Origin of the sequence: Methylorubrum podarium, assembly GCF_040270385.1 — a bacterium.
Classification (GTDB): Bacteria; Pseudomonadota; Alphaproteobacteria; order Rhizobiales; family Beijerinckiaceae; genus Methylobacterium; species Methylobacterium podarium.
In genome coordinates this window covers 1-109,942 of sequence record NZ_JBELQE010000050.1, presented here as the reverse complement: position 1 = coordinate 109,942, position 109,942 = coordinate 1, and the positions used below count along the sequence as shown (strand labels likewise).

Annotated in this window: 110 protein-coding genes, 2 tRNA genes, 1 other RNA gene, 1 pseudogene and 1 riboswitch (1 of these 115 cut by a window edge); of the genes and pseudogenes, 67 read left to right on the top strand and 47 right to left on the bottom strand. The window is 70.0% G+C overall.

Annotation, left to right across the window (positions count from 1 at the left end; genetic code table 11):
* On the bottom strand, window positions 1-322 hold the 5' portion of the coding sequence (locus ABS772_RS08525) for a peroxiredoxin (RefSeq protein ID WP_238256047.1). 161 nt of this gene lie to the left of the window's left edge; only the first 322 of its 483 coding nucleotides appear in the window; its start codon is at window positions 320-322; its stop codon lies beyond the left edge, outside the window.
* A 124-nt stretch (window positions 323-446) separates the two neighbouring features.
* On the opposite strand from ABS772_RS08525, the gene ABS772_RS08520 reads away from it, so the two are divergent.
* Window positions 447-1,055, top strand: a complete 609-nt coding sequence (locus tag ABS772_RS08520) for a YqgE/AlgH family protein (RefSeq protein WP_238256046.1) — start codon at window positions 447-449, stop codon at window positions 1,053-1,055.
* Window positions 1,056-1,185: 130 nt separating this feature from the next.
* On the opposite strand, the gene ABS772_RS08515 is transcribed toward ABS772_RS08520, so the two are convergent.
* From ABS772_RS08515 to ABS772_RS08505, 3 genes are all read right to left on the bottom strand, one after another.
* A complete protein-coding gene (locus ABS772_RS08515; protein ID WP_350393737.1) occupies window positions 1,186-2,250 on the bottom strand; it encodes a zinc-binding metallopeptidase family protein in 1,065 nt (354 codons plus the stop codon).
* A gap of 170 nt (window positions 2,251-2,420) precedes the next feature.
* Window positions 2,421-5,096, bottom strand: a complete 2,676-nt coding sequence (alaS, locus tag ABS772_RS08510) for an alanine--tRNA ligase (protein ID WP_350393734.1) — start codon at window positions 5,094-5,096, stop codon at window positions 2,421-2,423.
* Window positions 5,097-5,189: 93 nt separating this feature from the next.
* Entirely contained in the window at window positions 5,190-5,918 is a 729-nt protein-coding gene (locus tag ABS772_RS08505) for a helix-turn-helix transcriptional regulator (RefSeq protein WP_350393731.1), read from the bottom strand.
* A gap of 74 nt (window positions 5,919-5,992) precedes the next feature.
* Here ABS772_RS08505 and ABS772_RS08500 point away from each other — a divergent pair, with 74 nt between their 5' ends.
* On the top strand, window positions 5,993-6,595 hold the full coding sequence (locus ABS772_RS08500; protein WP_350393729.1) for a glutathione S-transferase family protein: 603 nt from the start codon (window positions 5,993-5,995) through the stop codon (window positions 6,593-6,595).
* 89 nt (window positions 6,596-6,684) lie between these two features.
* Here the strand turns inward: ABS772_RS08500 and recA are convergent, their stop codons facing one another.
* The gene (gene recA, locus ABS772_RS08495; protein ID WP_350393727.1) at window positions 6,685-7,785 is read right to left on the bottom strand and encodes a recombinase RecA; all 1,101 of its coding nucleotides are present in this window, start codon (window positions 7,783-7,785) and stop codon (window positions 6,685-6,687) included.
* 521 nt (window positions 7,786-8,306) lie between these two features.
* On the opposite strand from recA, the gene ABS772_RS08490 reads away from it, so the two are divergent.
* Window positions 8,307-8,576 (top strand): hypothetical protein, encoded by a 270-nt coding sequence (locus tag ABS772_RS08490; RefSeq protein WP_350393725.1) that lies wholly within the window; start codon window positions 8,307-8,309, stop codon window positions 8,574-8,576.
* Between the two features lie 154 nt (window positions 8,577-8,730).
* Here the strand turns inward: ABS772_RS08490 and ABS772_RS08485 are convergent, their stop codons facing one another.
* From ABS772_RS08485 to flgB, 7 genes are all read right to left on the bottom strand, one after another.
* Window positions 8,731-11,457, bottom strand: coding sequence for an ATP-binding protein (locus tag ABS772_RS08485; protein WP_350393723.1), 2,727 nt, complete (start codon window positions 11,455-11,457; stop codon window positions 8,731-8,733).
* Between the two features lie 186 nt (window positions 11,458-11,643).
* Entirely contained in the window at window positions 11,644-12,711 is a 1,068-nt protein-coding gene (gene flhB, locus ABS772_RS08480) for a flagellar biosynthesis protein FlhB (protein ID WP_350393721.1), read from the bottom strand.
* 39 nt (window positions 12,712-12,750) lie between these two features.
* Window positions 12,751-13,527 (bottom strand): flagellar biosynthetic protein FliR, encoded by a 777-nt coding sequence (gene fliR / locus ABS772_RS08475; RefSeq protein WP_238255927.1) that lies wholly within the window; start codon window positions 13,525-13,527, stop codon window positions 12,751-12,753.
* A 45-nt stretch (window positions 13,528-13,572) separates the two neighbouring features.
* Window positions 13,573-13,839, bottom strand: a complete 267-nt coding sequence (fliQ, locus tag ABS772_RS08470) for a flagellar biosynthesis protein FliQ (RefSeq protein WP_238255928.1) — start codon at window positions 13,837-13,839, stop codon at window positions 13,573-13,575.
* A gap of 69 nt (window positions 13,840-13,908) precedes the next feature.
* A complete protein-coding gene (gene fliE, locus ABS772_RS08465; RefSeq protein ID WP_238255929.1) occupies window positions 13,909-14,232 on the bottom strand; it encodes a flagellar hook-basal body complex protein FliE in 324 nt (107 codons plus the stop codon).
* Between the two features lie 5 nt (window positions 14,233-14,237).
* On the bottom strand, window positions 14,238-14,648 hold the full coding sequence (flgC, locus tag ABS772_RS08460) for a flagellar basal body rod protein FlgC (RefSeq protein WP_238255930.1): 411 nt from the start codon (window positions 14,646-14,648) through the stop codon (window positions 14,238-14,240).
* Between the two features lie 21 nt (window positions 14,649-14,669).
* Window positions 14,670-15,086: a flagellar basal body rod protein FlgB gene (gene flgB, locus ABS772_RS08455; protein WP_238255931.1), complete on the bottom strand. Its 417-nt coding sequence runs from the start codon at window positions 15,084-15,086 to the stop codon at window positions 14,670-14,672.
* Window positions 15,087-15,417: 331 nt separating this feature from the next.
* Here flgB and ABS772_RS08450 point away from each other — a divergent pair, with 331 nt between their 5' ends.
* Window positions 15,418-16,668: a hypothetical protein gene (locus tag ABS772_RS08450; RefSeq protein ID WP_350393719.1), complete on the top strand. Its 1,251-nt coding sequence runs from the start codon at window positions 15,418-15,420 to the stop codon at window positions 16,666-16,668.
* 89 nt (window positions 16,669-16,757) lie between these two features.
* Window positions 16,758-17,852, top strand: coding sequence for an NAD(P)/FAD-dependent oxidoreductase (locus ABS772_RS08445; RefSeq protein ID WP_350393717.1), 1,095 nt, complete (start codon window positions 16,758-16,760; stop codon window positions 17,850-17,852).
* 2 nt (window positions 17,853-17,854) lie between these two features.
* Here ABS772_RS08445 and ABS772_RS08440 read toward each other — a convergent pair whose 3' ends face one another.
* Window positions 17,855-18,694 (bottom strand): transglutaminase-like domain-containing protein, encoded by an 840-nt coding sequence (locus tag ABS772_RS08440; protein WP_238255934.1) that lies wholly within the window; start codon window positions 18,692-18,694, stop codon window positions 17,855-17,857.
* A gap of 197 nt (window positions 18,695-18,891) precedes the next feature.
* Between ABS772_RS08440 and ABS772_RS08435 the strand changes: the two genes are divergently transcribed.
* The 11 genes from ABS772_RS08435 to ABS772_RS08385 all read left to right on the top strand — a co-directional run bounded on the left by ABS772_RS08435 (window position 18,892) and on the right by ABS772_RS08385 (window position 26,723).
* Window positions 18,892-19,698 (top strand): heme ABC transporter permease, encoded by an 807-nt coding sequence (locus ABS772_RS08435; RefSeq protein WP_350393715.1) that lies wholly within the window; start codon window positions 18,892-18,894, stop codon window positions 19,696-19,698.
* An 8-nt stretch (window positions 19,699-19,706) separates the two neighbouring features.
* Entirely contained in the window at window positions 19,707-19,859 is a 153-nt protein-coding gene (ccmD, locus tag ABS772_RS08430; protein WP_238255936.1) for a heme exporter protein CcmD, read from the top strand.
* Window positions 19,856-20,476 carry a DsbE family thiol:disulfide interchange protein gene (locus ABS772_RS08425; protein ID WP_350393714.1) on the top strand — a complete coding sequence of 207 codons (621 nt, stop codon included), beginning with the start codon at window positions 19,856-19,858 and terminating at the stop codon, window positions 20,474-20,476. The genes ccmD and ABS772_RS08425 overlap by 4 nt, the downstream gene beginning before the upstream one ends.
* Before the next feature lie 122 nt (window positions 20,477-20,598).
* Entirely contained in the window at window positions 20,599-21,342 is a 744-nt protein-coding gene (locus ABS772_RS08420; RefSeq protein WP_350393712.1) for a (Fe-S)-binding protein, read from the top strand.
* Window positions 21,339-22,913 carry a lactate utilization protein B gene (locus tag ABS772_RS08415; protein WP_350393710.1) on the top strand — a complete coding sequence of 525 codons (1,575 nt, stop codon included), beginning with the start codon at window positions 21,339-21,341 and terminating at the stop codon, window positions 22,911-22,913. The genes ABS772_RS08420 and ABS772_RS08415 overlap by 4 nt, the downstream gene beginning before the upstream one ends.
* Window positions 22,910-23,515: a LutC/YkgG family protein gene (locus tag ABS772_RS08410; RefSeq protein WP_350393708.1), complete on the top strand. Its 606-nt coding sequence runs from the start codon at window positions 22,910-22,912 to the stop codon at window positions 23,513-23,515. The genes ABS772_RS08415 and ABS772_RS08410 overlap by 4 nt, the downstream gene beginning before the upstream one ends.
* 88 nt (window positions 23,516-23,603) lie before the next feature.
* Window positions 23,604-24,464, top strand: coding sequence for a transglutaminase-like domain-containing protein (locus ABS772_RS08405; protein WP_350393706.1), 861 nt, complete (start codon window positions 23,604-23,606; stop codon window positions 24,462-24,464).
* Window positions 24,465-25,019: 555 nt separating this feature from the next.
* On the top strand, window positions 25,020-25,481 hold the full coding sequence (rplM, locus tag ABS772_RS08400; RefSeq protein WP_017485891.1) for a 50S ribosomal protein L13: 462 nt from the start codon (window positions 25,020-25,022) through the stop codon (window positions 25,479-25,481).
* Between the two features lie 2 nt (window positions 25,482-25,483).
* The gene (rpsI, locus tag ABS772_RS08395) at window positions 25,484-25,969 is read left to right on the top strand and encodes a 30S ribosomal protein S9 (RefSeq protein WP_017485892.1); all 486 of its coding nucleotides are present in this window, start codon (window positions 25,484-25,486) and stop codon (window positions 25,967-25,969) included.
* An 82-nt stretch (window positions 25,970-26,051) separates the two neighbouring features.
* Window positions 26,052-26,432 (top strand): DUF2293 domain-containing protein, encoded by a 381-nt coding sequence (locus ABS772_RS08390; protein ID WP_350393702.1) that lies wholly within the window; start codon window positions 26,052-26,054, stop codon window positions 26,430-26,432.
* Window positions 26,433-26,513: 81 nt separating this feature from the next.
* Window positions 26,514-26,723 (top strand): TOBE domain-containing protein, encoded by a 210-nt coding sequence (locus ABS772_RS08385; RefSeq protein ID WP_183433975.1) that lies wholly within the window; start codon window positions 26,514-26,516, stop codon window positions 26,721-26,723.
* A 4-nt stretch (window positions 26,724-26,727) separates the two neighbouring features.
* Here the strand turns inward: ABS772_RS08385 and ABS772_RS08380 are convergent, their stop codons facing one another.
* Together ABS772_RS08380 and ABS772_RS08375 are read right to left on the bottom strand one after the other, a co-directional pair.
* Window positions 26,728-27,612, bottom strand: coding sequence for an aldose 1-epimerase family protein (locus ABS772_RS08380; protein WP_350393699.1), 885 nt, complete (start codon window positions 27,610-27,612; stop codon window positions 26,728-26,730).
* Between the two features lie 61 nt (window positions 27,613-27,673).
* On the bottom strand, window positions 27,674-29,464 hold the full coding sequence (locus ABS772_RS08375) for an ABC transporter ATP-binding protein (protein WP_350393697.1): 1,791 nt from the start codon (window positions 29,462-29,464) through the stop codon (window positions 27,674-27,676).
* A gap of 413 nt (window positions 29,465-29,877) precedes the next feature.
* Here ABS772_RS08375 and ABS772_RS08370 point away from each other — a divergent pair, with 413 nt between their 5' ends.
* Together ABS772_RS08370 and ABS772_RS08365 are read left to right on the top strand one after the other, a co-directional pair.
* Window positions 29,878-30,357: a hypothetical protein gene (locus ABS772_RS08370; protein WP_350393695.1), complete on the top strand. Its 480-nt coding sequence runs from the start codon at window positions 29,878-29,880 to the stop codon at window positions 30,355-30,357.
* A gap of 586 nt (window positions 30,358-30,943) precedes the next feature.
* A complete protein-coding gene (locus ABS772_RS08365) occupies window positions 30,944-31,120 on the top strand; it encodes a hypothetical protein (protein WP_238257659.1) in 177 nt (58 codons plus the stop codon).
* 143 nt (window positions 31,121-31,263) lie between these two features.
* Here ABS772_RS08365 and ABS772_RS08360 read toward each other — a convergent pair.
* The 3 genes from ABS772_RS08360 to ABS772_RS08350 form a co-directional block, all read right to left on the bottom strand.
* Window positions 31,264-31,339 (bottom strand) — tRNA-Phe (locus ABS772_RS08360).
* 115 nt (window positions 31,340-31,454) lie between these two features.
* Entirely contained in the window at window positions 31,455-31,646 is a 192-nt protein-coding gene (locus ABS772_RS08355; protein ID WP_350393792.1) for a DNA gyrase inhibitor YacG, read from the bottom strand.
* A gap of 8 nt (window positions 31,647-31,654) precedes the next feature.
* Window positions 31,655-32,326, bottom strand: a complete 672-nt coding sequence (locus tag ABS772_RS08350) for a Maf-like protein (protein WP_350393692.1) — start codon at window positions 32,324-32,326, stop codon at window positions 31,655-31,657.
* 142 nt (window positions 32,327-32,468) lie between these two features.
* Here ABS772_RS08350 and ABS772_RS08345 point away from each other — a divergent pair.
* Window positions 32,469-32,544: transfer RNA gene (locus ABS772_RS08345), tRNA-Thr, on the top strand.
* An 87-nt stretch (window positions 32,545-32,631) separates the two neighbouring features.
* Here ABS772_RS08345 and ABS772_RS08340 read toward each other — a convergent pair.
* The 3 genes from ABS772_RS08340 to ABS772_RS08330 form a co-directional block, all read right to left on the bottom strand.
* Entirely contained in the window at window positions 32,632-32,940 is a 309-nt protein-coding gene (locus ABS772_RS08340; RefSeq protein ID WP_238257337.1) for a hypothetical protein, read from the bottom strand.
* Window positions 32,941-33,161: 221 nt separating this feature from the next.
* The gene (locus tag ABS772_RS08335; RefSeq protein ID WP_350393690.1) at window positions 33,162-33,452 is read right to left on the bottom strand and encodes a hypothetical protein; all 291 of its coding nucleotides are present in this window, start codon (window positions 33,450-33,452) and stop codon (window positions 33,162-33,164) included.
* A gap of 143 nt (window positions 33,453-33,595) precedes the next feature.
* Window positions 33,596-35,836, bottom strand: a complete 2,241-nt coding sequence (locus tag ABS772_RS08330; protein ID WP_350393688.1) for a TonB-dependent receptor — start codon at window positions 35,834-35,836, stop codon at window positions 33,596-33,598.
* Between ABS772_RS08330 and ABS772_RS08325 the strand changes: the two genes are divergently transcribed.
* From ABS772_RS08325 to ABS772_RS08315, 3 genes are all read left to right on the top strand, one after another.
* Complete coding sequence (locus ABS772_RS08325) at window positions 35,835-35,963, top strand: hypothetical protein (protein ID WP_283206902.1); 129 nt, start codon at window positions 35,835-35,837, stop codon at window positions 35,961-35,963. The two genes, ABS772_RS08330 and ABS772_RS08325, sit on opposite strands and share 2 nt — an antisense overlap.
* Window positions 35,958-36,159, bottom strand: a riboswitch (cobalamin riboswitch). Its footprint overlaps the gene before it by 6 nt.
* Window positions 36,160-36,705: 546 nt before the next feature.
* A complete protein-coding gene (locus ABS772_RS08320) occupies window positions 36,706-37,182 on the top strand; it encodes a hypothetical protein (RefSeq protein ID WP_350393683.1) in 477 nt (158 codons plus the stop codon).
* A gap of 118 nt (window positions 37,183-37,300) precedes the next feature.
* On the top strand, window positions 37,301-37,570 hold the full coding sequence (locus tag ABS772_RS08315) for a hypothetical protein (RefSeq protein WP_238258797.1): 270 nt from the start codon (window positions 37,301-37,303) through the stop codon (window positions 37,568-37,570).
* An 18-nt stretch (window positions 37,571-37,588) separates the two neighbouring features.
* Here the strand turns inward: ABS772_RS08315 and ccmB are convergent, their stop codons facing one another.
* Window positions 37,589-38,257 carry a heme exporter protein CcmB gene (gene ccmB / locus ABS772_RS08310; RefSeq protein WP_350393681.1) on the bottom strand — a complete coding sequence of 223 codons (669 nt, stop codon included), beginning with the start codon at window positions 38,255-38,257 and terminating at the stop codon, window positions 37,589-37,591.
* Entirely contained in the window at window positions 38,254-38,901 is a 648-nt protein-coding gene (gene ccmA / locus ABS772_RS08305) for a heme ABC exporter ATP-binding protein CcmA (RefSeq protein WP_350393679.1), read from the bottom strand. The genes ccmB and ccmA overlap by 4 nt, the downstream gene beginning before the upstream one ends.
* Window positions 38,902-39,119: 218 nt before the next feature.
* Between ccmA and ABS772_RS08300 the strand changes: the two genes are divergently transcribed.
* The 8 genes from ABS772_RS08300 (at window position 39,120) to ABS772_RS08265 (ending at window position 46,626) form a co-directional block, all read left to right on the top strand.
* Entirely contained in the window at window positions 39,120-39,302 is a 183-nt protein-coding gene (locus tag ABS772_RS08300; RefSeq protein WP_350393677.1) for a hypothetical protein, read from the top strand.
* Window positions 39,303-39,628: 326 nt separating this feature from the next.
* Window positions 39,629-42,340, top strand: a complete 2,712-nt coding sequence (acnA, locus tag ABS772_RS08295) for an aconitate hydratase AcnA (protein ID WP_350393676.1) — start codon at window positions 39,629-39,631, stop codon at window positions 42,338-42,340.
* A gap of 376 nt (window positions 42,341-42,716) precedes the next feature.
* Complete coding sequence (locus ABS772_RS08290) at window positions 42,717-43,307, top strand: PadR family transcriptional regulator (protein ID WP_350393675.1); 591 nt, start codon at window positions 42,717-42,719, stop codon at window positions 43,305-43,307.
* A gap of 140 nt (window positions 43,308-43,447) precedes the next feature.
* On the top strand, window positions 43,448-43,747 hold the full coding sequence (locus tag ABS772_RS08285) for an antibiotic biosynthesis monooxygenase family protein (RefSeq protein WP_350393674.1): 300 nt from the start codon (window positions 43,448-43,450) through the stop codon (window positions 43,745-43,747).
* A 25-nt stretch (window positions 43,748-43,772) separates the two neighbouring features.
* Complete coding sequence (gene maiA / locus ABS772_RS08280; RefSeq protein ID WP_350393672.1) at window positions 43,773-44,420, top strand: maleylacetoacetate isomerase; 648 nt, start codon at window positions 43,773-43,775, stop codon at window positions 44,418-44,420.
* Window positions 44,421-44,577: 157 nt separating this feature from the next.
* Complete coding sequence (locus ABS772_RS08275) at window positions 44,578-45,909, top strand: NAD(P)/FAD-dependent oxidoreductase (protein ID WP_238256633.1); 1,332 nt, start codon at window positions 44,578-44,580, stop codon at window positions 45,907-45,909.
* 82 nt (window positions 45,910-45,991) lie between these two features.
* Window positions 45,992-46,318, top strand: a complete 327-nt coding sequence (locus ABS772_RS08270; RefSeq protein WP_238256634.1) for an EthD family reductase — start codon at window positions 45,992-45,994, stop codon at window positions 46,316-46,318.
* The gene (locus ABS772_RS08265; protein ID WP_350393669.1) at window positions 46,318-46,626 is read left to right on the top strand and encodes a hypothetical protein; all 309 of its coding nucleotides are present in this window, start codon (window positions 46,318-46,320) and stop codon (window positions 46,624-46,626) included. Before ABS772_RS08270 ends, ABS772_RS08265 begins: the two co-directional genes overlap by 1 nt.
* A gap of 71 nt (window positions 46,627-46,697) precedes the next feature.
* Here ABS772_RS08265 and ABS772_RS08260 read toward each other — a convergent pair whose 3' ends face one another.
* The gene (locus tag ABS772_RS08260; RefSeq protein ID WP_350393667.1) at window positions 46,698-48,071 is read right to left on the bottom strand and encodes a methyl-accepting chemotaxis protein; all 1,374 of its coding nucleotides are present in this window, start codon (window positions 48,069-48,071) and stop codon (window positions 46,698-46,700) included.
* 432 nt (window positions 48,072-48,503) lie between these two features.
* On the opposite strand from ABS772_RS08260, the gene nadA reads away from it, so the two are divergent.
* From nadA to nadC, 3 genes are read left to right on the top strand one after another with little or no spacing between them, the layout of a single operon-like run.
* Window positions 48,504-49,547, top strand: a complete 1,044-nt coding sequence (gene nadA / locus ABS772_RS08255) for a quinolinate synthase NadA (RefSeq protein WP_350393665.1) — start codon at window positions 48,504-48,506, stop codon at window positions 49,545-49,547.
* On the top strand, window positions 49,547-51,076 hold the full coding sequence (locus ABS772_RS08250; RefSeq protein WP_350393663.1) for an L-aspartate oxidase: 1,530 nt from the start codon (window positions 49,547-49,549) through the stop codon (window positions 51,074-51,076). Before nadA ends, ABS772_RS08250 begins: the two co-directional genes overlap by 1 nt.
* Window positions 51,069-51,929, top strand: coding sequence for a carboxylating nicotinate-nucleotide diphosphorylase (nadC, locus tag ABS772_RS08245; protein ID WP_350393661.1), 861 nt, complete (start codon window positions 51,069-51,071; stop codon window positions 51,927-51,929). Before ABS772_RS08250 ends, nadC begins: the two co-directional genes overlap by 8 nt.
* On the opposite strand, the gene ABS772_RS08240 is transcribed toward nadC, so the two are convergent.
* Window positions 51,901-52,329 carry a GNAT family N-acetyltransferase gene (locus tag ABS772_RS08240; RefSeq protein WP_350393658.1) on the bottom strand — a complete coding sequence of 143 codons (429 nt, stop codon included), beginning with the start codon at window positions 52,327-52,329 and terminating at the stop codon, window positions 51,901-51,903. The genes nadC and ABS772_RS08240 overlap by 29 nt on opposite strands.
* Before the next feature lie 307 nt (window positions 52,330-52,636).
* Here ABS772_RS08240 and ABS772_RS08235 point away from each other — a divergent pair, with 307 nt between their 5' ends.
* Complete coding sequence (locus ABS772_RS08235) at window positions 52,637-53,314, top strand: L,D-transpeptidase (protein WP_350393655.1); 678 nt, start codon at window positions 52,637-52,639, stop codon at window positions 53,312-53,314.
* A gap of 81 nt (window positions 53,315-53,395) precedes the next feature.
* Here ABS772_RS08235 and ABS772_RS08230 read toward each other — a convergent pair whose 3' ends face one another.
* On the bottom strand, window positions 53,396-53,533 hold the full coding sequence (locus ABS772_RS08230) for a hypothetical protein (RefSeq protein ID WP_238256642.1): 138 nt from the start codon (window positions 53,531-53,533) through the stop codon (window positions 53,396-53,398).
* A gap of 158 nt (window positions 53,534-53,691) precedes the next feature.
* On the opposite strand from ABS772_RS08230, the gene ABS772_RS08225 reads away from it, so the two are divergent.
* Together ABS772_RS08225 and ABS772_RS08220 are read left to right on the top strand one after the other, a co-directional pair.
* A complete protein-coding gene (locus ABS772_RS08225) occupies window positions 53,692-53,934 on the top strand; it encodes a DUF2171 domain-containing protein (protein WP_238256643.1) in 243 nt (80 codons plus the stop codon).
* A gap of 106 nt (window positions 53,935-54,040) precedes the next feature.
* Window positions 54,041-54,196 carry a hypothetical protein gene (locus ABS772_RS08220; protein WP_238256644.1) on the top strand — a complete coding sequence of 52 codons (156 nt, stop codon included), beginning with the start codon at window positions 54,041-54,043 and terminating at the stop codon, window positions 54,194-54,196.
* A gap of 45 nt (window positions 54,197-54,241) precedes the next feature.
* On the opposite strand, the gene ABS772_RS08215 is transcribed toward ABS772_RS08220, so the two are convergent.
* Window positions 54,242-54,670 carry a DUF971 domain-containing protein gene (locus ABS772_RS08215; RefSeq protein WP_350393652.1) on the bottom strand — a complete coding sequence of 143 codons (429 nt, stop codon included), beginning with the start codon at window positions 54,668-54,670 and terminating at the stop codon, window positions 54,242-54,244.
* Between the two features lie 144 nt (window positions 54,671-54,814).
* On the opposite strand from ABS772_RS08215, the gene moaA reads away from it, so the two are divergent.
* Window positions 54,815-55,849 carry a GTP 3',8-cyclase MoaA gene (moaA, locus tag ABS772_RS08210; protein ID WP_238256646.1) on the top strand — a complete coding sequence of 345 codons (1,035 nt, stop codon included), beginning with the start codon at window positions 54,815-54,817 and terminating at the stop codon, window positions 55,847-55,849.
* A gap of 202 nt (window positions 55,850-56,051) precedes the next feature.
* Here moaA and ABS772_RS08205 read toward each other — a convergent pair whose 3' ends face one another.
* Together ABS772_RS08205 and ABS772_RS08200 are read right to left on the bottom strand one after the other, a co-directional pair.
* On the bottom strand, window positions 56,052-56,972 hold the full coding sequence (locus ABS772_RS08205; RefSeq protein ID WP_350393650.1) for a WcbI family polysaccharide biosynthesis putative acetyltransferase: 921 nt from the start codon (window positions 56,970-56,972) through the stop codon (window positions 56,052-56,054).
* Window positions 56,873-58,069: a GSCFA domain-containing protein gene (locus tag ABS772_RS08200; protein ID WP_350393649.1), complete on the bottom strand. Its 1,197-nt coding sequence runs from the start codon at window positions 58,067-58,069 to the stop codon at window positions 56,873-56,875. The genes ABS772_RS08205 and ABS772_RS08200 overlap by 100 nt, the downstream gene beginning before the upstream one ends.
* A 328-nt stretch (window positions 58,070-58,397) precedes the next feature.
* Between ABS772_RS08200 and ABS772_RS08195 the strand changes: the two genes are divergently transcribed.
* Window positions 58,398-59,264, top strand: coding sequence for an NAD(P)-dependent oxidoreductase (locus ABS772_RS08195; RefSeq protein ID WP_350393647.1), 867 nt, complete (start codon window positions 58,398-58,400; stop codon window positions 59,262-59,264).
* Here the strand turns inward: ABS772_RS08195 and miaA are convergent.
* Window positions 59,242-60,195, bottom strand: coding sequence for a tRNA (adenosine(37)-N6)-dimethylallyltransferase MiaA (gene miaA, locus ABS772_RS08190; protein WP_350393646.1), 954 nt, complete (start codon window positions 60,193-60,195; stop codon window positions 59,242-59,244). The genes ABS772_RS08195 and miaA overlap by 23 nt on opposite strands.
* Before the next feature lie 11 nt (window positions 60,196-60,206).
* Here miaA and serB point away from each other — a divergent pair, with 11 nt between their 5' ends.
* Window positions 60,207-61,103, top strand: a complete 897-nt coding sequence (serB, locus tag ABS772_RS08185) for a phosphoserine phosphatase SerB (RefSeq protein WP_350393645.1) — start codon at window positions 60,207-60,209, stop codon at window positions 61,101-61,103.
* 42 nt (window positions 61,104-61,145) lie between these two features.
* Here serB and ABS772_RS08180 read toward each other — a convergent pair whose 3' ends face one another.
* The 6 genes from ABS772_RS08180 to ABS772_RS08155 all read right to left on the bottom strand — a co-directional run bounded on the left by ABS772_RS08180 (window position 61,146) and on the right by ABS772_RS08155 (window position 67,401).
* A complete protein-coding gene (locus tag ABS772_RS08180) occupies window positions 61,146-62,681 on the bottom strand; it encodes a DegQ family serine endoprotease (RefSeq protein WP_238256652.1) in 1,536 nt (511 codons plus the stop codon).
* Between the two features lie 112 nt (window positions 62,682-62,793).
* Complete coding sequence (hflC, locus tag ABS772_RS08175) at window positions 62,794-63,768, bottom strand: protease modulator HflC (protein WP_350393641.1); 975 nt, start codon at window positions 63,766-63,768, stop codon at window positions 62,794-62,796.
* Window positions 63,765-64,907, bottom strand: coding sequence for an FtsH protease activity modulator HflK (hflK, locus tag ABS772_RS08170; RefSeq protein ID WP_350393638.1), 1,143 nt, complete (start codon window positions 64,905-64,907; stop codon window positions 63,765-63,767). Before hflK ends, hflC begins: the two co-directional genes overlap by 4 nt.
* 278 nt (window positions 64,908-65,185) lie before the next feature.
* Window positions 65,186-65,686: a dihydrofolate reductase gene (locus ABS772_RS08165; protein ID WP_350393636.1), complete on the bottom strand. Its 501-nt coding sequence runs from the start codon at window positions 65,684-65,686 to the stop codon at window positions 65,186-65,188.
* On the bottom strand, window positions 65,686-66,480 hold the full coding sequence (locus tag ABS772_RS08160; protein ID WP_350393634.1) for a thymidylate synthase: 795 nt from the start codon (window positions 66,478-66,480) through the stop codon (window positions 65,686-65,688). Before ABS772_RS08160 ends, ABS772_RS08165 begins: the two co-directional genes overlap by 1 nt.
* Window positions 66,481-66,573: 93 nt before the next feature.
* A complete protein-coding gene (locus ABS772_RS08155) occupies window positions 66,574-67,401 on the bottom strand; it encodes a CPBP family intramembrane glutamic endopeptidase (RefSeq protein WP_350393633.1) in 828 nt (275 codons plus the stop codon).
* Between the two features lie 42 nt (window positions 67,402-67,443).
* Between ABS772_RS08155 and ssrA the strand changes: the two genes are divergently transcribed.
* Window positions 67,444-67,821, top strand: a transfer-messenger RNA (tmRNA) gene (gene ssrA / locus ABS772_RS08150).
* Between the two features lie 57 nt (window positions 67,822-67,878).
* Complete coding sequence (locus ABS772_RS08145; RefSeq protein WP_350393632.1) at window positions 67,879-68,544, top strand: SspB family protein; 666 nt, start codon at window positions 67,879-67,881, stop codon at window positions 68,542-68,544.
* 44 nt (window positions 68,545-68,588) lie between these two features.
* On the opposite strand, the gene ABS772_RS08140 is transcribed toward ABS772_RS08145, so the two are convergent.
* Entirely contained in the window at window positions 68,589-69,989 is a 1,401-nt protein-coding gene (locus ABS772_RS08140; protein WP_350393629.1) for a cytochrome P450, read from the bottom strand.
* A 137-nt stretch (window positions 69,990-70,126) separates the two neighbouring features.
* Between ABS772_RS08140 and fumC the strand changes: the two genes are divergently transcribed.
* From fumC to ABS772_RS08125, 3 genes are all read left to right on the top strand, one after another.
* Window positions 70,127-71,545: a class II fumarate hydratase gene (gene fumC, locus ABS772_RS08135; RefSeq protein WP_350393627.1), complete on the top strand. Its 1,419-nt coding sequence runs from the start codon at window positions 70,127-70,129 to the stop codon at window positions 71,543-71,545.
* Between the two features lie 60 nt (window positions 71,546-71,605).
* Window positions 71,606-71,794: a DUF4169 family protein gene (locus ABS772_RS08130; RefSeq protein ID WP_238254656.1), complete on the top strand. Its 189-nt coding sequence runs from the start codon at window positions 71,606-71,608 to the stop codon at window positions 71,792-71,794.
* A 200-nt stretch (window positions 71,795-71,994) separates the two neighbouring features.
* On the top strand, window positions 71,995-72,264 hold the full coding sequence (locus ABS772_RS08125) for a ribbon-helix-helix domain-containing protein (RefSeq protein WP_350393625.1): 270 nt from the start codon (window positions 71,995-71,997) through the stop codon (window positions 72,262-72,264).
* Here ABS772_RS08125 and ABS772_RS08120 read toward each other — a convergent pair.
* The 3 genes from ABS772_RS08120 to ABS772_RS08110 form a co-directional block, all read right to left on the bottom strand.
* Entirely contained in the window at window positions 72,187-72,672 is a 486-nt protein-coding gene (locus ABS772_RS08120; RefSeq protein WP_017485939.1) for an MmcB family DNA repair protein, read from the bottom strand. The genes ABS772_RS08125 and ABS772_RS08120 overlap by 78 nt on opposite strands.
* An 84-nt stretch (window positions 72,673-72,756) precedes the next feature.
* Window positions 72,757-73,533, bottom strand: a complete 777-nt coding sequence (locus ABS772_RS08115) for a cobalamin-binding protein (protein ID WP_350393622.1) — start codon at window positions 73,531-73,533, stop codon at window positions 72,757-72,759.
* A 19-nt stretch (window positions 73,534-73,552) separates the two neighbouring features.
* Window positions 73,553-74,074, bottom strand: a complete 522-nt coding sequence (locus tag ABS772_RS08110) for a DedA family protein (RefSeq protein ID WP_238254659.1) — start codon at window positions 74,072-74,074, stop codon at window positions 73,553-73,555.
* 114 nt (window positions 74,075-74,188) lie between these two features.
* On the opposite strand from ABS772_RS08110, the gene pdxY reads away from it, so the two are divergent.
* From pdxY to ABS772_RS08095, 3 genes are read left to right on the top strand one after another with little or no spacing between them, the layout of a single operon-like run.
* Window positions 74,189-75,040, top strand: a complete 852-nt coding sequence (pdxY, locus tag ABS772_RS08105; protein WP_238254660.1) for a pyridoxal kinase PdxY — start codon at window positions 74,189-74,191, stop codon at window positions 75,038-75,040.
* Between the two features lie 20 nt (window positions 75,041-75,060).
* Window positions 75,061-75,990: a PhzF family phenazine biosynthesis protein gene (locus tag ABS772_RS08100; RefSeq protein ID WP_350393620.1), complete on the top strand. Its 930-nt coding sequence runs from the start codon at window positions 75,061-75,063 to the stop codon at window positions 75,988-75,990.
* Window positions 75,980-76,711, top strand: a complete 732-nt coding sequence (locus ABS772_RS08095; RefSeq protein ID WP_350393618.1) for an NUDIX hydrolase — start codon at window positions 75,980-75,982, stop codon at window positions 76,709-76,711. The genes ABS772_RS08100 and ABS772_RS08095 overlap by 11 nt, the downstream gene beginning before the upstream one ends.
* Window positions 76,712-76,729: 18 nt before the next feature.
* On the opposite strand, the gene ABS772_RS08090 is transcribed toward ABS772_RS08095, so the two are convergent.
* Window positions 76,730-77,062: a hypothetical protein gene (locus ABS772_RS08090; protein ID WP_350393616.1), complete on the bottom strand. Its 333-nt coding sequence runs from the start codon at window positions 77,060-77,062 to the stop codon at window positions 76,730-76,732.
* 414 nt (window positions 77,063-77,476) lie between these two features.
* On the opposite strand from ABS772_RS08090, the gene ABS772_RS08085 reads away from it, so the two are divergent.
* From ABS772_RS08085 to dgcA, 4 genes are all read left to right on the top strand, one after another.
* On the top strand, window positions 77,477-79,039 hold the full coding sequence (locus ABS772_RS08085) for a 2-isopropylmalate synthase (protein WP_238254664.1): 1,563 nt from the start codon (window positions 77,477-77,479) through the stop codon (window positions 79,037-79,039).
* A 193-nt stretch (window positions 79,040-79,232) separates the two neighbouring features.
* A complete protein-coding gene (gene ilvD / locus ABS772_RS08080; protein WP_350393614.1) occupies window positions 79,233-81,068 on the top strand; it encodes a dihydroxy-acid dehydratase in 1,836 nt (611 codons plus the stop codon).
* A gap of 250 nt (window positions 81,069-81,318) precedes the next feature.
* Complete coding sequence (gene dgcN, locus ABS772_RS08075; protein WP_350393612.1) at window positions 81,319-82,329, top strand: N-acetyltransferase DgcN; 1,011 nt, start codon at window positions 81,319-81,321, stop codon at window positions 82,327-82,329.
* Between the two features lie 13 nt (window positions 82,330-82,342).
* Window positions 82,343-83,323: an N-acetyl-D-Glu racemase DgcA gene (dgcA, locus tag ABS772_RS08070; RefSeq protein WP_350393609.1), complete on the top strand. Its 981-nt coding sequence runs from the start codon at window positions 82,343-82,345 to the stop codon at window positions 83,321-83,323.
* Window positions 83,324-83,335: 12 nt separating this feature from the next.
* On the opposite strand, the gene ABS772_RS08065 is transcribed toward dgcA, so the two are convergent.
* A complete protein-coding gene (locus ABS772_RS08065) occupies window positions 83,336-84,454 on the bottom strand; it encodes a transglycosylase SLT domain-containing protein (RefSeq protein ID WP_350393608.1) in 1,119 nt (372 codons plus the stop codon).
* Between the two features lie 317 nt (window positions 84,455-84,771).
* Between ABS772_RS08065 and ABS772_RS08060 the strand changes: the two genes are divergently transcribed.
* The 15 genes from ABS772_RS08060 to ABS772_RS07990 all read left to right on the top strand — a co-directional run bounded on the left by ABS772_RS08060 (window position 84,772) and on the right by ABS772_RS07990 (window position 101,631).
* Window positions 84,772-85,965 (top strand): inositol-3-phosphate synthase, encoded by a 1,194-nt coding sequence (locus ABS772_RS08060; protein WP_306423480.1) that lies wholly within the window; start codon window positions 84,772-84,774, stop codon window positions 85,963-85,965.
* Between the two features lie 54 nt (window positions 85,966-86,019).
* On the top strand, window positions 86,020-86,898 hold the full coding sequence (locus ABS772_RS08055) for a hypothetical protein (protein ID WP_350393791.1): 879 nt from the start codon (window positions 86,020-86,022) through the stop codon (window positions 86,896-86,898).
* A 31-nt stretch (window positions 86,899-86,929) separates the two neighbouring features.
* On the top strand, window positions 86,930-88,111 hold the full coding sequence (locus ABS772_RS08050; protein WP_350393605.1) for a class I SAM-dependent methyltransferase: 1,182 nt from the start codon (window positions 86,930-86,932) through the stop codon (window positions 88,109-88,111).
* Window positions 88,111-89,139 (top strand): Gfo/Idh/MocA family protein, encoded by a 1,029-nt coding sequence (locus ABS772_RS08045; RefSeq protein WP_350393603.1) that lies wholly within the window; start codon window positions 88,111-88,113, stop codon window positions 89,137-89,139. The genes ABS772_RS08050 and ABS772_RS08045 overlap by 1 nt, the downstream gene beginning before the upstream one ends.
* A gap of 190 nt (window positions 89,140-89,329) precedes the next feature.
* Window positions 89,330-90,949 (top strand): YcaO-like family protein, encoded by a 1,620-nt coding sequence (locus ABS772_RS08040; RefSeq protein ID WP_350393601.1) that lies wholly within the window; start codon window positions 89,330-89,332, stop codon window positions 90,947-90,949.
* Window positions 90,946-91,839 carry a sugar phosphate isomerase/epimerase family protein gene (locus ABS772_RS08035; RefSeq protein ID WP_350393600.1) on the top strand — a complete coding sequence of 298 codons (894 nt, stop codon included), beginning with the start codon at window positions 90,946-90,948 and terminating at the stop codon, window positions 91,837-91,839. The genes ABS772_RS08040 and ABS772_RS08035 overlap by 4 nt, the downstream gene beginning before the upstream one ends.
* On the top strand, window positions 91,836-93,074 hold the full coding sequence (locus tag ABS772_RS08030) for a glycosyltransferase family 4 protein (RefSeq protein ID WP_350393598.1): 1,239 nt from the start codon (window positions 91,836-91,838) through the stop codon (window positions 93,072-93,074). Before ABS772_RS08035 ends, ABS772_RS08030 begins: the two co-directional genes overlap by 4 nt.
* On the top strand, window positions 93,071-93,832 hold the full coding sequence (locus ABS772_RS08025; protein WP_350393596.1) for a PIG-L deacetylase family protein: 762 nt from the start codon (window positions 93,071-93,073) through the stop codon (window positions 93,830-93,832). Before ABS772_RS08030 ends, ABS772_RS08025 begins: the two co-directional genes overlap by 4 nt.
* Complete coding sequence (locus tag ABS772_RS08020; protein WP_350393595.1) at window positions 93,816-94,442, top strand: uracil-DNA glycosylase; 627 nt, start codon at window positions 93,816-93,818, stop codon at window positions 94,440-94,442. The genes ABS772_RS08025 and ABS772_RS08020 overlap by 17 nt, the downstream gene beginning before the upstream one ends.
* A 186-nt stretch (window positions 94,443-94,628) precedes the next feature.
* Complete coding sequence (locus ABS772_RS08015) at window positions 94,629-95,684, top strand: lysylphosphatidylglycerol synthase domain-containing protein (protein ID WP_350393593.1); 1,056 nt, start codon at window positions 94,629-94,631, stop codon at window positions 95,682-95,684.
* Window positions 95,685-95,707: 23 nt separating this feature from the next.
* Window positions 95,708-97,000 (top strand): ATP-binding protein, encoded by a 1,293-nt coding sequence (locus ABS772_RS08010; protein WP_350393591.1) that lies wholly within the window; start codon window positions 95,708-95,710, stop codon window positions 96,998-97,000.
* Window positions 97,001-97,099: 99 nt separating this feature from the next.
* A complete protein-coding gene (locus tag ABS772_RS08005; RefSeq protein ID WP_350393588.1) occupies window positions 97,100-97,432 on the top strand; it encodes a four-helix bundle copper-binding protein in 333 nt (110 codons plus the stop codon).
* Window positions 97,433-97,510: 78 nt separating this feature from the next.
* Window positions 97,511-99,982, top strand: a complete 2,472-nt coding sequence (locus ABS772_RS08000) for a heavy metal translocating P-type ATPase (protein ID WP_350393790.1) — start codon at window positions 97,511-97,513, stop codon at window positions 99,980-99,982.
* Complete coding sequence (gene cueR, locus ABS772_RS07995) at window positions 99,979-100,395, top strand: Cu(I)-responsive transcriptional regulator (protein WP_350393585.1); 417 nt, start codon at window positions 99,979-99,981, stop codon at window positions 100,393-100,395. The genes ABS772_RS08000 and cueR overlap by 4 nt, the downstream gene beginning before the upstream one ends.
* 63 nt (window positions 100,396-100,458) lie before the next feature.
* On the top strand, window positions 100,459-101,631 hold the full coding sequence (locus ABS772_RS07990; RefSeq protein WP_350393583.1) for a M20 aminoacylase family protein: 1,173 nt from the start codon (window positions 100,459-100,461) through the stop codon (window positions 101,629-101,631).
* A 180-nt stretch (window positions 101,632-101,811) separates the two neighbouring features.
* Here the strand turns inward: ABS772_RS07990 and ABS772_RS07985 are convergent, their stop codons facing one another.
* Window positions 101,812-102,732, bottom strand: a complete 921-nt coding sequence (locus tag ABS772_RS07985) for a LysR family transcriptional regulator (protein WP_350393581.1) — start codon at window positions 102,730-102,732, stop codon at window positions 101,812-101,814.
* Window positions 102,733-102,823: 91 nt separating this feature from the next.
* Here ABS772_RS07985 and ABS772_RS07980 point away from each other — a divergent pair, with 91 nt between their 5' ends.
* Window positions 102,824-103,624: an NAD(P)H-dependent oxidoreductase gene (locus ABS772_RS07980; RefSeq protein WP_350393579.1), complete on the top strand. Its 801-nt coding sequence runs from the start codon at window positions 102,824-102,826 to the stop codon at window positions 103,622-103,624.
* Window positions 103,625-103,658: 34 nt separating this feature from the next.
* Here ABS772_RS07980 and ABS772_RS07975 read toward each other — a convergent pair whose 3' ends face one another.
* The 4 genes and pseudogenes from ABS772_RS07975 to infB all read right to left on the bottom strand — a co-directional run bounded on the left by ABS772_RS07975 (window position 103,659) and on the right by infB (window position 109,650).
* A complete protein-coding gene (locus ABS772_RS07975) occupies window positions 103,659-105,338 on the bottom strand; it encodes a methyl-accepting chemotaxis protein (RefSeq protein ID WP_350393577.1) in 1,680 nt (559 codons plus the stop codon).
* Window positions 105,339-105,500: 162 nt separating this feature from the next.
* Complete coding sequence (gene truB, locus ABS772_RS07970) at window positions 105,501-106,526, bottom strand: tRNA pseudouridine(55) synthase TruB (RefSeq protein ID WP_350393575.1); 1,026 nt, start codon at window positions 106,524-106,526, stop codon at window positions 105,501-105,503.
* Between the two features lie 121 nt (window positions 106,527-106,647).
* Window positions 106,648-107,088, bottom strand: a complete 441-nt coding sequence (rbfA, locus tag ABS772_RS07965; protein WP_238256990.1) for a 30S ribosome-binding factor RbfA — start codon at window positions 107,086-107,088, stop codon at window positions 106,648-106,650.
* Between the two features lie 104 nt (window positions 107,089-107,192).
* Window positions 107,193-109,650 (bottom strand): annotated as a pseudogene (infB, locus tag ABS772_RS07960) (translation initiation factor IF-2).
* Window positions 109,651-109,942: the final 292 nt, after the last annotated feature.

Genomic DNA, 109,942 nt, shown 5'->3' with positions numbered 1-109,942 from the left:
CCTTGGCGAACTCGGCATTGCCGTCCGCCAGGAACTCGATGCCCTCGGCGCCGCTCTGCTGCTGCCACGCGTTGAGCACGAAGATGTCGTTGACCGAGGTCACGGCGATCGCGTCGACGCCGCGGGCCATGATCTCCTCGCGCTTGGCGACGAAGCCCGGCAGGTGGTTGCGGTGGCACGCCGGCGTGAAGGCACCCGGCACGCCGACCAGCACGACGCGCCGTCCCTTGAACACGTCGTCGGTCGTCTTGGCCTGCGGACCCTCCGGCCCGCTCACCCGGAAGGTGACCTGGGGCAGGTGATCGCCAACCTGAATCGTCATCCGTGCTCTCCTCGGAAAAAGCCTCGAACCGTTAGACGCGCTTCGCGCCACTGTCGAGGCACGCCCGGCCCGCGCGTGCGTTTGCCTTATGGATCAATGATGGCCGCCGCATTAGCATAGCCCGATGCAGAGACCCGACCCCTCGCTCAAAGACCCGGCCTATCTCGACGGCCAGTTCCTCGTGGCCATGCCGGGGATCGGCGACGAACGATTCGCGCGCTCGGTGATCTATCTCTGCGCCCACTCGGCGGACGGAGCGATGGGCATCATCGTCAACAAGCCGGTCGCCGACCTGAACATGCCGGATCTCCTGATCCAGCTCGACATCGCCAGCGAGTCCGACGCGATCCGCCTGCGCGAGCGCGTCGGCCACATGCCGGTGCTGATGGGCGGCCCGGTCGATGCCAAGCGCGGCTTCGTGCTGCACACCGCCGACTTCCACATCGACCAGTCGACCCTGCAGATCGACGAGGGCGTCTGCCTCACGGCGACGGTGGAGATCCTGCGCGCCATCGCCGACGGGCGCGGCCCCTCGAACGCCGTGCTGGCACTGGGCTATGCCGGCTGGCAGGCGGGGCAGCTCGAGAACGAGATCCTGGCCAACGGCTGGCTGAACTGCCCGGCCGACCCGGAGCTGATCTTCGATCCGGGACTCGGCACGAAGTACGATCAGGTCCTCAAGGCGATCGGCATCGACCCGGCCATGCTCTCGGCGGAGGCCGGGCGGGCCTGACCCCCGACCGATCCGACGCGGACGACCGCTTACGGTTTCCGCCTGATCGGTTCGGCTACCGCCTCTCTCCTCCCCCTTGTGGGGAGGGGACAGGCCATGCTCTGCCCGAGGCGATCAACCGGAAACCGTCTCACACCCGCCCGTGCACGAGGTCGTGGATGAAGCCGAGCTTCGTCACCACCGGCGGGGCGAGGACGAAGGGGTAGAGGTCGCCCTCGCCCATGGCCCGGCTGACGCTGTTCATGGCGAAGACGAACGGGAGCCACGCGTCGATGATCTGCTCGATCCTGTCGGCCATATAGGGATCGAAATCGACCCGTGTGGCCAACGCGCCGCCGACATCGGCCTTGGGCTTGACCTGCATGCCGAAGGCGCTGGCCATCTCCAGCGTGTCGACGATGTGCAGGTAGTGCGCCCAGGTCTCGGCGAAGTCCTCCCAAGGGTGGGTCGTGGCGTAGGCCGAGACGAAGGTCTCCTGCCAGTTCGGCGGCGGCCCCTGGTCGTAGTGGCGCTGGAGCGCCGCGCCGTAGTCCTGCGAATCGTCGCCGAACACCGCCCGGCACGGCTCCAGCTTGCCGGCGTCGCGCACGAGGATGTCCCAGTAATGGTGGCCGACCTCGTGGCGGAAATGGCCGAGCAGCGTCCGGTAGGGCTCGCCCATGGCGGCGCGGCGCTTCTCGCGCTCGGCCGGATCGGCCTCCACCAGGGCGATGGTGATGATGCCGTTCTCGTGGCCGGTCATCACCTTCGGGCCGCTCGCATCCGGCGGATCGGCCAGGAAATTGAAGATCAGGCCGTGCTCGGGATCCTCGGCGCGGGTCTTCAGCGGCAGGTTCCAGCGCAGCAGGGTGTAGAACAGCCGGTGCTTGGCATGCTCCATCTCCCGCCAGCGCTCCAGGTTCACCGGATCGCCGACGTCCGGCACGATGCCGTTGTGGCGGCAGGCGAGGCAGAAGGCGTCGGTGGTGCCCGGCGGCACCATCCAGTTGCAGGTGTCGTGCGCGGCGTTGGTGCAGAGGAAGCTCGGGCGGTCCGGCGCGGCGAGCGGGGTCCAGGCATTGTTGTCGCCCGCCGGCTCCAGCGCCGAGATGCGACCGAGCTGCGGCAGATAGGCGAGCCGATGGCCGCAGCGCCCGCAGGTGCGGTTCTCGAAATAGAGGACGTTGTCGCAGGACTGACAGCGGAAGAGTTTCATCGGCTCACGGGAAGATTGACGCCTCACCCCGATGCGGCGCGGGCCGGATCGGGAGCGGGGCGGGCCGGGCAGGCGGCTCGGCGGCGGCGGGGATCGCGGCCAACCAAGCCGCGAACCCGCTCACCGTTCCGTGAGCGGAGACGTTTTTCGATTTCGGTCCTTCGGGCGGATCAGGCCGCGGCGAGCGCCTCGGCGATGGCGGCAAGCGCCGCCTCCGCGCCGTTGCCGTCGGGTCCGCCGGCCTGGGCCATGTCGCGCCGTCCGCCGCCGCCCTTGCCGCCGAGATGGCCGGCGCCCGCGCGCACGAGCCCGACCGCATCGTAGCGCCCGGTCAGATCCTCGGTGACGCCGACGACGAGCCCGGCCTTGCCGTCGGCGGAGACGCCGACGATGGCGACGATGCCGGAGCCGAGGCGGGTCTTGCCCTCGTCGGCGAGGCCCTTCAGGTCGCGCATCTCGACGCCCTCGACCACGCGGGTCATGAGCTTCACGCCGTTGACCTCGCGGGGCTCGTCGCCGCCGCCCAACGCGCCGCCCATGGCGATCTTCTTCCGCGCGTCCGTCAGCTCCTTCTCGAGCCGGCGGCGCTCCTCGATCAGGGCGGAGAGGCGGTCCGGCACGTCGCCGACCGGTGCCTTGAGCAGGCCGGCGAGCTGGCTCAGCGTGCGGCTCTCCGCGGCGCGATGGCGGCGGGCGGCGCTGCCGGTCATCGCCTCGATCCGGCGCACGCCTGCGCCGACGGCGCTCTCGCCGAGCACGGTGATCTGGCCGATCTCGCCGAGCTGCGCCACGTGGGTGCCGCCGCACAACTCGATCGAGAAGTTCGGAAGGCGGCCCTCGACCTCGCGGCCCTCGTCATCCACCGGCCGGCCCATGGAGACGACGCGGACCTCGTCACCGTACTTCTCGCCGAACAGGGCGCGGGCGCCCGATTCGATCGCCTCGTCCACCGCCATCAGCTTGGTCACCACCGGCGCGTTCTGCAGCAGCACCGCGTTGGCGATCTCCTCGACGCGGCTCAGCTCGGCCTCGTCGATCGGTTTCGGATGGCTGATGTCGAAGCGCAGGCGCTCGGGCGCGACGAGCGAGCCCTTCTGCGCCACGTGATCGCCGAGCACCTGACGCAGGGCCTCGTGCAGCAGGTGGGTGGCCGAGTGGTTGGCGCGGATCGCGGCCCGGCGGGCGTGATCGACCTTCAGCTCCACCGCGGCACCGACGGCGAGCGTGCCCTCCTCGACCGTGACGTGATGCACGAACAGGTCGCCGAGCTTCTTCTCCGTGCCGGTCACGCGCGCCGTGAGGCCGGGCGCGGTGATCGTGCCGGTGTCGCCGACCTGACCGCCGGACTCGCCGTAGAACGGCGTCTGGTTGGCGACGACGAGGCCGCTCTCGCCGGCCTTCAGAGCCTCGACCTCGGCGCCCTCGCGCAGGAGCGCGCCGACCACGGCTTCCGCGCTCTCGGTCTCGTAGCCGAGAAACTCGGTGGCGCCGGTGCGCTCCTTGATGCCGAACCAGACGGTCTCGGTCGCGGCCTCGCCGGAGCCCTGCCAAGCGGCGCGCGCCGCCTGCTTCTGGCGCTGCATCGCGGCGTCGAAGGCTTGCGTGTCGACGCCGATGCCGCGGGCCTTCAGCGCGTCCTGAGTCAGGTCGAGCGGGAAGCCGTAGGTGTCGTAGAGGGTGAAGGCGGTCTCGCCGGACAGGTTCTGGCCGGCGCTGAGATCACGGCTCTCCGCGTCGAGGATGGCGAGGCCGCGCTCCAGGGTTTTGCGGAAGCGGCCTTCTTCCAGCCGCAGGGTCTCGGAGATCAGCGCCTCGTTGCGGGCGAGTTCCGGGAAGGCCTGCCCCATCTCGCGCACCAGGGTCGGCACGAGGCGGTACATGACAGGGTCGCGGGCGCCGAGCAGTTCGAGGTGGCGCATGGCGCGGCGCATGATCCGGCGCAGCACGTAGCCGCGGCCCTCGTTCGACGGCAGCACGCCGTCGGCGATCAGGAACGAGGTCGAGCGCAGATGGTCGGCGATGACGCGGTAGGAGGCCCGCGTCGCGGGCTCCGGCGCGCGGGACACGGCGTGGGCCACCGCATCGATCAGCGCGCGGAACAGGTCGGTGTCGTAGTTCGAGTGGACGCCCTGGAGGATCGCGGCCATCCGCTCCAGGCCCATGCCGGTGTCGATCGAGGGCCGGGGCAGGGGATTGCGCACCCCCGGCTCGACCTGCTCGTACTGCATGAACACGAGGTTCCAGAATTCGAGGAAGCGGTCGCCGTCCTCGTCCGGCGAGCCGGGCGGGCCGCCGGCGAGCGCCGGGCCCTGGTCGATGAAGATCTCCGAGCAGGGGCCGCAGGGGCCGGTATCGCCCATCTGCCAGAAGTTGTCCGACGTGCCGATCCGGATGATCTTGTCGTCGGAGAAGCCCGCGATCTTGCGCCAGAGGCCCGCAGCCTCGTCGTCGTCCGCGTAGACGGTCACCAGCAGGCGCTCGGGGGTCAGCCCGAACTCCTTGGTAATCAGCCTCCAGGCCAGCTCGATCGCGTCGGCCTTGAAATAATCGCCGAAGGAGAAATTGCCGAGCATCTCGAAGAAGGTGTGATGCCGCGCGGTGTAGCCGACATTGTCGAGATCGTTGTGCTTGCCGCCAGCCCGCACGCATTTCTGCGACGATGTGGCTTTCACATAGGGTCGCTTCTCGACACCCGTAAAAACGTTCTTGAACTGCACCATGCCGGCGTTCGTGAACATCAGGGTCGGGTCGTTCTTCGGCACCAGCGAGGACGAGGGCACGACCGCGTGCCCGGCATCCCGGAAGTAGTCCAGGAAGGTCGATCGGATCTCGTTGACGCCGCTCATCGGATAGGCTCGGAAATCATGTCGCGTCGGGAGCCGGCTGGCGGGCAGCGCGGCAGCATATCCGGGTCCTCATACGGGCCGGAGCTGTGCGAGTCACGTCAGCTCGTCGTGCGGAGAGCCGGGCGGCTGCACGAAAGGGCGGCCCGCCTGCAATTCGGCGAGGTAGCCGCGCAGCAGCACGACCCGGCGCGGCCGAAAACTCGTGCCGGCGGCCCGCACCTCCCGGACCCGGTCGAGCCGGAACATGCGGAACGCCTCGCGCAGGCAGCACCACGCCAGCAGCGTCATCTTGCTGTCGAGATAGACCACGGAGAGCGGCAGGATCGTCCGCTCGGTGACCGTGCCGTCCTTGTCGGCGTAGCGAAGGAACAGGGCTTCCTCATGCCAGCACCCGGCCCGGATCACGTCCATGTCGGGGATGGCGGGGAAGCGTGCCTCGGTGCGGCGGACCTTCGAAATCGCGTGGAGCAGGTGTTGCTCGGTTCGGCTGGGCAGGGTGGCCGCGACCTTCGCCAGCACCGACGCGCCGGCCTTCTCCAGCGCCGGGTCGCCGAAGTGGCGGACCTCGGCCAGCCCGAGCACCAGCGCCTCGATCTCGACCCGGTCGAAGGTCTGCGGCGGCAGGGCGACATCCTCGATCAGACGATAGCCGTAGCCCCGCTCGCCGTCGATGCGGGCGCCGGCCGCGCGCAGGCTGTCGATGTCGCGATAGAGCGAGCGCAGCGACACGCCGGTTTCCTCAGCCAGCCGCGCGGCGGTCAGCGGCGACGGCAGGGTCCGCATCGCGTGGAGCAGCCGGAAGAGTCGATCGGTGCGCGCCATCGCCCAACTGACGGAAACTGGCAGGTAGGCTTGGCTATAACGGCTCCCGTGCACCGGCAACAGGAGACCCGCCGATGATCACCCTCTACCACGCGCCCCGCAGCCGCTCGACCCGCATCGTCGCGCTCCTCAAGGAGCTCGATGCGCTGGAGCAGGTGAAGATCGATGTCGTCGCGATCCCGCGAATGGACGGCTCGGGCGGCCGCGACCCGCGCAATCCTCACCCGGACGGCAAGGTGCCGCTGCTCGACCACGACGGCACCCTGGTGTGGGAATCGAGCGCGATCATCCAGTACCTCGCCGAGCTGTTTCCGGCGGCCGGATTGAGCGTCCCGGCCGGGCATCCGCGGCGCGGCCCCTACCTGAGCTGGCTCGCGTGGTACGCGGGCGTCGTCGAGCCGGTGCTGACGCTGCAGGCCGTCGGGGTCGATCACCCGGCGATCGCCCGCACCTTCCGCACCGAAGCGGAGATCAAGGCGCGGCTCACCGAGACGCTGCGGGATCAGCCCTACCTCCTCGGCGACCGGTTCACCGCCGCCGACCTCCTGCTGCACTCGCCCTACGCGTGGTTCGGCAAGCCCGGCGTGCCGGAGATCGATGCCTGGGTCGATCGCTGCATGGACCGTCCCGGTGCCCGCTTCGCGGCCGAGTTCGACGCGGGCCACCCGCCGGCCTGACCTGGAACGCCACGTCCAGGCGCAGCAAAAAGCCCGCCGCGCTCACGCGCGGCGGGCTTTTTTCACGCCCGGTGCGTCGGGCGAGGCGCCTACGCCTCGCCCTCGTCCAGATCGTCGGCCGTCGGCTTGGCGTTCTCGAGGATGCGGTCGGCGACGAGACCCGAGTTCTGGCGGATCGAGGCCTCGATCTTGTTCGCGATGTCCGGATTGTCGCGCAGAAAACCCTTGGCGTTCTCGCGGCCCTGGCCGAGGCGCTGGCTGTCGTAGGAGAACCAAGCGCCCGACTTCTCGACGATGCCGGCCTTCACGCCGAGATCGACGAGCTCGCCGACCTTCGACACGCCCTCGCCGAACATGATGTCGAACTCGACCTGCTTGAAGGGCGGCGCGACCTTGTTCTTCACGACCTTGACGCGGACCGAGTTGCCGATGGCCTCGTCGCGATCCTTCAGCGTCGAGACGCGGCGGATGTCGAGGCGCACCGAGGCGTAGAACTTCAGCGCGTTGCCGCCGGTGGTGGTCTCGGGGCTCCCGTACATCACGCCGATCTTCATGCGGATCTGGTTGATGAAGATCACCATGCAGTTCGAGCGCGAGATCGAGCCGGTGAGCTTGCGCAACGCCTGGCTCATCAGGCGGGCCTGGAGGCCCGGCTGGCTCTCGCCCATCTCGCCCTCGATCTCGGCGCGCGGGGTCAGCGCGGCGACCGAGTCGACCACCAGCACGTCGATGGCGCCGGAGCGCACCAGCGTGTCGGTGATTTCGAGCGCCTGCTCACCGGTATCGGGCTGCGAGATCAGCAGGTCGTCGAGGTTGACGCCGAGCTTGCGCGCGTAGACCGGGTCGAGGGCGTGCTCCGCATCGACGAAGGCGCAGACGCCGCCCTTCTTCTGGGCCTCGGCGATGGTGTGGAGCGCCAGCGTCGTCTTGCCCGAGGATTCCGGCCCGTAGATCTCGATCACCCGGCCGCGCGGCAGGCCGCCGACGCCGAGCGCGATGTCGAGGCCCAACGAGCCGGTCGAGACGGTCTCGACCTCCTGCACCTTGTCGGTCTTGCCGAGGCGCATGATCGAGCCTTTGCCGAAAGCCCGCTCGATCTGCGTCAGCGCAGCCTCGATCGCCTTCGACTTGTCCTTGTCCGCTGCTGCCATTGTCGAGGATTCCACCATCTTCAGCGCAGGCTGGGCCATCGCTCGGCATCCTTATGCATGGGAGGGGCACGGCGCTCAATCCGCCGGAGCTGATCGATTTCGTACCTGTTTTGTTCTTTTTACGCAAGTCCCAGCGCGACGGTTTCCCACCGTCACCGCGGCGTCGTGCCACGCCTCTAACATTGCGGGTTGCACAACTTTCAATAACGATGACAAACATATGGAGGCGATGACGGAGATCATGGCGAGTATGCCATGTCTGTCCGCAACCTGGTCGGTCGATCTTCGTAGTGATGCGGAGGCGCGGATCGGGAAGTCGATCAATAAACCTATGTCAATATATTCAATTAATTCTAGGTTTAGTCACGGATTGGCGTTTGAAAGATTTGTGTGCTCATGGTCCGTGAGTACATCGTATTGTGTGTGACAGCAGTGAACTTCGAAGGGGTTGCATGAATATCGGATCTCGGGTCAGACTCCCGAATATCGTACGATGAAGTTCGGTAAAATTCACTGAAAGAGCCATCATCGATCTGCAAATCGCGAGGCGAGCCCTGAGCATGGCGCGCGAGAACTATGCGGCCCACTCTATCCTTGAGTGGACGCACGACAAGGTAGACTTCATGCTGAAAGACCTCAACGAACTTCGTGAAATCGAGCAGCTCTTGCGCCAGGCCGAGGAACGATTGGGGCCGACTGCGACATTCAGGCAGCGCACGCTTCTTCAGATGAGCCTGTTCGAGTTCCGGCGCGGCTTACGGGCCGAGGACGAGGAGGCGACGCCCTCCGTGGATATGTCGCAGGACGAGTCCGACAATCGATCGTTCTAAAGCCGTCCCTCTCGATCGAGCCGAAGCCACTGTGCGCGCATCACCGCGCGCATGCGAGAGGCGGAGCGCTCCTTCGTGCCCGCTGATGTAAATCCCACGAAATTCGCAGAAGCTCTGCTCGGGGATGCGGTTCCTCCGCGCCGTCGGTCGAGGGTCAGCTCGCCATCGTGCGCTTCACCGTCTCGACGAGCTGCTTCAGGCTGAAGGGTTTCGGCAGGAAGTTGAAGGTCTCGCCCTCAGGCAGGTTCTTGCGGAAGGCGTCCTCCGCGTAGCCGGAGACGAAGATCACCTTCAGATCGGGATAATGCTTGCGCAGCTCGCGCAGCAGGGTCGGCCCGTCCATCTCCGGCATGACGACGTCGGACACCACAACGTCGATGCCGTCGGCATGTTCCTCGATCAGGCGCAGGGCCTCGATGCCAGAGGCGGCCTCCAGCACCGTGTAGCCGCGGGCGGAGAGGGCGCGGGAATTGACCGCGCGGACCGGATCCTCGTCCTCGACGAGCAGGACGGTGCCCTGACCCGTGTGGTCGGTCGCCGGCTTCGGCGGCTCCGGCGCCCGCGCGACGGGGGAGGCGGCATCCGATCCCGGCTCGGACGGCTTCGGATCGCCCGTCACGCCGGCATCCGGCTTCGGCTCGCCACCGTCGGAGCCGGCGGGCTTCGCGAGCGCGGGCATCTCGGGCTCGGACGTCACCCGGGGCGGCGGCACCGGCTCGGGCAGGGCCTCGGCGCCGGGCTCGTGACGGGGCAGGTAGATGCGGAAGGTGGTGCCTTCGCCCACCGTCGACTGCACGTCGATGGCGCCGCCCGACTGGTTGACGATGCCGAACACCGTCGAGAGCCCGAGCCCGGTGCCCTTGCCGATCTCCTTGGTGGTGAAGAACGGCTCGAAGATCTTCTGGCGCACCTCGGGCGGGATTCCCTCGCCGGTATCGGTCACCTCAATCATCACGTGGTCGCCCGCCGGGATCCCCACCGGCCGCTCGCCGTCGACGGGGCAGTTGGCGGTGCGGATCGTCAGGCTGCCGCCGCCGGGCATCGCGTCGCGGGCGTTGACCGCGAGGTTCACGATCACCTGCTCGAACTGGTTCACGTCGGCCTTGATCGGCCAGATCTCGCGGCCGTGGCGGAAGTCGAGCTGCACGCGCTCGCCGAGCAGGCGCTTGAGCAGCAGTGTCAGGTCGGAGAGCGCCTCGCCGACATCCATCACCTCCGGCCGCAGGGTCTGGCGGCGGGAGAAGGCCAGCAGCTGGCGCACCAGGCTCGCCGCCCGGTTCGCGTTCTGCTTGATCTGCATGATGTCCTGGAAGGCGTGGTCGGTCGGCCGGTGGCTCGCGAGCAGCAGGTCCGAGTAGCCGATGATCGCCTGCAGGACGTTGTTGAAGTCGTGGGCGATGCCGCCGGCGAGCTGGCCCACCGTGTCCATCTTCTGGGTCTGCGCGATCTGCTGCTCGAGCTGGCGCTGGGCCGTGGTGTCGAGGGCGTAGAGGATCACCCGCTCGCGGTCGCCGTCGGCCTTGCCCTCGGCATCCGCGGCCTGCGTCCCGTCGGCATCCGCCGGACTCATCCACACGCGGGCCGAGCGCTCGCCGGGACCGGACAGGCCGACCTCGATCGGTTCGAGGCCGCCGAATCCGTTGGCGGCGCGGGCGAGCGCGCTCTCGATGGCGCCGCGATCGCTCTCCAGAACCGCATCGCGCATCATCGGATCGGGCGCGTCGCGGCCGGCCTCCGCCGCCGGCTGGCGCGGCATGCCGGCGAACAGGCGGACGAACGAGGCGTTGGCGCGGATCACGCGGCCGTCGCGGTCGAGGGTGGCGATGGCGATCGGGCTGTTGTTGAGGAAGCGGGCGAGGCGCACCTCGGCGGCGCGCTGCGGCTCGTCGGCATCCGAGCCGGCGGAGCGGTTGAGCACGAAGGTGCGCGAGGGGCCGGGCGCCCCGTCCTGCCCGTAGGCGACGCGGTGATAGAGCCGGGTCGGCAGCGGCTGGCCGTTGCGGCGGCGCAGATCGATGTCGTAGCGGTCGGTGCGCACCTCGCCGGGCAGGCCGGGCGCGGTGGTGAGCATGTCGGCGCCGGGCGCGATCTCCAGCAGCTTGAGCCCGCCCGAGCCGACGGTCGCGAGGTCGTAACCGAGCCAGGAGGCGAGCGTCGCGTTCATGTAGACGATCGAGCCGGCGGCATCGATCGACAGGAAGCCCGCCGGCGCGTGGTCGAGATAATCGATCGCGTGCTGAAGTTCCTGGAAGACGTTCTCCTGGCGCTCGCGCTCGTGGGTGATGTCGCTCACCGTCCAGAGCGCCGCGGAGCCGCGGTGGCGCGGGATCGGCCGCACGGCGATGCGGTACCACGCGAAGTCGCGGTCCGGCGCGCCGCCGGGCGGGGGCGACATCCGGATCTCTTCCGCGTAGGCGCGGTCGTCGCGGGACGCCTGCGCGAGCCGGTAAACCGCCTCCGAGACCTCCGGCGCGCCGACGAAGATGCGCTCGATGGAGCGCAGGTTCGAGAAGCTGTCGCCGCCGGCCAGCCGCATATAGGCCTCGTTGGCGTAGATCATCCGCCCGTTGTCCTCGACGACGAGCGTGCCCTCGGGGGCGGCGTCGACGATGGCGCGGGTGATGTCGTCGCGCGAGGCGGGGCCGGCGAGCTGCAGCGCGCCGATCGCCAGCGCGAACAGGAAGAACACGCCCGCCATCGCGAGCAGCGCCAGCAGGGCGAGGATGAGCGGCTGCGCCTGCTCGTTGGCGACGAAGGACAGCCCCACCGCCGCGCCGACGAGCAGCCCCGCCAGCATCAGCAGCAGGCCGACCCGGCCCGGCCGCTCCGAGCGATCGATCGAACCGGACGCCGGCACCGCTGGTCCGCTGACCTCAGCCATCAGGCCCTACCCATCCCTCGCACATGGCCGCCGCAGATGGCCGCCGCATATCACCGACGACCTTGGCCGCTTCGCGCCCCGTGGGTCGTCGACCGCCGCGTTGTTTGCCGGAGCATTGCCGGACAATGGTGCATAAACCGTGGCGCCTGAACGACTTCGCCGTCCCACGCGGAGGCGGATCGCGCGTCAGGCGGCCCTTCGGCGCAGGCGAAGCACGAAACCGATGACCTCCGCAACTGCGCGATAGTGCTCGGCGGGAATCTCCTCATCCACCTCGACCGTGGCGTGCAGGGCGCGGGCGAGCGGCGGGTTCTCCATCACCGGCACGTCGTGCTCGGCGGCGACCGCACGGATGCGCAGCGCCAGCGAGTCGACGCCCTTGGCGACGCAGACGGGGGCGGCCATGCCGGCCTCGTAGCGGAGCGCCACGGCGAAGTGGGTCGGGTTCGTCACCACCACGGTCGCGGTGGGCACGGCGGCCATCATCCGCTTCTTCACCCGCGCCTGGCGCAGCTGACGGATCCGAGCCTTCACCTCGGGGCTGCCCTCGCTCTCCTTGTGCTCCTGCTTCATCTCCTCCTTGGTCATGCGCAGGCGCACGTGCCAGCGGTGGCGCTGGTAGAGCGCGTCGCCGAGCGCGATGGCGGCGTAGGCCGCGAGCATGCCGCCCATCATCTTGAGCGCGAGCGTGAGCGTGCCCTGGAGGGCCGCGCCGGGATCGAGCTGAGCGAAGGATTCGGCCCGGTCGTGCTCGCTCCACAGGATCGCGCCCGCGACCGAGCCGACCACGACGATCTTGGCCAGCCCTTTGGCGAAATTGACCCAGGCATCCATGCCGAGCAGGCGCTTGGCGCCGGCCATGGGCGAGATGCGCGCGAATTTCGGCATCAGGCTCTCGGCGGTGAAGATCGGCCGGTGCTGGATCAGGCCGGCGGCGATGGCCGCGAGCATCGCGATGCCGAGCGGCACGGCGAGCGCCTTGGCGCAGACCCAGCCCGCCCGGACGGCGACACCGAGATAGGTGCCCCCGTCCGAGGACAGGCTGCCGGCATGTTCGAGGAAGCCGCGCATGTCGCGGGTCAGCCCCTCGGCCACCGGGCGGGCCGAGAGCATCAGGGCCAGCGTGAAGGCCGCCAGGATGAAGAAGGTGTTGATCTCGGGGGAGTTCGGGACGTCGCCGCGCTCGATCGCCTGCTCGATGCGCCGCGGCGTCGGGTCTTCGGTCTTGTCCTCGTCGTCGGTCTCGTCGGACACCGGTTCAGGCTCCCCCGTTCCGGATCGGCGCGCGGACCGTCAGCGGCCGAGGAACGCGCCGAGATAGCGGCCGAGATCGTCCAGGAACAGTCCCATGACGAGACCCAGCGCCCCGACGAGCAGCATCATGCCGATCAGCACCGAGGCGGGAACGGCGAGGAAGAACACCTGCAGCTGCGGCATCAGCCGGGAGAGCACGCCGAGCCCGAGATTGAACAGGATGCCGAAGACGATGAACGGCCCGGAGATCCGAACCGCCAGGGCGAAGCCGCGGCTGAACGCGTCGAGCGCCAGCTTGGCGGCATCCGCCATGGCCGGCACGCCGCTCGGCGGCAGCAGGACGTAGCTGCGCCCGATCGCTTCGAGGGCGACGTGGTGCAGGTCGGTCGCCATGATGAGCGTGACGCCGAGCAGCGCCAGGAAGTTGCCGAGCGCCGCCTGCTGCCCGCCCATCGTCGGATCGACGGTCATGGCGTAGGACAGGCCGAGCTGCTGCGAGATCACCGTGCCCGCGGTCTGGAGCGCGGCGACGATCATGCGCACGCACAGGCCGAGCATCAGCCCGATCAGGATCTCGCCGAACAGGAGGCCGATCAGGGCGGGGGCCGCCAGCGCCGCGTTGCCCGTCGGCAGCATCGGCCGCACGGTCGGAAACAGCACCAGCGTCACGAGGAGGGCGAGGGCGAGCCGGATGCGGCCGGCGATGAGCTGCTCGCCCAGTCCCGGCATCAGCATGATCAGGGTGCCGACCCGGGCGAAGGTGATGAGGAAGGCCGCCGCGAGGCCGGGCAGCAGCAGGTCGAGCGGCGTGGTCATGCCGGCTCATCCTACACGCTCGTCCGAGGTCGCGCTGCCGTTCCATCACCCGCCCGCGGCGATCCGGGCGGCGATCCGCGCCATGTAGGCGGCCATGGCGTCGCCGATGAAGGGGAGCATCAGCAGCATCACCCCGAACACCGCGACGATCTTCGGCACGTAGATCAGCGTCTGTTCCTGGATCTGCGTCAGCGCCTGGAACAGCGACACGATCAGGCCGACGACGAGGGCGACGATCATCAGCGGCCCCGCCACCTTCAGGAAGACGAAGATGCCGTCGCGGGCGACGTCGAGGATGGCAAGGCCGGTCATGGGGCTTTCGGCTTCAACTGGGAGTGTCGGCAGCATCCCCTCCCGGCACGCGGGGAGAGGAAAGAAGTGCTAGATCGGCATGCGCATGATCTCTTCGTAGGCGGAGATCACGCGGTCGCGCACCGCGACCAGGGTCTGGAGGGCGGTCTCGCTCTCGGCGACCGCGGTCACCACGTCCACCACGTTGGCCTTGCCCGCCGCCGCCGAGAGGGCGGCGCGGTCGGCCTGCGCGCCGGACTGCGCCACGCTGTCGAGGCTCTGCTGCAGGAGGCCGGTGAAGCCCCCCGGCGCCGTCAGCCCCTGGGCCATGCCTTGGGCGGGCTTCGGGGCGCCCGGGCGGGCGAGGCTCTGGGCGGCGCCGTAGGCGCCGGCGGCGAAGGCGGAGGTCGTCATCGGGGCTACGCCTTCAGGATCTCGAGAGTGCGGGAGATCATCCGCCGCGTGGCGGTCACCATGTTGAGGTTGGCCTCGTAGGAGCGCTGGGCCTCGCGCATGTCCATGTTCTCGATGAGGCCGTTGACGTTGGGCAGGCGGACCTCGCCGCGGGCATCCGCGGCCGGGTTGCCGGGATCGTGCTTGGTGCGGAACGGCGTCGGATCGCGCCGAACCCGGCCGGCCTCGACGACGCTGGCGTTCAACTCGCGGTCGAAGCGGCTCGTGAAGGTCGGGATCTTGCGCCGATAGGGATCGCCGCCGGCGGTCTGCGCCGTCGAATCGGCGTTGGCGATGTTCTCGGCGATGATGCGCATCCGGCCGGACTGCGCCTTGAGGCCGGAGGCGGCGATGCCGAGGCTCTTCAGGAAATCCATGACGGTCTCCGCTTACGGATGTCAGCGCTTGCCGACGGCGATCTTCAGGGCGTCGAGGCTCTTCTGGTAAAGCGAGGCGACGAGCTGGTAGTCGGCTTGGTTGTCGCCGGCCTTCATCATCTCCTCCTCCAGGTTCACCCCGTTGCCGGAGGGGCGAACCTCGAAGCCCTTGAAGCGGCGCGGATCGGCGTTCGGCCCGGCGCTCGTCGAGGTCCCGATATGGGCGGAATCCGTGCGGGCGACCCCGTCGCCGCCGACGGTGGCCCCGATCGGGGCGGCGAGACCGGCGGAGGCAGCGGAGGGTTCGGCGAGGTCGCGCGGACGGAAGCCCGGCATGTCGGCATTGGCGACGTTCTCGGCGAGCAGGGCTTGGCGGGCCTGATGCCAGTGCATCCGGGTGCGCAGCATGCCGAGCAGGGGCAGGTCGGTGAGCGACATGATGCCTCGAGGCCGGGCCGGCGGGCGATGCGGTTCGGGAGGCCGCGGATCCGGACCCGGCAGAAACTGCCGCCTGCATGGTTAAGGACCCGTTAACCGGGCAAATCCTGCCGGGTGCCCATTCTGCCGCACGTCGCCCCGACGGCGGGGAATGGCCGGTTTCGACCGCACCGAGTTGTTAACGAAGTGTCAGCCTTTGTTGCCCGGCGGCAAGGCGGCGGCGATAATCGAACTCTGTATTGCGTAGGGCCGAGATCATCGCCCGCCGGCTCCGGACATCGCTGGAGGCCGCGCGGCGACGCCGAAGCCCCGACTTAGAAAGACGCGGGTCTTGCAAGCGTTCTTCAGTTCCGAGGGCTCCTACGCCCTGCAGTTCCTGGTGATCTTCCTCGTCATCCTGGTGCTGTTTCTGATCGCGGCGCTGCTGTTCATGCGGCTGTCCGGGCGCGGTCTCACCCTCTCGGCGGGGTCGGGCCAGCGCGGCCGCCAGCCGCGGCTCGGCATCGTCGACATCTACGAACTCGATCGGCAGCGGCAGCTCATCCTGCTGCGGCGGGACAACGTGGAGCACCTGCTGCTGGTCGGCGGCCCAAACGACGTCGTGGTCGAGCGCCATATTCAGCGCGGCGCGGGGAGCCGCTACGCCCCGGAGGGGCACGCCCGTACGGGCGAGATCGGGTCCGCCGAGTCCGGCGGGCTGGAGCCGCCGCGCACCGATCCCTTCCTCGACTCGCCGATGCCGCCGACCTTCGCGATGCCGGAGGTCGTGCCGGCCGCCGTTCCCGGTGCCCCGCCCGCGACCGACCGGGCGCCGCCCCTCGATCCCGGCCTGTTCGAGCCGGAGGTCTCGCCCGGCGACGCTCCGGTCCGGCCGGCGACGCCGGTCAGCCGCCTGATGCGCCGCACTGCGCCGCCCGTGGTCAGCCCGCGCCCGGAAGTTGCGTCCGAGCGCGGCCCCCGCGCCGAACCCGCGGGCGCGCCGGCGCCCGTGCCCGAGCCGTCACCGGTCATGGCCAGCCGTGAACCGAGATCGGTCGATCCGGCCGTCCTGTCCGACATGGCGCGCCAGCTTCAGGTCGCGCTGAAGCGCCCCTCGTCCGCCGTCACGCCGCCGCCCGGCGCTCCGCAGGAAATCCTCCCTCCGCCGGCGGCTCCGACACCGGCTCAGCCAGTTGCCTCGGAGCCCGATCCGGTCGCGGCGGCGATGTCGGCCACGGGAGCGTCACGGCCGCCCGAGCCGCCGCCGCCGGCTGCGGCGGCCAGGCCGGAACCCGCGCCGGTTCCCGTGGTGAATCCGCCTCAAGCGGAGCCGAAACCGGCGCCACCGGCCAAGCCCGTCGCACCACCTCAATTCGTGGCGCCGCCGAGACCCGAGCCGGCGAAACCCGAAGCGCCCAAGCCCGAGATGCCTAAGCCCGAGACGCTTAAGCCTGAGCCATCGAGGCCCGAGCCGCCGAAAACGGACCCGTCGAAGGCCGACGCGTCCGAGCCGGGGGCTCAGGGCCAGAACCCGTTCTCGGTGGAAGAAATCGAGGCGGAGTTCGCCCGCCTGCTCGGACGTCCGCTCGACAGCAAGAACTGAGACCAGCAAGGTCGTCCGGTCATCGACCGCACCGTCGCGGACGGCGCCGCAACGGCCCGCGGTCGCGCGTTTCTTGAGGCATCCGAGGCATGGAGGTGCTCGTCGTCGGGGCGGGGGTGGTCGGACTCGCGGTCGCGCGGGCTCTCGCCCTGCGCGGTGCTTCGGTCATCCTCGCGGAGGCGGCCGAGGCGATCGGCACCGGCGTGTCGGCCCGCAGTTCGGAGGTGATCCACGGCGGGATGTACTACCCGCCCGGTTCGCTGCGCGCTTACCACTGCGTCGAGGGACGCCGCCGCCTCGTCGACTTCTGCGAGAGCCACGGCGTGCCCTACCGGCTGTGCGGCAAGCTGATCGTGGCGACCCGCGAGGCCGAGCGCCCGATGCTCGAGACGATTCGTTCGCGCGGGGTCGAGAACGGGGTCGAGGGCCTTGTCCTGCTCGAACGCGCCGAGGCCGTCGCCCTGGAGCCGGCCCTGTCCTGCGTCGCGGCGCTCCACTCGCCCGCGACCGGGATCGTTGACAGCCATGCCCTGATGCTCGCCCTCCTCGGCGATATCGAGGATGCCGGCGGCGTTCTGGCGCTGCACACCCCGATCGAGGCCGCCGAGCGACGGGAGGGGCGCTGGCAGGTCCGCTTCGGCGGCGCGGCGCCGGACCGGTTGGAGGTCGATGGCCTGGTCAACGCCGCCGGCCTCGGCGCGCAGGCGCTCGCCCGCCGGATCGAGGGGTTGCCACCGACCGGCGTACCCCGACAGGTGCTGGCCAAGGGCAGCTATTTCGGGTGCGGCGGCCGGCCGGCCTTCACGCGGCTGATCTACCCGGCGCCGGTCGAGGGAGGCTTGGGCATCCACCTGACCCTGGACCTCGCCGGCCGGATGCGGTTCGGGCCCGACGTCGAGTGGGTGGAGGCGCCGGACTACACGGTCGATCCGGCCCGGGCCGAACGGTTCGAGGCGGCGATCTGGCGCTACTGGCCCGGCCTGCCCGACGGGCGCCTGATGCCCGACTATGCCGGCATCCGGCCGAAGCTCAGCGGTCCCGGCGAGCCGGCGGCGGATTTCCGCATCGACGGCCCGGCCGAGCACGGAATGCCGCGGCTGGTCCAGCTCTTCGGGATCGAGAGTCCGGGCCTGACCTCCTCGCTCTCGCTGGCCGAGGCGGTGGCCGACCGGCTGTTGATCTGACGCTAGGCCGCCCGCATCAGATCGGCCGTCGTCCCGTCCGCGACCTCGTCGGTGTGGACCGCGAACGCGACCAGCCGGGCCGTTCCGAAGCTCGTGGAGATCGCGCAATCCGTCGCGTCGCGGCCGCGCGCCATGACGATCCGGCCGATCCGCGGCGTGTTGTGCCGGGCATCGAAGGTGTACCAGCGTCCGCCGAGATAGACTTCGAACCACGCGGAGAAGTCCATCGGATCGGGCACGGCCGGCACGCCGATATCGCCGAGATAGCCCGTGCAGTACCGCGCCGGGATGTTCATGCAGCGGCAGAAGGCGATGGCGAGATGCGCGAAGTCGCGGCAGACGCCGACCTGCTGATGATAGCCGTCGAAAGCGGTGCGCGTGGCGTCGGCCTGCATATAGTCGAAGCGGATCCGCTCATGCACGTGATCGACGATCGCCTGGACCCGCGCCCAGCCTTCCGGCGTGTGTCCGAAGAGCTGCCACGCGAGCCCGCACAGTCGGTCGGTGTCGCAGTAGCGGCTCGCCATCAGGTAGAGCATCACGTCGTCCGGCAGGGCGTCCACCGGCAGTTGGGCGGCGTCCGGCACGACCGGGTCGGGCAACCCTGAATCCGCCACCAGGAAATCCGCCGAGATCGCGAGCCGGCCGGCCGGCGCGACGATGCGGGTGCAGACGTTGCCGAAGGCATCGAGCGACTGCCGCTGCGGAATCGGCGGGTCGAACCGGATGGTTTCGGGGCTGCGCAGATCGCCCTGGCGCGAGGGGTGGACGCTCAGCAGCAGCGACATCGGCGTCGCGGCGTCCGTCTCGAAGGTGATGTCGTACCCGGTCTTGATCAGCATGGAACGGCCTGCAACGTGGTTCTCTCGGCCCGGGGAGCAGAATTCGGACGAGGTAAGCCGGTAAGTTGCGAGATTACGGGCCGTTCCGGCAGGGCGCTGCACAAATGTTCCGCAACGCGCCGACTTGCGCGGCACCGGCCTGCCGGGACGTTCGCGCGCATTGCCGCTGCAGCGCACTCTTGGGTATGGAAGCGTCCATGTGGACCGCCCTCTGGAATCGCCTCGCCCATCCGGGCCACTTCCTGCTCTGGTCGGGCGCGGCCTTGCCCTGGCTCGCCGCCGTCTCCGGCCTGCTCGTCGCGGCTGGGCTGTACCTGACCTTCTTCGTGGTGCCGCCCGATTACCAGCAGGGCGACACCGTGCGGATCATGTACGTGCACGTCCCCGCCGCGATCCTCGGCATGGGCTTCTACGGGGCGATGACCCTGTCCGCGATCGGCACGCTGGTCTGGCGCCATCCCCTCGCCGACGTGTCGCAGCGCGCCGCGGCGCCGATCGGCGCGGCCTTCACCCTGATCTGCCTCGTCACCGGCTCGCTCTGGGGCAAGCCGATGTGGGGCACCTACTGGGTCTGGGACGCGCGCCTGACCTCGATGCTCGTGCTGTTCCTGATCTATTGCGGCATCATCGCCCTGTGGCGGACCATCGAGGATCCGAGCCGGGCCGCGCGCGCGGTCTCGATCCTGACGCTGGTCGGCGCGGTGAACCTGCCGATCATCAAGTTCTCGGTGAACTGGTGGTCGACGCTGCACCAGCCGGCCTCGATCCTGCGCATGGGCGGCTCTTCGATCGATTCCTCGATGCTCTACCCGCTGCTCGAGATGGTGCTGGCGATGACGCTGCTCGGCGTCACCCTGCATCTGCAGGCGATGCGCACCGAGATCTATCGCCGCCGGGTGCGCACGCTGCTGATCCGGCAGGCCGAGCGGCTCGATGCCGGTGCGCAGGAGACCGTTCCCGTCACCCGCGCCGCCGCGACCCTTCCCGTCGGACAGGCGATCTGAGATCGAGCATGGACTTCGGACCCTACGCCCCCTTCATCGCCGGCTCCTACGGCTTCGCCGCCCTGGTGCTCGGTGCGCTGATCCTCAACGGTTGGTGGGACGGGCGGGCGCAGCGCCGCGCGCTCGCCGAGCTTCAGGACGACAGGGGAGGGCGGCCGTGAGCGCGCAGGGCTCCGGGGCGATCCCGCCCGGCACCGGCGAGCGTCCCCGCCGCTCGCTCCTCGTCCTGTTGCCGGTCGTCGTCTTCGCCGTGCTGGCGGTGGCCTTCTTCGTGCGGCTGCGCTCGGGCGCCGACCCGCAGGCGCTGCCCTCGGCGCTCATCGGCAAGCCGGTGCCGAGCTTCGCGCTCGGTCCGGTGAACGGCCTGCAGGCCGACGGCAAGCCGGTGCCCGGCCTGTCGAGCGCGGACCTGAAGGGGCAGGTGACCGTTCTCAACGTCTTCGCCTCGTGGTGCGCTCCGTGCCAGGTCGAGCATCCGATGCTGATGCGCCTCGCGCAGGAGCCCGGCATCCGCCTCGTCGGCATCGATTACAAGGATCCGGGGGATGCCGGGCGGCGCTGGCTGGAGCGCCACGGCCTGCCGTTCTCCGCGGTCGGCGCCGACACGAGCGGCCGCGCCGGCATCGATCTCGGCGTCTACGGCGTGCCGGAGACCTTCATCATCGGGCCCGACGGGGTGATCCGCGACAAGCTCGTCGGCATCCTGACGCCGGAGAACTACGCCAGCGTTCTGGGCCGCATCCGCGCCGCCGGCCGGGCCGCGCCCGTGACCAACTGACCGGCGCGCGCACCGCGCGCTTGGAAACCCGGGATCGGAGGCGTATGCAGCCCCTGCCGGCTTGAAACCGTTCCAAGGTGAAAGGGCCGCGCTCTCGGCTGAAACCGCGATCGAAGAGTGCCATGCGGATCGGGCTGTTCGTCCCCTGCTACGTCGATGCCTTCGAGCCGGAGGTCGGCATCGCCACGCTGGAGCTGCTGGAGCGCTTCGGCCTCACCGTCGAATATCCCTACGATCAGACCTGCTGCGGCCAGCCGATGACGAATACCGGCTGTCACCAGGAGGCCGCCGCGACCGAGGCGCTGTTCGTCAAGAATTTTTCGGGCTTCGACTACGTCGTCGCCCCGTCCGGCTCCTGCGTGCATCAGGTGCGCGAGCACCTCACCGCGATCCCGCAGACCGACGAGGTGAAGGCGGTGCGGGCCAAGACCTTCGAACTCGTCGAGTTCCTGCACGACGTGCTGAAGATCGAGGAGCTGCCCTGGGCGTCGTTTCCGCACAAGGTCGCCTACCACTCGAACTGCAACGCGCTCCGCGGCATCGGCCATGCGCGGCCGACCGAGCTGAATCGCCCGTTCTTCTCCAAGCCGCTCAACCTCCTGAAGAAGGTGAAGGGGCTGGAGGTCGTCGACCTGACCCGGCCCGACGAGTGCTGCGGCTTCGGCGGCACCTTCTCGGTGTTCGAGCCGGCCGTCTCCGCCAAGATGGGCTACGACAAGGTCACGGATCAGGCCCGCGCCGGCGCCGCGTACGTCGTCTCCGCCGATTCCTCCTGTCTGATGCATCAGAAGGGCTGCGCCGAGCGCCTCGGCGTGCCGCTGAAATACATCCACATCGCCCAGGTGCTGAACGGAGCCGCCGCATGAGCGCCGACGACCTGACCCCGCGCCAGACCGAGGACGTGCTCCACCGCGAGGTGCGCGCTCCCTCCGACGAGAGCGAGCGCGGCCCCGCCGGCGAGCGCCTTCAGCACGCCGAAGCCGCCTCGAAGCCGATCCGCGCCGACGCCCCGCGCGAGCCGCAGCCCCGCGGCGCGAAAGTGCGCGGCAACAAGCCGATCGATCAGGCCGAGGCCGCGGAGCGCTTCCTCGCCGCGCCGCTGCACCAGAAGGCCCATGACGAGCGCCTGTGGGACGTGCGCCGCAAGCGCGATGTCGCCGCCCACGGCATTCCGGAGTGGGAGGAGCTGCGCGAGCTCGCCTCGCAGATCAAGACGCACACTCTGACCCATCTCGACCGCTACCTCGAACAGTTCGAGGCCGCGGCGAAGGCGAACGGCGTCCACGTGCACTGGGCCGAGGACGGGGCGGCGCACAACCGCATCGTCCTCGACATCCTGAGGAAGCACGGCGCCACGTCGCTGGTGAAGTCGAAGTCGATGCTCACCGAGGAGTGCGGCTTCCGCCACTTCATGGCGGCCCACGACATCGACGTGATCGAGACCGATCTCGGCGAGCGCATCCAGCAGCTCGACGAGGAGGAGCCGAGCCACGTGGTGATGCCGGCGGTCCACAAGACGCGCCTCGACGTCGCCGACGTCTTCGCCCGGACGCTCGGCACCGATCCCGACAACGACGACGCCCACTACCTCGCCGAGAGCCAGCGCGAGACCACGCGCCCGCTGATCCTCAAGGCCGATGCGGGGCTGACCGGCTGCAACTTCGCCATCGCCGAGACCGGCACGGTGGTGACCTGCACCAACGAGGGCAATGCCGACCTCTCCGGCAACGTGCCGCCGCTGCAGATCCACTCGATCGGCATCGAGAAGCTGATCCCGCGGGTCGAGCATCTCGGCGTGTTCATCCGCCTGCTGTCGCGCTCGGCTTTGGGCTCGCCGATCACCCAGTACACCTCGCATTTCCGCGGGCCGCGCGCCGGCACCGAGATGCACATGGTGCTGGTCGATAACGGCCGCTCCGAGCGGCTGGGGATGGAGGAGTTCTGGACCTCGCTCAAATGCATCCGCTGCGGCGCCTGCATGAACACCTGCCCGGTCTACCGGCGCTCCGGCGGCCTCTCCTACGGTGCGACCTATTCCGGCCCGATCGGGCTCATCATCGACCCGACTTTCAACAAGCGGAAATACTCGACCCTGCCGTTCTCCTCGACCATGAACGGCTCGTGCACCAACGTCTGCCCGGTGAAGATCAACATCCACGAGCAGATCTTCGCGTGGCGCAAGGTGCTGGCCGAGGAGCACCAGATCCCGCTCCTGAAGCAGAGCATGATGAAGGCGGCCGGCGCCGTGCTGAGCCGGCCCGCCGCCTACCGCGCCGCGATCCAGACGGCCGATTCGGCGCTGCGCGTGCTGCCGCGCTTCGCCGTCTACAATCCGGCCAACACCTGGGGGAAGAAGCGCGAGATGCCCCACGCTCCGCGGCAGAGCTTCCACGCGTGGTACCGGCAGAACCGCATGAAGAAGGGGACCGACGCGTGAGCGCCCGCGACGCCATCCTGGAGCGGCTGCGCACCAACCGCCCGGCCGGCGACTTCCCGCTGCCCGAGATGCCGACCTTCGCTCCGCTCGTCGGCGAGGATCTCGTGGCCGAGTTCTCCGAGCACCTCGGCAAGATGGGTGGCCGCGTCGAGCGGCCCGGTCCCGCCTCCGATCCGTTTGCGACCGTGCGGCCGCGCTTCGATGGGGCACGGGTGATCGCCTCCGCCGTCCCCGAATTCGTCGGAAACCGCGATCTCAACGCCGTCCGCAAGCCGGGCGATCTCGCCGACGTGGACGTGGCGGTGGTGCGCGCCCGCTTCGGCGTGGCGGAGACCGGCTCGGTGCTGTTCACGCAGGACGACCTGGTCGTGAACTCCGTGGCCTACCTCGCCCAGCACCTGATCGTCCTGCTCGATCCCGCCGACATCGTCGTGAACATCCAGGCGGCCTACAAGCGGCCGGACTTCGCGCGGGCGGCCTACGCCGTGTTCCACACCGGCCCCTCCGCCACCGCCGACATCGAGGGCGTGCTGATCCACGGCGCGCAGGGCGTTCGCTCGCTGACCGTGCTCCTGTTGCAGCGCAAAAAACAGGCAGCCTGAGAACGGAGCCCAAGGGTCTTCCGCGCGTTTGCGGCCAAATGCCTCGTTCGACGGGGCCGCATTCCCGCGAAGATCCGGAGACGTTTCCGTGCGGTTCAAGCTCGGCTGCAGCCTCGCCTACGAGGTCGAGAGCCCCACAACCTTCATCTTCAACGTCGAGGTCGCGCAGCTGCAGAGCCTCGACATCGCCAGCGAAGCCCTGACGTTGACGCCCGACCCGGGGCGCCGCGTCTATGTCCACCCCGATCTGAAGAACCGCTATCTCGGCGTGAACGTGCAGCCGGGTCCGTTCTCGCTCGAGTACAATGCCGAGGTTGCGCTCAGCGCGACCCGCGCCGACCCGGCGACGATCCGCGAGACGCCGGTCTCGGACCTGCCGCTCGACATCCTTCCCTTCCTCCTGCCCAGCCGCTTCGTCTCCTCGGACCGCCTCGCGCCGTTCGCGCAAGCCGAATTCGGGGCGCTGCCGAAGGGGCACGAGCGGGTCAACGCGATCTGCAACTGGATCCACGATCACATCGCCTATCAGCGCGGCGCCAGCGATGCCGAGACGACCGCCGACGAGACGCTCCTCAAGCGGGCCGGCGTCTGCCGCGACTTCGCTCATCTCGGCACGGCCTTCTGCCGGGCGCTCGGCATCCCCGCCCGCTTCGTGAGCTGCTACGCCTACGGTCTCGTGCCGCGCGACTTCCACGCGGTATTCGAAGCCTATCTCGATGGGCGCTGGTGGCTGTTCGACGCGACCCGCCAAGCCCATCTCGATGGCCTCGTGCGGATCGGCGTCGGGCGGGACGCCGCGGAGATCGCCTTCTCGACGCCCTTCGGCACGATGGAGCCGACCGGCATGGAGATTCGCATCGACCGGGCCGACGGCGGTCCGGAGCCCGCCCAGCGGACGATCGACGCGATCTCGACCGAGGCGACAGCCCCGAATGCCGGCGCCATGTGATCCGGTTTTTGGTTGATCACTCGGGCATTGCCAATTTCCGTCATCGCGAGGCGGAGCCGAAGCGATCCAGCGCGCGACTCATCCGGAAAACTCGCGGACTGGATTGCCACGGCTTCGCCTCGCAATGACGGGGGAGAAACCGGACTGATCAAACGGATGACGTAGGACCGCGCCGCGCACAGGCCGGCCGAGCCGGCGCAAAAAACCTGAATTTTTTTTCCGCATCGGCGGATTAACCGGCAGGATTGTCCGTCTGTCTAAATGTTCGGGTTATCCGGACGAATCTCCAACTCAACCCGCCCCGGTTCAGTCCGCGGCGGGTTTTTCTTGTCCGCACCCGGGCGCCCGGTCCTATCGCCAGGAGTCCCAGTTCGTGCGGTATCGAGATACCGCATCGCCAAGCGCCCTCATTTCATTGCGGTTTTCTGCGTCGAGCGCGGCTCGTCTGCCTTGACGCCGCCACGAATCCTCCGTAGTGACCCTCCCGCACGCCGCTGCGTCCTCACCCGACGCGGCGGCGCCTTGTTTCAAACGTCACCGGCACGGGAATCGGCCATGAAGACCACTTCGCTGAAGCCCGCCGACGTCGACAAGAAGTGGGTCGTGATCGACGCCGAGGGCCTCGTCGTGGGCCGTCTCGCTTCGATCGTGGCGATGCGCCTGCGCGGCAAGCACAAGGCCGCCTACACGCCCCACGTCGATTGCGGCGACAACGTCATCGTCATCAACGCGGACAAGGTGAAGTTCACCGGCCGCAAGTACGACCAGAAGGTCTACTACCACCACACGGGCTATCCGGGCGGCATCAAGGAGCGCTCGGCCAAGTTCATCCTCGAGGGCCGGTTCCCCGAGCGCGTGGTCGAGAAGGCCGTCGAGCGCATGCTGCCCCGCGGCCCGCTCTTCCGCCAGATCCTCGGCAACCTGCGCGTCTACAAGGGCGCCGAGCATCCCCACGAGGCCCAGCAGCCGCAGGCGCTCGACGTCGGCTCCCTCAACCGTAAGAACGTGAGCGCTTGATCATGGCGACCCTTCAGTCCCTCGCCGATCTCAATCGGGCGAACACCCAGACGAGCAACTCCGAGAACGAGGCGCCCGTCCACGTCCAGAAGCTGGACGCGCAGGGCCGCGCCTACGCCACTGGCAAGCGCAAGGACGCGGTCGCCCGCGTCTGGATCAAGCCCGGCAACGGCACGGTCGTGGTCAACGGCCGCCCGGTCGAGACCTACTTCGCCCGTCCGGTGCTGCGCATGATCCTGCGCCAGCCGCTGGAGATCGTCGGCCGCGTCGACCAGTACGACATCACCGTCACGGTGAAGGGCGGCGGTCTCTCCGGTCAGGCCGGTGCCGTGCGCCACGGCCTGTCGAAGGCTCTCACCTACTACGAGCCGGAGCTGCGCTCGCCGCTGAAGCGCGAAGGCTTCCTGACCCGCGACCCGCGCGTCGTCGAGCGCAAGAAGTACGGCCGCAAGAAGGCCCGCCGCAGCTTCCAGTTCTCGAAGCGCTAAGGCGCATCGTCTTCGACGTCATCAGGGCGGGGCCGCGAGGCTCCGCCCTTTTTCGTTTGCTGCATCGAGGCGAGGTCGTCGCATGAAGAAGGGAGGAAGTCCGGACCGTCCGTCGTCGGCCGCCCCGCTGCTGGACCGGCGCGCCATGGTGGCCGAGGCCCTGGCCCGGCTCGCGCCGCGCCTGCCGGATTTCGAGGCGGAGACGGTGGTGGACCGGGCGTTGCGCAGCCCGGGCCTGCGCGGCGCGGTGCCGGAGAACGCGGCTTGGCTCGCGCTCACGGCCTTCGCCCGGCACGCCTTCACCGAGTACGACGACCTGCTCGCCGAGGGCTACGACCGCGACAGTGCCCGCCACTTCGTGCTCGACGAGATGAACGCGATGCTCGCCGAATGGGGCTGCCGGCGGCGCGTCTCGGAAGAGGCCGACGCGGAGTCCGGCGAGGACGATTTCCCCGAAGCGTGAGGGAAAAGCGGGCGGCCACCGCTTGCCGGCCCGCCGGCGCTGGGGCAGGGAGGGCCACCGTCACAACGAAGAAGGCGATCCATGAAGCTCAGCGCGCGCAACGTCCTCAAGGGCAAGGTCGTCTCGGTCGAGAAGGGCTCGACCACGGCGCATGTGAAGATCGAGATCGCCAGCGGTCAGGTCGTCACCTCGGCCATCACCAACGAGTCGGTCGATGCGCTCGGCCTCAAGGTCGGCGGCGAGGCTTACGCGGTGATCAAGAGCTCCGACGTCATCATCGCCGTCGACTGAGCCCTTAGACGGCGTCCTCGATCGCCAGCGCGATCCCGTGCCGGGCGGTCGCGCCCGGCGCCAGGAGGCGCTGCGAATCGCGCTCCGCCAACGCGCCGGCGAAGCCGGCCCAGTCGGCATGGCCGGTCCAGGCTTCCAGCGACAGGAACGGCGCCGTCGGCTTCGTCCAGACCGCGAGGTGGGGGAAATCCTCCATTCGCATGGCGATGGCCCGGCCGCTCGGCGCCACGAACCGCATCGCCCGGCTCCGCGCGTTCAGGAAGACCAGGGCCTCGGTGAACAGCTCCGGGTCGAGGTCGAGCCGCGGCCCGTCGAGGGGCAGGGCGCGCTCGCTCCGCACCAGCAACCCGCCCGCGCCGACCTCGGGCACGAACGGCCGCTCCGCCTCCTCGAACAGGACCGCGTAGCCGCCCCCGGCGCGGCGCTCACCCCCGGCGAAGGGCCAGGGGAAGGCGGGATGGAAGCCGAGGGCGTAGGGCAGGGGCGTCTCGCCCGGATTCTCGACCCGAATCGTGAACGTGAGGGTCTTCGGCCCGATGCGGGCCTCGATGATGAGCCGGAACGGGAAGGGGTAGTGCGCCCGCGTCGCCGCGTCGTCGCCGAGGCTGAGGGAGACCGCCTCTTCGCTCCGATCGATCACGGCGAAGGGCAGGTCGCGGGCGAAGCCGTGCTGGGCCATCGGGTAGCGCCGGCCGTCCACCTGCACGTGGCCGCCGGCGGAGGCGCCGACGACGGGGAAGAGCCACGGCGCGGAGCGGTTCCAGTGCTCCGGGTCGCCGTCCCAGAGATAGTCGCGCTCCTCGACCTGCCAGGCGACGGGCTCGGCCCCGCGGAGCGCGATCCGCGCCGTGCTGCCGTCGGTGGCCCGGATCTCGACCGTCTCGCCCATCGCCGTCGTCCCCCGCGCCTCTGCTTGTGCGACAAGCGATAGCCGGGCCGGAGCGGGACCGCTACCGGGCCGGTGCCGCGACGGCGCTGCCGAGCGGGGGCGTTGTGGCCGGATCCGCGATCACCTGGGAGGGCGGCCCCGAGGCGACGATCCGTCCGTTCTCGACGATATGGACCGTGTCGGCCCGGCGCAGCGAGGTCAGGCGGTGGGCGATCATGATGATCGTGCGCGTGCCGCCGAGCGCGCCGAGGGCGTCCATCACCGCCGCCTCGGTCTCGCCGTCGAGGGCGCTCGTCGCCTCGTCGAACACGATGACGTCGGGGTCGTGATAGAGCGCGCGGGCGATGCCGATGCGCTGGCGCTGGCCGCCGCTGAGCCGCGCCCCGCGCTCGCCCACGCCGGTGTCGTAGCCGTCGCCCAGGGCGGCGATGAAGTCGTGCGCGCCGGCGAGCCGCGCGGCCCGCTCCACCGCCGACCGATCGAGCATTTCCGGCTCGATGCCGAGGGCGATGTTCTGCGCGATGCTGCCGTCGATCAGGAACACGTCCTGCGGGACGTAGCCGATCCGGTTCTGCCACGCCGGAAGGGTGTCGGGATCGAGCGGCCGGCCGTCGATCAGGATGCGGCCCTGGGTCGGCGTGAGAATGCCGAGGATCAGGCCCACCAGCGTCGACTTTCCCGAGCCGGTGCGGCCGACGAGGCCGATCGTGGTGTGGGCGGGGATCGTCAGGTCGATCCCGCGCAGGGTCGGGCGACCGGGCTCGTAATCGAAGGCGACGTCCTCCAGGCGGATCGTCTGCGCGAAGGGCAGCCGCTCGGTCGTGCGGGGGCGCCGCTCGCGCTCCCCGGCGAGGGCATCGACGATCAGGCGCACGCCGGGCAGGTGGAAGCGCAGCTGCGAGACGGAGGTGAAGATGTTCTGGAAGGCCGGCAGCATGCGGTAGCCGGCGAAGGCGAACAGGCCGAGCAGCGGCAGCATGCCGGCGGTGTCGATCCCCTGGGTGAGGGCAAACAGCACCACGGCGATCACGCCGCCGAAGGCGAGCGACTCGATGACGAAGCGCGGCAATTGCCCAGTGACCAGGCTGGAGGCCAGCGCGTGGGCGTAGGAGCGGGCCGGCGTGTCGAAGCCGGCGGTGAAGGTCTCGGCGCGGCCGTAGAGCTTGAGTTCGGTCAGCGCCCCGAAGGTCTCCTGCACCACCCGGTAGCGCCCTTCGTTGCCCGCCACCGCCCGCGCGCCGAGCCGGGTGAGACGGGCCCGCATCACGAGGTAGATCGCGACGTAGAGACCACCGAAGCCGCCGCCGAGGATCAGTGCGAGCCGCGGCTGGTAGGCGATCAGGAAGATGACCACCGCGAGCGCCGAGGTGCCGCGCGAGGCGATCACCATGGCCGGGGTGAGCACCCCGACGACGAGCCGGTCGGTCTCGCTCAGCACGTTCTTGGCGAGTTCGGCGCTGTTGGCGTGCGTGAAGAACAGCCGCTCGCGATCGACGTAGCGGGCGAGGAGACGCCGGGCGAAGCCGTAGCCGACGAGGTGGGCGAACAGGAGCTGCGCGTAGGCGAAGGCGGCGTTCACCGCGCTGGTGAGCAGGATCGCGGCGAGCGCGGCGAAGCCGGTGGCGAGGAGGAAGGCGCGATCGCCGGTGAGACCGAGGGCGTCGCGCAGGGCGGCGAGATAGGGGATCCGCGCCGCTGCATTGGGATCGCCGACAAGGGTGAGGAAGGGCAGCACCGAGGCGACGCCGACCACTTCGAGGAGGGCGGCGAGCCCGAGCCCCAGCCCGAGCCATGCGAGCCGCCGCCGGTCGCGCCGCCGCATCACCCGCAGGAGATCGAGGAGGGTCCTCAAACGGTCACCGGGGCGAGAGGGGGGCTCCGTTCGAAGTCACGGATGAAGACCCGCGGCGAACCTCGAACACGCATCGTGCGCTCCGGGCTGAACGGCTTCGGAGCACTGCTTAAGTGGTTGACGACAAACGCACCCTTGAGCCCGCCTGTATCGGGTCCGGTCTCTAGCACGGCGGGCGCGGGGGGCGTCAAGCGGATGCGGCGGCCGCGCGGTGATCGGCGGCTGAACCCGAATGCGTACGGCCGCGTTGCTCGAACCGGCTTCATGCCGTGCCGTCGGGATGGCGGACGATCGGGCGAAATGAGGCGCGGACCCGGCCCGCCTCAGGAGCTTCGAGCCGCGGAACCGGAACCTTGGCGGTACGTTCTGCAAGTATGGAACACTATAGATCCGTCTTCGCGACCGCCGCCATCATGGTCTTCGGCCTCGTCGCGGCCTCTCCGCTGGTTCGAGAGCAGCATTCGGGTTCGCCGAAAGCGCATCGGGTCGCCACCGATACCGTTTCGAGCGGCGGCGACGCGTGGATCGATCCGCCTCGGCAGAAGATGGTGTCGGTCCCCGCGACCGCGGCGGCGATGTCGAGCCACGACGGTGTCGGCGTCGCTCCGGTTGCGAGACCGGCGAGCTTCACCCTCCTGCCCTCCGAGACGGCCGCTTTGCTGGCGGCCGGCGACTTTGCCAAGACGGATGCGGTGCAGAGAGTTCAGGCCGTACGGCGGCATCGCGCGGCGAAGGTTGCCGCCCGGACGCGGCTGGCGACGGTTGTCGCCAGTCCTGCCGCCGGCACACCGGCTCCCGTTCAGGAGACGTCGGAGGCCAAGCCGCAGAAGGCCGCCGGGATCGATCCGATCGGCGACATCCTGAGAGGGCTGGGGATCGGCCGGGACAGCTGACGGGCCGGGGCCCTCCTCGGACAGGCCAATCTGCCGCACGGCACGCGCCACAGTTTTCGCTCGTTGGTTTCAGGACATCCCTGGATCTGGGCCATGGAGCAACCGTCATGATCCTTGCTGCCGCCATCATGCTGGCCGGCGCCATCGGCGCGATTGCCATCACGGTCGCCGCGCGTCCGAGCGCGGATCGGTTCCTGAAGTGGTGATCGGACACTCGGCATTGCCCGCCGATCGATAGCCGGAAACTTGCTCGGCCCGTTCCGCGTTATGGCTGCGAAGAGATGACGCGGAGTCCCGGCTGTGGCGGCGATAGTGATGATGGCGGGTGTGGTCGGCGCCGCGGGAACGCTCATCTGCCTGATGCCCCGCCTCGACTCGTTCTTCGAATGGTGACGCCTTCGGAGGGTTGAGAGGTTTGATTGCCGTTTTCCGGGGGCAAGCATCACGCCCCGTTGAGAATGCTGCGGCGATTGCCGAGTTCGGGACAGACAGGTGCCGTGTTCCGTGAGGGCCGCTATTTTGGCGCGAACTGGGAACGCAGCGAGAATCGGATCCTGCCGCTCCGAGAAGGCCCGGACATCACGCCATGAAAAACCCAGCCCTCAGCCTCTGGCTCTCATCGGTCAACTGGTGGATGAGCCATGCGACGAATGCCGTCCGTCTGCAGCAGCGTGCGACCTTGAAAGAGATGCTGAAGCCGGCAGCGAGCGGCACGCGCAAGCCGAGGCGAAAGCGCATCACGGCGAAGCGCAGGACGGCCTAAAACGCGCGACAACGCATGCGCCGTCGGACCGAGCGGTCGGTGCGTCTGCAGGAAGATGACAAGCAAAAGCCTGCTAACCAGCTGATCGATCGCAAGATGTATGTGACTGAATAGTTCTGAGGCGCAGACGCTCTTCAGAAAGATGGTGCCCAGGGGCGGAATCGAACCACCGACACTGCGATTTTCAGTCGCATGCTCTACCAACTGAGCTACCTGGGCAACCGCCGTGACGCGCTGCGTCGTCGGCTGGCGGGGGTATAGTGAAGGGTTTCGGGCCTGTCCAGCCTCCCGGCGGCCAGAGGCGAAGCTTTTTTGCCGGACACCGGCCTTCGCGTCAGCGGGAATCGTCCCCGTCGTCCGATCGGGGCGGACGGGGCATCTCGTCGTCCTCCGGACCGGGGATGACGTAGCGCTCCCCGAGCCAGCGACCGAGATCGACATCGGCGCAGCGCGGCGAGCAGAACGGTTTGGTCTCGGGCTGGGCCGGCTTGCCGCAGATCGGGCAGGGCGCGAGGCCCTTGTGCATCGCCTTCGTCACGACGCGGCCCCCCAGGCGCCGCGCACGGGAAAGCCCTCGCCCTCGAGCAGGCTCATCGTCTCGTAGAGCGGCAGTCCGACCACGGCGCTGTGCGAGCCGACGAGCTTCACGACGAAGGCTGCGGCCAAACCCTGGATCGCGTAGCCGCCGGCCTTCCCGCGCCACTCGCCGGAGGCGAGATAGCCCTCGATCTCGCGATTCGACAGACGCTTGAAGCGCACCCGGGTCTCGACCATGCGCTCGCGGCGGCGGTCCTTGGCGGAGAGGATGCAGACGGCGGTGTAGACGCGGTGCGTCCGCCCCGAGAGCAGCCGCAGGCAGTCGGCCGCCTCGTCGAGCAGCTCGGCCTTGGGTAGCACGCGGCGTCCGACGGCGACCACGGTATCGGCGGAGACGAGATAGGCCTCCCGCAGCTCGTCCCGCCGACGCGCCGCGGCGTGCGCCGCCTCCAGCTTCTCGCGGGCGAGGCGGCGGGCCAGGTCACGCGGCGATTCCGACTTGCGCGGCGTCTCGTCGATGTCGGCGGGCAGGAGCGCGTCCGGCTCGATGCCGACCTGCTGGAGCAGTGCCAGCCGACGCGGCGAGGCGGAGGCCAGCACGAGGGGCGGCCGGCCCGCGCCCCCGGGCATCTGCGGCTTCAAGGCGTCGGTGGTGAGAAGCTCGTTCATCGCCGTGGTCTTACGCACAAGCCCGGCGACACCGCAACGCGATGTCGAGGCTCGCACCCGCTCCGAGGCTTGCCAAGGGCAGAGCGGCCGTCTAAGACCCGGCACATTCCGTCAGGCTTCGACGCGTCGGGCCGGATGCGACGCCGCAATAGCTCAGCTGGTAGAGCACCTCATTCGTAATGAGGGGGTCGGGGGTTCGAATCCCTCTTGCGGCACCACTCGGATCTTCCCGATCTCCGTCAAGCTTCAGGCCCTGACCCCCATCAGGGGTCGGCGGGCTGTGCACCTCGTGGACGACACTGGCGTCACTCGGCGCCTCCGGACCGGCTGCCGTGCAGCGAGACGCAGGTCCGCACCATGTCGCTCAGCGTGAGATCCTTGGTGTCGCCGATATTGGCGACTTCCTCCAGGCACCGCATGAAGTAGTTGCTGTCGAGACCCGGCGAGAGCGTGCTCATCGACTTGCCCACGCGGTTGGTGAAGTCGATCTTCTCGCCGGCTGCGGAGCGCGGCCACAGCGACGCCTTGTCGTCCATCTTCAGCCGGCCCGCCGCGAGGCAAGGGGCGGCAAGGGACAGGACGAACAGAACCCCGATTGCCGCCGCCCGCCGCATCGCCTCGCTCCTCGTCGCGTCGTCGGACGCGTGCCGACGGCCAATCCCGTCCGGCAGGCCCAACGCGAAGCGTCCCCCGACGTTGCGTCGGCGGCAAAACTTAAGTTCTTTCTCAGAGACTTAACGGCGGCGAGCCCCGGCCAGGGCCGGCCTCGACGAAGGCCGGCCCGCCGCCGACGGATGTGCGGCGGCGGACCGGCCTTCGCGCGGTGCAGCCGATCTCAGCGAGAGCTGCCGCCCCCGTTGCCGCCGCCCGCGCTGCCCTGCGGGATGGCGCGTTCCGGCTGACCGGCATTGCCGCCCGCCGCCGAGTTCGTGGTGATGGTGTCGGCGCCCGTGGCGCCCGGCGCGATGATGTAATCGACGGTGTTGCCCGTCGTGTTGGTCTGGCGCTGGATGATCGTGCCCGGCGGGAACGGACCTCCCAGCAGGCCCGGAGGCTGGACCTGGGCGATGGCCGCACCCGAACCGAGACAGCTCAGGGCGGCGAGGGTGAGGGCGATGCGGCGCATGACGATACTCCCGAACGAAAGACCCCCCGGACACCCTGAAAGGCGTCCGAGGAGTCGCTATGCGCAACCAAGTCTCCGACCGGCACGGTGGTTTCCTGACAGGCCTGCGGCGTGATGACGATCCCTGCCGCCGACGATCCGGTCTACCAGGCGATCGTGTAGGCGACCTCCAGCGAGCGCGGGCGCCCGAGCAGCCAGGCGGTGCCGACGCCGTTCACGGCGCTGCCGTCCACGGCGTAGGTCTTGTCGAACAGGTTGAAGACCCGCAGCGACAGACGGGAACCGGCCGTTACCTGATGGTCGAGGCCGAGATTGACCAGCGTGTAGGCCGGGCGCCGGGCGGTGTTGCCGAAGTCGGAGAAGACCTCGCCGACGTACTGGAGGCCGATGCGGCCCTCCCAATCACGGGCGAAGGCCCAGTTCACCCAGAGGTTTGCGACCTGTTCCGGCACGTCGACCGGCTGCTTGCCGGCATAGGAGACGGCGATCCCGCCCACATTCTGGGTGAAGTCGTCGTACTGGGCGTGGAGCAGGGCCAGGTTGGCATCGATGCGCCAGCCGGGGGCGGGCAGCCACGAGAGCGCGGCCTCCGCGCCGAGCGAGGATTGCTGGCCGACCTGCGTCGAAACCGTCGGCTGGCCCGGGACCGCCGAGATCAGGTTGTCCTTGACGATGCGGTAGCCGGCCAGCGTCCACTCGACGGTGCCGCCGAAGGCGAGCCCCTTGGCGCCGACCTCGACCTGGCGGCCGGTCGAGAGCTCGAACCCGGCCAGCGATTGCGAGAGGGTGATCAGGCTGTTCACCGGATCGGTCGCGGTGGCGTATTGCGCGTAGAGCGAGGTGTCCGGCGTCGGCTCGTAGAGCAGTGCGAAGCGGTATCCGAGGGCGCGGAACGAGCGCTCGAAGGTCGCGCCGCTGCGCAGGTCCTCGCGATAGAGCCGCGGTGCATCGAAGCGCACGCCGGTGAGGAACGACAGCCGGTCGGTCAGGAACAGCCGATCCTCGGCGAAGACCGAGGCTTGGCTCGTGCGCGTCGCGTAGGCCGGGCTCGCCCGGCCTCCGGGCGGGAAGAAGCCGGGGTCGTAGCCGTTGAGGGGCACGCTCGTCGGCGTCTCGGTGAAGGTGAAGTTGTTGGTGTGGCGGAAGCTGACGTGGTTCACGTCGAAGCCGGCCGAGAACGTGTTGGCGAAGCCGAACAGCGAATGGCGGAAGGTCGCGTCGAAGCGATTCCCGACCTGTTCCTGGCTGTGATAGATTTCGAGATAGTCGGAGCGATCGACCAAACCTGTCGCCGGATTGAAGCGATACTGCTCGACGTCGCGCCAGTGCCGGCGGCTCTGCAGGCGGTAGGCGGTGTTCCGCACGGTCACGTCCGCCGACGGCGTCCACTCGGTCCGGAGCTGCGTCCAGTTGTCGGTCCAGGCGATCTTCGAGTCGCGGACGTTGTAGTTGTTGAAGCGGATGGAATCGGGGACCCGCCCGTTCACTAGCGGCGTCCCCCAGTAGCGGGCGGGCTCTTGGTAGCCGAGATCGTGGCTGAGCGTGAAGGCGAGATCCGGATTCGCCTGGAGCGTCAGCGCGCCCGAGACCGCGAGGTTGCGGAAGTCGCCCTCCGGCGTGATCCAGCCGTCGGCGCGGTTGCCGCTGACGTTGAGGCGGTAGGCGAGCGATTCGCCGATCGGCCCGGTCGAATCGATTGCGGCGCGGGCGATGCCGTCCTCGCCGAGTCCGAAGCGGGCGACGTTGAGGGGCGTGAACAGCGGCTTCTTCGACACGACGTTCACGATGCCGCCGATGGCGCCGTCGCCGTAGAGGACGGAGGCCGGCCCGCGCAGCACCTCAATCCGCTCGACGTTCCAGGTATCGAACGGGAAGGTCACGGTGTTGGCGCCGACATAGAGCCGGGTGCCGTCGAACAGCGTCTGGATCGAGTTCTGGCCGGCGAAGCCGCGGGCGGTGAAGAAGCCGATCCCCGATCCCGGCGAGCCGAAGGCCGTGATGCCGGTGCCGTTCTGTGAGACCGCCTCCAGGACGCTGGTCTGCCCGCGCAGGCGGATGGTCTCGCCGGAGATGATGTCGAGGCTCGCCGGCGTTTCCAGCGGCGTGAGCCCGAGGCGGCTCGCCGAGCGCGACGGCGTGCGCAGGTTGAGCCCGACCGGTGAGGACTGCGTCAGGCTCGGGGTCCGCAGAGCCGCGGAATCCGTGCCGACGGCATCGGCGGGGGCGTTGGGCGGCAGGCCGAGCCCGGCACCGCCCTGCACGGCGATCTCATCGAGGCGCGTGAGCGGTTCTTGAGCCCGAGCCGGGTCGGACAGCGCGAGGGGGAGGGCGGTGGCGACGAGCAGGAGAGACCGGCCGCGGGCGCGGCGGTGAGAGGACGACATGATGGAGACGAAGCCTCGGGACGAACGGTGGCACGTCACCGCGACCGAGGCCGATCCGCCTCAGGCCATGGGCCTCAAGCGTCTCGACACCTGCTGGGACGCCCCGCCCGGCATGGCTCGCGTGTGACCACGGCTGACGGCAGGTCTCCTGGCTCGCGGGTCGTCGCCCTCCATCGTCTTCCCAGGCGAGGCATGCCCAGTGACGTGGTGATGGGGGGCTCTCCGCTCACAGTTGCGGGGACAGCCGCGGAATCGAGCTCGGAAAAGCCCTTCACCGCGTTCCCTTTTGATCCCTTGCGGGAACCGTCAACGGCCAAGCTACGGCTTCGGGGGCGCCGGGGTCAATGCGTCCGGCACCGATCGTTGTGCGCGAATGCCGCGGGGTCCACGATCCCGACCACGCTGCGGACGGCTTCGAGCGTTGACGGAAATAAAAAAGGCCGTCCCGAAGGACGGCCCGAAGTCTAGGGAGGAAACGCCCAAGAAGGGCTGCAGGGTCGCGACGCCATCGCGATCCGGCATGACCATTCTTTCTCACGTTGCACTGCACAATGCAATTGGCGGCGCGTCGGAACGGCCATGCATCCATCGCATATGTTGCCGCTTCGCGATCCGGCGGAGCCAAATCTCCGGCCACGAGTTCCGGTCGTGACGCGTTCCGGCCATCCGGATTTCGCTCCTGGATGTTGAGATGCCTCGCTGGATGTACGCTTTCCCCGTGCTGTTGCTGCTGATGGCGGCCGTCATCGTCTTCGCGTTCACGCGCACCGGTCCGACCGACAATCAGAACACGCACGCGCCGCAGAGCGGCCAGACGCGCTGACGCCGAGCGAACGACTTGTTTTGATCGCTTGCCTCGCTCCCGATCCTTGTCCGGCCTGCAAATTGCAAAGTCGATCGGCAGGATCGTTCGAGAGGGTGCTGTCATGCGGATCGGATGTGCAGTGTTGCTGACCGGGTTGCTGATCCCGTCCGCATCGTGGGCACTGGACGCGCCCGCGGACGTCGCCGCCTTCTTCGAGACGGCCCGGCACCATATCGGCGAGCGCGTCACGCTCGATCATTGTCACCTCGTCTACGCGACGGAGGAGGAGATCACCTGCGTCGGCCTGTTACCGGGGGAGGCGGCAGGCGATGCCCGGATGGCAGGCAAGCTCCTGATCCGCGTCGGCGCGGCGGAGATTTCGGGTCGCAAGCGCGCCCTGTCCCATTGCGCCGGAGGTGCCCTCAACGAGGTCTGCAAGGTGAGCGTTTCGGGCGAGGTCTTCGACGCCTCACGCTCCTTCGGACTGGACGAGGCGCGCCTGCTCGGACTGCGCGAGGCGGCGATCCGCTGGCCCGACTGACGGCAATGCCCATCGCCGAACAGCGAGCGCAGATATATGCATCGCGGGCGGCCCGCGACCGTGCGGGCACGTGAACCGTCGGGAGCCTACCGCGTTGGAACTCCTAGGGAGTTCACCGATGATCGCACGTCTCTTTTCCGCTGCGGCCCTCACGGCCGTCCTCGCCGCCCCCGCCTTCGCCCAGGCACCGGCTCAGACCGGCACCGGCGGCGATCCGGCATCCACCATCTACGCGCCGAACACCTCGGCCGTCGGACGCACCATGCCGCCGGCCGGGGGCGGAGGCGCGCGCCGGGAGCGGGACTCAAACAACCCCGACCGGGAAACCGCCATGGAGCGGAAGAACGACAAGATCGACACCGGAATCTGCATCGGCTGCGACAAGTAGCTCGCGGCGGCCCTCGGGTCACTCCGACCAGCGCAGCGCCGCGGCGGCGGCCAGGGTCCCGACCACCGCCGCGATGAGGCTCAGGGCGGCCAGCACCGCGAGCGGAGTCGTGAAGGGCACCGTGCCGCCGAGCGCGGCCTCCGCTGCCGAGACGCCGAAGATCAGGGTCGGGATCATCAGCGGCAACACGACGATCGCCAGGATCAGGCCGCCGCGGCGGATGGTGGCCGTCAGCGCCGCGCCGACGGCGCCGATGAAGGCCAGGGCCGGCGTGCCCAAAGCGAGCGTCAGGGCCGTGGCTCCCATGGCCGTCGGCGAGAGCGCCACCAGCAATCCGAACAGCGGCGAGGCGAGGGCCAGCGGCAGGCCCGTGGTGAGCCAGGAGGCGAGGACCTTTGCCAGCACCACCATCTCCAACGGCACGGCGGCGCCGGTCATCAGGTCGAGGGAGCCGTCCTCCTCGTCCGACTGAAACAACCGGTCGAGTCCGATCAGGGTGGCGAGCACGGCCGAGAGCCACAGGATCGCCGGGCCGATCCGCGAGAGCAGGTTCAGGTCCGGCCCCAGGGCGAAGGGCACCAGCACCACGATCATCAGGAAGAAGACGAGCGACAGCGCCCCCGAGCCGCCGACCCGGGCGGCCAGCTTCAGGTCGCGCGCGAGCAGGGCCGAGAAGGCGCGGATCATAGCCAGTCCTCCGATTCCAGCGCTTTCTCGGGAGCAGCTGTGGACAGGGCGGGTCCGATGCGCAGCTCGCGCGCGTCCTCCAGGCCGAGAGCTTGGTGGGTCGCAGCGACCACGAGGCCTCCTTCAGCCCGGTGGCGCCGCATGAGGCCGGCCAGGACGCCCTGCGAGGCGAGATCGAGAGCGGCGGTCGGCTCGTCGAGAAGCCAGAGCGGCCGGCGGCAGACGAGGAGCCGTGCCAGCGCGACCCGGCGCCGCTGCCCCGCCGACAGGTAGCCGACCGGCAGCCGCGCCACGTGCGGCAGGCCCATCGCCTCCAGGGCCTCTTTCGGCGAGGCGGCGGGACTGCCGAGAAGGTCGCGGGCGAATTCGAGATTCTCTGCCGCCGTCAGCGCCGACTTCAGCCCGTCCCGGTGCCCGACCACGTGGAGGCATTCCGGCAGGGTGGCCTCGCCGATGTCCTCGGCGCGGATCGAGCCGGCATCGGGCTTGAGGCGCCCGGCCAGCATCGCCAGCAGGCTCGACTTCCCCGCCCCGTTGCGACCAGTCACCATGAGCCCCTCGCTGGGGCCGACGGCAAACGAGAGCCCGGCGAAGATCCGGCGTCCCGAGCGGCGGCAGGCGAGAGTCTCGACGATCAACCGCACGGATCGGCCTTGGGTGAGGGGAAAGTCCGCACGTCTCGTCGTCGTCCCGAAGGGAGCTGATCGGTCTCCCTCGACACGAGGGGCGGTTCGCGTCCGGATCGCGTCCGCGAGCCGGTGGTCGGCGGCCTATAGCCGATCGTTCGGCGCCGCGCGAACCGTGCGCGTCCTCGGTGCATTGATTCCGCGAGGCCGACCGGTGGCCGCGAAGGATTCACCCCATGGATGCCGAGCCGTCCCCGCGGGCTCCGCCCCGCCTGACCGAGGAGGATGCGGCCCGCGCACCGGCCGCTCTGGCCGGACGCGAGCAGCTCGAAGCCCGGCTGGCGCGGCTCTCGGCGGATCGGCGCGACGCGTTCCGGGCGGCGGTGCGCCGCTGCTACGTGTTCGCCGGCAAAGGCTGATCCCGTCATTTCTGCAGGGCCGACAAGGCGGGACTGTCAGTCGCGCGCCTGTGTCATCGGGCCAGTAGCGGCCATTTTCGAAACGTTCTATAGACCGGCCCAGGCTGCGCCGCGCGATCATTAAAGGGCGTCCAAACCGCCCCTCGCGCACCATCCTGAGTGTCATTCGCGGGCCTCCCGGCGCCGGGAGTTCCCCGAGGGCACTCGCTACCCGGGCACCCCCGGGGCGGCGCGCGCTCCTTGGAGCGCATCCGGCCGAACACCTCTCGTGGCGCAGGTTATGCCTGCTCCGTGTTCGCTAACGCCAGCTCAGGACGCGACTCGCCGTGGCATCGCTCGACAGTTTCAAGGCCCGCCAGACGCTTGAGGCAGGGGGCAAGACCTACACCTATTACTCGATCCCCGAGGCACAGAGGAACGGCCTGGCCGACGCGGCCGCCCTGCCGTTCTCGATGAAGGTGATCCTGGAGAACCTTCTGCGCTTCGAGGACGACCGCTCCGTCCGCAAGGGCGACATCGAGGCCGCCGTCGCCTGGCTCGACAATAAGGGCAAGGCCGAGACCGAGATCGCCTTTCGCCCCTCCCGCGTGCTGATGCAGGATTTCACGGGCGTGCCCGCGGTCGTCGATCTCGCGGCGATGCGCGACGCCATGGCCTCGCTCGGCGGCGACCCGCAAAAGATCAACCCGCTGGTGCCGGTGGATCTCGTCATCGACCACTCGGTGATCGTCGATGAGTTCGGCACCCCGAAGGCGCTCGGCGACAACGTCGCCCTCGAATACGCCCGCAACGGCGAGCGCTACACCTTCCTGAAATGGGGCCAGTCGGCCTTCCGCAACTTCTCCGTCGTGCCGCCGGGCACCGGCATCTGCCATCAGGTCAACCTCGAATACCTGTCGCAGACGGTCTGGACCCGGCAGGATACGGATTCTTCGGACGGCGCCGAGATCGCCTATCCGGACAGCCTCGTCGGCACCGACTCGCACACCACCATGGTCAACGGCCTCGCCGTCCTCGGCTGGGGCGTCGGCGGCATCGAGGCGGAGGCGGCCATGCTCGGCCAGCCGCTGTCGATGCTGATCCCCGAGGTGATCGGCTTCAAGCTGTCGGGCAAGCTGCCGGAGGGCACCACCGCCACCGACCTCGTGCTCACCGTCACGCAGATGCTGCGCAAGAAGGGCGTGGTCGGCAAGTTCGTGGAGTTCTTCGGCCCCGGCCTCGACGACATGCCGGTCGCCGACCGCGCCACGATCTCCAACATGGCGCCCGAATACGGCGCCACCTGCGGCTTCTTCCCCATCGACCAGAAGACCATCGACTTCCTGAAGGTCACCGGCCGGCAGGACGACCGCATCGCGCTGGTCGAGGCTTATGCCAAGGCGCAGGGCATGTGGCGCGACGCGAAGACCCCGGATCCGGTCTTCACCGACACGCTCGAACTCGACATGGGCACCGTGCGCCCGTCGCTCGCCGGCCCGAAGCGCCCGCAGGACCGGGTGCTGCTCGACGCCGCCAAGGCCGGCTTCGCCGACGCCATGGAGAAGGAGTTCAAGAAGGCGGCCGACATCGCCAGCCGCTACGCGGTCGAGGGCACGAACTTCGACATCGGCCACGGCGACGTGGTGATCGCGGCGATCACGTCTTGCACCAACACCTCGAACCCGAGCGTGATGATCGGCGCCGGCCTGCTTGCCCGCAACGCGGTCGCCAAGGGCCTCTCCTCCAAGCCGTGGGTGAAGACCTCGCTCGCCCCCGGATCCCAGGTCGTCGGCGAGTATCTGGAGAAATCCGGCCTGCAGACGAGCCTCGACGCCCTCGGCTTCAATCTCGTCGGCTTCGGCTGCACCACCTGCATCGGCAATTCGGGCCCGCTCCCGGCGCCGATCTCGAAGGCGATCAACGACAACGACGTGGTCGCGGCGGCGGTGCTCTCGGGCAACCGCAACTTCGAGGGCCGCGTGAACCCGGACGTGCGGGCGAACTACCTCGCCTCGCCGCCGCTGGTGGTGGCCTACGCGCTCGCGGGCTCGCTCCAGATCGACATCACCCGCGAGCCGCTCGGCCAGGGCTCGGACGGCAAGCCGGTCTACCTGAAGGACATCTGGCCGTCCTCGGAGGAGGTGAACCGCTTCATCGAGGAGAACATCACCTCGGAGCTGTTCAAGAGCCGCTACGCCGACGTGTTCGGCGGCGACGCGAACTGGAAGGGCGTCGAGGTGACCGAGGCGGAGACCTTCGCCTGGGACGCCGGTTCCACCTACGTGCAGAACCCGCCTTATTTCGAGGGCATGACCAAGACGCCCGACCCGATCACCGACATCGAGGGTGCGCGCATCCTCGGCCTGTTCCTCGACTCGATCACGACGGACCACATCTCGCCCGCGGGCAACATCCGCGCGGCCTCGCCGGCCGGCGAGTACCTGCAGTCGCATCAGGTGCGGGTGCAGGACTTCAACCAGTACGGCACCCGCCGCGGCAACCACGAAGTCATGATGCGGGGCACCTTCGCCAACATCCGCATCAAGAACCAGATGGTGCGGGACGAGAGCGGCAACGTCGTCGAGGGCGGCCTCACGCTGCACCAGCCCGACGGCGAGCGGATGTTCATCTACGACGCCGCGCAGAAATACGCGGCCGAGGGCACCCCGCTCGTCGTCTTCGCCGGCAAGGAATACGGCACCGGCTCGTCCCGTGACTGGGCGGCCAAGGGCACCAAGCTCTTGGGCGTGCGCGCCGTGATCGCCGAGAGCTTCGAGCGCATCCACCGCTCGAACCTCGTCGGCATGGGCGTGGTCCCGCTGGTCTTCCAGGGCGATACGTCCTGGCAGTCCCTCGGCCTCAAGGGCGACGAGACGGTGACGATCAAGGGGCTGGCCGGCGAGCTGAAGCCGCGCCAGACGCTGACCGCGGAGATCACTTCGGCCGACGGTTCGAAGCAGGAGGTCCCGCTGACCTGCCGGATCGATACCCTCGACGAGCTGGAATACTTCCGCAACGGCGGCATTCTTCCCTACGTGCTGCGCTCGCTCGCGGCGTAAGCGGCTTTCCTTCCGCAGCCACTTCGAAAGGCCTCCCTCCGGGGAGGCCTTTTTCGTTTCAGCCGGGACCAGGCCGCCGAATGCGGTTTCCGGATGAATCCTTGTCCTGCTTTCCGTCATTCCGGGGTGCTGACAAGCGAACCCGGACCCGGAGGGGCGCGCCGGAGGCGTGCAATCCACGACTGGACTCGACGCTCTGATTCAGCCGCGCATCACGGGTGGATCCCGGGTTCCGCTGCGCGGCCCCGGGATGACGGGGGCAGGGGATGAACCGATCCAATCGCCAAGAGACCGAAAGGGCAAAGGCCCGCTTGCATTCGACCCAGTTTCGATATATCTAAAAATACGACATATCGAAACAGGATCGAATCATCCGATGCGCCACTTCTTCCGCTCCCATCATCCCTTCCACGACTTTTTCGCCCGCGAGGATCGGCACGACCGTCCGCCGCATCACCGGCGGCACCACGAGGGCCCGCATTTCGGGCGCGGCGGCCGCGGTGGTCTCGGCCGCTTCTTCGCCCATGGCGATCTGCGGCTCGTCATCCTGCACCTGATCGCGGAGAAGCCGCGCCACGGCTACGAGATCATCAAGGCGATCGAGGAGCAGGTCGGCGGCGCCTACAGCCCGAGCCCGGGCACGATCTATCCGACGCTGACGCTGCTCGAAGAACTCGGCCACGTCACGGTCAGCGACGGCGATGGTGCCAAGAAGCTGCACACCATCACCGACGAGGGACGCGCCTATCTCGAAGCGCAGCGCGCCATCCTCGACCCGCTCCTCGCGCGCATGGCGGAGGCGGCCCGCACCCATGGCGGCGGCCCGGCTCCGCAGGTGGTGCGGGCCATGGAAAACCTGAAGCTGGCCCTCCGCCTGCGGCTCTCCCGCGGTCCCCTGAGCACGGACGAGGTCAACGCCGTCGCCGCCGCCATCGACGCCGCCGCCACCGCGGTCGAACGCGCTTAGCGAGGCAATGCCGCCGAGCGGCGCCCTCAGGCATTCCGCGCAAATCCGACGTCATGGCGTCGGGCCTCCGTCGATCGGGCTCGACGGCGGCTCCGGCGGAGGATAGGGCGTTCGCCGCACAGCACGGGAGTGGCGAGCCGATGATCCTCGAAATCGCGCAGATCGATCTGAAGCCCGGCTCCGAGGCCGACTTCGAGGCTGCCATCGCCAAGGCGGCCGAGATCTTCCGGGCCGCCGCCGGCTGCCGCAGCTTCGCCGTCCGCCGCTCCGTCGAGAAGCCGCAGCGCTACCGCCTGCTGATCGAGTGGGACACGCTCGAGGCCCACACCAAGGATTTCACCGGCTCCCAGGCCTGGAAGGATTACCGGGCGATGGTGTCCCCCTATTTCGAGGCGCCGCCCCAGGTCGAGCACACGGAACTGGCGCTGCAGGCATTCTGAGCGGATCGGCAGGGAGGGACCGCCCATGAAGATGTACGGCAACTGGCGCTCGGCGGCGGCCTTCCGCGTCCGCATCGCCCTCAATCTCAAGGGCATCGCCTACGAGGAAGTCTTCCTCGATCTCGACGCCGGCGATCAGTTCAAGCCCGACTTCCTCGCGATCAATCCGCAGGGTGCGGTGCCGGCTCTCTTCGACGGCGACGGGCCGCCGCTGACGCAGTCGTTGGCAATCCTCGATTACCTCGAAGAGACACACCCGCAGGTGCCGCTGCTGCCCGCCGACCCCCGGGCACGGGCGCGCGCCCGCTCGCTGGCCCAGGTCGTGGCCTGCGACACCCATCCGCTCTACGTGCCGCGGGTGCGCACCTTCCTGATGGAGAATTACGGCCTGCCCCGCGAGCGGATGCTGGAATTCCTCCGCAACGCCTTCACCACCGGCCTGAAGACGCTCGAGACGCGGGTCGCGAGCGAAGCCGGCACCGGCCGCTTCTGCCAGGGCGACGCCGTGAGCCACGCAGATCTGTGCCTGATCAGCCTGTGGGTCGGCACCGGCATCTTCGGGATCGACACCGCCGCCTACCCGACCGTGAAGCGCATCGCGGAGGATCTCCTCACGCTCGACGCGGTCGCCCGCGCCCATCCGCTCCGCCAGCCCGGTGCGCCGGCTTCGTAGAGTCAAATTTTTTTGACGACTTTACCCCAACAGCGATGCTGGATTTGCGTCCCTGGCACGCCGCGAACGTGTGGGTGCTTGCCGAGTTGCTGATGTAAGATCATTCCAAACTGAAGGGCCGCCGCTCGAGGCGGCCCGCGAGGCGAGTGGGGCAAGGATGGTTCCGAGCGAATCGGTCACGGATCTGCACAAGATTGTCGTGGTGGGGGGAGGGGCCGCCGGCCTGGAGCTGGTGACCAAGCTCGGCAACAAGTACGGCAAGCGCGGCAAGGCCCACGTCACCCTGGTCGATCGGGCGCGGACCCACATCTGGAAGCCGCTGCTGCACGAGGTCGCCGCCGGCTCGCTCGATGTCGGCCACCACGCGGTCGATTACCTGCACCACGCCCACGCCAACCATTTCCGCTACCGCATCGGCGAGATGACCGGTCTCGACCGCGAGACGCGGGTGATCCATCTCGCCGCGAGCCGCGACAGCGAGGGGCGCGAGGTCACGCCGGTGCGCGCCGTTCCCTACGACACGCTGATCATGGCGGTGGGCTCCACCACCAACGATTTCGGCACGCCGGGCGTGGCGGAGCACGCCATCGCCCTCGACACCAAGGAGCAGGCGATGCGCTTCCACCAGCGCCTCGTCAACGGCATGCTGCGCGCTCACACGCAGGAGGGCCCGGTGCGCCCCGGTCAGCTCCACGTGACGGTGATCGGCGCGGGCGCGACCGGCACGGAACTGGCGGCGGAGCTGCACCGCACCACCCGCGAGGTCGCCCGCACCGGCCTCGACCGGATCGACCCGGCCAAGGATCTCAAGATCACGCTGGTCGAGGCGGCCGACCGCATCCTCCCGGCGGTGCCGGAGCGGCTGGCCGCGGAGGTGATGGGGCTGCTCACCAAGATCGGCGTCGAGGTGCGGGTGCAGGCGCGCGTCACCGAGGTGCGCGCCGACGGCGTCCAGCTCGCCGACGGCGGCTTCATCCCCTCCGAGCTCGTGGTCTGGGCCGCGGGCGTGAAGGGACCGACCTTCCTCAAGGATCTCGGCGGCCTGGAGAGCACCCGCAACAACCAGCTCGTCGTCACGGCGACGCTGCAGACCTCGCGCGATCCGGACATCTTCGCCATCGGCGACTGCGCCTACCTGGTGGAGGAGGGGTCGCAGACGCCGATCCCGCCCCGCGCCCAGGCCGCCCACCAGCAGGCCTCGCACCTCTACGGGCAGATGGCCAACCGCCTCGCCGGCCGGCCGCTGAAGCCGTTCAAGTACCGCGACTTCGGCTCGCTCGTCTCGCTCGGCGAGTACACCGCGGTCGGCAACCTGATGGGCTTCATCCAGGGGAAGAACATGTTCATCGCCGGGCTGTTCGCCCGGCTGATGTACCGCTCGCTCTACAAGATGCACGAGACGGCGGTGAACGGCTGGTGGAAGACGAGCCTCGACGCCCTCGCCCGGGCCCTGACCCGGCGCACCGAGCCGCGGGTGAAACTGCACTGACGGTCGCGGCTTGATCCGGCGGACGGGTGCGTCATGTTTCCGATCTGCCGGCCCGTGAACGGAGCCGGCAGAAGGAGACGCCATGATCCTCGTCAGCGTGATGTATCCGAGCGGTGCCGGCACCCGCTTCGACATGGACTACTACCTGAAGAAGCACATGCCGCTGGTCAGCGAGCGCTGGACCTCCAAGGGGCTGCACGACTACACCGTCGTGAAGGGCATCGGCACGCCGGATGGCGGCGCTCCGCCCTATCAGGTCGTTGCGCTGCTGCGCTTCGAATCCGCCGACGCGTTCAAGGCCGCTGCGACCGCGGACGGGCCGGAGATCTTCGGGGACATCCCGAACTTCACCGACACGCAGCCGGCGGTGCAGCTCAGCGACTTCGCGGCGTCGGAAGTGAGAGGCTGATGATCGACATCATCAAGCAGATCCAGGAAGCCAATCCGGCGCTCGGCACGACGATCATCGTGCTGCGCTCCGATTCGCGGGCGCTGGCCGATCCGGCGACGCTGACGCCGGAGGCGAAGGCGTGGCTCGACGCGAATGCCCCCGGCGCGCGGCTGACGCAGGAAACGGTGTTGCTCGCACCCTATCCCGGCGGGGCGCCTGCGGAGCGCACCGTCACCGTCCTCGCCTTCTCCGATGCGCGCCATCTCGCCGCCTTCGCTACGGCCTGGACCGGTGATCCGACGCTTGATGACGACGAGGCCGCCTGATCGCGGCAGGGGCCGCGCCTGCGAGTAGGGCAGGGCGGCCCCTCTTTTCGGTTAGGCCAGAGACAGGCGGGTCAGGCCGCCTCGATGATCCGGGCGGCGGCGGTCGCCATGTCCTTCATCGCCGCGTTCGCGGCCTGATAGGCCGGCGTTCCGACATCCCAGTTGCCTTGGCCGAGCGCTTTGACCATGCGCTCGGCTTCCTCGTGAGCCGTCGCCTCGGCTTTCAGGAAGGCCTCCGCCGCATGTCGGCGCGCGGGGTCGGCGGCGAGAGCCTGCACCGCTTGCCGGGCAGCACGGTTGCGAAGCACGGCGGCGGCCGGCTCGGCGGGCGCGGCGCCGAGCAGGATCGTCGCCAGCCCACGCTTCCACACGCCGATATCGGCGGGCAGGCGCACCAGTTCGTAGAGGTCGAGCCCGCTCGTCTCGGCCAGTGCCGTCTGGGCCAGGGTCTCGGCTTTTACGAGGCGCTTGGTGATGCTGTCGATCTCGGTGCGGGTCTTGGCCGCCTTGGCGGCGATGTTCTGCACGCTGCTCGAAATCTCCGCCGTCGCGCTGCTCTGCTGGGTGATGGCCGCGGCCAGGGCCGCATTCATCTCGCTCGTCCGCGCGATCCGCTCGGCCGCTCCCTCGACGCGGATGCCGAGGCTGTCGACCACGCTGCTGCCGGTCGAGACGGCTGACCGGCTCTCCTCGACGGCGCGGGCGATCTGGCTCATCTCGCCCTGCAGGGTGTGAAGCCAGGTGCGGATCTGCTCCGTCGAGCGGGCGGTCTGTCCGGAGAGCGACTTCACCTCGGCCGCGACGACCGAGAAGCCGCGTCCCGCCTCGCCCGCGCGCGCGGCTTCGATGGTGGCGTTGAGCGCCAGCAGGTTGGTCTGGCTGGAGATCGTGGCGATGGTGCCCGCCATGGTGCCGATCTCGGCGATGGCGTTCTGGAGCAGCTGCAGCCGCTCGTCGATCTGATGCGTGCGGTCGCGGATCGAATCCATCGCCGAACGGGCGTTGCCGACATCGGACATGCAGGCGGTCATCGCCTCGTGCGCCTGCGCAGCGCTGGAGCCGGCGGCCTCCGAGGTCTCGGCGACCTCGGCGATGGACGCGCCCATCTCTTCGATGGCGCTCGCGATGGTCTGCGTCGCCTGCGCGACCTCGCCCACGTCGTAGGTCGTCCAGCCGATATTGATCGCCCCTTCCGAGGCTTCCTTGGCGATGGCGGCGATGTTCGCGCGCTCCGTGCGCAGATCCTTGCGCTGCGCCCGTTCGAGCTCGCCGAGAGCCGCCCCCACGGCGCTCCCCGGCACGCCGGAGGCGTCGAGGCCGGAGCGGTCCGTCAGGCGCTTCAGCGCGTCGATCAGGCGTGCCTCGTCGGAGGGGCCGCTGGCCGGGATATCAGATGTAATGGGAGTCGACGGTCCGGCAATTCGACCGCGCTTCAGAGACAGCATGGCGTTCAAGGCCCCCAATTCTTTTTCCCCGCTTGTGATCGAGACACTTGCCCAGAACAGTCCGGCGTGACGTCGGTCGGCATACCGACCGTCAACTTGCAGTTGGACGAAATCTCTTCGCGGCGGTGTCTCAGATTATCGCTCGGAGCGAGTTAACAGGCGATTGAGAGGGCTCGTTGAGGTTTTTTCTTCGCGGAAGTGCAGAGCGAAAATTCAAATATGCATGTTGAGGAATGACAAGATCGCCCTGCAATTTACTGATCCGGGCAGGGTACGCCCCCACGGCGGAGCCGGACGCCATGCGTGTGCACCCGCAGCAAAAGGTTTGCGTCGCAAAAACGTTATGCTCAGTCTCAGCATATCTGGACAAGGCGGGACGCGGCCCCTAAGTTAGGCGGCACAATGCTCACTTTGAGCATAAAGGAGACCGCGATGTCCCAGGCAGGATCCGCCCTTCGCGAGCCGGCCGGACGGGCCTTCCCGCTGCCCGATCTGTACGAGCGCGTGAGCCGTCACGTGCCTGCCATCGAGTGGCCGGCGCTCGCGCCCGACGTCGAGGCGATCCTGCGGCTGAAACGCGAGCGCAACGCGGTGGTTCTCGCCCACAATTATCAGGCGCCGGAGATCTTCCACACCGTCGCGGACATCGTCGGCGACAGCCTCGCCCTGGCGCGCGAGGCGGCGCGGGTGGACGCGGACGTCATCGTGCTGGCCGGCGTCCACTTCATGGCCGAGACCGCCAAGCTCCTGAACCCCGCCAAGACGGTGCTGATGCCCGACATGGCCGCCGGCTGCTCGCTCGCCGACTCGATCAGCGCCGCCGACGTGCGCGCGCTGCGGGCGAAGTATCCGGGCGTCCCGGTGGTGACCTACGTCAACACCTCCGCCGCGGTGAAGGCGGAATCGGACGTGTGCTGCACGTCCGGCAACGCCGCCGACGTCGTGCGCGCGCTCGGCGTGAAGCGGGTCCTGATGATCCCCGACGAGTTCCTGGCCCGCAACGTCCAGCAGCAGGTCCCGGAAGTTGAAATGCTGACCTGGGCCGGGCACTGCGAGGTGCACGAGCGCTTCACCCCGGCCGACATCGCCGAGGTGCGCGACAGCTATCCCGGCATCACCGTGATCGCCCACCCGGAATGCCCGCCGGAGGTGGTCGAGGCGTCGGACTTCTCCGGCTCGACGGCGATGATGATGAACTACGTCACCGAGAAGCGGCCGTCCCAGGTCGTGCTCGTGACCGAGTGCTCGATGGCCGACAACATCGCGGTCGCCAATCCCGACATCGAGTTCATCAAGCCCTGCAACATGTGCCCGCACATGAAGCGGATCTCCCTGCGCAACATCCGCCAATCCCTCGAGACGATGACGCACGAGATCACCGTCGAGGAGGGACTGGCCGAGCGGGCGCGCCGCGCCGTCGAGCGGATGCTCGCGGTCAAGCCGACCCAAACCGTCTCGCCGCGGCAGGCTGCCTGATGAGCATCGTTGCCCGGAGCCCCGCCGACCGGGTGATCGTGGTCGGCGCCGGGGTGGCGGGGCTCGCCACCGCCCTGCAGCTCGCGCCGCGCCCGGTGACCCTCATCACCGCCGCCCCCCTCGGCGCCGGTACGGCCACGGGCTGGGCGCAGGGCGGCATCGCCGCCGCGATGGGCGCCGACGACGCGCCGTCGCTGCACGCGGACGACACGCTCGCCGCGGGCGCCGGCCTCACCGAGCCGGACGTGGCGCTCCGCGTCGCGGAGGCGGGACCGGGCCTGATCGACTGGCTCGTCGGCCTCGGCACCGGCTTCGACCGCGAGCCGGACGGCGCTCTGGCGCTCGGCCTGGAGGCGGCCCATAGCCGCCGCCGCATCGTGCGGGCGCGGGGCGACTCGACCGGCCGGACCGTGCTCGACGCGCTGGTGCGCGCCGTCCAGGCGACGCCGTCGATCGAGACCCTCGTCGCAGGCCTCCACGGCTTGATGCAGGACGCCGACGGCCGGGCGCGCGGTGTCGTGTGCGAGCGAGACGGCGTCGCCTTCCGCCTGCCCGCCCGCGCGGTGGTGCTGGCGACCGGCGGCGTCGGCGCGCTCTACGCCTCCACCACCAATCCGCGCGGCGCCCTCGGGCGCGGCCTCCTCGCCGCCGCGCGGGCCGGTGCCGCCCTGCGCGACCTCGAATTCGTGCAGTTCCACCCGACCGCCATCGCCGCCGGCCGCGATCCGATGCCGCTGGCGACCGAGGCGCTCCGCGGCGAGGGCGCAAGGCTGATCGACGAATCCGGCGAGCCCGTGATGGCGGGCATCGAGGGCGGCGACCTCGCCCCCCGAGACGTGGTGGCCCGCGGCATCTTCCAGGCGCTCGGCCGTGGCCGCACCGTCTATCTCGACACGCGCGGCCGGCTCGGTGCGCGCATGTCCCGGCGCTTCCCCACGGTCGCCGCGCTCTGCGCCGAGGCCGGCATCGATCCGGCGGTGCAGCCGATCCCGGTGCGGCCTGCGGCGCACTACCATATGGGCGGCATCCTCGTGGACGCGGCCGGGCGCAGCACGGTGCCGGGCCTCTGGGCCTGCGGCGAGGTCGCCTCGACCGGATTGCACGGCGCGAACCGCCTCGCCAGCAACTCGCTCCTGGAAGCTCTGGCCTTCGCGCCCCGCATCGCCGAGTCGGTCGGCGAGGCGTCTCCGCTCGCGAGCGTGGACCGCCCGGCGCGTCTGCCCCAGATCCGGTCGGAGGATGCGGCGGTGCTGTCCGAGATTCGCGGACTCATGGAGCACGGCGTCGGCGTCGTGCGCGACGCGGCGAGCCTGTCGCGGGCCGTCGATCGGCTCGCCGAGCTGTCCGAGCGCGGCAGCGACGCGGCAGCCACCGGGCTGCTGATCGCCCGCGCCGCTCTCGCCCGGCGCGAGAGCCGCGGCGCCCATTGGCGCAGCGATCATCCGGGCCAGCTTCCGGCCCGGCATTCCGTGGTCACGCCCGCCACCACCGAGGCCCCCCGCGCGCTTCAGGAACTCACCGATGCCTGACGATGTCCTGCTGCCGCTGCCGCGCCTCCTCGTGGAGCCCGTGGTGCGGGCGGCCCTTCTCGAAGATCTCGGCCGGGCCGGCGACATCACCACCGACGCCATCGTGCCCGCGGGAGAGCGGATGGAGGCGGTCATCGCCTCGCGCCAGGACGGCGTCATCGCCGGCACCGACGCCGCCGCCATCGCCTTCGAGCTGATCGACCCGAGCCTGAAGGTCACGGTCGAGCGGCCCGACGGGTCCCGCGTCAAGCCGGGCGATACGGTGATCCGTCTGTCCGGCCCGGCCCGCGCCGTGCTGACGGCCGAGCGCGTCGCCCTCAACCTGCTGTGTCGGCTGAGCGGCGTCGCCACGGCGACGGCTTCCCTGGTCGAGGCGGCGCGGCCGCACGGCAAGGCGCGGATCGTCTGCACCCGCAAGACCACGCCGGGACTGCGGGCGCTGGAGAAGCACGCGGTGCGCGCCGGCGGCGGCTCGAACCACCGCTTCGGCCTCGACGACGCGGTTCTGATCAAGGACAACCACGTCGCGGTCGCGGGCGGCATCATCCCGGCGATCGAGCGGGCGCGGGCGAGGACCGGTCACCTCGTCAAGATCGAGGTCGAGGTCGATACCCTGGCCCAGCTCGAAGAGGCGCTGTCCGTCGGCGCCGACGCGGTGCTGCTCGACAACATGAGCCCCGAAACCCTGCAGCAGGCCGTCGCCATGGTCGACGGTCGCGCCGTCACCGAGGCTTCGGGCCGGATCAACCGCGAGACGGTCGGGGCGGTCGCCGCGTCGGGCGTCGATCTGATCTCGGTCGGCTGGATCACCCACAGCTCGGCGATCATCGATCTGGGTCTCGACGCGGCGTAGCCACCGCGTCGCCGAGCCCGTCCTTCCGCATCCGGTATCGCTGGAACGTCTCGCTGTTCCGCGTCACCGTTTCCGCTTCGACGACCTGGAAGCGGGCCGCTTCGAAGAAGGGCCTCGCGGTCAGGCTGGCCTCGGTCCGCAGCGCGTCGAGGCTGAGGGCGGCGGCCTTCCCCTCGACGGCTCGAAGCAGCGCCCGCGCGACTCCCCTGCGCCCCTGGGCGGGATGGACATAGAGCATGTCGAGATGGCCGCAGGGTTCGAGCTCCGCGAACCCTGCGGCTTCCCTGTCGATCCACGCCACCCAGCCATGATTCCGCTTCCGACGCGCGATCCAGGCCGCCCGATCGACCCGTGACCACGCCTCGATCTGCGCCGGGCCGTAATCGACCGAAGCGGTCACGCGGATGGCCGATCAGAAGATCGCGATCACGGCCTCCAGGTCGGAAGCGGCCGAGGGACGGACGTCGATCCGGCTCACGCGCGACCTCCCCTCCATCGGTTCCCTCCGCCGACGATAATCCTTGCGCGTAAGGCCAAGCTGCCACAGTGTGGCCACACGGTCACGAGGGCGGCCGAAGCGGTACTGCAACGCAAATCAAGCTTGGCTTTAGACCGCGAGCGTTTACGCCTTGGCGAGGGTCCGCACGGCATCGTGCGGCGGTTCTTTCACCGCGTCCCCTGTTCTTCGCCTGCCCCGAGAGGCCCTGATGCGCCGTTTCGTCGTTGCCCTGGGCGGGCTTGCCTGCGCGACGGTCGCGCTTGCAAGCCCCGCCGCCGCCTATGAGATCGACCCGCTCACCCGTCAGCCCCTGAGCGATGTCCTGACGGTGCGCGTGCGCCCGCAGAACGTGCTGCCGACCGCCAACGCGGCCCTGCCGGCCGACATCCCCGGCACGCCGGGCTCCGCCGCCGATCCGCTCGCGTCGGCGGTGCCGCAGATGACCGCGATCCCGCGCGAAACGGTGGCCTATTCCGGACCCTACGCGCCCGGCACCATCGTCGTCGCCACCACCGAGCGCCGGCTCTACCTCGTCCAGCCCGGCGGCGAGGCCCTGCGCTACGGCGTCGGCGTCGGCCGGCCCGGCTTCACCTGGGGCGGCAACCAGACCGTCACGATGAAGCGCGAATGGCCCGATTGGCGCCCGCCGGCGGAGATGCTGCGTCGCCGCCCCGATCTGCCCCGCTACATGAAGGGCGGCATCGAGAACCCGCTCGGCGCCCGCGCCATGTATCTCGGCAACACGATCTACCGCATTCACGGCTCCAACGAGCCGGAGACGATCGGCACCGCCGTCTCCTCGGGCTGCATCCGCATGACCAACGAGGATGTGACCGACCTCTACAGCCGCGTGAAGGTCGGCGCCCGGGTCGTCGTCCAGCGCTGATCGTCCATCGAGGGCACAACGAGAAAGGGCCGGCAGCGATGCCGGCCCTTTTCTTGTGGGTCGTTCCGAAGCCGCCCGCCTTCAGCCGATCAGGAGCAGGTCCAGCACGACCACCGCGATGCCGCCGGCGATGGCGAGACCGAGGATGACGACGCTGCTGAGCTGATCGACGGTGTTCACGTCCTGCCCGACGCGGTGATGGGTGTCCGTGGCCGACATGGGCTGCCCTCCGTTGATGCGGTTGATGTCGCAGCCCAACGGCGTCGCGGGCCGATGGTTCAACGCCCCGCCGTCGCAGGTCGCCGTCCGGAGAGGCGCGGCTCGGGCGGAACATGCCTCCTTGATGCAGGTTGGCCTCGCTCAACAGGGAGGCAGCGATGGTCGATACCAGTCAGATCCGCGAACACGCCACCGTCGTCGGTTCGGACGGCGGCCATGTCGGCACGGTCGATCACGTCGCGAAGGGCGAGATCAAGCTGACGAAGAGCGACGCCGACGCGGGCGGACTTCACCACTACATCCCGCTCGACTTCGTCAGCGCCGTCGAGGGCGACCAAGTCCGCCTCGACCGCAGCGCGGAGGAGGTGAAGAAGGAATGGAGCACCTCGGGCGCGGCCTGACCGGACTGCTCGCCGCCTGAATAACCGGCGGAGACCTGATCCCGATTTGTATACGTCCCGGCACCCCCACGACGCGGCGGCCGGCGATCCATCCAGGGAGACCGATGTGACGGCACAGAACGAACGGCCGCGATCCGAGACCGAGCCGAAGCCGGCCGGCGATCCGCCCCCCACGCCCCAGCCGCCGGCTGGGGATCCGCCGCCGCGTCCGGACGCGATCCCCGACGAAGACCTCGACGAGGTCGAGGAGCAGCCGAGCTGAGACGATCCGCGGGTCGCCCCGGCGGCCCGCAATAACCCGAAAACCTCAGTGGCAGCCGCAGCTTCCGCTGCCGCAGCCGCCCTCGCCGTGGCTCGCCTTCGCCGGCGCGCTGGCCACGCGGTCGCGCGAGAGGCCGCGCTCCTCCAATTCGCGCAGGTAGGTCGACCAGCGGTTCCGGTACTCGCGGCCGAGGTCGAACAGGTAGTCCCAGCCGTAGATGCCGGTGTCGTGCATGTCGTCGAAGAACAGCTTCACGGCATAGTTGCCGACCGGCTCGACCGAGAGGATCGCGACCTCGCGCTTGCCGCCCAGCACCTTGCGCTCCGCCGGAGAATGGCCTTGAACCTCCGCGGACGGGCTCGACACGCGCAGGTACTCGGCGGGCAGTTCGAAGCGGTCGCCTCCGTCGAAGGCGACGGTCAGGATGCGCTTGTCGCCCGACAGGCGGATTTCGGTGGGCCAACGCTCACTCATCGACGATCCGTTCCACGCTCTCATGCCGGCGTTGCACGCGCGCGCTTGCCGGAAAATGCCACCGCCCTCATATGGATGGCGATGTTGGATCTGTCAGCCGACAAAACCGCCAACGCCGGAAACGAGTCGAGTTCAGAGGCGCGCATGTGGGGTCCCGCCGAAATCGCGCCTGCGCCAGTGCGCCCTGCGCCGCTGATCGACCCGTTCCAGCGGGCCATTACCTACCTGCGCATCTCGGTGACGGATCGCTGCGATTTCCGCTGTGCCTATTGCATGGCGGAGGACATGCAGTTCCTGCCCAAGCGCGATCTGCTGACCCTCGAAGAACTCGACAGGCTCTGCGGCGTCTTCATCGATCGCGGCGTGCGCAAGCTGCGGATCACCGGCGGCGAGCCGCTGGTGCGCCGCGACATCATGCACCTGTTCCGCCGGCTCTCCCGCCATCTGACGAGCGGGGCGCTCGACGAACTCACGCTGACGACGAACGGCTCGCAGCTCGCGCGATTCGCGCCGGAGCTGGCCGATCTCGGCGTGCGCCGGATCAACGTCTCGCTCGATACCCTCGACCCGCGGAAATTCCGGGAGATCACCCGGCGCGGCGACCTGTCCGTTGTGCTCGCCGGCATCGAGGCGGCCCGGGCGGCCGGCATCAAGGTCAAGATCAACGCCGTGGCGCTCAAGGGCGTCAACGAGGACGAGATCGCCGATATGATCGCCTGGGCCCACGGGCTCGGCATGGACATGACGCTGATCGAGGTGATGCCGCTCGGCGAGATCGAGGGCGACCGTACCGACCAGTTCCTGCCGCTCTCCGTCGCCCGCGAGCGTCTGGAGAGCCGCTACACCCTGACGCCGCTGCCCGACCGCACCGGCGGCCCGGCCCGCTACGTGCGGATCGAGGAGACCGGCGGACGGCTCGGCTTCATCACGCCGCTGACCCATAATTTCTGCGAGAGCTGCAACCGGGTACGGCTCACCTGCACCGGCAAGCTCTACATGTGCCTCGGCCAGGAGGATGCGGCGGACCTGCGCGCGGCGCTGCGCGCCTCGCCCGACGACGCGCTGGTGACGCAGGCCGTGGTGGAAGCGATCTCCCGCAAGCCCAAGGGCCACGACTTCGTCATCGAGCGCGCCCGCCCCGCGGCCGTGCCGCGGCACATGAGCGTGACCGGCGGCTGATCGGCCTCAACCCGTTTCCGGTTGCTTGGATCTGTTTAACCCCAACCGCCGTCATCCCGGGGCCGCGCAGCGGAACCCGGGATCTACCCGTGACGCGCGGCGAAAACAGGGTGTCGAGGCCAGTCGTGGATTCCGGGTTCGCCTCCGGCGCCCCGGAATGACGGGATCGGGCAAAACCCGTTTCAATTCCCCAGGAACCGTATCAACCCGCGACCGGGACCAAGGTGTCGCGAATCTCCGCGCTCGCCAGCCAGCTCTGAACGCGGTCGCAGTGCGCGGCGATCTTCGGCGTATGCGCGTAGATCGCCAGCGAGCCTTCCACCATCGTCCGCAGCTCGATGCAGCGGCCGGCATCCACCAGGAAGTTCAGGCCGCCGAGCGGCGGCTTGAAGGTGGTGCTACCGGGAACACCCAGCCGCGCCGCGATCTCCGGATAGACCGGCCAGACGCTGCCGCTCAGCGGATCGGGCAGGTAATCCTCGCAGGCCGCCGTCCGGGCCGGGATCTCGGCCCGCGCGAGGGCATCGCGGGCGAGGTCGGCGAGCACGAACAGTTTCGGGTGGTTGATCGTGTGCATGAAGCAGCCGCGGCGCATCCAGCCGGCGAACAGCCGGTCGAGGTTGCTCCCGTGCGCGCGGCTCATCGCCAGGAGCGAGTCGCGGTTCGTGAACCAGCCGTCGAGGTAGCCGATGCGGGAAAAGACCTCGGTCCGGAACAGCGAGACGATCTCCTCGACGGAGTAGCCGCGGGCGAAGCCGTAGACGATCAGCGCCGAGTGATAATCGCCCATCGGCGAGCCGAACAGACCGCCCTTGTGGGCGATGTAGACGATGTCCGGGTGGAAGGCCGGGAAGACGATCGTCGGGACCGGCACGTAGAGCCGGGCCGCTTCGGCGATCCGCAGGGGCGTCAGGTCGCCGAGCGCGCCGGCCTCGAACGGGAAGCACACCGTCAGCTCGGCCTCGGCCACCGCTTCGAGCAGCCGCCGCGGGTCCGACTCGAACTGCGGGAAGGTCGCCGGCTCTACCGACGCGATCCGAGCATCCGGCGCAAGGAACCCCAGGCACCCTGAAAGGACGGCGACCTGGCAGTTGTTGCCGACGACGACGATTCGCCTAGCCACGGCCGCGTGCCTCCCGCCGCCAGCAGTTCCTCGTCGCAGACCACCGCCGCCTGGCGCGCGAACTCGCGTCGCGCCTCGTGCAGGCTGCGGCTGGAGGCGGGGAGGGCGTCCTGGTCCCCGCCGTCGGTGAGATGGCGGAAGAAGACCCGCATGACATGATCGACACCGTCCTTGCTGACGGACCTGAGATCGCTCTCGAGATAGCGGTAGGCGCCCTCGGGCGAGGTGATGATCTCGTAGGAGGGGAAGTAGAGCGTGTCGTCGCGGGTGTCGGCGAGTCGCTGGGCGGCGACCCGCAGCACCGCCTTGCTGTGCACGGTCGATTGCAGCACGTGGCGTCCCTCGTAGGTCGCCACCAGCGGCACCGGCGAGACCGTCAGGATCAGGCGCGCCCGCGGGTTCACCGCCTTCAGGGCGTCGGCGAAGGCAGCGAGGTCCGCGATCACCTCCTCGACCGGCTGGTTCCGGAAGGTGTAGGCCGCCGGGTCGAAGGTGCCGGCGGCAACGCCCGGACAGAGTGGAAACGCCGCGCCGTCGGCCGAAGCCTGCCAGCCCTCGGTGAGGCCGAGGGTGAAGACGAAGACATCGAGGTCTTCGAACAGCCGCCGTACCTGCCCAAAGTGCTCCTGCCGCTCCGCCTCGACGGCCTCCGGGCTGTCGAAGCCCGCGGGCTCGATGCGCGGCCGGAACGGGTCGGCGAAGCGGCCGTCCGGCCGTTCCCAGGCGGTATCGGCGGGCGTGAAGCGGCCGTAGGCCCGGTCGATGAGCTGAAGCAGCTGGCGGGCGGTGTAGACGTTGCCGTAGCGCGCCGAGAACAGGCGGTAGCCGCGGGCGCGCGCCGCGTCCGGGGCCAGGCCGGCCGGCGCGTCTTCCGTGACGAGATAGTGGTAGCCGCTCGCCTGCAGCCGGTCGGCGATGTGCTGGGCGAAGCAACTGCCCGCGGTGGCGATCCGGGTCTGCCGCGTGAGCCGGAAAGTCTCCGGCACCGGCGGCCCGGCCATCGGATCGAGGGCGAACAGGGGCAGCGAGCCGACGGAGCGATCCCAGAAGGCGTGGTCGGCAAGACCGGAATAGGGATTTCGGGCGCGGTCCTGCATCGGCGGGCGGGACCCTAGCCGAGCGGACCCCCAGCGGCAACGGCCGTCCCCAGTCTCAGGGCGATCGCTTGAAAGCGCTCACCCTGGTTTTTGCCGGCCTCAGTCGCCGGCGCCCGCCTCCGCGGGCTCAGGCTTTCGCTCCGCTCGATGCTTTCCGGGGCTCACGCTCCGAAAAGCCCGCTCCGCGCGGCGCTCTTCGCGCCGCGAAGCTGCCAAAGCAGCTTCGAGCGATGGCCGTGCCAGTCTCATTGAGCCTGGCATTTTGAATGTCGCGCGCGCGGGGCTAGAGCACGGGGTCGGACGATCCGATACCGGAGACACCAATCCCATGGCGAAAGTCGCGTTCCTGGGCCTCGGCGTGATGGGCTCGCCGATGGCGGGGCACCTCGCGAAGAAGGGCCACGACGTCACCGTCTTCAACCGCACCGGCGCCAAGGCCGAGAGCTGGGTCGCCGCCAACGGCGGCCGCGCCGCCGCGACCCCCCGCGAGGCGGCGGCCGGATGCACCATCGTCTTCGCCTGCGTCGGCAACGACGACGACCTGCGCTCGGTCGTGCTCGGCGAGGCCGGCGCCTTCGCCGGCATGGAGAAGGGCGCGGTCTTCGTCGATCACACCACCGCCTCGGCCGAGGTCGCCCGCGAATTGTCCGCCGCCGCCGACGCGGCCGGACTCCGCTTCGTCGACGCGCCGGTCTCCGGCGGTCAGGCCGGCGCGGAGAACGGCACGCTCACGGTGATGTGCGGTGGCGAGGAGACGACCTACGCCGAGGTCGAGCCCGTCATCATGGCCTACGCCAAGTCCTGCCGCCTGCTCGGCCCTTCCGGCTCCGGCCAGCTCACCAAGATGGTCAACCAGATCGCCATCGCCGGGCTGGTTCAGGGATTGTCGGAGGCGATCCACTTCGCCAAGCGCGCCGGCCTCGACGTGGACTCCGTGCTCGACGTGATCTCGAAGGGCGCGGCCGGCTCCTGGCAGATGGAGAATCGCGGCCGCACCATGAACGCGGACAAGTTCGACTTCGGCTTCGCCGTCGAGTGGATGCGCAAGGATCTTGGCATCCTGCTCGCCGAGTCCCGCCGCAACGGCGCCCGCCTGCCGGTGACGGCCCTGGTCGATCAGTTCTACGCCGAGGTCGAGGCCATGGGCGGCAAGCGCTGGGACACCTCGTCCCTCATCGCCCGGCTGGAGCGCTGAGCCGAGCTTCCGCCAGGGACCACGCCGCCTCCGGCGTGGTCCAGTGCCAGTCCTCGCCCATCTGGTGGCGGAACCACGTGAACTGGCGCTTGGCGTAACGGCGGGTGTCGCCCTGGCCGCGCCGCACTGCCTCGTCGCGGGAGATCGCCCCGTCGAGATGGGCGATCAACCCCGGCACGCCGTGGGCGCGCATGACCGGCAGCAGGGGATCGAGGCGCCGCTCCCGCAGCGCGGCGACTTCGTCCAGGGCGCCCTGCTCCATCATCGTGACAAAACGCGCGTCGATCCGGCGCCGCAGGGTCTCGCGCTCGGCGGCGAGGAAGATCTTCAGCAGCGGTTTTCCCGCGAGCGGGCCGGGTTCGCGGGATTCGTGGAACGAGCCGATGGAGCGGCCGGTCGCCTCGAAGACCTCGAGGGCGCGCATCACCCGCATCCGGTCGGAGGGGCGCAGGCGCTGCGCGCTCGCGGGGTCTCGCAGCGCGAGCACCGCGTGGAGCGCCTCGGTCGGCTGGCTCTCGGCCTCCGCCCGGACCCTTGCCCGGACCTCGTCCGGCACTCTGGGCAGGTCCGAGATGCCCTCGTCGAGGGAGCGGAAGTACAGGCCGGTTCCGCCGACGAAGATCGGCAGGCTTCCCACTCCAAGCTCCGAGAGGATCGCCGCGGCGTCCCGTTGGAAGTGGCCGACGGAGAAGTTCACCGCGCCGTCCACGCTGCCGTAGAGGCGGTGGGGGGCGAGGGCCTCTTCCTCCGGGGTCGGCCGGGCCGAGAGCACGCGCAGGTCGGCATAGACCTGCATCGAATCCGTGTTGATCACCGTGCCGCCGACCGCGCGGGCGATCCGCAGGCCGAGCGCCGACTTGCCGGAGGCGGTGGGCCCTGCAATGAGGATGGCGGCCGGGCGCCCCGTCTCCTGCCCGTCCGAACCCTGCACGGCATCCCTCCATGACCCTCGTCGCGACGCTGATAGCAAACCCGGCCCGGCCCGCCATCACCGACGCGGTGCTGGCCGAGGCGCGCCGGGTGCTACGGACGGAGCATCAGCCGCGGATCCTCCACGGCGAGGTGGCGGCCGAACTGCTGGTTCCGGGCTCGCCCGACGAGGCCCCGGCCCTGACCGAAGCCCTGCGGGCGGCACTCGGATCCGAGCCGGTCGACGTCGCCGTGCTCCCCCACGACCAGCATCGCCGCAAGCGGCTGTTCCTCGCCGACATGGACTCGACCATGATCGAGCAGGAATGCATCGACGAACTCGCCGACGTCGTCGGCATCAAGGAGCGGGTGGCGGCGATCACCGAGCGGGCCATGCGCGGCGAGATCGCGTTCGAGCCGGCCCTGCGGGAGCGGGTGGACCTCCTGAAGGGCCTATCCGTCGGCGTGATCGACGGCCTGATCCGCGATGCGATCCGCCTGACGCCGGGGGGCGGCACCCTCGTCGCGACGATGCGGGCGCACGGCGCCTTCACCTGCCTCGTGTCGGGCGGCTTCACGCTGTTCACCGGTCCCATCGGCGCAAGTCTCGGCTTCGACGAGACCCGCGCCAACCGACTCGACGTGGCGGACGGGCACCTGACCGGGCGGTTGATCGAACCCATCGTCGGGGCGGAGGCCAAGCGGGCGAGCCTCATCGAGCTGCGCGACCGGCTGGGCCTGAGCCCCGCGGACACGATCGCCGTCGGTGACGGCGCCAACGACCTGGCGATGCTCGGAGAGGCGGGCCTCGGCGTCGCCTTACGGGCGAAGCCGAAGGTGGCCGAGGCCGCCCGCGTGCGGATCGAGCACGGCGACCTGACGGCGCTGCTCTACCTGCAGGGGTTCGCGGCGGCGGAGTTCGCGAAGTAGATCAGAGGGAAGGGCGCGACGCGCCCCTCCCAGGGCGGCGGCTCACTCCAGCCCGATGGCGACGAAGCGCACGTCGCCGCTGGCGCTGGCGACCAGCAGCAGCACCGACTTCCGGCCTTCCTTCTTGAGGGCCTCGATCCGCTTCGTCACGTCGGCCGGGTTCGACACCGCCTCCTGGCCGACCTCGACGATGACCTCGCCCGGCTGGATGCGCTTGTCGGCGGCGGTCGAGTTCGGATCGACCTTGGTGACGACCACGCCGTTCTTGACGCTCTCCTTGATGTTGTAGCGGCGGCGCGCCTCGTCGCTCAGGCCGGAGAGGTTGAGGCCGAGGATCTGGCGGTTGACCGGCTCCGCCTCGGGCTGCTTGACGTTGGCGACCTGGGTCTTCTCGCCGTCCTCGAGGCGGCCGAGCAGGACCGACTTCGTCTGCTCCTCGCCCTTGCGCACGATCTGGACGTCCACGGTCTTGCCGACCGGGGTCGCGGCGACGATGCGCGGAAGCTCGCTGGAGGATTTCACCGGCACGCCGTTGAACTTGACGATGACGTCGCCGACTTCGAGGCCCGCCGTCTTCGCCGGCCCCTTCTCGTCGACGCCGGCCACCAGCGCGCCCTTGGCGCCGCCCTTCAGGCCGAGCGCCTCGGCAGTGGCCTCATCGACGTTCTGGATGCGCACCCCGAGCCAGCCGCGGCGCACCTCGCCGAACTGCCGGAGCTGGTCGACGACCTGGCTCGCCGTGCCCGAGGGCACCGCGAAGCCGATGCCGACCGAGCCGCCGGAGGGCGAGAGGATGGCGGTGTTGATGCCGATTACCTCGCCGTCCATGTTGAACAGGGGACCGCCCGAATTGCCCTTGTTGATGGCCGCATCGGTCTGAATGTAATTGTCGTACGGGCCGGACTCGATGTTGCGGCCTCTCGCCGAGACGATGCCGGCGGAGACCGAGCCGCCGAGGCCGAACGGGTTGCCGATCGCCATCACCCAGTCGCCGGGGCGCATCTTGTCGGAATCGCCGAAGGGCACGGCCTTGAGCGGGCGCTCGGCCGTCGGCTTCACCCGGAGCAGGGCGAGGTCGATCTTCGGATCCTTGCCGATGATCTCCGCCTTCAGCTTGGTGCCGTCGTGCAGGATGACCTGGATGTCGTTGGCGTCGCCGATGACGTGGTTGTTCGTCACCACGATGCCCGAGGCGTCGATGATGAAGCCCGAGCCGAGCGAGTTCGACTTGCGCGTCTGCCCGCGCGGGCTGTCCTCGTCGCCCTTCGGCGCGCCCTGGCCGCGGCGCTTGAAGAACTCCTCGAAGAGATCCTCGAACGGCGTCCCCTGAGGCAGCTGCGGCAGGCTGCGGCCGCCCCGGTTGTTCGCCTCGACCGTCGTCGAGGCCGAGATGTTCACCACGGCATCCGTGACCTTCTCGGCGAGGTCGGCGAGCGATTCCGGTCCGCGGGCGAAGGCGGGAAGCGGCAGGGCGGTGACCGTGACGGTGACGCCCAGCACCGCGGCGGCGAGCGCCGACGAGGCGCGCCGGGCGAGAGACGGCGTTCGGCCCCGGACGGCGTTCGCGGCAGGTCTCATGGACGTTTCCTCAAGCTCCGAGAGTGCCTGGTTCAGGCCGGCTTATAAATTCGGCGGCCGGCACCCCCGATCAAGGGCGCCGGCCGGATCGGTCCTATCGGTCGCAGGCCGCTCAGCGCACCGCGCCGGTGGTCGCATCGCTGGCGGCGCCGGCGCCCGACGCCGTCGGCTGGGCGGCGCCGTTGCGGGCACCCTGCGGGCGGCGGCCCTGCGGGTCGTTGAAGTAGCGGAAGAAGTCCGAGCTGGGGCTCACGACGAGCCGCGTGTCCTGGCCCTTCAGCGCCTGCTCGTAGGCCTGCATCGAGCGGTAGAACGCGAAGAAGTCCGCGTCCTGCCCGAAGGCCTCGGCGAGGATGCGGTTCTTGTCCGCGTCGCCCTGGCCGCGCAGCTCTTCCTGCTGCTGGTTGGCCTCGGCCAGGATCACGATGACGTCGCGGTCGGCCTTGGCGCGGATCAGCGTCGCCGCCTGATCGCCGTTGGCGCGGATGTCGGTCGCCTCCTTCTTCCGCTCCGAGGTCATGCGGTCGTAGACCGCCTGACTGTTCTTCGCGGGGAGATCGACGCGGGTCATGCGCAGGTCGACGATCTCGATGCCGAGACCCTTGGCCTGCCGGTTCACGTCCTCCTGGATCGTGTTCATCAGCTCGGAACGCTCGGTCCGCACGATGGCGTCACGGCTGGTCCGGGCCAGCACGTTGCGGAGCGCCGAGTTGGTGAAGCTCGCCAGACGCTGGTTCGCCAGGGCGATCGTTCCGACCGACTGGTAGAACTTCAGCGGATCGACGATGCGGTAGCGGGCGAACGCGTCCACTTCGAGGTTCTGCCGGTCGGCGGTCAGCAGGGTCTGCACCGGCAGGTCGAGATCGAGCACCCGCTTGTCGAACAGCACGACGCTGTCGGTGAACGGCACCTTGAAGTAGAGGCCGGGCTTGTTCTGGCCGACCGGGTTCAGCACGTCGCGCACGCGGCCGAGCTGGAGCACGAGGGCCTGCTGCATCTGCCCGACGGTGAAGACCGAGGCGTAGAGCCCGAGTGCCACGGCGGCGGCGATGAGGATCAGGCCGGTCCGAATCGCTGGATTGTTCATCGGCTGGTCGCTCCGTTCGCCTGCGGCCGGCCGCTGTCGAGCAGCGGCAGCACGGGCAGCACGCCCGCGGCGCTGGCGCCGCCGGCCACGCCACCGTTCTGATCGATGATGACCTTGTTCACGGAGCCGAGCACTTTCTCCATCGTTTCCAGGAAGATCCGCTCGCGGATCACCTCGGGCGCGGCCTTGTACGAATCGTAGACCTGACGGAAGCGGGACGCCTGACCGGTCGCCTCGGCGGTCGCCTGGGAACGGTAGGCCTCGGCGCCCTGGATCACCTTGCTCGCATTGCCTCGGGCGTCGGGCACGACGCGGCTGGCATAGGTCTCGGCCTCGTTACGCACCTGCTGCGCGTACTGCTGCGCCGCGTTCACGTCGATGAAGGCCGGGCGCACCTCCGGAGGCGGGGTGACGCTGGTGAGCTGCACCACCTCGATGCGCACGCCCGCGCCGTACTCGTCGAGGGCGTTCTGGACGATCTCCTTGACCTCCTGGGCGATGCTGGACTGCTCGTTGGTCAGGATCGCCTGGATGTTGCGGCGGCCGATCACCTCGCGCATCGCGCTCTCGGAGATCGCCTTGATGGTCCCCTCCGGATTGGCGAGATTGAAGACGTAGTCCTCCGCCTTGAGCGGGTTGACGCGCCACTGCACCTCGAAGTCGATATCGACGATGTTCTCGTCGCCGGTGAGCATCAGGCTCTCTTCCGCCACGTCGCGCGGGCGCGTTGTGCCGCCGGTGGTGATGTAGCCGATCGGAATCGAGTTCACGATGCCGACGTTGGGCTTCTGCACCGAGCCGATCGGGTAGGGGAAGTTGTAGCGCAGGCCCTCGCCGGACTGGCCGGTATAGCGCCCGAAGATCGTGTTGATGCCGACCTCGTTGGGCTTCACGATGTAGAAGCCGGTCAGCAGCCACGCGCCGAGCGCGAGGCCCGCCGCGAGCAGGATTCCCTTGCCGCCGCCGAAGCCGCCGCCCGGCATGACGCCGCGGAGCCGATCCTGGCCACGCCGGAGCAGATCCTCGAGATCGGGGGGCGTCTTGCCGCCGCCCCCGCCACCCCAGGGGCCGCCGCCATTGCCGCCGCCGGGACGGCCCCAGGGGCCGCCTCCGCCGCCGCTCTGATTGCTCCAAGGCATTCTCGACGTGAACTCCTGCTGAAGCCGGCCCCCGCGGATGCGGAAGGCCCTTGCCCTAAACTCGATCCGCCACCTCGCCGCCGCCCTGCCGGTGGCAGGGGAGGCCGGTTTCCCTAAGCGCCAGAACGCGTTTGCGGTGCCGCACGGACGCCGCGCACCTGAGTGGCGCCGCGCGGTCCTGTCAAGGCTGGCAGGTGGGTCCGCACCGCGTCAACCGCAACGGCTGTTCGAGCGACGAAACTCGTCCCGGCCCTGCGGCCAATGCGCCAGCTTCCCGGTCAACGATCGGCGGCCCGCTCCAAATCCACGAATTGAAACGCGAATTCGTCGCGCTCACCCGGTCCGTGCGCCTCGCGCAACGTCTCGCGGAAGGCGTCGCGATCGAAGGACGGAAAGTACGCATCGCCCTCCGGCGCGGCATCCACCTCGGTGAGATGCAGCCGGTCGGCATGGGGCAGGGCGAGCCTGTAGATCTCGGCGCCGCCGACCACCATCAGCTCGTCGCCCCCGGCGGCGGCGAGCGCTTGGTCCCAATCGTGCACGACGGTGGCGCCGGGGATGGTCAGGCTGCGGTCGCGGGTCAGGACGAGGCTGCGCCGGCCGGGCAGAGGGCGGCCGATCGAATCCCAGGTTTTCCGACCCATCAGGATCGGCTTGCCCATGGTGAGCGCCTTGAAGCGCTTCAGGTCGCTCGAGATCCGCCACGCGAGATCGTTGTCCCGGCCGATCACGCCGTTGCGGGCGATCGCGACGACGAGGGAGATGCGGGGCGTTCCCATCAGACGGCCACCGGCGCCCTGATGGCGGGATGCGGTTCGTAGCCCTCGATCACGATGTCCTCGAAGCGGAAGTCGAACAGCGAGCGCACCTCCGGGTTCAGCCGCAGCCTCGGCAGGGCACGCGGGGCGCGGGTGAGCTGGAGGCGGGTCTGCTCCAGATGGTTCGCGTAGAGATGCGCGTCGCCGAAGGTGTGGACGAAGTCGCCGGCCCGCAGCCCCGTCACCTGCGCCATCATCGCGGTCAGCAGGGCATAGCTCGCGATGTTGAACGGCACGCCGAGGAAGGCGTCGGCCGAGCGCTGGTAGAGCTGGCAGGAGAGCCGCCCGTCCGCCACGTAGAACTGGAACAGGCAGTGGCAGGGGGCGAGCGCCATCCGGTCGAGGTCGGCCGGATTCCAGGCCGAGACGATCAGGCGGCGCGAATCCGGGTTGCGGGCGATCTCGTCGAGAACCCAGGCGATCTGATCGACCGTGCCGCCGTCGGGCTTGGCCCAACTGCGCCACTGCTTGCCGTAGACCGGGCCGAGGTCGCCGTTCGCGTCGGCCCACTCGTCCCAGATCGTGACGCCGTTCTCCTTGAGATAGGCGATGTTGGTGTCGCCCTTCAGGAACCACAGCAGCTCGTGGATGATCGAGCGCAGGTGGAGCTGCTTGGTCGTCACCAGGGGAAAGCCGTCGGCCAGATCGAACCGCATCTGGTGGCCGAACACCGAGAGCGTGCCGGTGCCGGTGCGGTCCTCCTTGCGGACGCCCTCGGAGAGGATGCGGGTGAGCAGATCGTGATAGGCGCGCATGGCCCCTCAGATCTGGCGAGCGCCCGCGCCGATGTCGAGTCGGGCCTGCCCGCCGTCCCGCCTTTCCCGGCGGCTTGGTTACGCGATAGGCGGCTAGCGCAGCAGGCCCGGCCCGAGCTGGTAGGCGAGAAGGCAGAAGTTGCTCCAGCCGTGGAGCAGGATGCAGGGCCAGAGCCGCCCCGTGCGCCAGCGCAGCCAGCCGAGGGTGAGCGCGAGCGGCAGCAGCGTCAGCGGCCGGGCGAGGGCGCCCTTGGCGCCCGGATCGATGGAAACGTGCGCGAGGCAGAAGAGCAGCGCCGTCGCGACGATCGTGCCGGCCGGCCCGAGGAAGGCGCTCGCCCGGGCGAAGGTCTCGCCCCGCAGCAGCAACTCCTCGGCGACCGGTGCCAGGATCACGACGAAGGCGAACCAGAGGCCGAGCATCAGCGGGCTCAGGAAAGGCGACAGCCGCACCCCGTTGCCGAAATTCATGTGGAGCGCCGCCGCGGTGGTCGTCACCCAGGCGATGTGGATCAGCGGCCAGAGCGGCAGCAGCAGCCAGAGCCGCCGCATCGGCGCCCGCGGCTCGGCGGGGCGCGCCAGTCCGAGCCGCTGGCGCCACGCCGCGCCGCTGGCCCAGGCGGCCAGGCCGACGACGAGCAGGGCCATCAGCACCTGCCGCAGGGCGTCCATCGCGACGGCGCGGCCGGCGATCTCGGAGAGCGGCAGGCGCGGGCGCGCGGCGCTGCCGAGGAAGGGATCGATTCCGAGGCGCAAATCGCCGCCGACCCGGATGATGGCGATGGCGAGCCCGCTCGCGAGAAGCAGGATGGCGAGGGGAATCGCGATCAGCAGCAGCACCCGGCCGAGCCACGACAGGCCCGTTCCGAACCGGGCGAGCGGCGGCATCGACGGGCGTGCGTCGGCGGGGGCGGGCGGCATATCGGCCACGCTCGCAACGCGGAGCGGGTCTGAGCGCGGATCGCTCTTCAAAACCGCCGTCGGCCTCTCTATATTCGCTGGGCCGGTCGCAAGGCCGGCTATGGCGATAAACGTTCTTCGCAATAAACCTATCGGACCCGGGGGCGGTACCCGGCGCCTCCACCCGAACCCAGGACCGATGGCCGCACGGCCTTCCGATGTTGGGTTCCGGCGGGGGCGAAATAGGATCGACGAGGGCGTAAAGGGTGAGCTTTCGCTCGGCATGGTTCCGCCGTTATCGGGCCTTTGCAATAGTTGCCAACGACAACTTTGCTCCGGTGGCTGTCGCCGCGTAAGCGGTGCCAAAAACCGACCTAAAGTCCTAGCGGGTAGCACCGCATAGGCGGGGTTCGGAGGTACCTGGCAACAGAAACCTCCACTCAATTTCCACGACCCGGCGCAGCCCAATCCCGGCCGTGACCGGTGAAGCGAGCGCCGATGGCCGAAGATCTGATCCGTTACGATCTCCTGGTTCAGGACGCCCTGCGCGGCGTCGTGCGCAAGGTTCTGACCGATGCCGCGCGCGACGGGCTATCGGGCGAGCATCACTTCTACATCTCGTTCCGCACCGAGGCGCCGGGCGTGCGCATGTCGCAGCGCCTTCGGGAAAAATATCCGCAGGACATGACGATCGTTCTGCAGCACCAGTTCTGGGATCTCGGCGTCACCGAGCACAGCTTCGAGGTCGGCCTGTCCTTCTCCGGCGTGCCGGAGCGGCTGCTGATTCCCTTCGACGCGCTGTCGGGCTTCTTCGACCCCTCCGTGCAGTTCGGCCTGAAGTTCGACCTCAACGAGGGGGCCGAGGGCGAGCAGACGGAGGAGGCGCAGCCGAGCGTCCCCGCCAAGGCCGGCCCCCGCGGGGCAGCCTCCGAGCCTGCCGAGATCAAGCCGAAGGGCACGGGCCTCGCCACGGTCCAGGGCGGACCCAAGATCGTCCCGGCGCTGCCCGCGGCCGGCAAGGCCAAGGCCGACGGCAAGGGGGAGAGCAAGGCGGACGACAAGTCAGAGGACGGCGCGGAGGCGAAGCCCGAGGCCGCCGAGAAGACCGATCGCGACGGCACTGCCGAGGTCGTGAGCCTCGACGCCTTCCGCAAGAAGAACTGATTCTTTCCCCGGCGCCGCAGCCCGCTCCTCGTCCGGAGGAGCGGTCAGGCGCGGCGTTGCGCCAGCATCCGCAACCCGTCCTTCGGCCGCAGCGTGACGCGGTGGAGCGGCGTGACCGGCGGATGATCCGCGGGCAGGGTGAGCCGCACCGCCCGCGCGACCTGGGCGAGCACCAGCGTCGCCTCCTGCACCGAGAAACTCTGGCCGATGCAGACCCGCGGGCCGGCCCCGAACGGCAGGTAGGCGAAGCGCTCGACGCGGTCGCGCCGCTCTCCGAGGAATCGCTCGGGGATGAAGGCATCCGGCTCGTCCCACAGCTTGCGGTGCCGGTGCATCACCCAGGGCGCGATGATGACGGTCGAGTTGCGGGGGATCTTCACCCGTCCGATCCGGTCTTCCCGCAAAGCTTGGCGGCTGAGGAAGGGAACCGGCGGGAAGAGCCGCATCGTCTCCTCCATCACCGCCTTGGTGAAGGGCAGCCGGTCGAGTTGCAGCGCGCCGCCTTCGCCCGCGGCGGCGTCGGCCTCCGCCTCGACGCGGGAGCGGGACGCCTCGTCCTGCGACAGGCAGTAGAGCGCCCAGGTCAGCGCGTTCGCCGTGGTCTCGTGGCCGGCAGCGATGAAGGTGACGATGTTGGCCTTCACCTCGATGTCGGTGAGGCCGCGGCCCGTCTCGGGATCCTGGGCGGCGAGCAGCAGGGTCATCAGGTCGTGGGGCGCCTCGCCGCGGGCGAGCGCCGCCTTGCGCTCGTCGAGCAGCGTGTCCACCACCTCGGCGAAGAAGCGCAGCGCCGGCCGCGCCCGAAGGCGGCCGAGCCGCGGCACGAAGGCGGGGAAGCCGAACACGTCGAGGGGGTCGATCGGCCCGATCGATTCGAGCAGCCGGGTGATGGCGCGGCCGAGCGCGTCGGGATCGCCGGGCAGGCCCTGCGTGAAAATCGTCCGCTCCAGCACGTCGAGGGTGGCGCGGGTCATTTCCAGGGCGACATCGACCGTGGCGCCGTCACGCCGGGCGAGCCGCCGGCCGAGCCGCGCGCCGGCGGCATCCATCTGCGCGACGAAGCCCGCGACGTGGCGCGCGGAGAAGATCGGCGCCAGGGTGCGCCGCTGCAGGCGCCACTCGTCGCCCTCCGCCGTGAGCAGGCCGTCGCCGAGACCCGGCGCCAGGACCCGCTTCTGCAGGTCGTCCTTGCGGTAGTTCGAGGCGCGCTCCACCAGCAGGTAGCGCACCAGGGCCGGATCGCTGACGACGGTCACGCGCCCCATCGCCGTCTCGCCCGCGACGACGAACTCCTCGAAATGCGCGTCCATCCAGGTCGCGATCGGGTTCTCGCGCACCTTCCGCAGGAAGGCGAACAGACCGAGCGGCTGGGTCAGCGGCGGCGGCACCTTGGGACGGAACAGCGGCGCAGCCGTCGGGGGCCTGAGGGGCAGCGTATCCAGCATCGGCAGTGGAGCAACCTTGCGAACAACCTCGGCGGTAACGGAGTGCGCGATGCGTCATCCCCCGTTCCGGGGCGGCATCGCGCTTACCATCGTGCTTCGTTAAGTAGGGCCGCATCCGAGCCAACGAAGAGGCCACGATGTCGCCGCAAGAGACCGCCGCCGTCGAGACGCGCACCGAGTCCGACACCTTCGGCCCGATCGAGGTGCCCGCTCACCGCTACTGGGGCGCTCAGACGCAGCGCTCGATCCAGAACTTCAAGATCGGCACCGAGCGCCAGCCGGCGCCGCTGGTCCACGCCCTCGGCATCGTCAAGCAGGCCGCCGCCCTGGTGAACAAGGATCTCGGCGGTCTCGACCCGAAGATCGCCGACGCGATCGCCGAATCGGCCGCGGAAGTCGTCGCCGGCAAGCATGACGACGAGTTCCCGCTGGTGGTCTGGCAGACGGGCTCGGGCACGCAGTCCAACATGAACGCCAACGAGGTGATCGCGAGCCTCGCCAACGAGCGGCTCGGCGGCAAGCGCGGCGGTAAGTCGCCGGTCCACCCGAACGACCACTGCAACCGCGGCCAGTCCTCCAACGACACCTTCCCGACCGCCATGCACATCGCGGTCGCCCGCGAGGTGCAGGAGCGGCTGCTGCCGGCGCTCTCCCACCTCCACGCGGCGCTCGACGCCAAGGCGAAAGAGTTCGACGGCATCGTCAAGATCGGCCGGACCCATCTGCAGGATGCGACCCCGGTCTCGCTCGGTCAGGAATTCTCCGGCTACGCCGCCCAGGTCGCCCTCGGCGGCGCCCGCATCGCCGCGACTCTGCCGGGCGTGCTGGCGCTGGCCCAGGGCGGCACTGCCGTCGGCACCGGCCTCAACGCGCATCCCGAATTCGCCGAGCGCTTCGCCGCCAAGGTGGCGGAACTGACCGGCCTGCCCTTCACCTCGGCCGAGAACAAGTTCGAGGCGCTCGCGACCCACGACGCCCTGGTCTTCCTCCAGGGCGCCCTCACGGCGCTCGCCTCGGGCCTGTTCAAGATCGCCAACGACATCCGCCTGCTCGGCTCGGGCCCGCGCTCGGGGCTAGGCGAGCTGTCGCTGCCGGAGAACGAGCCCGGCTCCTCGATCATGCCGGGCAAGGTCAACCCGACCCAGTGCGAGGCGCTGACGATGGTCTGCGCCCAGGTCGTCGGCAACGGCACCACGGTGAGCTTCGCCGGCAGCCAGGGCCATTTCGAGCTCAACGTGTTCAAGCCGGTGATCGCCAACGCGGTGCTGCAATCGGTGCGGCTCCTGGCCGATTCATCCGTCAGCTTCACCGACAACTGCGTCGTCGGCATCAAGGCCAACACCGACCGGATCAGCGACCTGATGAGCCGCTCGCTGATGCTGGTGACGGCGCTCGCCCCCTCGATCGGCTACGACAAGGCCGCCGAGATCGCCAAGACCGCGCACAAGAACGGCACCACCCTGAAGGAGGAGGCGCTGCGGCTCGGCTACGTCACGGACGAGGAGTTCGAGCGGGTCGTGCGCCCCGAAACCATGCTGGCGCCTAGCGCGGATTAAGCGCTAGATTCGCTGCCCGGCGCGGGCCTTCCGCGCCGGGTCGTCGAGAGGGCGGACGCGATGGCCGAGATCATCAACCTGCGGCAAGTGCGCAAGGACCGTGAGAAGGCGGCGAAAGAGGCCAAGGCCGCGGAGAACCGCATCCAGTTCGGCCGGCCGAAGAAGGCGAAGACGCTGGCCGAGACGCGCAAGGCGATCGAGCAGGCCCGCCACGAGGGCCACCGCCTGACCGACGCCGACAAGGAATGACGCGGTTCACGGTTGATCACTCGGGTTTGGCCCCACTCCGTCATCGCGAGGCGAAGCCGACGCGATCCAGCGCGCCGCCCTAATCGGAAAGGTCGCGCCCTGGATTGCCACGGCTTCGCCTCGCAATGACGGTGGCGGGGTCTGGACCGAACCGACCCACCGGAACTCGTATGATTCGGGAAAACGCGAAACGCTCGGTGATGATCGCGGGCCACCGCACCAGCGTGTCTCTGGAAGCCGAGTTCTGGATCGCGTTGCAGGAGATCGCGCGCGACCGCGGCCAGTCGGTTCAGGCGTTGATCGGCGCGATCGACTCCGCGCGCGGCGAGCGCAACCTCTCCTCGGCGATCCGCGTGTTCGTGCTCGGCGCGTTTCGCGACGGGCGCGCGCCGTCAGAGGGCACCCTCACGGATCGCGCCGGGATCGGCCAGGGCGTGCAGGAGCCCGGCGGCGGAATGGGCGAAGCGTAGGGTGACCGCCTTGCGCCGGGCCGGGCTCAGGGGATGGTCCGGCGGCTCGCGCAGGATCGCCGCGCCGAAGGAATCGGCGACGATCAGGCCGCATTCCTCCGGGATCAGCGTCTCCGGCACCGTCTCGGGGATCGCGAAGAAGAAGCGGTCGCAATAGTCGCGGTAATCCGGCCATTTCCGGTCGGCGCGGAAGTCGGCGACGCTCGACTTGATCTCGACGATGGTCAGCCGCCCGGCCCCGCACAGGGCGATCACGTCGGCCCGGCGTCCGTTGGCGAGGGAGAATTCCGGCAGGCTCACGCAGCCCATCTCGGCCAGAAGCCGCCGCACCCCGCGCTGGATGTTGAGCGCGGTCGGCGACTGACGGCGATCGGGCGGCAGGACGATGTTGGCGAGGGCTGTGGACATCAGGGGGCGATGGCTTGCGGATGCGGCCGAATCGAGTCGGTGCATCCTGCCAGCGGGCCCCCATCGGTGTCACCGGCCGCTTTGTCACATCGCCAGCGCTGCCCGGATCGCCGCGAACCCGTCCGTCAGGGCCGCCGGCCCCGGCTGCAGGATCAGCGGCGACTTGATCTCGTGGATGCGCCCTGCCGCCACCGCGGGAATGGCACCCCATCCCGGCCGGGCGCGGATGCGCTCGACATTGACGCGCTTGCCGCACCACGAGGCGAGGATCACGTCGGGCGCCGCCGCGACGACCTGCTCCGAGGTGACGATCCGGTCCTTCGCCGCCTGCTCGCGGCTCAGCTGCGGAAAGACGTCCTGCCCGCCGGCAAAGCCGATCAGGTCCGAGACCCAGCCGATGCCGGAGATCATCGGCTCGTCCCATTCCTCGAAATACACTTTGAGCCGCGGCCCTACGCTCTCGGCCGCGGCCTCGGCGAGGCGTTCCTCGTAACCGCGGGCCAGCGCATCCGCCCGCTGCGCCGCGCCGACCAGGGCGCCGACGGTGCGGATCATCGCGAGGCAGCCGGCCACGTCGCGCTGGTTGAACAGGTGGACCGCGACTCCGGCGCGGGCGAGGCTGGCGGCGATCTCCGCCTGGAGGTCGGAGAAGGCGAGCACGAGATCCGGTTCGAGGGCGAGGATTTTCGGCAGGTCCGCGCTGGTGAAGGCCGAGACCCGCGGCTTCTCCCGACGCACCTGCGGCGGGCGTACGGCGTAGCCCGAGACGCCGACGATGCGGCGATCCTCGCCCAGGAGGTAGAGCGTCTCGACGGTCTCCTCGGTGAGGCAGACGATGCGTTCGGGCGGGAAGCGGCGCATGGCGTCTCGATCGGGCGTCTCAGTAGTGCAGCCATGTCAGCAGCCCGGCACCGGGGGCCAGCAGCACGAAGGCCCAGACGAAGGCCGAACTCCAATTCGCGAGCTGGAACGGGATGCGGGCGAGGCCGAAACTGCCGGCGACCAGCGGCACCACCGCCCGCGCCGGGCCGATGAAGCGGCCGATGAGGATCGCCCCCGCGCCCCATCGCCGGAGGAAGGCCTCGGCCTTCGCCGTCATCTCCGGGTGCCGGCTCATCGGCCAGAGGCGCTTCACACCGTCCTTGTAGTAGAACCCGACCTCGTAGGAGACCCAATCCCCCAGCCCCGCGCCGATGCCGGCGCCGATCACCATCGGCCAGAACGGCAGGTCGCTGCCGCCGATCAGCGCGCCGATGCCGAGCAGGATCGCCGTGGCCGGCACCAGCAGTGAGAGCACGGCGAGCGACTCGCAGAAGGCGATCACGCCCGTCACGACCGGCGCCCACGCCTTGTAGGTCTCGACGAAGGTGAGGATGGATTGGCGGGCGGCGTCGAAATCCATACTCACTCCGGCGGATGGGCCTGTCTGGCCGAGCCGTAACGCGTCGCCGCGCGGATCGGATGCGCCCGGCCCTCAGCCGCGCTATCACGGCCCGGAAGCGGATACCGGAGCACCATGAAGGTCCTGTCGATCCAGTCGCACGTCGCCTACGGCCATGTGGGCAACTCGTCCGCCGTCTTCCCGATGCAGCGGCTCGGCGTCGAGGTCTGGCCGGTGCACACGGTGCAATTCTCCAACCATACCGGCTACGGCCAGTGGCGCGGGCGGGTCTTCGACGGGCCGGCGGTCGAGGAGGTGGTGCAGGGCGTGGCCGAGCGCGGCGCGCTGAAGGACTGCGACGCGGTCCTCTCCGGCTATATGGGCTCGGCCGATATCGGCACCGCGATCCTGCGGACCGTCGCCGCCGTGCGGGCGGCCAACCGCGAGGCGCTCTATTGCTGCGATCCGGTGATCGGCGACACCTATTCCGGCGTCTACGTCCGCCCCGGCATCGCCGACTTCATGCGGGCGCAGGCCGTGCCCGCGGCCGACATCCTCACCCCCAACCAGTTCGAGCTCGACCTGATCTCGGGCGCGCCCAGCGACACGCTGGAGGCGGCCAAGGCGGCGGCGGCCTCGGTGATGGCGCTCGGGCCGCGGGTCCTGCTCGTCACCTCGCTTGCCACCGCCGAGACGCCGCCCGACGCGATCGACATGCTGGCAGCCGGGGACGGCTCGTTCTGGCGCGTGCGCACGCCCCGGCTCGACCTGAAGGCGGTCTCGGGGGCGGGCGACGCGGTCGCCGCGCTCTATCTCGTGCATTACCTGCGCACCCGTTCGGCGGCGCTGGCACTCGGCATGGCGGCGGCCTCGATCCACGGCCTCCTGCGCAAAACGGCCGAGGCCGGCTCGGAAGAGCTGCTGACCGTCGCGGCGCAGGAGGAATTCGTCGCGCCGAGTCTCGCCTTCCCCGTCGAGGTCGTCTGAACGCTCTCAAAGGAGCCGTGATGCTGGAACGCCGCTTCGCCACCCTCGACGTGTTCACCGACACGCCGCTCGCCGGGAACCCGCTCGCGGTGGTGCTCGATGCCGAGGGGCTCACCGGGGAGGCGATGCAGGCGATCGCCCGCGAGTTCAACCTGTCGGAGACGGTCTTCGTCCTGCCGCCGGAGGAGTCGCGTCACCGGGCGCGGCTGCGCATCTTCACCCCCGCCCGGGAATTGCCCTTCGCCGGCCATCCGACCGTCGGCACGGCGGTGCTCCTCGCCCTGCGCGACCGTGCCGAGCGGCAGGCGGCGGCCCTGGTCGATGCCGCCGCCTTCGGCCTGGAGGAGGCGATCGGGACGCTCGCCTGCGCCGTCGAGGCGGCGGAGGATGGCCGCAGCGCCCGCGCCCGCTTCAAGCTGCCGGTTCTCCCGACCTATTTCGGCGAGGCCCGGGCGAAGGATGCCCTCGCCGGTGTTCTCGGGCTCAAGCCCGCCGAGATCGGCTTCAACCGCCATCAGCCGAGCCGGCACGGCGCCGGCCCCTCCTTCACCTTCGTGCCGCTCGCCTCGGGCGAGGCGCTGACCCGCGCCCGGCTCGATGCCGGCCGGTTCGAGCGCATGTTCCCGCAGGGGCAGGCGGACGCCCTGTACCTCTACGCCCTCGATCCGGAAGGGGTCGGGCATCGCTACCAGGCGCGGATGTTCGCGCCCCATCTCGGCGTCGCCGAAGACCCGGCCACGGGCAGCGCCGCCGCCGCCTTCGCCGGTGCCCTGATGCAGTTCGAGCCGCTGGGCGAGGGCACCCACGACGTGGTGATCCGCCAGGGCGTCGCCATGGGGCGGCCGAGCACGATCGACCTGCAGCTCGTCATCAGCGAGGGCGCCCTCCGCTCCGTCGAGATCGGCGGGCAGGCCGTGGTGGTGAGCGAGGGCGTGCTGCGTGTCGGTTGAGATCGCGGGCGACGCCGCGCCCGGTTTCAGCGTCACGCCGCTCCGGCGCGTCTCGGCTCGGCGGGTCGATCACGACTGGGCCTGGGCCCGCGACAACGCCGAGGCGATCGACCGCAACTGGGAGCGGCGCAAGGCGAGGACGCCGGGCCTGTTCGACGGGCCGGTCTACCTCGCCAGCGGCTGTACCGTCACCGACGGCGCCTGCGAGGTGAGCCTGTTCGAGGTGCGCTACTCGCGCTTCATCGCCTTCCGCGACGCGGCCGTGCCGGACGCGCTGGTGGCCAACGCCTTCGCGGCGATCGTCCCGCATAGCCGGGACGGCGCCGTGCTGCTCGGCTTGATGGGCGCCCACACCGCCAATGCCGGCCAGATCTACTTCCCCTGCGGCACGCCCGATCCCGGCGACCTGCGCGACGACGGCATCGTCGATCTCGCCGGCAGCGCCGCGCGCGAGTTCCTGGAGGAAACCGGTCTCACTCTGCCCGAGGGCGCCGAGGAGGAATGGGTGCTCCTGCGCGGCGACGGGCAACTCGCCTTCCTGCGCCCGGTCCGCTTCGAGAGCGATGCCGAGGCGCTGAAGGCGCGCATCGAAGCGCATCGCGGCCATGAGGACGAGCCGGAGCTCGCGCACAGCGTCATCGCCCGCTCGCGGGCCGATATCGACGCGGCCCGGATGCCGGGCTTCGTCCAGGCCTATCTCGCGAGCGTCTTCCCGGAGTGAGGGCTGAAAGCCCGGCCGTTACCGATAGCCGTAGCGCGCCTTGGCCGCCGCGAGCAGGCTCATCGCCTCGCCCTCGCGACCGGCGGCGCAGGCGCCCGCCGCCTTGGAGAGGTCGGCGCTGAAGCGCGTGCCGACCGGCGCGGAGAGGTCGCCCGTCTTCACGTCGGTCTCGACGATGGCCTGCGTGCGGGCGATGCTGGGGCCGCAGCCGGCACCGGCCGGCAGGGGTGCGAGGACGGCCGCGGGGGCCGCCGCCACGGCCGCGACCGGCGGCGGCGCGCTCGACTGGCAGGCGCCGAGGCAGCTGCCGATTGCGGCGATCAGGGCGAAACGGAAAAGCGGCCCGGGCACGACAGGTCTCTCCAGTTGCAAGAGGGGCGTTCGCTGCGGCCAAGCTTGGCCCTCGGGGTTGTGCGCCGGGTCGGACGAGGTGGTCAATCGCAGGGCTGGCTTGCGCTTGTCACGATCCCCGCCAATCGGTACATACCGCCTCCCTGAACGCATGGCGGTCTGCCGGCGAGTCAGCCTCTGAGGAGAATCGAGCGTGGCCCCTGGCCGCTCCGTGCAGACGAACGGTGGCGCCGCTTTCGCGGCCGCGTCGTCCTGCGCGCTCATTCTCGTAGGCCTGCTTCTTAGCCGCCCCTGAGGGCCGTCCGGGCGCGACCGCCTGGGCTCTCAGGGGATGCCGCTCGTCAACCGGAAGACAGGCTATTCCGGCGCCGCTCCCGAGGAGTCGAGCGCGTCGGCTGCGAGGAACGAAGACCCATGGCGAACACCACTCAGAGCGCGAAGGACCGCGTCGTCATCTTCGACACGACGCTGCGCGACGGCGAGCAATGCCCCGGCGCCACCATGACCCTCGACGAGAAGCTGGCGGTGGCCGAGCTGCTCGACGGGATGGGTGTCGACATCATCGAGGCGGGCTTCCCGATCGCCTCCAACGGTGATTTCGAGGCCGTCTCCGAGATCGCCCGGCGCACCAAGCGCGCCACGGTGGCGGGGCTCGCCCGTGCCATCCCCGCCGACATCGCCCGCGCGGGCGAGGCGGTGCGCCACGCCGAGCGCGGCCGTATCCACACCTTCGTCTCGACCTCGGCGATCCACCTCGCCCACCAGATGCGCAAGACGCAGGACGAGGTGATCGAGATCATCCTGAAGACCGTGACCCAGGCCCGCGACCTCGTCGAGGACGTGGAGTGGTCGGCCATGGACGCGACCCGCACCGACATCGACTACCTCTGCCGCTGCGTCGAGGCGGCGATCCGCTCGGGCGCCACCACCATCAACCTGCCGGACACGGTGGGCTACGCCACGCCGCAGGAATACGGCGCGATGTTCCGCTCCGTGCGCGAGCGCGTGCCGAACGCCGACAAGGCGATCTTCTCCGTGCATTGCCACAACGACCTCGGGCTGGCGGTGGCGAACTCGCTCGCCGGCCTGGAGGGCGGCGCGCGACAGATCGAGTGCACCGTCAACGGCATCGGCGAGCGGGCCGGCAACGCCGCGCTCGAGGAGATCGTCATGGCGATCCGCACCCGCGCCGACGTGATGCCCTACGACACCGGGATCGACACGACGATGCTGACCCGCGCCTCGAAGCTCGTCAGCCATGCGGCGAACTTCCCGGTGCAGTACAACAAGGCCATCGTCGGCCGGAACGCCTTCGCCCACGAGAGCGGCATCCACCAGGACGGGATGCTCAAGCATTCCGAGACCTACGAGATCATGACCCCGGCATCCGTCGGCCTGGCCAAGACCTCGCTGGTGATGGGCAAGCATTCCGGCCGGGCCGCGTTCAAGTCGAAGCTGGCCGAGCTCGGCATCTCGCTCTCCGACAACCAGTTCCAGGACGTGTTCGAGCGGTTCAAGGATCTCGCCGACCGCAAGAAGCACGTCTACGACGAGGATATCGAGGCGCTGGTGGACGAGAAGCTCGCCACCGCCCACGACCGGATCAAGCTCGTCTCGCTCTCGGTGATCGCCGGCACGAGGGGTCCGCAGCGCGCGACGATGAAGATCGAGATGGACGGCCGCACCTTCACCGAGGAGGCGGACGGCAACGGACCGGTGGATGCCGTGTTCAACGCGATCCACGCCATCGTGCCCCACGACGCGATGCTGGAGCTCTATCAGGTCCACGCCGTGACCGAGGGGACCGACGCGCAGGCGGAGGTCTCGGTACGCCTGAAGGCGGGCGAGCGCTCGGTCACCGCCCGCGGCGCCGACCCGGACACGCTGGTCGCCTCGGCCAAGGCGTATCTCTCGGCGCTCAACAAGCTGTCGGCGGCGTCCGTCCGGCTGCACGCGCAGCACGCCGCGGTGGTTTGATAAGGCGCCGATCCTACTCTCGACCTCATCCTGAGGTGCTTGCGCGACCGCGCAAGCCTCGAAGGATCCTCCAGATCGCGCGCGGTCCCTGGAGGATCCTTCGAGGCCCGCTTCGCGGGCACCTCAGGATGAGGGACCGGCTTGGATGAACGTTCAGCCGCCGGATGTCCGCTCAACATCGATATAGCAAAAAATGCCCGCCTATCGCTCCCGCACCACGACCCACGGCCGCAACATGGCCGGCGCCCGCGGCCTGTGGCGCGCCACCGGCATGAAGGATTCCGACTTCGGCAAGCCGATCATCGCCGTGGTGAATTCCTTCACGCAGTTCGTGCCGGGCCACGTCCACCTGAAGGATCTCGGCCAGCTCGTGGCCCGCGAGATCGAGCAGGCGGGCGGCGTCGCCAAGGAGTTCAACACCATCGCGGTCGATGACGGCATCGCCATGGGCCATGACGGGATGCTCTACTCGCTGCCGTCGCGCGAGCTGATCGCGGATTCGGTCGAGTACATGGTCAACGCGCACTGCGCCGACGCCATGGTCTGCATCTCGAACTGCGACAAGATCACCCCCGGCATGCTGATGGCGGCGCTCCGCCTCAACATCCCGGCGGTGTTCGTCTCCGGCGGCCCGATGGAGGCCGGCAAGGTCGTGATGAAGGGCGTGACCCGCAAGTTCGACCTCGTCGACGCGATGGTGGCGGCCGCCGACGACCGCGTCTCCGACGAGGACGTCGCGATCATCGAGCGCTCGGCCTGCCCGACCTGCGGCTCGTGCTCGGGCATGTTCACCGCCAACTCGATGAACTGCCTCACCGAGGCGCTCGGCCTCTCGCTGCCCGGCAACGGCTCGACGCTGGCGACCCATGCCGACCGCAAGCGCCTCTTCGTCGAGGCCGGGCACCTGATCGTCGATCTCGCCCGCCGCTACTACGAGCAGGACGATGCCGGCGTGCTGCCGCGCTCGATCGCCACAATGGCCGCCTTCGAGAACGCGATGACGCTCGACATCGCCATGGGCGGCTCGACCAACACGGTGCTGCACCTCCTCGCCGCGGCGCACGAGGGGGAGGTGCCCTTCACCATGGCCGATATCGACCGGCTCTCGCGCCGGGTGCCGGTGCTGTGCAAGGTCGCCCCGGCGGTGGCCGACATCCACATGGAGGACGTGCACCGGGCCGGCGGCATCATGGGCATCCTTGGGGAACTCGACCGGGCCGGGCTGATCGACCGCTCCGTCGGCAATGTCGGCTCCGGGACGCTCGGCGAGGCGCTCGACCGCTGGGACGTGAAGAAGACCCAGAGCGAGTCCGTGCAAACATTCTTCCGCGCGGCGCCCGGCGGCGTGCCGACCCAAGTGGCCTTCAGCCAGGATTCGCGCTGGGACGAGCTCGACCTCGACCGCGAGGCGGGCGTCATCCGCGACGCGGAGCACGCCTATTCCAAGGACGGCGGGCTGGCCGTGCTCTACGGCAACCTCGCCGAGGACGGCTGCATCGTGAAGACGGCGGGGGTGGATGCCTCGATCCTGACCTTCACCGGCACCGCCCACGTCTTCGAGAGCCAGGATGCGGCGGTGGACGGCATCCTCAATGGCCGGGTCAAGGCCGGAGAGGTCGTGCTGATCCGCTACGAGGGCCCCCGCGGCGGCCCCGGCATGCAGGAGATGCTCTACCCCACGAGCTACCTGAAATCGAAGGGCCTCGGCAAAGCCTGCGCGCTCGTCACCGACGGCCGCTTCTCCGGCGGCTCCTCGGGCCTCTCCATCGGCCACGTCTCGCCGGAGGCCGCTGAGGGCGGGCTGATCGGCCTCGTGGAGCAGGGCGACCGGATCGAGATCGACATCCCGAACCGCCGCATCCACCTCGCCGTGGACGAGGCGATGCTGGCCGAGCGCCGCGCGATTCGCGAGGCGGAAGGCTGGCGCCCGGCGGCCCCGCGCAAGCGCAAGGTCAGCACGGCGCTGCGTGCCTACGCCATGCTCGCCACCAGCGCGGCGAAGGGGGCGGTGCGGCGGATCGAGGAGTAAGGTGATCAGGGCTTCGATCTTCGGCCGAAGTCCTCAAGCCCGACCTTGGATATTCAAATACCGTCATTCCAGGGCCGCGCAGCGGAACCCGGAATGACGATTGGGAAATTCAAGGTTCGCAACCGCGCCGCTCCGTTCGAGAGAGGACAGTCTGTGACCGGCGCGAGGCGCTCCTCCCTCGCGCATCGGGCACGGATCGCGCATAGAGGCGTTCTCAGGCGGAGCTTGGCTCCGGACGGGACCATCGCCCATGCAGATCGCCACTCCCTACCTGATGTTCCTCGGCGACGTGCCGGACCGGCTCGCCGCCAAGACGGCCTACGGCATCAACGACTGGCGGCCGGAATGGTGCGTCGGCCAGCTGCGGATGGAGGGCTGCGCCGCCGATCTCGGCATCCCCGACCTGACGCTGGAGGAGGCGGTCGCCAAGGGCTGCAGGACCATGGTCGTCGGTGTCGTCAATGCCGGCGGCGTCCTGCCCGATCACTGGGTCGCGGAGATCGTCGCCGCCCTCGATGCGGGGCTCGATGTGGCGAGCGGGCTGCACGTGCGGCTCGGCTCGATCGGGCAGATCGCCGAGGCTGCGAAGCGCAACGGCCGCAGCCTGCACGACGTTCGCCACACCACCGAGACCTTCCCCACCGGCAAGGGCACGAAGCGTCCGGGCCGGCGCCTGCTGACCGTGGGCACCGATTGCTCCGTCGGCAAGAAGTACACCGCGCTCGCCCTGGAGCGCGGCATGCGCGAGCGCGGCTTCGATGCCGACTTCCGCGCCACCGGCCAGACCGGCGTGTTCATCTCCGGCCGGGGCGTCGCCATCGACGCGGTCGTGGCCGACTTCATCTCCGGCGCCGTCGAGTGGGTCGCCCCCGCCGCCGATCCGAATCACTGGGACCTGATCGAGGGGCAGGGTTCGCTGTTCCATCCCTCCTTCGCCGGCGTCAGCCTCGGCCTTCTGCACGGCTCCCAGGCCGACGCCTTCGTCGTCTGCCACGAGCCGACCCGCACCCGGATGCGCGGCGTCGAGGCGAGCCTGCCGACGATCCAGGAGGTGATCGACCTAACGATCCGGTGCGGCGCACTCACCAATCCCGGCATCCGTCCCGTCGGCATCGCCGTGAACACGGAGGCGCTTGCCGAGCCGCAGGCGCGCGCCCTGTTGAGCGAGGCGGAAGCCGTCCATCGTCTGCCCGCCACCGATCCCGTGCGCTTCGGCGTCGAGGGGATCGTGGACCGGATCGCCGCCGAGTTCCCGGCCTGAGGGAGGGCTGCCGATGCCGCGTCTGACCGTTGCCGTCGAGCGTTTCCCCATCGCCGGATCGTTCACGATCTCCCGCGGCAGCCGCACGGAGGCGGTCGTCGTCGTCGCGACGATCGAGGACGGCGGCTTTCGGGGAAGGGGCGAGTGCGTGCCCTATGCCCGCTACGGCGAGACGGTCGAGAGCGTCGCCGCGACGCTCGAACAGCAGGCCGGATGGCTCGCGGGCGGGGGAGGGCGCTTCGATCTTGCCGAACGCATGAAGCCGGGCGCGGCCCGCAACGCCCTCGACTGCGCCCTGTGGGATCTCGAGGCGAAGCGCACCGGCACGCCGGCCCACGAGCTCGCGGGCGTCGCCGCGCCGCGTCCGGTGACCACCGCCTACACTCTGAGCCTCGGCGAGCCCGAGGCGATGGAGGAGGCCGCCCGCGCGGCCTCGCACCGACCGCTGCTGAAGGTGAAGCTCGGCGGCGCGGGCGATCCGGAGCGGATCGCCGCCGTGCGGCGCGGCGCGCCGGATTCCCGCCTCATCGTCGATGCCAACGAGGCGTGGAGCCCCGAGACGATCCGCGACAACCTCATGGCCTGCGCGGCGGCGGGGGTCGGCCTCATCGAGCAGCCGTTGCCGGCGGGCGACGACGGTCTCCTGGCCGAGATCGATCGTACGATCCCGATCTGCGCCGACGAGAGCCTGCATGACCGCGCCGGTCTCGATGCCCTGGCCCGGCGCTACGACGCGATCAACATCAAGCTCGACAAGGCCGGCGGCCTCACGGAGGCGCTGAAGCTCGCCCACGAGGCGCGGGCGCGCGGCTTCGAGATCATGGTCGGCTGCATGGTCGGCTCGTCGCTCGCCATGGCGCCGGCGATGCTGATCGCGCATCACGCGGCCTACGTCGATCTCGATGGGCCGCTGCTGCTCGCCCAGGACCGGGAGCCGGCCCTGCGCTACGACGGCAGCACGGTCCATCCGCCGCTGCCCGAGTTGTGGGGGTGAGTCCGATCGCCTCTACTGCACCGTGTGCAGCGCGAGCGACGGTGCCACGGATTCGTTGAGCCGCAGGCGGGCGTCGAGGATCGGCGTCGCCGGCTCGTCGGCCTGCTGCTGGGCGAGGTCGGCGATCGCCTGATACTGGCTCATGCGTTGGTCGATCATGCCGTCCAGCTTCTCGTGGACCTCCGCCACGGTGAGGCTGCGGCGCTTGGCCCCGTCCTTGGCGGTGAAGATCGCTCGGTTGGCCCGCGCGGCGCGGCCGAAGGCGGCCTTGGCGACCTTGTCGGGATCCTCGGCGCTCAGCGAGAGGAACTTGCCGGCGCTCGCGGTGCCGAGGAAATGCGCGAGGTAGAGTTCGGTCGTCTTCAACTCGCGGCCGATCCGGGCCTCGATCCGGCTGCGGTCGCGCTTGATCAATTCGCCCGCCATCAGGCCGGAGACGTAGGGGTCGTTGCGCAGGTCGAGCACCCGCTTGCGCACGGCGCCGTCGGCGATGGTGATGCCCGAGCCCTGCCCCTTCACGGCCGCCGCCTCGGCAGCGAGGCCGTGCTTGGCGCCGTACTGGCGGATCATCTCCAGCCACGTGCCGGTGACGAACTGGAACAGGCCCTGCGCCGAGGACGCGGAAGACTTCACGTTCGTATCGAAGCTCGACTCCTTGTCGGCGAGCGCCATCATGTAGACGGGATCGACGCCGGTGACCTCGGAGGCCTTCAGGATCGTCTCCACGAGCGCGCGCGGCACGCTCATGTCGCCGAAGCGCAGGATCTCGTCGTCGGTGTCGGGGCGCGGATTGTTCAGCGAAGCCTGCATGCGCTCGATCGAAGCACTGATCCCGCCATCCTGGCCGAGCAGCGCGGTGCCGCCCCACTCCGCATCAGCTCCGGCGGGACGGAGGTCGGCGCGGACCATCATCGGGATCGATGCGGAGACTTTCGCGTTCTCGTAGGCCGACACGGCCTGCGGCGCGGCCATCAGCAGGGTGACGCTGGCGGTCACGGCGGCGAGGCTGCGCACGAGCGGCGAACGACCGCGCGACGGGCGCGGGGCGGCCTCGTTGGTGACATTCGACCCGCACGGCACGAGTCGGCTCACGTCGTCGGCGCAGCGCGCCGGCTCCGGGTAAACCCCCATCGGTCTTCCTTGTTGATGCCTCGGCGTTCTTCTCGTGCCGGGCTTCGTTTTGACCGGCGGAGGTTTCGCCGCCGGGTGTGACCACAATGGGACCACCGCGTGATCCAAACGTGTTCCCGTTAATGCAGCGTTAAGCCATTGTGTTTACGATATTTTAACCAATCGGTGCCGTTCCGGCGAAAGGTGCCCTGCGGCAAAGATGGCAGGGTCGGCGCCGGAACGCTCTAGGTCGGTCACAGTTGTCATGGGCCGCGCGGCGGCCAGTTAAGGCTCATCCTAAGGCGCCAGCGCCGCCACAGCAGAAAGATCGAGTTCCCATGGGCATTCAGACCGGTCGACGCGTCGGAGTGGCGTTCGTTGGCATGGGCGGTGCGGTCGCGACGACAGCCATCGCCGGTATCGAAACCATCAAATCGGGCTCGAACCGTCTGGATGGCCTGCCGCTCGCGGGTGTGCCCGTCGCCGGCATGGCCGACTACAAGGATCTCGTCTTCGGCGGCTGGGACCTGAATGGCGACGACCTCGCCTCCGCCGCCACCGGCCACGGCGTGCTGACCCGCGAGGACATCGAGAACGGCGCCCAGGCCCTCAAGGGCATCACCCCCTGGCCGGCGGTCGGCTCGGCCAAGTTCTGCAAGAACATCGACGGCGCCAACCGCATCGTCGCCAAGGACCACCGCGAGACCGTCTCGGTCATCGCCAACGACCTCAACCGCTTCCGCAGCGAGAGCAATCTCGACGACGTCGTGGTGATCAACCTCGCCTCGACCGAGCGCTGGCCCGACCTCGCCGACCCGACTCTCAATTCCGCCGAGGCCTTCGAGAAGGGGCTGGATTCGAGCGACGAGTCGATCTCGCCGGCGATGCTCTACGCCTACGCCGCCATCAAGAGCGGCGTGCCCTACGCGAACTTCACGCCCTCCGTCGCCGCCGACGTGCCGGCGCTCCTGGAACTCGCCCGCGAACTCAACGTCCCGGTGGCCGGCAAGGACGGCAAGACCGGCCAGACCATGATGAAGACGGTGCTGGCCCCCGCCCTGAAGGCCCGCCAGCTCCATGTCGACGGCTGGTTCTCGACCAACATCCTCGGCAACCGCGACGGTCTCGCCCTCAACGACCCGAACTCGCTGCAGTCGAAGCTCAACACCAAGGGCACGGTGCTCGACTCGATCCTCGGCTACCCGGTCGAGGACCACTTGGTCCACATCCACTATTACCGCCCGCGCGGCGACGACAAGGAAGCCTGGGACAACATCGACGTCACCGGCTTCATGGGTCAGCGCATGCAGATCAAGGTGAACTTCCTCTGCAAGGACTCGATCCTGGCAGCCCCCCTCGTCATCGAGATCGCCCGCGTGCTGGATCTCGCCAAGACCCGCGGCGACGGCGGCGTGCAAGAGCAGCTCTCGACCTTCTTCAAGGCGCCGATGGTGAAGAACGGCCACGGGCCGGAGCACGATTTCGGCAAGCAGCAGCGCATGCTGTTCGATTGGCTGGGGGTCCAGCAGTAAGGGCTCGCGCCCGTGACGGGTTTTTCCCAGACCGGCCCGGCAGCCCCCGTCGAAATGCGGGAGCTGCTGGTCGAACTCGGCGACCTGAAGCGCGTCCGCTCGGCGGGGCGCGCCGGCTCGATCGCCGAGCGCCTGTTCGCGCAAGGATGGTCGGCGCTGACGGGCGGCGCCGCGCCCGAGACGGTCGCCCTCGACATCACGGCGAAGGCGCTCGCCGCGGCGCGGCTCTGCGACCTCGACGCGGCCTTCCTCGCGGCGGCCGGCCTCGACGCGGCGCAGACCGCCGCGGTGCTGGTCGCGGGTCTCGAGGCCGTGGCCGCGCCGCTCGATGCCGGTCTGCGCGAGCGGCTGGAAAGCTGTCTGCGGAACCCGGCCAACCTTGCGGCGGGACCGGTGCCCGGCTTCGTCGGCGCCCTGGCGCAGCAACCGCGGGCCGGGGTGACCTGCCCCGGCAAGCCGCGCATCCTCCTGGAGCCGCCCGAAAACCATGCCGAGCACTGCCTCGTCGTGGCGGTCTACGGCGTGCTGCTGAGCCCGTTCTACCGGGCCGACCCGACCACGGTGTTCCTCGCGGCGATGGCGCACCACTTCCACAACGCGGCGATGCCGGATGCGGGCTTCACCGGCGAGATGCTGCTCGGCGACCATCTCTGGCCGATCGTCGGGCGCTGTTCCGAATGGGCGCTGGAGGAACTGGAGCCGCCGCTGCGCGAGATGATCCGCGCCGCCCGCCTCGTCCTGCCGGATGACGCGACCGCGGAGGGCCGCGCCTTCCACGCCGCCGACTCCATCGACCGGGTCCTGCAGATCGCCCAGCACCTGCGGGCGGCCTCGCTGACCATGGACACGGTGCTCGGCGAGATGGAACTGGTCCATGCCGGACCGGTCAAGGCTTTCCAGGATCGCGTTCTGACCGATATGCGCATCCCGTGACCTCACGCGCTGTCCGGCAGCAACCAGGATCATGATCCCCTTCGATCTCCTCTCGCCGGAGACCGGCCACAGGCTCAAGCCCGACGGCGCGCACGCCCTGCGCGACGTCGAGACCGGGGCGCGCTGGCCCGTCATCGACGGCATTCCCTATCTCCGCACCGGCCGCGACAGCCTCGTCGCGGCGGCCCTCGACCATCTCGATCACGACCGGGTGGAGGACGCCCTCGTCCTGCTGCTCGCCGATCAGGACGATTGGTGGACCGGCCCGCCGGCCGACCCCGACGCCCTGCGCCGGCTGGTGCGCGAGCGCGCGAACGCCTCCCTGCGGCAGGCCGTGGACTGGCTCGGCTGGGGCCGCGTCGGCGACTACTTCGTCAACCGGTGGAGCGATCCCACCTTCCTCGCGGGCTTGAGCCTGCTGGAGGCGCACTGGAACAGCCCGGTCTGCGCCTTCGAGCTCGCCTGCGGCATCGGCCACTACCTGCGCGAGCTGAAACGCCGCGGCGTGAAGGTCGCGGGCGCGGACGTGGTCTTCGCCAAGCTGTGGGTCGCCCGGCACTGGGTGGTGGGCGAGAAGGCGCAGTTCGTCTGCTTCGACGCTGCGGCGCCGCACTGGCCGATCCCGGAATCGCCGGTCGATCTCGTGATCTGCAACGACGCCTTCTACTTCCTCGACGACAAGCCCGGCATCCTCTCGTGCCTGCGCCAGACGGCGGGGGAGGAGGGCTGGCTCGCCCTGAGCCACATCCACAACAGCGGCCGGCCCGGATTCTCCGCCGGCAAGGCGATCTCGTCGGCCGAGATCGAGGAGCTGTTTCCGGACGGGCTCGTCTACGACGACGCCGAGCTGACCCGCGCCCTGGTCGAGGCCCGCGCGCCGCAGCCGCGCGAACCGCGCGACCTGCGAACCTGCGAGGCCTTCTCCGTCGTGGCCGGCCCCGGCATGCGCCCGGCCCCCCGCGCGCTCATCGACGGCATCACGCTGCCACCGCCGGGCGCGGCCCTGCATCTCAACCCCCTCTACGCACCCGACGACGGGGGATTCGCCATCCGCTGGCCGTCGGAGCGCTACGAGGCGGAATACGCGCCGCAGGCGACCTACCCGCTCCACTCGGACGGCCCGGAGGCCATCGACTGGAGCGGCAAGCCGGATGCGCCCGAGGCGGCGCGGGTGCGCCGCCGCGAATATGTCGATCTGCCGGAGCGCTGGTGATGGACGCGAGCGTCGGCTGGGGCATCGTCGGCTACGGCTGGGTCGCCCGCGACTACATGGCGCCGGGCATCCGCGCCGCCGGGCATCGCCTCGTCGCGGTGGCCGATCCGGGCGAAGCGTCCCGCGCGGCGGCGGAGGACGAGGGCGCGCGGGCCCATGCCGACCTCGCCGGCCTCATCGCCGAGCCGGAGGTCGAGGCCGTCTACGTCGCGACGCCGAACCATCTCCATCGCAGCGCCGTGGAGGCTCTGTGCGCCGCCGGGAAGGCGGTCCTCTGCGAGAAGCCGATGGCGGCCTCGCTCGCCGATGCCGAGGCTATGGCGGCGGCGGTTCGAAAGTCCGGGGCCTTCTACGGCACCGCCTTCGACCAGCGCCACCATCCCGGCCACCGCGCCATGCGCGACCTCATCCATGCGGGCAGACTCGGCACGGTGACGGCGGTGCGCATCGTCTACGCCTGCTGGCTCGACCGCGCCTGGACCTCGTTCCGCGGCCAGGACAACTGGCGCATCGATCCGGCCCAGGCCGGCGGCGGCGCGCTGATGGACCTCGCTCCCCACGGCATCGACCTCGTCGATTTCCTCGTCGGCGAACCCATCGCCGAGATCGCCGCCATGACCCAGGCCCGAGCGCAGGATTACGCCGTCGATGACGGGGCTCTGCTGATCGGCCGCACGGAGTCCGGCGCGCTCGCCCAGCTCAACGTCGCCTACAACTGCCCCGACGCGCTGCCGCGGCGCCGGCTCGAAGTGGTCGGCACGAAGGGCCTGCTCACCGCCATCGACACGATGGGGCAGACGGCGGGCGGCAGCGTCACCTTCACCGACGGGGCGGACGGCCGGGTCGAGGACATCGTCTTCGACCGCAACGCCTCGCCCTTCCTCGAACAGGTGCGCGCCTTCGGCCGTGCCCTGCACGACCCCGAGACCCGCGCGGCCTGGGATGCCGAGCGCGACCTTCACACCATGCGCCTGATCGCCCGCGCCTACGCGGCGGCGGGCACACCCGCTGGCCGCGACGCGGCCTGACAATATCTGGGAGGAGACCGGACGATCGCACCCGCGCCCTCATCCTGAGGTGCGGAGCGAAGCGCAGCCTCGAAGGATCCTCCAGCCCATCGCGCGGGATCTGGAGGATCCTTCGAGGCCGCTGCGCGGCACCTCAGGACGAGGGCGCGGGCGGGAGACGGACCGGTCCGCCGCTGCTGATAGGACGGACATGACAGCGACCGACGCCCTCGACCGGGACGACCGCGCCCACCACCCGAGCCTGGCCGCGCCGCGCCCCTATCGCCGCGGGGCGCCGCGCCGGATCGAGGGGCTGCCGGAGCGTCTGCCCGAGGCGGTGCGCGCCTATCTCGACGTGCTGCCCGAGGGCCGGATCGTCGGCTTCAATCTGGCCGGGCTCGACCGCACCGGGATTCCGGTCTGGTTCGTGGCGCTCTTCCTCGATGACCCGTTCTATGTCGGCGCGATGCCGTCGGGCATCGGCTACGGCGCCACCGACGACGAAGCGCTGATCGGCGCGGTCGCCGAGATCGCCGAGAACCTGATGCCCTCCGTCGCGCTGCTGCCGCGCAAGGGCGACAATCAGGCGGCCGTCTCCTACGCCGACCTCGTGCGCGTCTACGGCGCCGCCTCCGTCGCCGACCCGCTGACCTTGTGTCTGCCGGCCGGCTCGCCCGTCGGCCGCGACACCCCTCTCGACTGGACCAAGGCGATCCGGGCGCGCACCGGCGAATCCGTCTGGATGCCGCTCGACATCGCCGCGACGGATTATTTCGAGCTGCGCCAGGGCTATCAGCCCTTCACCAACCTCATCACCAACGGCCTCGGCGCCGGCCCCGACGTGGAGTTCGCCCTCGGCCACGGGCTGCTCGAACTGCTGCAGCGGGACGGCAACGGGCTGCTGTTCCGCGCCCTCGACCAGGGCGTGATGCTCGACCTCGACGGGATTGGCCCCGAGACTCGCGGCATGCTCGACCGGCTGGAGAGCCTCGGCATCCGGGCGCTACCGAAATTCGCCACCGACCAGTTCGGCCTCACCAACCTCTACGTCGTCGGCTACGACGTGGACCCGGCCCGCACACCCTGTCCGGTCGCGCTCTCGGCCTGCGGCGAGGCCTGCGATCCGGATCGCGAGCGGGCCCTGCGAAAGGCGCTCCTCGAATTCCAGGCCGCGCGGGTGCGAAAGACCTTCGGGCACGGGCCGCTGGCGCTCGCCGACACGGTGGCGCCCCCCGGATACGTCGAGGCCTTCATCCAGAAGGCGCTGCCGAGCCTCGATCTCGAGGAGAGCCGGGCGCTCCAGGCCATGCTCGCCTGGCTCGACATGCCCGCCGCCGAGCTGCGCGAGGTCTTGAGCGGCACGGTCTATTCCGAGCGCAGCACCAAGGCCTTCTCCGAACTGCCGACAACACCGGCGCCCGACGGCCATGCCCGCGGAACGATCGCCCGCGAGCGGCTGGAGGAGGCGGGCTTCGACGTGCTCTACGTCGATTGCTCCCCGCCCGGCGGCGGGATCGGCGTCGTCAAGGCGATCGTGCCGGGGCTCGAAGTCGAGACCATGAGCTACTACCGGATCGGCGAGCGCAACACGCGGAAGCTGATCGACCGCGACCATCCGCTGATCCGCTTCGGCACGCCGACCGACACGCTCCTGCCCGTGCGCCTGACGCCGGAAGCCATCGAGCGCTTCGGCGGTCAGCCGCTCCTCGACGTGGCGCTGGCGGAGACCATCGTCGGCTCGCACTACCCGCTCTACCGCGAGCCGGAATCGCACCACGCGCCGTTCCGCTACGAGCGCCAGGGTCGGCGAGCCGAGCGGAGGTCGGCATGAGCCTGCACTTCGCCTACAACACCAACGGCACCGCCAACCACCGCATCGAGGACGCGATCCGCCTCATCAAGGATGCGGGCTACGACGGCGTCGCGCTGACCCTCGACATCCACCACCTCGACCCCTTTGCCGAGACCTGGGTGGCCGAGGCCGACCGCATCGCCAGCATCCTCAACCGGCTCGAACTCGGTTCGGTGATCGAGACCGGTGCCCGCTTCCTGCTCGACCCGACCGCCAAGCACGAGCCGACCCTCGTCACCGCCGACGCCGCCGGGCGCGCCCGGCGCATCGGCTTCCTCAAGCGCGCCGTCGAGATCGGCAAGATCCTGAATTCCGAGGCGGTCTCGTTCTGGGCCGGTGTGCCGAAGCCGGGCGTCGATCATGAGAACGCGAAGGGCTGGCTGATCGAGGGTCTGCGCGAGGTCGCCGACTTCGCCGCCGAGAAGGGCGTCGTCGCGGCGCTCGAACCCGAGCCCGGCATGTTGATCGAGACGCTGGACGATTTCGCCGCCCTCGACGTGCCCGGTCTGTCGCTCGCCCTCGATACCGGCCACTGCCTCGTCACGGGGGAGCGCGACCCGGCGGCGGCCCTGCACGAATTCGCGCCGCGCCTCGGCACGGTGGCGATCGAGGACATGAAGCGGGGCGAGCACATCCACCTGCCCTTCGGCGAGGGCGACATGGACGTGCCCGCGGTGCTCGACGCGCTCGACGCGATCGGTTTCCAGAAACTCGTCTGCGTGGAGCTGTCGCGCGACTCGCACCGAGCCGACGTGATGGTGGGCCAAGCCCTCGAATACCTGCGCACCTGCCGCCGACCCGGCCCCGGCCTGCCGGCGCCGGATGCCGCGCCGCGCGAGACCGCCGTTCCGGGACTGCCGCATCCATGAGAATCTGCTTCGTCAGCCGCCGCTACTTCCCGGCGATCTCCGGCATGAGCGTCTACGCGCAGAACCTCCTGCGCGAGGTGGCGGGCGCCGGCCACGACGTGACGATGATCTCGCAATATCGCGGCGACGAATTCGGCACGCGGGTCTATGGCGGCGGCCCGCCGCCGCCGGTGCCGGGCGTGCACGTCATCGGCCTGGAACAGAAGGGCGAGCAGGCGGACGGGAACTTCGAGCGCGACATCGACGAGATCGTCGAAACCATCTGCGCCGAGCACGCGAAGAAGCCGTTCGACGTGCTGCACGCGCAGTACGGCTACCCCACCGGCTGGGCGGTGCTGCTGGCCGGCAAGCGCCTCGGCGTGCCGACCGTGGTCTCGATCCAGGGCGGCGACGGCCACTGGGTCGGCTCCTGCTGCGAGACCCACCGCCGCGCGATGGTCGAGGTGCTGGCCCATGCCAACGCCCTGCTGATCGGCGGCCAGTCCTTCGTGCGAGAGGTCTGCGACCGGCTCGGCTCCGATCCGTCCCGCTTCACCATCGTCCCCGGTGCCGTCGATACCGCCCGCTTCACCCCCGGCGAGCGCTTCCGGGCCGAGCGCGAGGACGAGGAGCCGGTGCGGCTGCTCTATCACGGCCGGGTCGATCGCCGGAAAGGCGTACTCGACTTCCTCGATGCCCTGGAGCGGCTGTGGGAGGCCGGCGTGCCGTTCGATGCGGCGATCTCCGGCATCGGCCCCGATGTCGAGGCCGCCCGCGAGAAGGCGGACGCGATCGGCTTCACCTCGGCCCAGGTCCGCTTCACCGGCTACGCCGATTACGACACGGTGCCGGACCTCTACCGCGAGGCGGACGTGTTCGTCTCGCCGACCTACGCGGAGGGTTTCTCCAACACGATCCTGGAGGCGATGGCCGCCGGGCTCGCCGTGGTCTCGACCCACTCGGTCGGCGTCTCGGATTGCCTGCGCGACGGCGAGAACGGCCTGCTGGTCGATCCCGGCGACGTGCGCGGTCTCACCCAGGCCCTGCGGCGGTTGATCGAGGACGAGGATCTGCACCGACGCCTCGCCGAGAGCGGGCTCGAAGAGTGCCGCCGGGTCTATTCCTGGACGGCCGTCGGCCGGCAGATCATGGAGGTCTACGCGCAGGTCGCCCGCGAGCGGCCGCATACCGACTTCCCCGAGACGCTGCCGATCGATCCGGATTGCCGCTTCCGCAAGGAGCCGCACCTGCTGTGATGCGCACCGCACTCGCCATCTCGCCGCATCTCGACGACGCGGTCTTCTCGGCCGGCGGCACCCTGGCGCGGCTCGCTGCGCAAGGATGGCAGGTCGTCATGGCGACGGTCTTCACCGCCTCGGTGATGAATCCGCGCGGCTTCGCGCTCGCCTGCCAGCTCGACAAGGGGCTGGCGCCGGAGGTCGATTACATGGCCCTGCGCCGGGACGAGGATCGCGCCGCGGCCCGGGCGCTCGGCATCGACGCGCCGGTCCACCTGCCGTTCCGCGAAGCGCCGCATCGCGGCTACGCCTCGGCGCCCGAACTCTTTGCCGAGCTCCGCTCCGACGACCGGATCGGCGCCAATCTCGCCGACGCCTTCGAGCGGCTGGTGGCCGATACCGGACCCGACCTGATCCTCGCGCCGCAGGCCGTCGGCGGCCATGTCGATCACGTGCAGGTGGTGCGGGCGTTCCGCGGCGCGCAGCCGCCGCTGCCGGTGCTGTGGTGGCGCGACTTCCCCTACACCGTCCGCACCGCCGAGCCGAAGGAGCCGCTGCGGGCGATCTTCGCGCATCTCCCGGAGCAGATCGTGCGCCTCGATGCCGAGGCCGGGCGGCGCAAGGCGGAGGCCTGCGTCGCCTACGCGTCGCAGATCGGCTTCCAGTTCGGCGGCCCGGAGGGGCTGCGGGATCGGCTGGCGGCGGAGGACGGTATCGAGCGCTTCCACCTGCAGGGCCGGCTCCCGCCCGATCTGCGCGATGCCGGATTCGCCTGACGCGCCGAAGAGCCTGCGCGACCCCGCCGTCCTCGACGCGCGCCGGGCGATGGCCGACGCGCCCCATGTCCGGCCGCTGCGGTCGCTCGCCCAAAGAATCGCCGCGGAGAGCGGCGCCGAGGTGCCCGACCCCGATCCCCTCGACGGCGGCGTCGAGGCGCGCCTGCTCCTGCTCCTGGAGACGCCGGGGCCTTCCATCGGCCGCACCGGCTTCGTCTCCCGCGACAACGCGACGGGCACCGCCGCCAATCTGTTCCGCTTTCTGAGCGAGGCCGGCATCGCGCGGCGGGACACGCTGATCTGGAACGCGGTGCCCTGGGTGATCCACGCGCCGGGCGCCCTCAACCGCGCTCCGCGCCGCTCGGAGGCGGCCGCCGCCGCGCCCTACCTCGCCCCGCTCCTCGCTTTGCTGCCGCGGCTCGCCGTCGTGGTTCCGGCCGGTCGCTTCGCGCGGGAGGCCTCGGCGCCGCTCGCCACCCTGCGGCCGGACCTGCCGGTCGTGCCGATCCCGCATCCGAGCCCGACCTATGTCTGTACCGCGCCCAGCGTGCGCGAGCGCATCCTGGCGGGGCTGAGACAGGCGGCCACGCATCTCGCTGAGGCGCCGTAAAGGCCAAGATCGCGTGATTTCGGCCGCATTCCCCGTGCAGGGCAGTCCCGTGTTCGTCGCCCTTCCCTGGCCTTTGGCGATCGAAGCTCCTAAATGCGCGGGGGCGGTTCGGGACCGACACCGCCCGGGACGACCCGTGCCGAATGCATCCTGCGGTCGACCAGCGGAGGCGGACGCCGTTCTCACATGAAACCTGCCGGGAAGCACAGGACGGTCGCGGAGGCCGAGCCGGCCGATGCGGGCCGCGAGGCTGACGCCGGATCGCAGCCGGCATCGAAGCGCGGGCGCTATGCCTGGATCGGCACCGCCGCGAGCCTCGTCCTCATCCTCGCCTCGCTCGGCGTCCTGTGGAAGCTCTCGGGAGAGATCAGCTGGGCCGAATTGCGGACGGCCTTCACCGCCGTCGCCGCGGGCCGGCTCGGCGAGGCCTTCCTGTTCGTCGCCGTCAGCTACCTGTTCCTGACCTGCTACGACGCGCTCGCCCTGCGTCAGCTTCGGCTCAAGATGCCCTACCGCATCACGGCGCTGGCCTCGTTCACGAGCTACGCCGTGAGCTTCACCCTCGGCTTTCCGCTGATCACGGCGGCCACGATCCGCTACTGGATCTACTCGAAGCGCGGCCTCTCCGCCGCCAAGATCGCCGCGCTGACGGTGATCGCCGGCTTCACCTTCTGGCTCGGGATGGGGGTGGTGCTGGGCTTCAGCCTCATCATCGAGGCGGGGCAGCTCGCGAGCCTCACCTTCCAGAGCATCGGCGTCAACACGACCGCGCGCCTCAACCAGATCCTCGGCTTCGGCACGCTCGGCCTCGTGCTCGGCTACCTCGCCTGGGTCTCGGTGAAGCGGCGCTACATCAAGGTCCGCCACTGGCAGCTCGAACTGCCGGGCGCCACGGTCTCGTTCAGCCAGATGATCGTCGGCATCGGCGACGTCTGCGCGGCGGCGGCCGTGCTCTACATGCTGATGCCCGAGGGCATGAACCTCGCCTTCACGACCTTCCTGGCGATCTACGTCCTCGCCGCCATGCTCGGCATCGCCTCCAACGCGCCCGGCGGCATCGGCGTGTTCGAGGCCACAATCCTGCTCGCGCTCTCCTACCTGCCCCGCGAGGCGGTGCTGGGCTCGCTGCTGCTGTTCCGGGTCTGCTACTACGTCGTTCCCTTCGTCCTCGCCCTGCTGATGCTCGGGCTCTACGAAGCGATGCAGCGGCTGCGGCGGCGCCGGGCGGCGAACGACCCGTGACCCGCCCGGTCTCCTGACGCGCCATGCCCGCGAACCAGGCCCGTCCGATGTGGCTCGGCGCGACCGTCGCCGTGGCCGTGATCGTCTCCGCGGAGGCGCTCGGCGGGACGGTCGATACCGCCCTGATGATCTCCGCCAGCCTCGCCCTCCTGATCGGCGGTCTGCTCGGGCGCGGCGGGCAGGCGGCGATCCTGCCGCCCTCCGAGACCGGTTCGCCGCGGCGCCACGCCATCGCCGAGGCGCTGCTCGCCAACATCCCGGACCCCGTCATCCTGGTCGATCGCCGCGTGGTGGTGATCGAGGCCAACCCGGCCGCCCGGCGCCTCCTGCCGGGGCTGAAGCTGCGCCACCCGCTCTCGTTCTCCCTGCGCTCGCCGGATGTCCTCGACGGCATCGAGGAGGTTCTGCGCACGGGGGCGCCGGTGAGGACCGAGTACGCCACCCGCGTCCCGACCGAGCGCGCCTTCGAGGTGCAGATCGGCGCCCTTCCGCTCTCCGACAGTTCCGGCGGCGGCGAGGCGAACATCGTGCTGTTCCTGCGCGACCTCACCGAAGCGCGTCGCCTGGAGGCGATGCGGGTCGATTTCGTCGCCAACGCGAGCCACGAACTGCGCACGCCGCTCTCGGCCCTGCTCGGCTTCATCGAAACCCTGCAGGGCCCGGCGAGGGACGATCCCCGGGCGCGCGAGCAGTTCCTCGGCATCATGCGCACCCAGGCGCAGCGCATGACGGGACTGATCGACGACCTGCTCTCGCTCTCGCGGATCGAGCTGCACGAGCACGTCGTGCCGACCCGCATCGTCGATCTCGGCCGCATCGCCCGGCAGATGGTCGATATGCAGGCGCCGCTGGCCCAGGAGCGCGGCGTCGCACTGAGCGTCGAGCGGCCGGACGGGCCGCTTCCCGTGCTCGGCGACCGGGACGAGCTGCTGCGCGTCGTCGAGAACCTCGTCGAGAACGCGGTGAAGTATGGCGGCAGCGGCGGGGTGGTCGCCGTCTCGCTCCACCGCGTCGAGGAGCCCGGCGGGCGCGGGACGCGGATCGAGCTGCGGGTGCGCGACGAGGGGCCGGGCATCGCCGCCGAGCACATCCCACGCCTGACCGAGCGCTTCTACCGGGTCGATACGGCGTCGAGCCGCCAGCAGGGCGGGACGGGGCTCGGTCTCGCCATCGTGAAGCACACGCTCAACCGCCACCGGGGCAAGCTCGTCATCGAGAGCGAGCCGGGCCAGGGCACGACCGTGCGGGTGAGCCTGCCGGAGCATCGGCCGGAGACGGGAGAGACGGTGCCGTCGGAGCCCGCGATCCGAGAATAGCCCTCCCGGTCTCAGGTCCGTGTGGGAACGGCTTTCTCCCGGCTCGGTTGCAGAAAGAGCCGTATGACGGCCCTAAACTGACAACGAAGAGCACCGCCCATGAACGGATTATCATCCGAGATGCAGCGCTGCATCGAGACCTGTCTTACCTGCTACCAGACCTGCCTCGGCATGGCGTCCCAGCACTGCCTGGAAGTCGGCGGTCGGCATGTCGAGCCGGAACATTTTCGGCTCATGCTCTCCTGCGCCGAGGCGTGCCAGGCCTCCGCCCAGCTGATGCTGATCGGCAGCGCCGTCCATCGTCACCAATGCGGTGCCTGCGCCGAGATCTGCGCGGCCTGCGCACGCTCCTGCGAGGAAATCGGTGACATGGAGGCCTGCGTCGCCGCCTGCCGCGCCTGCGAGGAATCCTGCCGCCAGATGGCGTGGTGACGTAGACGACCCCTTGACCTTCCCATGATGGGAAGGCCCACCTGAGGCGGCATGGAAACGCTTCTCAAAAACCCCGCCATGCCGTCCGAGCCCGCCGCGTCGAAGGCGGCGTTCCGCCTGACCTTGCCCGTCGAGGGCATGAGCTGCGCCTCGTGTGTCGGCCGGGTCGAGCGGGCGCTCGCCGCCCTGCCCGGTGCGTCCGACGTCGCCGTCAACCTCGCCACCGGCCGTGCCAGCCTTGCCCTCCCGGTCGGCACGCCGCCGTCGCGCGCCGTCGAGGCGATCCGCGAGGCCGGCTACGACGTGCCCGAAACCGTCACCGCCGTCGCCGTCGAGGGCATGAGCTGCGCCTCCTGCGTCGGCCGGGTCGAGCGCGCGCTCCTGGCGCTGCCCGGTGCGGTCTCGGCGAGCGTCAACCTCGCCACCGGCCGGGCCGAGCTGCGCCACGCCGCCGGGGCCGTCTCGGTGAGCGATGTCGAGGCCGCGGTGCGGCGGGCGGGCTACGAGCCGCGCGCGCTCGCGGCAGGGCAGGACCGCTCGCACGAGGAGCGGCAGGAGCGGGAGGCGGCCGCCCTCCGCCGCGACCTGATCGTCGCGGCCGTGCTGTCGAGCCCGGTCGTCGTGCTCGACATGGGCGGCCACCTGCTGCCGGGCTTCCACCACGCGGTGACGGGCGTGGTCGGCGCAAGCGCTCTCGCTTGGCTCCAGGCCGTGCTCGCGACCCTGGTGCTGGCCGGGCCCGGCCGCCGCTTCTTCCGGATCGGCGTGCCGAACCTGCTGCGCGGCCATCCGGACATGAACGCCCTCGTCGCCCTGGGATCCGGCGCGGCCTACCTGTTCTCGCTGGTCTCGACCGCCGCCCCGGCATGGCTGCCGGACGGGTCGGCGCATCTCTACTTCGAGGCGAGTGTCCTCATCGTCACGCTGATCCTGCTCGGGCGCACCCTCGAAGCCCGCGCCAAGGGCCGGGCCGGCGCGGCGATCGCCCGGCTGATCGACCTCTCGCCCAAGACGGCCCGGCTGGTGGACGGCGCGAACGAGCGCGAGGTGCCGGCCGCCGACCTCCGGGTCGGCGACCGAGTCCGGGTGCGCCCCGGCGAGCGCGTGCCGGCGGACGGCACCGTCGCCTCCGGTTCCTCCTTCGTCGACGAGAGCATGATCACCGGCGAGCCGGTCCCGGTGGAGAAGGGCCGGGACGCCCGCGTCGTCGGCGGCACCCTCAACACCACCGGCAGCTTCGACCTCACCGTGGACCGCACCGGCGCCGACACGGCGCTGGCGCGGATCGTGCGGATGGTCGAGGAGGCGCAAGGGGGCAAGCTGCCGATCCAGGCGCTCGTGGACCGGGTGACCCTGTGGTTCGTGCCCGCCGTCATCGGGATCGCGACGCTGACCTTCCTCGCATGGCTCGTCCTCGGGCCGGCGCCGGCGCTCGGCCACGCGCTGGTCGCGGCGATCTCCGTGCTTATCATCGCCTGCCCCTGCGCCATGGGGCTGGCGACGCCGGTCTCGATCATGGTCGGCACCGGCCGGGCGGCGGAGCGCGGGGTGCTGTTCCGCCAGGGCGCGGCGCTCCAGGCGCTGCAGGACGCCCGCGTCGTCGCCCTCGACAAGACCGGCACCCTCACGGAGGGCCGCCCCCGCCTGACCGATCTCGTCACCTCGCCGGGCTTTTCCCGGGAGGGCGTGCTGGCCCTGGCGGGCGCCGTCGAGGCGCGCTCCGAGCATCCGGTCGCCCGCGCCGTCGCCGCGGCGGCGCGGGAAGCCGGGGCGATCCCCGAGGCCGAAGCCTTCGAGGCGGTGCCGGGTCACGGGGTCTCGGCCCAGGTCGAGGGACGGCCTGTGGCGCTCGGCAGCCGCCGCTACATGGAACGGCTCGGCATCGCGACCGGGGCGCTCGAAAGCGAGGCGGCCCGGCTCGCGGGTGAGGGCAAGAGCCCGATCTTCGCCGCCGTCGATGGTCGGCTCGCGGCGCTCGTGGCGGTGGCGGACCCGGTCAAGCCGGATGCGCGGCAGGCCCTCGATGCCCTGCGCGCCCGCGGTATCACCGTGGCGATGCTGACCGGCGACGCCCGCGCCACCGCCGAGGCGGTCGCCCGCTCGCTCGGCATCACCGAGGTCGAGGCCGAAGTGCTGCCCGAGGGCAAGGTGGCTGCCCTGCGCCGCCTGCGCGGGGCGCACGGACCGGTCGCCTTCGTCGGCGACGGCATCAACGATGCCCCGGCGCTCGCCGAGGCCGATATCGGCATCGCCATCGGCACGGGCACCGACATCGCCGTGGAGAGCGCCGACGTGGTGCTGATGTCCGGCGCGCTCGGCGGCTTGGTCGAGGCCGTGGTCCTGTCGCGGGCGACGATCGCCAACATCCGCCAGAACCTGTTCTGGGCCTTCGCCTACAACGCCGCGCTGATCCCGGTGGCCGCCGGCGCGCTCGTCGCCTTCGGCGGGCCCCCGCTCTCGCCGGTGCTCGCGGCCGGGGCGATGGCGCTCTCCAGCGTCTTCGTCGTCGGCAACGCCCTGCGCCTCCGGCGGGCGGGAGCCGATACATGAGCGAGCGATCCGTCACCATCGGCGAGGCGGCCCGCGCCACCGGCGTCTCGGCCAAGATGATCCGCTACTACGAGGAGACCGGCCTGCTCGGCCCCGCGGGCCGGACCGCCTCGGGTTACCGCGTCTACGGCGAGGCCGACCTGCACGCCCTGCGCTTCGTGCGCCGGGCGCGCGACCTCGGATTCTCCATGCGGGAGATCGCCGACCTGCTGGCGCTCTGGCACGATCGCTCCCGCGCCAGCGCGGCGGTGAAGTCGGTGGCGCTCGACCACGTCGCCGACCTGCGCCGCCGCATCGGCGAGCTGGAGGCGATGGCCCGCACCCTCGAACATCTGGCCGAGCGCTGCTGCGGCGACGACCGCCCCGACTGCCCGATCCTCGACGATCTGGCGGGAGGGGCGGGGACGCGCTGAGGCTTGGCCGTTGACCCGCGGTTGGCCTTCTGCTTGCTGGAACCCTCCGGAAAGGTTGGATCCATGCCCGTCATCGACCGCATCGCCGATCTCTCGGAGGAGATCACCGCTTGGCGGCACGATCTCCACGCTCATCCCGAGCTGCAATACGACGTCCATCGCACCGCCGGTCTCGTGGCGGAGAAGCTGCGCGCTTTCGGCTGCGACGAGGTCGTCACCGGGATCGGCCGGACCGGCGTCGTCGGGGTGATCCGCGGTCGGGCGCACGGCTCGAACCGGGCGATCGGCCTGCGCGCCGACATGGACGCGCTGCCGATCCAGGAGCTTCGCGACCTTCCCTATCGCTCGACGGTGCCGGGAAAGATGCACGCCTGCGGCCACGACGGACACACCGCCATGCTGCTCGGCGCCGCGAAATACCTCGCCGAGACCCGCGATTTCGACGGCCGCGCGGTGCTGATCTTCCAGCCGGCCGAAGAGGGCGGCGGCGGCGGCGAGGCGATGGTGCAGGATGGGATGATGGAGCGCTTCGGCGTCGAGGCGGTCTACGGCCTGCACAACATTCCCGGCCAGCCGGTCGGCACCTTCGCCATCCGCCCCGGCCCGATCATGGCCTCGACCGACCGCTTCACGATCCTGATCGAGGGCAGGGGAGGGCACGCGGCCCTGCCGCAGGCGGCGGTCGATACGGTGCTGGTGGCGAGCCATATCGTGGTCGCCCTGCAATCCATCGTCGCCCGCAACATCGACCCGCTCGACTCGGCGGTCGTCTCCGTCTGCGCGGTCGAGGCGGGAGAGGCGTTCAACGTCCTGCCGCAGACGGCGGAGCTGCGCGGCACGATGCGGGCGCTGACGCCGGCCGTGCGCGGCCTGATGCGCGAGCGGCTCGCCGCCATCGCGGAGAACGTGGCCGCCGCCTTCGGCGCGCGGGCGCGCATCGACTTCGCCAGCGGCTACCCGGCGACCGAGAACCATCCGGCGGAGACCGACTTCATGGCCGGCATCGCCGCCCAGGTCGTCGGCGAGGAGCAGGTCGAGCGGGACGTGGCGCCGATGATGGCGGCGGAGGACTTTTCCTACATGCTCGCGCACCGGCCGGGCGCCTACATCTTCATGGGCAACGGCGATTCCGCCGGCCTGCACCACCCGGACTACGACTTCAACGACGCGGCCATCCCCTACGGCGCCTCGCTCTGGGCGCGGATCATCGAGGCCGGGCTACCGCCTCGGGGATAGGGCCGTCGGGCGAGGCGAACCGGCGGCAAGCCGGTCGAGCGGATTGCCGATGGCTCGCGCGGCCATGAATCCAGACATCATACGGTTTCCGCTTGAACGCCTCGGTCATCGCTCGGCCTGTCCCCTCCCCACAAGGGGGAGGAGAGAGGCGGTAGCCGAAGGGATCACCCGGAAACCATATCACTCCTGGACGAGCCCCGGCAGCGCCGCCAAGGAGGCCGCGATCGAGTCGACCAGCATGCGGACGCGCCTGATGCGCGTGCGACCGGGCACGATGAGAAGCGAGAGCGGTACGGGCTCGGGCCTATAATCGGGCAGTATCGGCTCGACCGTGCCGGCCGCCAGCAGATCGTCGATGAGCCAGAGATGGGCCGCCGCGATCCCGCGTCCCTGGATCAGCGCCTCGCGGGCCGCCAGGCCGTGATCGACCAGCAGGTGACCTTCGAAGGGGATCAGGACCTCGGTTCCATCCGGCCGGCGAAGCTGGAGCATGGCGTGACCGGCGACATTGCTCATGCGGATGAAAGCGTGCCGGCTCAGGTCGCCGGGCGTCTCGGGGCGCCCGTGCCTCGCGAGATACGTGCGGGATGCCACTAGGACGCGGCGTGATTGACCGATGGTCCGGCACTGCATCGAGCTATCGACCAGCGGTCCGAGACGGATCGCGACATCGACCGCCTCCCGCACGAGGTCGATGCGCGCGTCGGACAGGCTGAGATCGACCACGATCTCCGGATGCTGATCCTGTATCGCGAAGAGCATTCGGCAGACATGCCGGACCCCGAGAGCGGCGGTGCAGGACACGCGGACCATGCCGGTCAAACCGCCGCCGGCGCTCCGGGCTCCGTCCGTCGCCTCATCGACCAGCCGCAGGATCGTGCGCGCCTCGGCATGGAAGCGCTGACCCTCGTCCGTCAGGGTGATGCGCCGCGTGGTCCGGTTGAGGAGCGTGACGCCGAGCGCGCTTTCGAGGTCCGCGACATGCCGCGAGATGGTCGATTGCCCCACCCCTTGCTCGCGGGCCACCGCGGACAGGCTGCCACGCTCGACGACACGAGCGAAGCTGCGCATCCGTTCCAGCGTGACGCCCGATCGATCCATTCGGCGGCATGATCCTATCCGTTGCCCTCAGCTACCGGATGAATCCGGACGCGCCTAGCCTCGCGCCACCTTTCTCCGGTGAGCCGCAGGCATGAAGATCCTCGTCGTTTCCGCCCATCCCGATCCGGCATCGCTGACGAACGCCTTGCGCGATGCGGCCGTCGCCGAACTCCGCTCGGACACCCACGACGTCCGCGTGACCGATCTCTACGCCATCGGGTGGAAATGCGCCGTCGACCGGCGCGACTTCCCGGCCTTGCCTGCCTCCGAACGTTTGCGGGTACCGGCGGCGTCCAGCGCGGCGTTCGCCACCGGGAATCTCACCAAGGATGTCGCCGCCGCGCAAGACGACCTCCTCTGGGCGGACGCCCTGATCCTGGCGTTTCCGCTCTGGTGGTTCTCCATGCCGGCCATCCTGAAAGGGTGGATCGACCGGGTCTACGCGTGCGGCTTCGCCTACGGCGTCGGCGAGCACAGCGAGACGCGCTGGGGGGATCGCTACGGCGAGGGCACGCTCGCCGGCAAGCGCGCGATGCTCATCGTGACGGCCGGAGGCTGGCCGTCGCATTATGGTCCTCGGGGGATCAACGGGCCGATCGAGGACCTTCTCTTCCCCATCCATCACGGCGTGCTGTTCTATCCGGGCTACGACGTGCTGCCGCCGTTCGTGGTCTATCGCGCCGACCGGATGGACGATGCCACCTTCGGCACCACCGCCGCTGCATTGAAACGCCGGATGCGGACCTTGTTCGAGACATCCCCCATCCCGTTCCGACGGCAGAACGGCGGGGATTACGCGATCCCGTCGATGGAGTTGCGCCCTCAGGCGGTCAGAGCGGACCTCACCGGCTTCGCCGCCCACATCGCGATGTCGGACGGGAAGGACTGCTGAACCGAACCTTCGAGGGCGAGCCGGGTAGACCCATTCACGCCGCGTGCACCCGCTCCAGGAAGGTCGCGATGGCCGCCTGCAGCGCCGCGCTGCCCTCGCCGACCCGCTCGGCGCCGGTGCGGACTTCGTCGGAGCGCTCCTCGTTGGAGGCCGCGGCGCGGCGGACACCGGTGATGTTCTCGGAGACCGTGCGGGCGTCGGCGGCGGCGCCGGCGATGGCGCGGGCGATCTCGTGGCTGGCCTGACCCTGCTGCTCGGCCGCCGCGGCGACCTCGGAGGCGATGAGGCTGAGCTGCGCGATCGTCTGCCCGATCTCGCCGATGGCGCCGCTGGTGCTGCAGGCGGCCTGCTGGATCGCGGTGACCTGGGCGGCGATGCGATCCGTCGCCGCCGCGGTCTGGCCGGCCAAGGCCTTCACTTCGCCGGCGACGACGGCGAAACCGCGCCCCGCCTCGCCCGCGCGGGCGGCTTCGATGGTCGCGTTCAGGGCCAGCAGGTTCGTCTGCTCGGCCACCGCGCGAATCAGCGTGACCACCGCGCCGACCTCGTCCGCCGCCCGCGACAGGGCGCTGACCGTGGTCTCGAGCCCGCGGGCATCGGTGAGCGCCGTCTCGGCGATGCGGCTCGCGTGGCGCACCCGCTCGCCGATGCCCTGAGCCGAGCTCGACAGCTCCTCGGTGGCGCCGGCGATGCTGTCCACCACGCCCGCCGATTGTTCGGAGGCGCCCGCGACCTCCGCGGCGCGAAGCGTCGTGTCGCCAGCCGTCTCGCGCAGCCGGTCCGCCGCGGCGCGCATCGCCTGCGCCGAGCCCGCGAGATCGCTGACCGCCCGCGTCGTCTCCTCCTCGAAGGCCCGTGTCGCCGCCTCGAGCCGCGCACCGCGGGCGCCGTCCTCGGCCAGACGATCCCGGGCCGCGTGGTCGAGCTGGCGCTTCTGGATCAGGGCCGCCCGGAACTGCGCGATCGTGCGGGCCATCTCGCCGACCTCGTCGCGGCGGCCGGTGAACGGCACCGTCGCGTCGAGTTGCTCGTCGGCAAGCGCCTGCATCGTCGCCTTGAGCCGGTGCAGCGGGCGCTGGATCTGCGTCCGGATGATCCAGAACGCGGCGAGGAGCGCGATGATCAGTGCCGCGGCCGGTGCGGCGATCAGGGTGACCACCCCGGTGTGCTGCGCCTGCGCGGCGGCCTCCCGCTGTCCGTCGAGGCGCGCGAGCACGTCGCGGCCGAGCGCCGAGATCTCCCGCACCATGCGCTCGCGATTCTTGACCGTCGCCTCGTCGGTCGCCTGGATCAGCGCGGCGCGAGGCGAGACCGTGAGACCGAGTTCGGCCGTCTCCGTCTGGTAGGCCATGAATTCCTTGACCGCGAGATCGAGCTTGCGTCGCTTCTCCGGCGGCAGGTGTCCTTCCATGGCGGTCAGGAACGGCCCGCGGGCGGCCTCCACCTCGCCGAGGGCGGTCTGGAGTGCCGAGAGCCGCGCCTTCGCCTCGTCCGTGTCGGACGCGGTGTAGACGGCGCTGGCCTGAACCACGGCGTGCTCGATCGCCTGAGCGAGGCCCCGCGCCTGGAGGCCGGCATCCCAGAACGACTCGGTGACAGCGGCCCGCGCCTGTTCCTGCGACGCCTGCCGCAGGGCGAAGGCCGAGATACCGGCCCCGACGAGGCCGAGCAGGCCGACCACCGTCGCCAGCTTGAGGCCAAGAGATACCCGCATGAAAAAGTCCGCCGATCCGTGGAGTCGGCGGACTTTTAGGAAGTGCGGGCTTGATCCCAGGTTAATTAGAGCCGGCTATGCTTGCATGGCCGTGATGAAAGCGCCGCGATCATCTTGCCTCAACGTAAATATATCGCTCGGCAAAGGGAGCCGAGCTTTGCCTCAGTTTCGCGGCGCGGCCGTTCCGCCGAGATGGAACACGCGGTGCGGCACCAGCTCGCCGCGCTCCACGTCGCCGACGGCGACGAGCACGCCGCCGCAGGTCGCGTAGGCCTTGCCTTCCACCGGCGCGTCCTGCCCGCGCAGGATCACCGGCTGTCCGCGCATCAGGCGAAGGCCCATGTCGCGGCTGACGGCGACCGACGGGATATCTTCCAGAGCGGTCTCGACCGGGTGGAGATGCATCTCCGTGCTCTCTTCGAGGGCGGCGACGCTGCAGGCGGTGGCCTCCTCGAACGGGCCGACGCGCGTGCGCCGCAGGGCCGAGACGTGGCCGTAGCAGCCGAGCATGCGCCCGAGGTCGCGGGCGAGCGCCCGGACATAGGTGCCTTTGCCGCATTCGGCGGCGATGACGGTGCGGTCGCCGTGATGCTCGATCACGGCGAGATGGTCGATGCGCACGGCGCGGGCCACGAGTTCCACCACCTCGCCGTCGCGGGCGAGGTCGTAGGCACGCTCGCCCTGGATCTTGATGGCGGAGAAGCGCGGCGGAACCTGCTCGATCTCGCCGACGAAGGACGGCAGCGCCGCCTCGACCGCCTCGCGGCTCGGCCGGGTCTCCGAGGTCTCGACCGGACGCCCCTCGGCGTCGTCGGTGTCGGTCTCGATTCCCCAGGTCACCTCGAAGCGGTAGGCCTTGCGGCCGTCCATCACGAAGGGGACGGTCTTGGTCGCCTCGCCGAGCGCGATCGGCAGGATGCCGGAGGCCAGCGGATCGAGGGTGCCGGCATGGCCCGCCTTCTTGGCGTTGAACAGGCGCTTCACCACCGCCACCGCCTGGGTCGAGGTGATGCCGACGCCCTTGTCGAGCACGACCCAGCCGCTGACGTCGTTCTTCTTCGGGCGGTCCTGCCGCGGGCGACCGCGCTGCGGGCGGCGCCCGGCGCGCGGCGGTCCGTCCCGGCGCATGTCGCCGCGCGGTCCCTGCGGCGCCTCGGCGGCGCGTTCGGAAGAAATCTCGTCCTGCATCCTGTCCTCGATCGACGGGCTTTTTCTCGACGGACTCGTCCCGTCATGGGGGTCTGTCACGGGTCCGCCACGCGGCCCGGTGGGTGAGCGGGCGGCGGGAATCGGGCCGCCCGGATCAACATCAATCGCGCGAGGGCGAATCCGGTTCGGCCTCGTCGTCCTCGCGGGGGGCCGTTTCCAGATCCCGCTGGACCTTCTCGCTCCTCAGGAGCTGGTCGATGCGCGCCGCCTCGTCGAAGGTCTCGTCGCGGCGGAATCGCAGCTCGGGAGCGTATTTCAGGTTCACCCGCCGCGCGACCTCCTGACGGAGAATCTTCTTGTGCCGGTCGAGCGCGGCGATCACCGGCGCCTCGTCCTGGCCGCCGAGCGGCATGACGTAGGCGGTGGCCAGCTTGAGGTCCGGCGACATCCGCACCTCGGGCACGGTGACGACGTGGGAGCCGAGCACCGGATCCTGGATGTCGCCGCGCTGGAGCACCTCGGCGAGGGCGTGGCGCACGAGTTCGGCCACGCGCTGCTGGCGCTGCGAGGGACCGGCGGAGGGATTCTGCTTCTGGGCCATCGGATGATCGACGTCGCTGAACCGTCAGGCTCGTGTCTGGAAACAAAGGGGGCCGCAGCTTTCGCCGCGGCCCCGCTTGAGCAAGTGCGGTAGGGGAGGGCCGCTCAGAGCGTGCGCTTGATTTCCTCGACGTTGAAGCACTCGATGAAATCGCCCACGCGCATGTCCTGGTAGTTCTGGAAGGACATGCCGCACTCGTAGCCGGCGGTGACTTCCTTGGCATCGTCCTTGAGGCGCTTGAGCTGGGACAGCCGACCCTCGTGGATCACCACGTCGTTGCGCAGCAGGCGGACATGGGCGCCGCGCTGGACCACACCCTCCATGACGCGGCAACCGGCGATCTTGCCGACCTTCGACACGTCGAAGATCTGCAGGATCTGCGCCTCGCCGAGACGCTCCTCGCGGAGCGTCGGCGGCAGCATGCCCGACAGCGTGGCTTTGATGTCGTCCACGAGGTCGTAGATGATGCTGTAGTAGCGGATCTCGGTGCCGTCCCGCTCGGCCGCGTTGCGCGCTTCCTTGTGGGCGCGCACGTTGAAGCCGATCACCACCGCCTTCGATGCGTTGGCGAGCGTGATGTCCGACTCGGTGATGCCGCCCACGCCCGAGAGCAGGATGCGCACGCCGACCTCGTCGTTGCCGAGCGCGGTGAGCGCGCCGACGATGGCCTCGACCGAACCCTGCACGTCGCCCTTGATGACGATCGGCAGCTCCTTGCGGCCGGCGCCTTCCTTGGCCTCGCGCATCATGTCGACGAGCGAGCGGTTGGCGCCGCCGGTGCGGGCGTTCAGGCGCTCGCGCTTGATCCGGGCGCGGTACTCGGTGACCTCGCGGGCACGGGCCTCGTTCGGCACCACGATGACGCGGTCGCCGGCATCGGGCGTGCCGTTGAAGCCGAGCACCTCCACCGGAACCGACGGGCCGGCATAGGGGATGTGCTTGCCGGTGTCGTCGATGAGGGCGCGGATGCGGCCCCACTCGGCGCCGGCGACGATGATGTCGCCGGTGAACAGCGTGCCGCGCTGGACGAGCACCGTGGCGACGGGGCCGCGGCCGCGGTCGAGCTGAGCCTCGATCACGGTGCCCTCGCCGTCGCGCTTCTCGTTGGCGCGCAGGTTCATGATCTCGGCCTGGAGCTGCAGGCCCTCCAGCAGGCTCGGCAGACCGTCGCCGGTCTTGGCCGAGACCTCGAATTCCAGGGTCTCGCCGCCCATCGACTCGACCTGGATGTCGTGCTGCAGGAGCTCGGTGCGCACCCGCTGCGGGTTCGCGTCCGGCTTGTCGATCTTGTTGATGGCGATGATCATCGGGACGCCCGCCGCCTTGGCGTGCTGAATCGCCTCGACGGTCTGGGGCATCACGCCGTCATCGGCCGCCACCACGATCACGACGATGTCAGTCACCTTGGCGCCGCGGGCGCGCATCGAGGTGAAGGCCGCGTGGCCGGGGGTGTCGATGAAGGTGATGAGGTCGCCCGACGGCGCCGCCACCTGGTAGGCGCCGATATGCTGGGTGATGCCGCCGGCCTCGCCCTCGACCACGTTCGCCGCGCGGATCGCGTCGAGCAGCGAGGTCTTGCCGTGATCGACGTGACCCATGATCGTGACGACCGGCGGACGCGGCTCCAGATCCTCCTCCAGATCCGGCTCGTCGGAGGTCAGACCCTCCTCGACGTCCGACTCCGCGACGCGGCGGACCGTGTGTCCCATCTCCTCGGCGATGAGCTGGGCGGTGTCCGAGTCGATCACGTCGGTGATCTTGTGGATCTGGCCCTGCTTCATCAGCAGACGGATGACGTCGACCGCACGCTCGGACATGCGGTTGGCGAGTTCTTGGATGGTGATCGTCTCGGGAATGGTCACGTCGCGGGCGATCTTCTCCTTGGGCTCCTCGTGCCGGTGGCCGCTCATGCGCTGCTGGCGGCGGCGGAAGGAGGCGACAGAGCGGGTGCGCTCTTCCTCGCCGGCGGTCGCGTTGGCGATGGTGAGACGGCCGCGGTTGCGGTCGCCGCCCGGCGATTTCGGCGTCTTCGGCGGCGTGATGATCTTGAGCGGCATGCCCGGGCGACGGATCACCCGCTTGGTGTCCGTTTCCTCGTCGGCCGCGGCGGCGCCGGGACGGGCCGCGGGACGCGCGGCGGCGGTCGCACCCGCGGGGCGGGCGGCGGTCGTCGGGCTCGGCGCCTTCTCGGGCTCGGGTGCCGGCGTCGGGCGCGCCATGAAGTTCAGGTCGCGCGGCTTCTTCACGTCCGCGGTGATGGTGCGGCGCGGCAGCCGGAGCTTGGGCGGGCGCAGCGGCCTCGGCCGGCTCGGCCGGAGCGGGCTCCTCTGCGGCCGGCGCGGCGGCGGCGCGGGCCGCTTCCTCCTCGGCCCGGCGGCGGGAATCCTCGGCGGCCTTGCGGCGGAGTTCGTCCTCCTGGCGGCGGCGCTCCTCCTCCTCGCGGCGACGCGCCTCGGCGGCCTCACGCTCGCGGCGCTCGGCTTCCTCGCGGTCACGGCGAGCCTTGACCTCGGCCTCGGCACGGGCGCGGGCGTCAGCCTCGCGGCGCTGCGCGTCGGCCAGGGCGGCGGCGCGGGCATCCCGCTCCTGCTCGCTCAGGGTGCGCAGAACGACGCCGGAAGCGCTGCGGCCGGTCGGACGCGCCGGCGCGGCGGGCGCGGGGGCGGGGGGGGGGGGGCGGGCCGGGGGGGGGGGGGGCGGGGGGGGGCGCCCCCCCCCCCCCGCGCCGCGCGCGGGGGGGGGGGGGGGGGGGGGGGGGCCGCCCCCGGGGGGGGGGGGGGGGGGGGGGGGGGCGCCGGCGCGGGGCGGGGGGGCGGGGGGGGGGCCCGCCGGCGCGGGGGGGGGGGGCCGCCGC

Coding starts and splice junctions, on each gene's coding strand:
- rbfA (WP_238256990.1), bottom strand. CDS start 107,088: ATGGCCCAGAAGCAGAATCCCTCCGCCGGTCCCTCGCAGCGCCAGCAG.
- ABS772_RS08490 (WP_350393725.1), top strand. CDS start 8,307: ATGGCGCGCGAGAACTATGCGGCCCACTCTATCCTTGAGTGGACGCAC.
- fliQ (WP_238255928.1), bottom strand. CDS start 13,839: ATGACCGGCCTTGCCATCCTCGACGTCGCCCGCGACGGCATCTTCGTC.
- cueR (WP_350393585.1), top strand. CDS start 99,979: ATGAGCGAGCGATCCGTCACCATCGGCGAGGCGGCCCGCGCCACCGGC.
- ABS772_RS08005 (WP_350393588.1), top strand. CDS start 97,100: ATGAACGGATTATCATCCGAGATGCAGCGCTGCATCGAGACCTGTCTT.
- ccmD (WP_238255936.1), top strand. CDS start 19,707: ATGGACTTCGGACCCTACGCCCCCTTCATCGCCGGCTCCTACGGCTTC.
- ABS772_RS08300 (WP_350393677.1), top strand. CDS start 39,120: ATGGATGCCGAGCCGTCCCCGCGGGCTCCGCCCCGCCTGACCGAGGAG.
- moaA (WP_238256646.1), top strand. CDS start 54,815: ATGTGGGGTCCCGCCGAAATCGCGCCTGCGCCAGTGCGCCCTGCGCCG.
- ABS772_RS08335 (WP_350393690.1), bottom strand. CDS start 33,452: ATGCGCCGCATCGCCCTCACCCTCGCCGCCCTGAGCTGTCTCGGTTCG.
- ABS772_RS08315 (WP_238258797.1), top strand. CDS start 37,301: ATGATCGCACGTCTCTTTTCCGCTGCGGCCCTCACGGCCGTCCTCGCC.
- hflK (WP_350393638.1), bottom strand. CDS start 64,907: ATGCCTTGGAGCAATCAGAGCGGCGGCGGAGGCGGCCCCTGGGGCCGT.
- ABS772_RS08390 (WP_350393702.1), top strand. CDS start 26,052: ATGAAGAAGGGAGGAAGTCCGGACCGTCCGTCGTCGGCCGCCCCGCTG.
- ABS772_RS08500 (WP_350393729.1), top strand. CDS start 5,993: ATGATCACCCTCTACCACGCGCCCCGCAGCCGCTCGACCCGCATCGTC.
- ABS772_RS08050 (WP_350393605.1), top strand. CDS start 86,930: ATGATCCCCTTCGATCTCCTCTCGCCGGAGACCGGCCACAGGCTCAAG.
- ABS772_RS08420 (WP_350393712.1), top strand. CDS start 20,599: ATGCGGATCGGGCTGTTCGTCCCCTGCTACGTCGATGCCTTCGAGCCG.
- recA (WP_350393727.1), bottom strand. CDS start 7,785: ATGGCCCAGCCTGCGCTGAAGATGGTGGAATCCTCGACAATGGCAGCA.
- dgcA (WP_350393609.1), top strand. CDS start 82,343: ATGCCGCGTCTGACCGTTGCCGTCGAGCGTTTCCCCATCGCCGGATCG.
- ABS772_RS08265 (WP_350393669.1), top strand. CDS start 46,318: ATGATCGACATCATCAAGCAGATCCAGGAAGCCAATCCGGCGCTCGGC.
- ABS772_RS08225 (WP_238256643.1), top strand. CDS start 53,692: ATGGTCGATACCAGTCAGATCCGCGAACACGCCACCGTCGTCGGTTCG.
- ABS772_RS08020 (WP_350393595.1), top strand. CDS start 93,816: ATGCCGGATTCGCCTGACGCGCCGAAGAGCCTGCGCGACCCCGCCGTC.
- ABS772_RS08120 (WP_017485939.1), bottom strand. CDS start 72,672: ATGTCCACAGCCCTCGCCAACATCGTCCTGCCGCCCGATCGCCGTCAG.
- ABS772_RS08110 (WP_238254659.1), bottom strand. CDS start 74,074: ATGGATTTCGACGCCGCCCGCCAATCCATCCTCACCTTCGTCGAGACC.
- ABS772_RS08415 (WP_350393710.1), top strand. CDS start 21,339: ATGAGCGCCGACGACCTGACCCCGCGCCAGACCGAGGACGTGCTCCAC.
- ABS772_RS08330 (WP_350393688.1), bottom strand. CDS start 35,836: ATGTCGTCCTCTCACCGCCGCGCCCGCGGCCGGTCTCTCCTGCTCGTC.
- ABS772_RS08000 (WP_350393790.1), top strand. CDS start 97,511: ATGCCGTCCGAGCCCGCCGCGTCGAAGGCGGCGTTCCGCCTGACCTTG.
- ABS772_RS08200 (WP_350393649.1), bottom strand. CDS start 58,069: ATGCAGGACCGCGCCCGAAATCCCTATTCCGGTCTTGCCGACCACGCC.
- ABS772_RS08520 (WP_238256046.1), top strand. CDS start 447: ATGCAGAGACCCGACCCCTCGCTCAAAGACCCGGCCTATCTCGACGGC.
- ABS772_RS08350 (WP_350393692.1), bottom strand. CDS start 32,326: ATGAACGAGCTTCTCACCACCGACGCCTTGAAGCCGCAGATGCCCGGG.
- ABS772_RS08010 (WP_350393591.1), top strand. CDS start 95,708: ATGCCCGCGAACCAGGCCCGTCCGATGTGGCTCGGCGCGACCGTCGCC.
- ABS772_RS08065 (WP_350393608.1), bottom strand. CDS start 84,454: ATGGGGGTTTACCCGGAGCCGGCGCGCTGCGCCGACGACGTGAGCCGA.
- ABS772_RS08180 (WP_238256652.1), bottom strand. CDS start 62,681: ATGAGACCTGCCGCGAACGCCGTCCGGGGCCGAACGCCGTCTCTCGCC.
- ABS772_RS08040 (WP_350393601.1), top strand. CDS start 89,330: ATGACAGCGACCGACGCCCTCGACCGGGACGACCGCGCCCACCACCCG.
- ABS772_RS08115 (WP_350393622.1), bottom strand. CDS start 73,533: ATGCGCCGCTTCCCGCCCGAACGCATCGTCTGCCTCACCGAGGAGACC.
- ABS772_RS08130 (WP_238254656.1), top strand. CDS start 71,606: ATGGCCGAGATCATCAACCTGCGGCAAGTGCGCAAGGACCGTGAGAAG.
- ABS772_RS08125 (WP_350393625.1), top strand. CDS start 71,995: ATGATCGCGGGCCACCGCACCAGCGTGTCTCTGGAAGCCGAGTTCTGG.
- ABS772_RS08485 (WP_350393723.1), bottom strand. CDS start 11,457: ATGGCTGAGGTCAGCGGACCAGCGGTGCCGGCGTCCGGTTCGATCGAT.
- ABS772_RS07985 (WP_350393581.1), bottom strand. CDS start 102,732: ATGGATCGATCGGGCGTCACGCTGGAACGGATGCGCAGCTTCGCTCGT.
- ABS772_RS08030 (WP_350393598.1), top strand. CDS start 91,836: ATGAGAATCTGCTTCGTCAGCCGCCGCTACTTCCCGGCGATCTCCGGC.
- ABS772_RS08325 (WP_283206902.1), top strand. CDS start 35,835: ATGATGGAGACGAAGCCTCGGGACGAACGGTGGCACGTCACCGCGACC.
- ABS772_RS07980 (WP_350393579.1), top strand. CDS start 102,824: ATGAAGATCCTCGTCGTTTCCGCCCATCCCGATCCGGCATCGCTGACG.
- ABS772_RS08370 (WP_350393695.1), top strand. CDS start 29,878: ATGGTCTTCGGCCTCGTCGCGGCCTCTCCGCTGGTTCGAGAGCAGCAT.
- ABS772_RS08380 (WP_350393699.1), bottom strand. CDS start 27,612: ATGGGCGAGACGGTCGAGATCCGGGCCACCGACGGCAGCACGGCGCGG.
- ABS772_RS08015 (WP_350393593.1), top strand. CDS start 94,629: ATGAAACCTGCCGGGAAGCACAGGACGGTCGCGGAGGCCGAGCCGGCC.
- ABS772_RS08260 (WP_350393667.1), bottom strand. CDS start 48,071: ATGCTGTCTCTGAAGCGCGGTCGAATTGCCGGACCGTCGACTCCCATT.
- dgcN (WP_350393612.1), top strand. CDS start 81,319: ATGCAGATCGCCACTCCCTACCTGATGTTCCTCGGCGACGTGCCGGAC.
- ABS772_RS08355 (WP_350393792.1), bottom strand. CDS start 31,646: ATGCACAAGGGCCTCGCGCCCTGCCCGATCTGCGGCAAGCCGGCCCAG.
- ABS772_RS08145 (WP_350393632.1), top strand. CDS start 67,879: ATGGCCGAAGATCTGATCCGTTACGATCTCCTGGTTCAGGACGCCCTG.
- flgC (WP_238255930.1), bottom strand. CDS start 14,648: ATGGATTTCCTGAAGAGCCTCGGCATCGCCGCCTCCGGCCTCAAGGCG.
- fliR (WP_238255927.1), bottom strand. CDS start 13,527: ATGACCACGCCGCTCGACCTGCTGCTGCCCGGCCTCGCGGCGGCCTTC.
- ABS772_RS08235 (WP_350393655.1), top strand. CDS start 52,637: ATGCGCCGTTTCGTCGTTGCCCTGGGCGGGCTTGCCTGCGCGACGGTC.
- hflC (WP_350393641.1), bottom strand. CDS start 63,768: ATGAACAATCCAGCGATTCGGACCGGCCTGATCCTCATCGCCGCCGCC.
- fliE (WP_238255929.1), bottom strand. CDS start 14,232: ATGACGACCTCCGCCTTCGCCGCCGGCGCCTACGGCGCCGCCCAGAGC.
- ABS772_RS08440 (WP_238255934.1), bottom strand. CDS start 18,694: ATGCTGATCAAGACCGGGTACGACATCACCTTCGAGACGGACGCCGCG.
- alaS (WP_350393734.1), bottom strand. CDS start 5,096: ATGAGCGGCGTCAACGAGATCCGATCGACCTTCCTGGACTACTTCCGG.
- ABS772_RS07975 (WP_350393577.1), bottom strand. CDS start 105,338: ATGCGGGTATCTCTTGGCCTCAAGCTGGCGACGGTGGTCGGCCTGCTC.
- ABS772_RS08085 (WP_238254664.1), top strand. CDS start 77,477: ATGGCGAACACCACTCAGAGCGCGAAGGACCGCGTCGTCATCTTCGAC.
- ABS772_RS08435 (WP_350393715.1), top strand. CDS start 18,892: ATGTGGACCGCCCTCTGGAATCGCCTCGCCCATCCGGGCCACTTCCTG.
- ABS772_RS08215 (WP_350393652.1), bottom strand. CDS start 54,670: ATGAGTGAGCGTTGGCCCACCGAAATCCGCCTGTCGGGCGACAAGCGC.
- ABS772_RS08140 (WP_350393629.1), bottom strand. CDS start 69,989: ATGCTGGATACGCTGCCCCTCAGGCCCCCGACGGCTGCGCCGCTGTTC.
- ABS772_RS08060 (WP_306423480.1), top strand. CDS start 84,772: ATGGGCATTCAGACCGGTCGACGCGTCGGAGTGGCGTTCGTTGGCATG.
- pdxY (WP_238254660.1), top strand. CDS start 74,189: ATGAAGGTCCTGTCGATCCAGTCGCACGTCGCCTACGGCCATGTGGGC.
- ABS772_RS08340 (WP_238257337.1), bottom strand. CDS start 32,940: ATGCGGCGGGCGGCGGCAATCGGGGTTCTGTTCGTCCTGTCCCTTGCC.
- truB (WP_350393575.1), bottom strand. CDS start 106,526: ATGCAGGACGAGATTTCTTCCGAACGCGCCGCCGAGGCGCCGCAGGGA.
- fumC (WP_350393627.1), top strand. CDS start 70,127: ATGTCGCCGCAAGAGACCGCCGCCGTCGAGACGCGCACCGAGTCCGAC.
- ABS772_RS08290 (WP_350393675.1), top strand. CDS start 42,717: ATGCGCCACTTCTTCCGCTCCCATCATCCCTTCCACGACTTTTTCGCC.
- ABS772_RS08275 (WP_238256633.1), top strand. CDS start 44,578: ATGGTTCCGAGCGAATCGGTCACGGATCTGCACAAGATTGTCGTGGTG.
- ABS772_RS08035 (WP_350393600.1), top strand. CDS start 90,946: ATGAGCCTGCACTTCGCCTACAACACCAACGGCACCGCCAACCACCGC.
- maiA (WP_350393672.1), top strand. CDS start 43,773: ATGAAGATGTACGGCAACTGGCGCTCGGCGGCGGCCTTCCGCGTCCGC.
- rpsI (WP_017485892.1), top strand. CDS start 25,484: ATGGCGACCCTTCAGTCCCTCGCCGATCTCAATCGGGCGAACACCCAG.
- ABS772_RS08270 (WP_238256634.1), top strand. CDS start 45,992: ATGATCCTCGTCAGCGTGATGTATCCGAGCGGTGCCGGCACCCGCTTC.
- ABS772_RS08155 (WP_350393633.1), bottom strand. CDS start 67,401: ATGCCGCCCGCCCCCGCCGACGCACGCCCGTCGATGCCGCCGCTCGCC.
- ABS772_RS08045 (WP_350393603.1), top strand. CDS start 88,111: ATGGACGCGAGCGTCGGCTGGGGCATCGTCGGCTACGGCTGGGTCGCC.
- ABS772_RS07990 (WP_350393583.1), top strand. CDS start 100,459: ATGCCCGTCATCGACCGCATCGCCGATCTCTCGGAGGAGATCACCGCT.
- ABS772_RS08230 (WP_238256642.1), bottom strand. CDS start 53,533: ATGTCGGCCACGGACACCCATCACCGCGTCGGGCAGGACGTGAACACC.
- ABS772_RS08385 (WP_183433975.1), top strand. CDS start 26,514: ATGAAGCTCAGCGCGCGCAACGTCCTCAAGGGCAAGGTCGTCTCGGTC.
- nadA (WP_350393665.1), top strand. CDS start 48,504: ATGTCCCAGGCAGGATCCGCCCTTCGCGAGCCGGCCGGACGGGCCTTC.
- ilvD (WP_350393614.1), top strand. CDS start 79,233: ATGCCCGCCTATCGCTCCCGCACCACGACCCACGGCCGCAACATGGCC.
- ABS772_RS08100 (WP_350393620.1), top strand. CDS start 75,061: ATGCTGGAACGCCGCTTCGCCACCCTCGACGTGTTCACCGACACGCCG.
- serB (WP_350393645.1), top strand. CDS start 60,207: ATGACCCTCGTCGCGACGCTGATAGCAAACCCGGCCCGGCCCGCCATC.
- ABS772_RS08445 (WP_350393717.1), top strand. CDS start 16,758: ATGGAGGTGCTCGTCGTCGGGGCGGGGGTGGTCGGACTCGCGGTCGCG.
- ABS772_RS08515 (WP_350393737.1), bottom strand. CDS start 2,250: ATGAAACTCTTCCGCTGTCAGTCCTGCGACAACGTCCTCTATTTCGAG.
- ABS772_RS08505 (WP_350393731.1), bottom strand. CDS start 5,918: ATGGCGCGCACCGATCGACTCTTCCGGCTGCTCCACGCGATGCGGACC.
- nadC (WP_350393661.1), top strand. CDS start 51,069: ATGCCTGACGATGTCCTGCTGCCGCTGCCGCGCCTCCTCGTGGAGCCC.
- flgB (WP_238255931.1), bottom strand. CDS start 15,086: ATGTCGCTCACCGACCTGCCCCTGCTCGGCATGCTGCGCACCCGGATG.
- ccmB (WP_350393681.1), bottom strand. CDS start 38,257: ATGATCCGCGCCTTCTCGGCCCTGCTCGCGCGCGACCTGAAGCTGGCC.
- ABS772_RS08055 (WP_350393791.1), top strand. CDS start 86,020: ATGCGGGAGCTGCTGGTCGAACTCGGCGACCTGAAGCGCGTCCGCTCG.
- ABS772_RS08250 (WP_350393663.1), top strand. CDS start 49,547: ATGAGCATCGTTGCCCGGAGCCCCGCCGACCGGGTGATCGTGGTCGGC.
- ABS772_RS08285 (WP_350393674.1), top strand. CDS start 43,448: ATGATCCTCGAAATCGCGCAGATCGATCTGAAGCCCGGCTCCGAGGCC.
- ABS772_RS08365 (WP_238257659.1), top strand. CDS start 30,944: ATGAAAAACCCAGCCCTCAGCCTCTGGCTCTCATCGGTCAACTGGTGG.
- ABS772_RS08165 (WP_350393636.1), bottom strand. CDS start 65,686: ATGGGAACGCCCCGCATCTCCCTCGTCGTCGCGATCGCCCGCAACGGC.
- ABS772_RS08195 (WP_350393647.1), top strand. CDS start 58,398: ATGGCGAAAGTCGCGTTCCTGGGCCTCGGCGTGATGGGCTCGCCGATG.
- rplM (WP_017485891.1), top strand. CDS start 25,020: ATGAAGACCACTTCGCTGAAGCCCGCCGACGTCGACAAGAAGTGGGTC.
- ABS772_RS08160 (WP_350393634.1), bottom strand. CDS start 66,480: ATGCGCGCCTATCACGATCTGCTCACCCGCATCCTCTCCGAGGGCGTC.